96 protein-coding genes (2 of these 96 only partly in view) are annotated in these 115,343 nt (G+C 65.2%); 58 read left to right on the top strand and 38 right to left on the bottom strand.

All coding sequences use genetic code 11. The features are described from left to right. The 4 genes from TSA1_RS26915 to TSA1_RS26900 all read right to left on the bottom strand — a co-directional run. Positions 1-463: the beginning of a malate/lactate/ureidoglycolate dehydrogenase gene (locus TSA1_RS26915; protein ID WP_100178981.1), read on the bottom strand. 611 nt of this gene lie to the left of the window's left edge; only the first 463 of its 1,074 coding nucleotides appear in the window; the start codon lies at positions 461-463; the stop codon falls past the left edge of the window. Positions 464-474: 11 nt separating this feature from the next. After that, positions 475-1,386 carry an NAD(P)-dependent oxidoreductase gene (locus TSA1_RS26910; protein ID WP_100178980.1) on the bottom strand — a complete coding sequence of 304 codons (912 nt, stop codon included), beginning with the start codon at positions 1,384-1,386 and terminating at the stop codon, positions 475-477. Between the two features lie 12 nt (positions 1,387-1,398). Further along, positions 1,399-2,649, bottom strand: coding sequence for a Zn-dependent hydrolase (locus tag TSA1_RS26905; protein WP_100178979.1), 1,251 nt, complete (start codon positions 2,647-2,649; stop codon positions 1,399-1,401). A gap of 124 nt (positions 2,650-2,773) precedes the next feature. After that, complete coding sequence (locus TSA1_RS26900) at positions 2,774-3,691, bottom strand: LysR family transcriptional regulator (protein ID WP_100178978.1); 918 nt, start codon at positions 3,689-3,691, stop codon at positions 2,774-2,776. 120 nt (positions 3,692-3,811) lie between these two features. Here TSA1_RS26900 and TSA1_RS26895 point away from each other — a divergent pair, with 120 nt between their 5' ends. The 6 genes from TSA1_RS26895 (at position 3,812) to TSA1_RS26870 (ending at position 9,391) form a co-directional block, all read left to right on the top strand. Then, a complete protein-coding gene (locus TSA1_RS26895) occupies positions 3,812-4,627 on the top strand; it encodes a putative hydro-lyase (RefSeq protein WP_100178977.1) in 816 nt (271 codons plus the stop codon). A gap of 89 nt (positions 4,628-4,716) precedes the next feature. Continuing rightward, complete coding sequence (locus tag TSA1_RS26890; protein ID WP_100178976.1) at positions 4,717-5,961, top strand: ABC transporter substrate-binding protein; 1,245 nt, start codon at positions 4,717-4,719, stop codon at positions 5,959-5,961. 197 nt (positions 5,962-6,158) lie between these two features. Continuing rightward, complete coding sequence (locus tag TSA1_RS26885; protein WP_245448587.1) at positions 6,159-6,992, top strand: branched-chain amino acid ABC transporter permease; 834 nt, start codon at positions 6,159-6,161, stop codon at positions 6,990-6,992. Continuing rightward, on the top strand, positions 6,992-7,975 hold the full coding sequence (locus TSA1_RS26880; RefSeq protein ID WP_100178974.1) for a branched-chain amino acid ABC transporter permease: 984 nt from the start codon (positions 6,992-6,994) through the stop codon (positions 7,973-7,975). The genes TSA1_RS26885 and TSA1_RS26880 overlap by 1 nt, the downstream gene beginning before the upstream one ends. Beyond that, entirely contained in the window at positions 7,972-8,703 is a 732-nt protein-coding gene (locus TSA1_RS26875; protein ID WP_100178973.1) for an ABC transporter ATP-binding protein, read from the top strand. Before TSA1_RS26880 ends, TSA1_RS26875 begins: the two co-directional genes overlap by 4 nt. After that, the gene (locus tag TSA1_RS26870) at positions 8,687-9,391 is read left to right on the top strand and encodes an ABC transporter ATP-binding protein (RefSeq protein WP_100178972.1); all 705 of its coding nucleotides are present in this window, start codon (positions 8,687-8,689) and stop codon (positions 9,389-9,391) included. Before TSA1_RS26875 ends, TSA1_RS26870 begins: the two co-directional genes overlap by 17 nt. A gap of 133 nt (positions 9,392-9,524) precedes the next feature. On the opposite strand, the gene otnC is transcribed toward TSA1_RS26870, so the two are convergent. After that, entirely contained in the window at positions 9,525-10,229 is a 705-nt protein-coding gene (gene otnC, locus TSA1_RS26865) for a 3-oxo-tetronate 4-phosphate decarboxylase (protein WP_174719091.1), read from the bottom strand. Between otnC and ltnD the strand changes: the two genes are divergently transcribed. The 8 genes from ltnD (at position 10,177) to TSA1_RS26825 (ending at position 23,982) form a co-directional block, all read left to right on the top strand. Next, the gene (gene ltnD / locus TSA1_RS26860) at positions 10,177-11,253 is read left to right on the top strand and encodes an L-threonate dehydrogenase (protein ID WP_347338556.1); all 1,077 of its coding nucleotides are present in this window, start codon (positions 10,177-10,179) and stop codon (positions 11,251-11,253) included. The genes otnC and ltnD overlap by 53 nt on opposite strands. A gap of 14 nt (positions 11,254-11,267) precedes the next feature. Beyond that, on the top strand, positions 11,268-12,050 hold the full coding sequence (gene otnI, locus TSA1_RS26855; protein ID WP_100178969.1) for a 2-oxo-tetronate isomerase: 783 nt from the start codon (positions 11,268-11,270) through the stop codon (positions 12,048-12,050). Next, complete coding sequence (gene otnK / locus TSA1_RS26850) at positions 12,047-13,324, top strand: 3-oxo-tetronate kinase (protein ID WP_100178968.1); 1,278 nt, start codon at positions 12,047-12,049, stop codon at positions 13,322-13,324. Before otnI ends, otnK begins: the two co-directional genes overlap by 4 nt. Positions 13,325-13,493: 169 nt before the next feature. Beyond that, positions 13,494-15,185, top strand: coding sequence for a methyl-accepting chemotaxis protein (locus tag TSA1_RS26845; protein ID WP_100178967.1), 1,692 nt, complete (start codon positions 13,494-13,496; stop codon positions 15,183-15,185). A gap of 228 nt (positions 15,186-15,413) precedes the next feature. Further along, complete coding sequence (locus TSA1_RS26840; protein ID WP_100178966.1) at positions 15,414-17,108, top strand: methyl-accepting chemotaxis protein; 1,695 nt, start codon at positions 15,414-15,416, stop codon at positions 17,106-17,108. Positions 17,109-17,353: 245 nt separating this feature from the next. Continuing rightward, the gene (locus tag TSA1_RS26835; protein ID WP_245448417.1) at positions 17,354-19,450 is read left to right on the top strand and encodes a methyl-accepting chemotaxis protein; all 2,097 of its coding nucleotides are present in this window, start codon (positions 17,354-17,356) and stop codon (positions 19,448-19,450) included. A gap of 169 nt (positions 19,451-19,619) precedes the next feature. Further along, entirely contained in the window at positions 19,620-22,799 is a 3,180-nt protein-coding gene (locus tag TSA1_RS26830; RefSeq protein WP_100178964.1) for an efflux RND transporter permease subunit, read from the top strand. Further along, on the top strand, positions 22,786-23,982 hold the full coding sequence (locus tag TSA1_RS26825; protein WP_100178963.1) for an efflux RND transporter periplasmic adaptor subunit: 1,197 nt from the start codon (positions 22,786-22,788) through the stop codon (positions 23,980-23,982). The genes TSA1_RS26830 and TSA1_RS26825 overlap by 14 nt, the downstream gene beginning before the upstream one ends. A gap of 114 nt (positions 23,983-24,096) precedes the next feature. On the opposite strand, the gene TSA1_RS26820 is transcribed toward TSA1_RS26825, so the two are convergent. After that, positions 24,097-25,605 carry an acetyl-CoA acetyltransferase gene (locus TSA1_RS26820; RefSeq protein WP_100178962.1) on the bottom strand — a complete coding sequence of 503 codons (1,509 nt, stop codon included), beginning with the start codon at positions 25,603-25,605 and terminating at the stop codon, positions 24,097-24,099. Between the two features lie 167 nt (positions 25,606-25,772). Beyond that, positions 25,773-26,903, bottom strand: a complete 1,131-nt coding sequence (locus TSA1_RS26815) for a nitronate monooxygenase (protein ID WP_100178961.1) — start codon at positions 26,901-26,903, stop codon at positions 25,773-25,775. A gap of 374 nt (positions 26,904-27,277) precedes the next feature. Here TSA1_RS26815 and yghU point away from each other — a divergent pair, with 374 nt between their 5' ends. Continuing rightward, positions 27,278-28,153, top strand: coding sequence for a glutathione-dependent disulfide-bond oxidoreductase (gene yghU, locus TSA1_RS26810; protein ID WP_100178960.1), 876 nt, complete (start codon positions 27,278-27,280; stop codon positions 28,151-28,153). Between the two features lie 115 nt (positions 28,154-28,268). On the opposite strand, the gene TSA1_RS41070 is transcribed toward yghU, so the two are convergent. The 5 genes from TSA1_RS41070 to TSA1_RS26785 form a co-directional block, all read right to left on the bottom strand. Continuing rightward, positions 28,269-28,994 (bottom strand): N-acetyltransferase, encoded by a 726-nt coding sequence (locus TSA1_RS41070; protein ID WP_347338555.1) that lies wholly within the window; start codon positions 28,992-28,994, stop codon positions 28,269-28,271. Between the two features lie 20 nt (positions 28,995-29,014). Further along, the gene (locus TSA1_RS26800; protein ID WP_100178959.1) at positions 29,015-29,632 is read right to left on the bottom strand and encodes a flavin reductase family protein; all 618 of its coding nucleotides are present in this window, start codon (positions 29,630-29,632) and stop codon (positions 29,015-29,017) included. Positions 29,633-29,746: 114 nt separating this feature from the next. Then, complete coding sequence (locus TSA1_RS26795) at positions 29,747-31,024, bottom strand: acyl-CoA dehydrogenase family protein (protein WP_097665525.1); 1,278 nt, start codon at positions 31,022-31,024, stop codon at positions 29,747-29,749. 336 nt (positions 31,025-31,360) lie between these two features. Then, positions 31,361-31,741 (bottom strand): VOC family protein, encoded by a 381-nt coding sequence (locus TSA1_RS26790; RefSeq protein WP_100178958.1) that lies wholly within the window; start codon positions 31,739-31,741, stop codon positions 31,361-31,363. A 109-nt stretch (positions 31,742-31,850) separates the two neighbouring features. Next, entirely contained in the window at positions 31,851-32,630 is a 780-nt protein-coding gene (locus TSA1_RS26785) for an SDR family NAD(P)-dependent oxidoreductase (protein WP_100181352.1), read from the bottom strand. Between the two features lie 178 nt (positions 32,631-32,808). On the opposite strand from TSA1_RS26785, the gene TSA1_RS26780 reads away from it, so the two are divergent. From TSA1_RS26780 to TSA1_RS26770, 3 genes are read left to right on the top strand one after another with little or no spacing between them, the layout of a single operon-like run. After that, on the top strand, positions 32,809-33,597 hold the full coding sequence (locus TSA1_RS26780; RefSeq protein WP_100181351.1) for an enoyl-CoA hydratase/isomerase: 789 nt from the start codon (positions 32,809-32,811) through the stop codon (positions 33,595-33,597). Next, on the top strand, positions 33,594-34,580 hold the full coding sequence (locus TSA1_RS26775) for a phosphotransferase family protein (protein ID WP_100178957.1): 987 nt from the start codon (positions 33,594-33,596) through the stop codon (positions 34,578-34,580). Before TSA1_RS26780 ends, TSA1_RS26775 begins: the two co-directional genes overlap by 4 nt. Positions 34,581-34,583: 3 nt before the next feature. After that, entirely contained in the window at positions 34,584-34,961 is a 378-nt protein-coding gene (locus tag TSA1_RS26770; RefSeq protein WP_100178956.1) for a DUF6285 domain-containing protein, read from the top strand. Positions 34,962-35,097: 136 nt separating this feature from the next. Here TSA1_RS26770 and TSA1_RS26765 read toward each other — a convergent pair whose 3' ends face one another. After that, on the bottom strand, positions 35,098-35,877 hold the full coding sequence (locus TSA1_RS26765) for an enoyl-CoA hydratase-related protein (protein WP_100178955.1): 780 nt from the start codon (positions 35,875-35,877) through the stop codon (positions 35,098-35,100). Between the two features lie 214 nt (positions 35,878-36,091). Here TSA1_RS26765 and TSA1_RS26760 point away from each other — a divergent pair, with 214 nt between their 5' ends. Then, entirely contained in the window at positions 36,092-37,366 is a 1,275-nt protein-coding gene (locus TSA1_RS26760; protein ID WP_100178954.1) for an acyl-CoA dehydrogenase family protein, read from the top strand. Between the two features lie 117 nt (positions 37,367-37,483). Here TSA1_RS26760 and TSA1_RS26755 read toward each other — a convergent pair whose 3' ends face one another. Together TSA1_RS26755 and TSA1_RS26750 are read right to left on the bottom strand one after the other, a co-directional pair. After that, entirely contained in the window at positions 37,484-39,061 is a 1,578-nt protein-coding gene (locus tag TSA1_RS26755; protein ID WP_100178953.1) for a fatty acid--CoA ligase, read from the bottom strand. Positions 39,062-39,310: 249 nt separating this feature from the next. Further along, a complete protein-coding gene (locus tag TSA1_RS26750; RefSeq protein ID WP_100178952.1) occupies positions 39,311-40,183 on the bottom strand; it encodes an SDR family oxidoreductase in 873 nt (290 codons plus the stop codon). 106 nt (positions 40,184-40,289) lie between these two features. Here TSA1_RS26750 and TSA1_RS26745 point away from each other — a divergent pair, with 106 nt between their 5' ends. From TSA1_RS26745 to ppc, 6 genes are all read left to right on the top strand, one after another. Next, entirely contained in the window at positions 40,290-41,099 is an 810-nt protein-coding gene (locus tag TSA1_RS26745; RefSeq protein ID WP_100178951.1) for a crotonase/enoyl-CoA hydratase family protein, read from the top strand. Positions 41,100-41,239: 140 nt separating this feature from the next. After that, positions 41,240-42,784, top strand: coding sequence for an acyl-CoA synthetase (locus tag TSA1_RS26740; protein ID WP_100178950.1), 1,545 nt, complete (start codon positions 41,240-41,242; stop codon positions 42,782-42,784). 109 nt (positions 42,785-42,893) lie between these two features. Beyond that, positions 42,894-43,688 (top strand): enoyl-CoA hydratase/isomerase family protein, encoded by a 795-nt coding sequence (locus TSA1_RS26735; protein ID WP_100178949.1) that lies wholly within the window; start codon positions 42,894-42,896, stop codon positions 43,686-43,688. Positions 43,689-43,859: 171 nt separating this feature from the next. Further along, positions 43,860-44,264, top strand: coding sequence for a YccF domain-containing protein (locus tag TSA1_RS26730; protein ID WP_100178948.1), 405 nt, complete (start codon positions 43,860-43,862; stop codon positions 44,262-44,264). Between the two features lie 112 nt (positions 44,265-44,376). Beyond that, positions 44,377-44,781: a VOC family protein gene (locus tag TSA1_RS26725; RefSeq protein ID WP_100178947.1), complete on the top strand. Its 405-nt coding sequence runs from the start codon at positions 44,377-44,379 to the stop codon at positions 44,779-44,781. A 985-nt stretch (positions 44,782-45,766) separates the two neighbouring features. Further along, positions 45,767-48,577 carry a phosphoenolpyruvate carboxylase gene (ppc, locus tag TSA1_RS26720; RefSeq protein ID WP_100178946.1) on the top strand — a complete coding sequence of 937 codons (2,811 nt, stop codon included), beginning with the start codon at positions 45,767-45,769 and terminating at the stop codon, positions 48,575-48,577. Between the two features lie 117 nt (positions 48,578-48,694). On the opposite strand, the gene TSA1_RS26715 is transcribed toward ppc, so the two are convergent. The 4 genes from TSA1_RS26715 to TSA1_RS26700 all read right to left on the bottom strand — a co-directional run bounded on the left by TSA1_RS26715 (position 48,695) and on the right by TSA1_RS26700 (position 52,555). Continuing rightward, on the bottom strand, positions 48,695-49,807 hold the full coding sequence (locus tag TSA1_RS26715; RefSeq protein WP_100178945.1) for an SMP-30/gluconolactonase/LRE family protein: 1,113 nt from the start codon (positions 49,805-49,807) through the stop codon (positions 48,695-48,697). 134 nt (positions 49,808-49,941) lie between these two features. Further along, positions 49,942-50,856 (bottom strand): SDR family oxidoreductase, encoded by a 915-nt coding sequence (locus TSA1_RS26710; RefSeq protein WP_100178944.1) that lies wholly within the window; start codon positions 50,854-50,856, stop codon positions 49,942-49,944. A gap of 142 nt (positions 50,857-50,998) precedes the next feature. Beyond that, positions 50,999-52,138 carry a thiolase C-terminal domain-containing protein gene (locus tag TSA1_RS26705; protein ID WP_100178943.1) on the bottom strand — a complete coding sequence of 380 codons (1,140 nt, stop codon included), beginning with the start codon at positions 52,136-52,138 and terminating at the stop codon, positions 50,999-51,001. 3 nt (positions 52,139-52,141) lie between these two features. Further along, on the bottom strand, positions 52,142-52,555 hold the full coding sequence (locus TSA1_RS26700) for a Zn-ribbon domain-containing OB-fold protein (RefSeq protein ID WP_100178942.1): 414 nt from the start codon (positions 52,553-52,555) through the stop codon (positions 52,142-52,144). Positions 52,556-52,733: 178 nt separating this feature from the next. On the opposite strand from TSA1_RS26700, the gene TSA1_RS26695 reads away from it, so the two are divergent. Beyond that, the gene (locus tag TSA1_RS26695) at positions 52,734-54,095 is read left to right on the top strand and encodes an amidase (protein WP_100178941.1); all 1,362 of its coding nucleotides are present in this window, start codon (positions 52,734-52,736) and stop codon (positions 54,093-54,095) included. Then, positions 54,088-54,774 (top strand): DUF2848 domain-containing protein, encoded by a 687-nt coding sequence (locus TSA1_RS26690; protein ID WP_100178940.1) that lies wholly within the window; start codon positions 54,088-54,090, stop codon positions 54,772-54,774. The genes TSA1_RS26695 and TSA1_RS26690 overlap by 8 nt, the downstream gene beginning before the upstream one ends. Positions 54,775-54,783: 9 nt before the next feature. Here TSA1_RS26690 and TSA1_RS26685 read toward each other — a convergent pair whose 3' ends face one another. Then, positions 54,784-55,674 carry a biosynthetic peptidoglycan transglycosylase gene (locus TSA1_RS26685; protein WP_245448415.1) on the bottom strand — a complete coding sequence of 297 codons (891 nt, stop codon included), beginning with the start codon at positions 55,672-55,674 and terminating at the stop codon, positions 54,784-54,786. A 125-nt stretch (positions 55,675-55,799) separates the two neighbouring features. Between TSA1_RS26685 and TSA1_RS26680 the strand changes: the two genes are divergently transcribed. Genes TSA1_RS26680 through TSA1_RS26670 form a run of 3 tightly spaced genes read left to right on the top strand, consistent with a single transcriptional unit; the run spans position 55,800 to position 58,509 of the window. Beyond that, positions 55,800-56,546 (top strand): 2OG-Fe(II) oxygenase, encoded by a 747-nt coding sequence (locus tag TSA1_RS26680; RefSeq protein ID WP_100178938.1) that lies wholly within the window; start codon positions 55,800-55,802, stop codon positions 56,544-56,546. Between the two features lie 9 nt (positions 56,547-56,555). Beyond that, a complete protein-coding gene (alkB, locus tag TSA1_RS26675; protein ID WP_100178937.1) occupies positions 56,556-57,209 on the top strand; it encodes a DNA oxidative demethylase AlkB in 654 nt (217 codons plus the stop codon). A gap of 55 nt (positions 57,210-57,264) precedes the next feature. Further along, entirely contained in the window at positions 57,265-58,509 is a 1,245-nt protein-coding gene (locus tag TSA1_RS26670; protein WP_100178936.1) for an MFS transporter, read from the top strand. On the opposite strand, the gene TSA1_RS26665 is transcribed toward TSA1_RS26670, so the two are convergent. The 6 genes from TSA1_RS26665 to hpaH form a co-directional block, all read right to left on the bottom strand. Further along, on the bottom strand, positions 58,487-60,112 hold the full coding sequence (locus TSA1_RS26665) for a thiamine pyrophosphate-dependent enzyme (RefSeq protein WP_100178935.1): 1,626 nt from the start codon (positions 60,110-60,112) through the stop codon (positions 58,487-58,489). The two genes, TSA1_RS26670 and TSA1_RS26665, sit on opposite strands and share 23 nt — an antisense overlap. 26 nt (positions 60,113-60,138) lie before the next feature. Then, a complete protein-coding gene (locus TSA1_RS26660; protein WP_100178934.1) occupies positions 60,139-61,008 on the bottom strand; it encodes a fumarylacetoacetate hydrolase family protein in 870 nt (289 codons plus the stop codon). A gap of 151 nt (positions 61,009-61,159) precedes the next feature. Beyond that, positions 61,160-62,143: a 3,4-dihydroxyphenylacetate 2,3-dioxygenase gene (hpaD, locus tag TSA1_RS26655; RefSeq protein WP_100178933.1), complete on the bottom strand. Its 984-nt coding sequence runs from the start codon at positions 62,141-62,143 to the stop codon at positions 61,160-61,162. 123 nt (positions 62,144-62,266) lie between these two features. Then, entirely contained in the window at positions 62,267-63,805 is a 1,539-nt protein-coding gene (gene hpaE / locus TSA1_RS26650) for a 5-carboxymethyl-2-hydroxymuconate semialdehyde dehydrogenase (RefSeq protein WP_100178932.1), read from the bottom strand. Further along, on the bottom strand, positions 63,798-64,196 hold the full coding sequence (locus TSA1_RS26645; RefSeq protein ID WP_100178931.1) for a 5-carboxymethyl-2-hydroxymuconate Delta-isomerase: 399 nt from the start codon (positions 64,194-64,196) through the stop codon (positions 63,798-63,800). The genes hpaE and TSA1_RS26645 overlap by 8 nt, the downstream gene beginning before the upstream one ends. Positions 64,197-64,228: 32 nt before the next feature. Beyond that, complete coding sequence (gene hpaH / locus TSA1_RS26640) at positions 64,229-65,035, bottom strand: 2-oxo-hept-4-ene-1,7-dioate hydratase (RefSeq protein WP_100178930.1); 807 nt, start codon at positions 65,033-65,035, stop codon at positions 64,229-64,231. Between the two features lie 111 nt (positions 65,036-65,146). On the opposite strand from hpaH, the gene hpaR reads away from it, so the two are divergent. From hpaR to TSA1_RS26600, 8 genes are all read left to right on the top strand, one after another. Continuing rightward, positions 65,147-65,677: a homoprotocatechuate degradation operon regulator HpaR gene (gene hpaR / locus TSA1_RS26635; protein WP_100178929.1), complete on the top strand. Its 531-nt coding sequence runs from the start codon at positions 65,147-65,149 to the stop codon at positions 65,675-65,677. Between the two features lie 252 nt (positions 65,678-65,929). After that, on the top strand, positions 65,930-66,706 hold the full coding sequence (locus TSA1_RS26630) for an HpcH/HpaI aldolase family protein (RefSeq protein WP_100178928.1): 777 nt from the start codon (positions 65,930-65,932) through the stop codon (positions 66,704-66,706). Positions 66,707-66,801: 95 nt separating this feature from the next. Then, a complete protein-coding gene (locus TSA1_RS26625) occupies positions 66,802-68,325 on the top strand; it encodes a UxaA family hydrolase (protein WP_100178927.1) in 1,524 nt (507 codons plus the stop codon). Positions 68,326-68,512: 187 nt separating this feature from the next. Next, positions 68,513-69,034: a PAS domain-containing protein gene (locus tag TSA1_RS26620; RefSeq protein ID WP_100178926.1), complete on the top strand. Its 522-nt coding sequence runs from the start codon at positions 68,513-68,515 to the stop codon at positions 69,032-69,034. Beyond that, entirely contained in the window at positions 69,012-70,316 is a 1,305-nt protein-coding gene (locus TSA1_RS26615; protein WP_174719090.1) for a methyl-accepting chemotaxis protein, read from the top strand. Before TSA1_RS26620 ends, TSA1_RS26615 begins: the two co-directional genes overlap by 23 nt. Before the next feature lie 260 nt (positions 70,317-70,576). Further along, the gene (locus TSA1_RS26610; protein ID WP_100178924.1) at positions 70,577-73,846 is read left to right on the top strand and encodes a transglutaminase family protein; all 3,270 of its coding nucleotides are present in this window, start codon (positions 70,577-70,579) and stop codon (positions 73,844-73,846) included. Positions 73,847-73,873: 27 nt separating this feature from the next. Then, entirely contained in the window at positions 73,874-76,387 is a 2,514-nt protein-coding gene (locus tag TSA1_RS26605) for a circularly permuted type 2 ATP-grasp protein (RefSeq protein ID WP_100178923.1), read from the top strand. After that, a complete protein-coding gene (locus TSA1_RS26600) occupies positions 76,384-77,262 on the top strand; it encodes a transglutaminase family protein (RefSeq protein WP_100178922.1) in 879 nt (292 codons plus the stop codon). Before TSA1_RS26605 ends, TSA1_RS26600 begins: the two co-directional genes overlap by 4 nt. A 1,280-nt stretch (positions 77,263-78,542) precedes the next feature. Here the strand turns inward: TSA1_RS26600 and TSA1_RS26595 are convergent. The 5 genes from TSA1_RS26595 to TSA1_RS26575 form a co-directional block, all read right to left on the bottom strand. After that, positions 78,543-79,367 (bottom strand): phosphodiesterase, encoded by an 825-nt coding sequence (locus tag TSA1_RS26595; protein WP_100178921.1) that lies wholly within the window; start codon positions 79,365-79,367, stop codon positions 78,543-78,545. Between the two features lie 65 nt (positions 79,368-79,432). Beyond that, positions 79,433-80,713, bottom strand: coding sequence for an ABC transporter substrate-binding protein (locus TSA1_RS26590; RefSeq protein ID WP_100178920.1), 1,281 nt, complete (start codon positions 80,711-80,713; stop codon positions 79,433-79,435). A gap of 28 nt (positions 80,714-80,741) precedes the next feature. Beyond that, complete coding sequence (locus tag TSA1_RS26585) at positions 80,742-81,578, bottom strand: carbohydrate ABC transporter permease (protein ID WP_100178919.1); 837 nt, start codon at positions 81,576-81,578, stop codon at positions 80,742-80,744. Continuing rightward, entirely contained in the window at positions 81,575-82,522 is a 948-nt protein-coding gene (locus tag TSA1_RS26580; protein WP_100178918.1) for a carbohydrate ABC transporter permease, read from the bottom strand. Before TSA1_RS26580 ends, TSA1_RS26585 begins: the two co-directional genes overlap by 4 nt. Further along, positions 82,515-83,666, bottom strand: a complete 1,152-nt coding sequence (locus TSA1_RS26575) for an ABC transporter ATP-binding protein (RefSeq protein ID WP_100178917.1) — start codon at positions 83,664-83,666, stop codon at positions 82,515-82,517. The genes TSA1_RS26580 and TSA1_RS26575 overlap by 8 nt, the downstream gene beginning before the upstream one ends. Positions 83,667-83,817: 151 nt before the next feature. On the opposite strand from TSA1_RS26575, the gene TSA1_RS26570 reads away from it, so the two are divergent. From TSA1_RS26570 to TSA1_RS26535, 8 genes are all read left to right on the top strand, one after another. Beyond that, on the top strand, positions 83,818-84,717 hold the full coding sequence (locus tag TSA1_RS26570) for a LysR family transcriptional regulator (RefSeq protein ID WP_100178916.1): 900 nt from the start codon (positions 83,818-83,820) through the stop codon (positions 84,715-84,717). 221 nt (positions 84,718-84,938) lie between these two features. Further along, positions 84,939-85,766 (top strand): HD domain-containing protein, encoded by an 828-nt coding sequence (locus tag TSA1_RS26565; protein ID WP_100178915.1) that lies wholly within the window; start codon positions 84,939-84,941, stop codon positions 85,764-85,766. A 116-nt stretch (positions 85,767-85,882) separates the two neighbouring features. Further along, on the top strand, positions 85,883-86,776 hold the full coding sequence (locus tag TSA1_RS26560; protein WP_100178914.1) for an alpha/beta fold hydrolase: 894 nt from the start codon (positions 85,883-85,885) through the stop codon (positions 86,774-86,776). Next, complete coding sequence (locus tag TSA1_RS26555; RefSeq protein WP_430649777.1) at positions 86,731-86,922, top strand: GTP cyclohydrolase I; 192 nt, start codon at positions 86,731-86,733, stop codon at positions 86,920-86,922. The genes TSA1_RS26560 and TSA1_RS26555 overlap by 46 nt, the downstream gene beginning before the upstream one ends. A gap of 150 nt (positions 86,923-87,072) precedes the next feature. Further along, complete coding sequence (locus TSA1_RS26550; RefSeq protein ID WP_100181350.1) at positions 87,073-87,642, top strand: HdeD family acid-resistance protein; 570 nt, start codon at positions 87,073-87,075, stop codon at positions 87,640-87,642. A gap of 241 nt (positions 87,643-87,883) precedes the next feature. Then, on the top strand, positions 87,884-89,095 hold the full coding sequence (locus TSA1_RS26545) for an ABC transporter substrate-binding protein (protein WP_174719089.1): 1,212 nt from the start codon (positions 87,884-87,886) through the stop codon (positions 89,093-89,095). Positions 89,096-89,285: 190 nt separating this feature from the next. Beyond that, on the top strand, positions 89,286-90,500 hold the full coding sequence (locus TSA1_RS26540) for an acyl-CoA dehydrogenase family protein (protein ID WP_100178912.1): 1,215 nt from the start codon (positions 89,286-89,288) through the stop codon (positions 90,498-90,500). Between the two features lie 143 nt (positions 90,501-90,643). Continuing rightward, positions 90,644-91,606, top strand: a complete 963-nt coding sequence (locus TSA1_RS26535) for an alpha/beta fold hydrolase (RefSeq protein WP_100178911.1) — start codon at positions 90,644-90,646, stop codon at positions 91,604-91,606. A 41-nt stretch (positions 91,607-91,647) separates the two neighbouring features. On the opposite strand, the gene TSA1_RS26530 is transcribed toward TSA1_RS26535, so the two are convergent. Then, positions 91,648-93,219 carry a M81 family metallopeptidase gene (locus TSA1_RS26530; RefSeq protein WP_245448414.1) on the bottom strand — a complete coding sequence of 524 codons (1,572 nt, stop codon included), beginning with the start codon at positions 93,217-93,219 and terminating at the stop codon, positions 91,648-91,650. Between the two features lie 195 nt (positions 93,220-93,414). Further along, positions 93,415-95,154 (bottom strand): methyl-accepting chemotaxis protein, encoded by a 1,740-nt coding sequence (locus TSA1_RS26525; RefSeq protein ID WP_100178909.1) that lies wholly within the window; start codon positions 95,152-95,154, stop codon positions 93,415-93,417. Positions 95,155-95,471: 317 nt separating this feature from the next. On the opposite strand from TSA1_RS26525, the gene TSA1_RS26520 reads away from it, so the two are divergent. The 5 genes from TSA1_RS26520 (at position 95,472) to TSA1_RS26500 (ending at position 102,810) form a co-directional block, all read left to right on the top strand. Further along, entirely contained in the window at positions 95,472-96,854 is a 1,383-nt protein-coding gene (locus TSA1_RS26520) for an ethanolamine ammonia-lyase subunit EutB (protein ID WP_100178908.1), read from the top strand. A gap of 154 nt (positions 96,855-97,008) precedes the next feature. Then, positions 97,009-98,595, top strand: coding sequence for a B12-binding domain-containing radical SAM protein (locus tag TSA1_RS26515; protein ID WP_100178907.1), 1,587 nt, complete (start codon positions 97,009-97,011; stop codon positions 98,593-98,595). Next, complete coding sequence (gene eutC, locus TSA1_RS26510) at positions 98,592-99,377, top strand: ethanolamine ammonia-lyase subunit EutC (RefSeq protein WP_100178906.1); 786 nt, start codon at positions 98,592-98,594, stop codon at positions 99,375-99,377. Before TSA1_RS26515 ends, eutC begins: the two co-directional genes overlap by 4 nt. A gap of 208 nt (positions 99,378-99,585) precedes the next feature. Then, positions 99,586-101,952: an efflux RND transporter permease subunit gene (locus tag TSA1_RS26505; protein WP_100178905.1), complete on the top strand. Its 2,367-nt coding sequence runs from the start codon at positions 99,586-99,588 to the stop codon at positions 101,950-101,952. A 75-nt stretch (positions 101,953-102,027) separates the two neighbouring features. After that, on the top strand, positions 102,028-102,810 hold the full coding sequence (locus tag TSA1_RS26500; RefSeq protein WP_161497259.1) for a class I SAM-dependent methyltransferase: 783 nt from the start codon (positions 102,028-102,030) through the stop codon (positions 102,808-102,810). A 59-nt stretch (positions 102,811-102,869) separates the two neighbouring features. Here the strand turns inward: TSA1_RS26500 and TSA1_RS26495 are convergent, their stop codons facing one another. From TSA1_RS26495 to TSA1_RS26480, 4 genes are all read right to left on the bottom strand, one after another. Further along, positions 102,870-103,490: a hypothetical protein gene (locus tag TSA1_RS26495; protein ID WP_100178903.1), complete on the bottom strand. Its 621-nt coding sequence runs from the start codon at positions 103,488-103,490 to the stop codon at positions 102,870-102,872. A gap of 13 nt (positions 103,491-103,503) precedes the next feature. After that, positions 103,504-104,802 (bottom strand): hypothetical protein, encoded by a 1,299-nt coding sequence (locus tag TSA1_RS26490; protein WP_145984368.1) that lies wholly within the window; start codon positions 104,800-104,802, stop codon positions 103,504-103,506. A gap of 343 nt (positions 104,803-105,145) precedes the next feature. Continuing rightward, positions 105,146-105,979 carry a hypothetical protein gene (locus TSA1_RS26485; RefSeq protein ID WP_100178901.1) on the bottom strand — a complete coding sequence of 278 codons (834 nt, stop codon included), beginning with the start codon at positions 105,977-105,979 and terminating at the stop codon, positions 105,146-105,148. 94 nt (positions 105,980-106,073) lie between these two features. After that, positions 106,074-106,571, bottom strand: a complete 498-nt coding sequence (locus TSA1_RS26480; RefSeq protein WP_100178900.1) for a hypothetical protein — start codon at positions 106,569-106,571, stop codon at positions 106,074-106,076. A 459-nt stretch (positions 106,572-107,030) separates the two neighbouring features. On the opposite strand from TSA1_RS26480, the gene TSA1_RS38995 reads away from it, so the two are divergent. The 7 genes from TSA1_RS38995 to TSA1_RS26440 all read left to right on the top strand — a co-directional run bounded on the left by TSA1_RS38995 (position 107,031) and on the right by TSA1_RS26440 (position 114,391). Then, the gene (locus tag TSA1_RS38995) at positions 107,031-107,264 is read left to right on the top strand and encodes a hypothetical protein (RefSeq protein WP_142252460.1); all 234 of its coding nucleotides are present in this window, start codon (positions 107,031-107,033) and stop codon (positions 107,262-107,264) included. A gap of 185 nt (positions 107,265-107,449) precedes the next feature. After that, positions 107,450-108,334, top strand: a complete 885-nt coding sequence (gene hpnC, locus TSA1_RS26465) for a squalene synthase HpnC (protein ID WP_100178899.1) — start codon at positions 107,450-107,452, stop codon at positions 108,332-108,334. Then, positions 108,324-109,163 (top strand): presqualene diphosphate synthase HpnD, encoded by an 840-nt coding sequence (gene hpnD / locus TSA1_RS26460; RefSeq protein WP_100178898.1) that lies wholly within the window; start codon positions 108,324-108,326, stop codon positions 109,161-109,163. Before hpnC ends, hpnD begins: the two co-directional genes overlap by 11 nt. Further along, the gene (hpnE, locus tag TSA1_RS26455; RefSeq protein ID WP_100178897.1) at positions 109,163-110,419 is read left to right on the top strand and encodes a hydroxysqualene dehydroxylase HpnE; all 1,257 of its coding nucleotides are present in this window, start codon (positions 109,163-109,165) and stop codon (positions 110,417-110,419) included. Before hpnD ends, hpnE begins: the two co-directional genes overlap by 1 nt. 64 nt (positions 110,420-110,483) lie before the next feature. Continuing rightward, positions 110,484-112,466 carry a squalene--hopene cyclase gene (shc, locus tag TSA1_RS26450; protein ID WP_100178896.1) on the top strand — a complete coding sequence of 661 codons (1,983 nt, stop codon included), beginning with the start codon at positions 110,484-110,486 and terminating at the stop codon, positions 112,464-112,466. After that, positions 112,463-113,212, top strand: coding sequence for a phosphorylase (locus TSA1_RS26445; RefSeq protein WP_174719088.1), 750 nt, complete (start codon positions 112,463-112,465; stop codon positions 113,210-113,212). Before shc ends, TSA1_RS26445 begins: the two co-directional genes overlap by 4 nt. A 414-nt stretch (positions 113,213-113,626) precedes the next feature. Continuing rightward, the gene (locus tag TSA1_RS26440; protein WP_100178894.1) at positions 113,627-114,391 is read left to right on the top strand and encodes a hypothetical protein; all 765 of its coding nucleotides are present in this window, start codon (positions 113,627-113,629) and stop codon (positions 114,389-114,391) included. 755 nt (positions 114,392-115,146) lie between these two features. Here TSA1_RS26440 and TSA1_RS26430 read toward each other — a convergent pair. Further along, positions 115,147-115,343: the 3' end of an alpha/beta hydrolase family protein gene (locus tag TSA1_RS26430; protein ID WP_100178892.1), read on the bottom strand. The gene runs 778 nt beyond the window's last position; 197 of the gene's 975 nt are visible here — the last part of the coding sequence; its start codon lies beyond the right edge, outside the window — the gene reads right to left on this strand; its stop codon occupies positions 115,147-115,149.

Here is a 115,343-nt window from a genome sequence, read left to right as displayed (position 1 = left end):
CGCCCCAGGGCGCCACGATCGGGCGCGAGATCACGTTGACGAAGTGGATCGAGACCAGCCCGTGGTCGATGCACTGCTCGGCCCAATGGCCGATGCGGCCGATATGATGCGAATTGGAGAGGCCGACGAGACACACGCCGTTTTTCTTGGCGCGCTCGGCCGCCAGCTCCATCGCTTCATGGCCGATCACCTGGCCGTAGCCGGTGAGGCCGTCCAGGGTGAGGAGCGGACCGGTGTCGAGCACGATCTTGACATGCGCGTTCACGGCAAGGCCGCCATTGGTGACGCTCTGGACATAGCGGGGGATCATGCCGACGCCGTGGGAGTCGTGGCCCTTGAGATTGGCCTCGACGAGATTGGTGGAGACGAGCTCGGCCTCGCGGTCCGAGGAACCGCCGGCCTTGACGATGGCGCGGATGGCGTTGGTGAGCGGCTCTGCCTTGATGATGCGATAGTCGGCCATTGTTGTTGCTCTTATCCCTTCACGATCCGGCGGCAGTGGACCCATGCCGCTTCAATCAGGTTCTCACTCGCCTCCGGCGTCCGGAACGCCGAATGCGCCGACAGCGTCACGTTCGGAATCCTGGTCAGCGGATGATCCGCAGGCAGCGGCTCGATGTTGAAGACGTCGAGGCCGGCATGGCGGATATGGCCCGACTTCAGCGCCTCGATCATGGCGGCTTCGTCGACGATCGCGGCGCGGGCGGTGTTGACGAGGATGACGCCGCGCTTCATCGCAAAGATCCTGTCGCGCGTGATCATGCCGCGCGTCTCGTCGTTGAGCAGTAGATGCAGCGATACCACGTCGCTCCTCGCCAGCACCGTGTCGAGATCGGTGAACTCGACGCCCGGATGGCTCTTCGGCGAGCGGTTCCAGGCGATCACCTTCATGCCGCTGCCGGACGCGATACGCGCGACCTCGGCTGCGATGCCGCCGAAGCCGATCAGGCCGAGAGTCTTGCCGGTGAGCTGCATACCGTCTTCGCGCAGCCAGCTGCCCGCGCGCATCTCGCGGTCCATCATCGCGATGACGCGGGCCGAGGCCCACATCAGCGCGATCGCGGATTCCGCCACGGCCGTGTCGCCATAACCCTTGATCAGGTGCACGGAGATGCCGAGTTCGGCGAGTTCCTCCGGATTCATGTAGCTGCGCGCGCCGGTGCCGAGGAACACGACGTGCTTCAGGCCTGCGCACTTCTTCGCGACTTCGGTCGGAAGAGCCGTGTGATCGACGATCGCGATCTCCGCGCCGCCGAGGATTTCAGGGTATTGCTCGGGCTTGATGTCGGGATCCCTGTGGATGCGCACCTCGGGATCGCCGGGTTTCGTGAGCCGCTCCATGATCACGGCGAGGGGTTCGTTGGCGTCGACGAAAACTCCGCGCATGGCTCTCTCCGGTCAGGACGCGACGCCGGCGATCGCCAGCACGGTATGCATGAGGACGTTGGTGCCGGCGGCGCAGTCGGGCTGCGTCGCGTCTTCCAGCTCATTGTGGCTGATGCCGTCCTTGCACGGCACGAACACCATTGCCGCCGGCATCTTGGTGTTGAGGTTGCAGGCGTCATGGCCGGCGCCGGAGGTGATGCGGCGCGAGGAATAGCCGAGCGTCTTGGCCGCGTTCTCGACCGCCGCAATGAGCTTGGGATCGAAATGCGTCGGCGGCTTGCGCCAGACCAGATCGAGCTTCACCTCGACCTTGCGGCGCGCGGCGATCTCGGCAGTCGCGGCGCGCAGGTCGCGGTCGAGCGCGTCCATGATCGCGCCGTCGGCGCTGCGGCAATCCACGGTGAAGGCGATCTCGCCGGGAATGACGTTGCGCGAGGGATTTGCGATCACGGCCTCGCCGATGGTGCCGACGGCTTTCGGCCCGTGCTTCTTCGCGATCGCTTCCATCGCCAGCACGATCTCGGAGAGCGTCGCCAGCGCATCGCGCCGCAGCGGCATCGGCGTCGAGCCCGCATGGCTCTCGAAGCCGGAAATCTTGCCGTCGTACCAGAGCACGCCCTGGCCGGAATCGACCACGCCAATGGTCTTGCCCTCGGCCTCCAGGATCGGACCCTGCTCGATGTGCAGCTCGACGAAGCAGCCGAGCTTCTGGAAGCCGACCGGCTTGTCGCCGCGATAGCCGATGCTGTCGAGCGCCTGGCCGACGGTGGTGCCGTCGATGTCCTTGCGCGACAAAATGTCGTCGGTGGTGAAATCGCCGACATAGGCCGCGGAGGCCATCATCGCAGGCGCGAAGCGCGAGCCTTCCTCGTTGGTCCAGTTGACGACGCAGATCGGCGCGTCGGTCTCGATGCCGGCGTCGTTCAGCGTGCGGATCACTTCCAGCGCGCCGAGCGTGCCCAGGATGCCGTCGTACTTGCCGCCGGTCGGCTGGGTGTCGAGATGCGAGCCGATGCCGACCGGCAGCTTCGACATGTCGCGCCCCTTGCGCAGGCCGAACTGCGAGCCGAGCGCGTCGGTATGCACCTCGAGGCCGGCGTCCTCGCAGGCTTTGCGGAACCAGTCGCGCACCTGCTTGTCCTCGGCACTCAGCGTCAGCCGCCGCACGCCGCCCTTGGCCGTCGCGCCGAATTGCGCGGTCTCGTGGATGGAGCCCCAGAGGCGGGCGGAATCGATTTGCAGGTTGGTGACGGCTCGGCTCATGCGTCTCTTCCATTGATCGCTGTCATTCCGGGGCGCCCGCAGGGCGAACCCGGAATCTCGAGATTCCGGGCTCGATGCTGTCGCATCGCCCCGGAATGACGTTGAAGGTTGTCCGGCGCCTTTTTCAATGACCCGCCAGCGCGGGCGCGTCAACCGCGAGGCTGCTCTGCGCAATCTGCCGTGCCAGCTCGGCGACGCGCTCCACGGCGACGACGTCGGGCGAGGCGAGCCAGCTCGCGGTGAAAGTCAGCGGCGCGATGGCGAGATCGGTGTCGAGTAGCTGCAGCCGCCCGTCCGCAAGCTCGTTCTCGACGATGGCGTCGGGGATCACGGCGACGCCGAGCCCCTCGACCGCCATGTGGATGACGGTCGCCAGCGAGGCGGAGGCATGCAGGCGGATCGGCGGCAGCTCGGGCCGGTCGAACACCTCGCGCACGACCTCGTAGGGCTTGGTCTTGCGCGGGAAGGTGATGATCGGAAATCGCGCAAGCTCCGCCGGCGTCACCGGGCCCTTGCCGAGGCCAAGCGAGGGACTTGCGAGAAACCCGATCGGATAATCGGCGAGCACGCGGTTGTGGACGCCGGAGGCGGACAGCGGTCCGACGACGAACGCAAGCTCGATCTCCTGCGCGAGCAGGCGCGCGGTCAGGTTCGGCGTGATGTCCACTTCGATCTCCAGCGACAGGTTCGGATAGACCTGGTTGACGCTCTTCACGAGGCGCGGCAGCCAGGTGTGCACGATGGTCTCGGCGACGCCGAGCCGCATCACGCCGCGCATCGCGGAGGCATCGCTGATCTCCGCCATCATCTGCGCACGCAGGCCGATCAGCTTCTCCGCATAGACCATCATCTGCCGGCCACTCGGGGTCGGCGAGGCCACGCGATGATCGCGATTGAGGAGCTTTACGCCCATCTCGCGCTCGAGCTGCGCGATGCGTTGGGAGATCGCCGGCTGGGTGGTGTTCAGCCGTTGCGCGGCGCCGCGAAAGCTGCCGAGCTTCACAACCCAGAGGAACGTCTCGATCGACCTGAAGTCCAGCATTGGAAGGATTTTCCCAGTCGATAAATCAGATTTATCGAGATTGATTAGAAACGACGATTAGACTTTATAGCACGCTTGGTGTTGGCTTGTCTTTGTCGAGTTTATAGGCAGGTCGATCACATGACTGTTTTGGTGGCAGCGCAGCAAACTGAAACGCCCGACACGCTCCCGAGCCGCAAGGCCCGGCTCGCCTATCGCGAGGGGCTGGTCGCTTCCACCGCCGGGGCGGCCCCCGGCTTCGTCCAGGGCAATCTGGCGATCCTGCCAGCCGAATATGCCGGCGCCTTTCACCGCTTCTGCCAGCTCAATCCAAAACCGTGCCCGATCATCGGCATGTCAGACGTCGGCAGTCCTTTCATCCCTTCGCTCGGCGCCGATCTCGACATCCGCACCGACGTGCCGCGCTATCGCGTCTGGCGCGACGGCGAGGTCGTCGACGAGCCGACCGATGTGAAACGCTACTGGCGCGACGATCTCGTGACCTTCGTGCTGGGCTGCTCGTTCTCGTTCGAAGAGGCTTTGCTCGACGAGGGCATGCCGATCCGCCACATCGAGCACAATGTGCGCGTGCCGATGTACCGCACCAACATCGCCTGCGGCGAGGCCGGTCCGTTCGCCGGTCCCATGGTGGTGTCGATGCGCCCATTCAAGCCGGCGGACGCGATCCGCGCGGTGCAGATCACCTCGCGCTATCCCGCCGTGCACGGTGCGCCCGTGCATCTCGGTCATCCGCACCTGATCGGCATCAAGGACATCGCCAAGCCCGACTACGGCGATCCGGTGCCCGTCGCCGACGACGAGATTCCGGTATTCTGGGCCTGCGGTGTCACACCGCAATCGGTCATCAATGCCGCCAAGCTCCCGTTCGCCATCACGCATTCGCCCGGCCTGATGCTGGTGACCGATCTCAAGAACAGGACCATGGCCGTGATTTAGTGGGCAGCGTTTGCTGCTTCTTCGAGCTTTACCGCATCCATCAATCGCTTCATTCGATCAGCTGAAATTCAGTCAAAGAGGACTCCGCCATGACGATCACTCGCCGCGACGTATTGTTGGGTGCCACCGCCACCGCTGCGCTGGTGCCGCTGGCTGCACGCGCACAGACTTCGGAAGTCGTGATCGGCGTGATCTATCCGTTCTCCGGCGGCAGCGCGCAGCAGGGCGTCGACGCGCAGAAGGCCTATGAGACCGCGCTCGAAGTCATCAACAAGGACACCGATTTCGACCTGCCGCTGGCCAAGGGCGAGGGCCTGCCGGGTCTCGGCGGCGCCAAGGTGCGCCTCGTGTTCGCCGACCACCAGGCCGATCCGCAGAAGGGCCGCGCCGAAGCCGAACGCCTGATCACGCAGGAGAAGGTTTCCGCCATCATCGGCACCTATCAGAGCGCGGTTGCCGTCACCGTCAGCCAGATCTGCGAGCGCTATCAGGTTCCGTTCGTCTCCGCCGACAATTCCTCGCCCAGCCTGCATCGCCGCGGCCTGAAATACTATTTCCGCGCCGCGCCGCATGACGAGATGTACTCGGCCGCCATGTTCGACTTCTTCGACGCCATGAAGAAGAAGGGCACCAAGATCGAGACGCTGTCGCTGTTCCACGAGGACACCATCTTCGGCACCGACTCCGGCAACGCCCAGGCCAAGATCGCCGGCGAGCGCGGCTACAAGATCGTCACCGACATCAAGTATCGCGCCAACTCGCCCTCGCTCTCGGCCGAGGTGCAGCAGCTCAAATCCGCGAACGCCGACGTGCTGATGCCCTCGAGCTACACCACCGACGGCATCCTCCTGGTCAAGACCATGGCCGAGCTCGGCTACAAGCCGAATGCGATCGTGGCGCAGGACGCCGGCTTCTCCGAGAAGGCGCTCTACGATGCCGTCGGCGACAAGCTCGAGGGCGTGATCTCGCGCGGCACCTTCTCGCTCGACCTCGCGCAGAAGCGCCCGATGGTCGGCAAGATCAACGACATGTTCAAGGCGCGCTCGGGCAAGGACTTCAACGACCTCACCTCGCGCCAGTTCATGGGCCTGATCATCCTGGCCGATGCCATCAGCCGCGCCAAGTCGACCGACGGCGAGAAGATCCGCGATGCGCTGGCGGCGACCGACATCCCGGGCGAGCAGACCATCATGCCCTGGAAGCGCGTCAAGTTCGACGAGATGGGCCAGAACAACGATGCCGATCCGGTGCTGCTGCAATATATCGGCGGCAAGTTCGTCACCATCTTCCCGCCGCAGGCCGCGATTGCGGAAGCGGTCTGGCCGATGAAGTAAGACTTGCAACGCGGGAGCTCAGACGTAGCTCCCGCCCTCATCCTGAGGAGCGGGCGCAGCCCGCGTCTCGAAGGACGAGGGCTGGGCCATCCTTCGAGACGCGCGCTTGTGCGCGCTCCTCAGGATGAGGATCTATTTCGGGGGACAGACTTTTGACAGCCCAAGCCATTATCCAGAGTCTCGCGAGCGGCCTGCTCATGGGCCTGCTCTACGGATTGATCGCGGTCGGCCTCGCGCTGATTTTCGGCCTGATGGACGTCACGAACTTCGCCCATGGCGAGTTCCTGATGATCGCGATGTACCTGTCCTTCTTCCTGTTCGCGTTCTTCGCCATCGACCCCTTGCTGTCCGCGCCATTGGTCGCCGCGGCCCTGTTCGTGTTCGGAGCGGTCATCTACCTCTTGATCGTACGCTTCGCGATGCGGGCCAAGGCCAATGCCGGTATGGTGCAGATCTTCACCACGTTCGGCCTTGCCATCGTGATGCGCGGCCTCGCGCAGTTCTTCTTTACGCCGGACTATCGCAGCATTCCGCAGTCCTGGCTCGGCGGCAAGACTGTCTCGATTGCCGGCATCTTCCTGCCCGAGCCGCAGCTGTTCGGCGCACTGGTCTCGATCCTCGCCTTCGCCGGTCTCTATTTCTTCATCCATCGCACCGATTTCGGCCGCGCGTTGGAAGCCACCCGCGAAGATCCCGGTGCGGTCGCGCTGGTCGGCATCGACAAGAACCGCGTGTTTGCGTTCGGCTGGGGCCTCGGTGCCGCGCTGGTCGGTCTCGCCGGCGCGATCATGGCGAGCTTCTTCTACATCTATCCCGACGTCGGGGCGTCCTTCGCCCTGATCGCCTATGTCACGGTGGCGCTCGGCGGCTTCGGCAGCGTGTTCGGCGCCTTCGCCGGCGGCATCATCGTCGGTCTCGTCGAAGCCACCACCGCGCTGGTGCTGCCGCCGTCGCTGAAGTCGGTCGGCATCTACGCGGTCTATCTGCTGGTCGTCTTCATCCGGCCGCGCGGCCTGTTCGGATCGATCTGATGGACAAGGAATTTGCAGCGCGGCGCCGCCGCGACCTCATCATCGCCGCGGTGCTCGCCGCGATTGCCGCAGCGACGCCATTGTTCGTGAAGGACGTCGTCGTCCAGAACATCCTGATCCTGACGCTGATGTATGCGGGCTTGTCGCAGAGCTGGAACATCCTGTCCGGTTATTGCGGGCAGATCTCGCTGGGCCATGCGCTCTATTTCGGCCTCGGGGCCTACACCACCGAGCTGCTGTTCACCAAGTTCGGCGTGCTGCCCTGGTTCGGCATGCTGGCCGGCGGCGTGGTGTCGGCGCTGATCGCGATGGGGCTCGGCTATCCCTTCTTCCGCCTGCGTGGCCATTACTTCGTGATCGCCACCATCGTCATCGCCGAGATCGGGTTGCTGCTGTTCCACAACTGGGAATGGGCCGGCGCCGCCATGGGCATCACCATTCCGATCCGCGGCGACAGCTGGCTGAAATTCCAGTTCCTGCGCACCAAGCTGCCGTACTTCTATTTCGCGCTGGTGCTGTGCTGCCTCGCCTGGTTCGTCACCTGGTGGCTGGAGAACTCCAAATGGGGTTTCTGGTGGCGTGCGGTGAAGGACAATCCGGATGCAGCCGAGAGCCTCGGTGTCGACGTGTTCAACTCCAAGATGGGCGCGGCCGCGGTCTCTGCCTTCCTGGTCGCGGTCGGCGGCAGCTTCTACGCCCAGTTCGTCTCCTACATCGACCCTGAGAGCGTCATGGGCTTCCAGTTTTCGCTGCTGATGGCGCTGCCCGCCGTGCTCGGCGGCATCGGCACCCTGTGGGGGCCGGTGTTAGGGGCCGCCATCCTGATCCCATTGACCGAGCTGACGCGCTTCAAGTTCGGCGGTTCGGGGCGCGGCGTCGACCTCATCGTCTACGGCACGCTGATCGTCCTGATCTCGCTGGCCTTGCCGCGGGGACTGCTCAGCCTGTTCTCGCGCCCGAAGAAGACGGGAGCTGCCCGATGACCGCGCTTCTCGAAACCCGTGGCGTCTGGCAGCGATTCGGCGGCCTCGTTGCCAACAGCGACGTCTCGATCTCGGTCGGCCGCGGCGAGATCGTCGGCCTGATCGGCCCCAACGGCGCCGGCAAGTCGACGCTGTTCAATCTCATCGCCGGCGTCTTGCCGCCGACGCAAGGCTCGATCCTATTCGACGGCGAGGACGTCACCCACATGCCGGCGGCCGCGCGCTGCCAGCGCGGGGTGGGGCGCACCTTCCAGGTGGTCAAGAGCTTCGAGACCATGACCGTCATCGACAACGTCATCGTCGGTGCCCTCGTGCGCAACACCGTGATGCGCGAGGCACGTCGCAAGGCGCATGAGGTGCTCGAGTTCACCGGCCTTGCCGCGCGCGCGGACGTGCTCGCGAGCGACCTCGTGCCGGCCGAGAAGCGCCGCCTCGAAGTCGCCCGTGCGCTCGCGACCGAGCCGAAGCTGCTGCTGCTCGACGAAGTCCTCACCGGCCTCACGCCGACCGAGGCGCAGACCGGCGTTGCCCTGGTGCGCAAGGTGCGCGATGCCGGCATCACCGTGTTGATGGTCGAGCACGTCATGGAGATCGTGATGCCGCTGGTCGACCGCGCCATCGTGCTCGACCTCGGCAAGGTCCTGGTCGAGGGCAAGCCCGCTGAAGTGGTCCGCGATCCCAAGGTGATCAAGGCATATCTGGGAGATCGTCATGCTGTCGGTGCGTGAAGTCACGACCGCCTATCAGGGTCTGGTCGCGATCTCCGCGGTCAGTATCGAGGTCACCAAGGGTGAGATCGTCTGCGTTGCCGGTGCCAACGGTGCCGGCAAGTCGACTTTGCTGAAGTCGATCGCCGGTGCCGAGCGTCCGCGCTCGGGCAGCGTGACCTTCGACGGCAAGCAGATCAACGGCATGGCGCAGCATCACATCACGGCGGCCGGCATCGCCTATGTGCCGGAGAACCGCCGCCTGTTTCCGCGCCTGTCGGTGCGCGACAATCTGCGCCTCGGCAGCTATCTCTATCGCGGCGAGGCCGACCGCGAGGCGCCGCTCGATCTCGTCTTCAAGCTGTTTCCGCGCCTTCAGGAACGTTTGGAGCAGCGCGCCGAGACGCTCTCCGGCGGCGAGCAGCAGATGCTCGCCATCGGCCGCGCGCTGATGACGCGCCCGCGGCTTCTGATGCTCGACGAGCCCTCGCAGGGCATCATGCCGAAGCTGGTCGACGAGATCTTCCAGGCGGTGAAGCTGATCCGCGACAGCGGCATGACCGTCCTGATCGTCGAGCAGCGCATGGCCGAGTGCCTCGAGATCGCCGACCGCGCCTACATCCTGCAAACCGGCCGCGTGCTGATGCAGGGCCCCGCCGCGGAGATCAAGGGCAATCCGGATGTCAGGAAGGCGTATCTGGGGCTTTAGCTTTCTGGCGCGGCAAATTCAGCCGTCATCCTGAGGTGCGCGCCCTTGCGCGCCTCGAAGGATGAGCCGCGAGCACCCGTAGCCCATCCTTCGAGGCGCCCGGCGCGATGCAAAGCATCGCGCCGGGCGCACCTCAGGATGACGTCGGTGTGTGTGGTTCGTGCCCATGCTCCGGCAGCGTCACCCCGAACACCTTCACCAGATCGTTCACCTGCTCCGGCGACAGATAGCGCGGGTTCAGCCCGCGCAGCAGCAGATACAGCTTCGCCGTTTCCTCCAGCTCTTCGGTCGCGAACACCGCCGCCTCCAGCGTGTCGCCGGCGACGACCGGGCCGTGATTGGCGAGCAGCACCGATGAATATTTCCCCGCCAGGCCCTTGATCGCAGCGGCGACCGCGGGATCGCCGGGGCGGTAGTAAGGCACGAGCGCGGTGGCGCCGCATTTCATCAAATAATAGGCGGTCATCGGCGGCAGCGCGGCGCGCGGGTCGATCTCCGGCAGCATCGAGAGCGCGACCGAATGAGTGGAATGCAGATGCACGATCGCATGCGCAGTGCCGCGCGTGTCGTAGAGCGCGGTGTGCAGCGGAACTTCCTTGGTCGGGGCATCCCCCGAAACCAGCTTACCCTCCGCGTCCAGCCGTGACAGCTTTGCCGGATCAAGGAAACCGAGCGAGGCGTTGGTCGGCGTCACCAGCCAGCCGCCGCCGTCGAGGCGGACGCTGATATTGCCGGAGGATCCCGGCGTCAGCCCGCGCTCGAACAGGGACCGTCCGAAGCGGCAGATGTCCTCGCGCAGCCTCGTCTCGTCGCTGGTTTCAGTTCTCATGGCCGTCATGTCCGCTTGTCTCACGCTTTGGCAGCGCGGCCAAGCCGTGTTATCGGTTCGCCGAGCCGCCGCAAAGGCCGGCCGTCCAGGAAACGTTCGCAAGGGTCAGTTGCATATGTCCGCCTCCACGTCTCAAAAACAGCGCATCGCCGTCATCGGGCTCGGCTCGATGGGGTATGGCATGGCGACCTCGCTGAAGCGCGCCGGCCACGCGGTTACCGGCTGTGACGTTTCGGCTGACGCAGTGGCGCGCTTCGTGAAGGACGGCGGGGCGGGCGCAAAGACGCCGGCCGAGGCTGCCAAGGACGCCGACATCGTCGTCAGCGTCGTGGTCAACGCCGCCCAGACCGAGGCGATCCTGTTCGGCAAGGACGGGGCCGCCGAGACCATGCCAAAGGGCAGCGTCTTCATCTCCTCCGCCACCATGGATCCCGAAGTGGCGCGGCGCCTCGCCAAGCAGCTGGAGGCAACCGGCCGGCTTTATCTGGATGCGCCGATCTCCGGCGGCGCGCAGCGCGCCGCGCAAGGCGAGCTGACGATCCTGGCCTCCGGCAGCTCCGCCGCGTTCGCAAAGGCCCGGCCGGCGCTCGATGCCATGGCTGCGAAACTCTACGAGCTCGGCGATGCCGCTGGTCAGGGCGCCGCCTTCAAGATGATCAACCAGTTGCTGGCCGGTGTGCACATCGCCGCCGCATCGGAAGCGATGGCCTTCGCGGCCAAGCAGGGCCTCGACATCCGCAAGGTCTATGAGGTGATCACCGCCTCCGCCGGCAATTCCTGGATGTTCGAGAACCGCATGCCGCACGTGCTCGACGGCGATTACACGCCGCGCAGCGCCGTCGAGATCTTCGTCAAGGACCTCGGCATCATCCAGGACATGGCGCGCAGCGCGCGATTCCCGGTGCCGGTCTCTGCCGCCGCACTCCAGATGTTCTTGATGACGGCTGCCGCCGGCATGGGCCGCGATGACGACGCCTCGGTCGCGCGCATGTATGCGCAGGTCACCGGTGTGAAGCTGCCCGGCGACAAGTAACGAAGAGGACTCCCATGCCCCGTTTTGCCGCCAATCTCTCGATGATGTTCACCGAGGTGCCGTTCCTCGATCGTTTCGATGCCGCTGCGCAAGCCGGCTTCACCGCGGTCGAGTTTCTCTTTCCGTACGAGCATCCCGCCGAAGCGGTCGGCGAGCGTCTCAAGCGCAACGGCCTGACCCAGGCGCTGTTCAACCTGCCTCCGGGCGACTGGAATGCTGGCGAGAAGGGCTTTGCGGCGCTCCCCTCGCGTTTCAACGATCTCAAGGCGAGCCTGGAGACGGCGCTGCCTTACGCCAAGGCGACCGGCGTCAAGCGCCTGCATCTGATGGCCGGCATCGCCAACCGCGGTGAGCGCGTCGCGATCGAGGCCTTCTACAAGTCGGTGGCATGGGCCGCGGAATTCTTCGCGCCCCACGGCATCGACATCGTGATCGAGCCGATCAACGCGCGCAACGTGCCCGGCTACTTCCTCAACGATTTCGGCTTCGCCCGCGACCTGATCCAGGAGCTGAGGCTTTCGAACCTGAAACTCCAGTTCGACATCTATCACTGCCAGATCATTCATGGCGACGTGACGATGCGGTTGCGCGAGATGATGCCGATCATCGGCCACGTCCAGATCGCCAGCATCCCCTCGCGCAACGAGCCCGACGGCGAGGAGCTGAACTATCCGTTCCTGTTCCAAGAGCTCGACCGCCTCGGCTATGCCGGCTTCGTCGGCTGCGAATACAATCCGCGTGGCAAGACCACCGAGGGCCTCGCCTGGTTCAAGCCTTACGCGGGAGTGAAGCCGTGACCCTTGCGTTGGGCTGCATCGCCGACGATTATACCGGCGCCTCCGATCTCGCCAACACGCTGACGCGCGCGGGCCTGCGCACCGTGCAGACCATCGGCATCCCCGCCGACGATCTCGCGCTGCCCGAGGTCGACGCTGTCGTGGTGTCTCTGAAGAGTCGCTCGATCGAGGCGGGACTTGCCGTGTCGCGCTCGCGCGCGGCCGACAAATGGCTGCGCAGCCGCGGTGTGAGCCATGTGCTGTTCAAGATCTGCTCGACCTTCGATTCCACCGACGCCGGCAATATCGGCCCCGTCATGGACGCGTTGCGCGCCGATTGCAGCGAGGGAGCCGTGCTGGTGACGCCGGCCTTCCCGGAGACCGGTCGCACGGTCTACCAGGGCAACCTCTTCGTCGGCGCCGTGCCGCTGAACGAGAGCCCGCTGAAGGACCATCCGCTCAATCCGATGCATGATTCCAATCTGGTGCGCGTGCTCGCGCGTCAGAGCGGGACGAAGATCGGCCTCGTCGACCTCGCCACCGTCGCGCGTGGTACGGACGCCGTGCGGGCGCGGCTGGCCGAGCTTGAGGCCCAAGGCATCGGTGCCGCCATCATCGATGCCGTCTTCGACCGCGACCTCGAAACCATCGGCCTCGTCGCCGGCGAACATGGCCTGTCGGTCGGGGCCTCCGGCATCGGCCTTGGACTGGCGCGGGCGCTGGTGTCGACGGGCAAGGTCAAGCCCGCGGCGGCGAGCAGCGCGGCCGGAGCGGCCGTCGGCGGAACGGCGGCATGCCTTGCCGGAAGCTGCTCGCAGGCGACGCTGAAGCAGATCGCCAGCGCCGAAAAAGTCATGCCGGTGCTCCATCTCGATCCGGACCGTATTCTTACGGGACCGGGCGAGGCGCAGCGTGCGCTGGACTGGGCGAGGCCCCGGTTGGCCGAAGGTCCGGTGCTGATCGCCTCGAGCTCGACGCCGGATCAGGTCGCGGCCCTGCAGGCCCGCCACGGCCGCGACGCGGCCGGTCACGCCATCGAGCAGACGATGGCCGACATTGCGGAAAACCTAGTAAAATCAGGTGTTCGGCGGCTGATCGTGGCCGGCGGCGAGACCTCCGGTGCGGTCGTCGACCGCCTCGAAATTCCTGGCTTCCTTGTCGGCGCGGAGATCGCTGCGGGAGTCCCGGTGCTGCGTGCCGTCGGTGCCGAAGCGGGCGACATGCTGCTCGCGTTGAAGTCTGGAAACTTCGGTGGTCCCGACTTCTTCTCGGATGCGCTTAGGCTCATGCGCTGAGCGCAGGGCGTCCTTAGGCGCCTGTTCATTTCTTTCGCTTTCCGTACTCGTACGGAGTCGTAGTTAACATCTCAGCAGATGGTCTGCTGTCTGATGTCGGCGCTGCTCCTTTTGGTTGATTCTTAGAGCTTCCGACGCGCGCTCGCGCCAGCACAACGAGACCCCGATTATGTTTGCCAAGCTTTCCATCCGCGCCAAGATCATTAGTGTCGTGGCGTTCCTGCTGGTCGCGATGACCGGTATGGGTCTGCTCGCCGTCGTGAAGATGCGGTCGATGAATGCCAACACCACCGACATCACCGCGAACTGGATGCCCAGCGTGCGGGTGATCGGCGACCTGCGGGCCAGCGTCATCACGTATCGCAACGTGGTTCGTCAGCACATGCTGGCCGAAGCTCTGGACGACAAGCTCGCGACGGAGAAGACCGCCGCCACGGTGAGCGAGGCGCTCGCCAAGGTGCGCGCCAAGTACGAGCCCATGATCAGCTCCCCGGAAGAGCGGGCGCTCTACAGCCAGTGGTCCAAGCTCTGGGACGAATACAAGAAGGGCACTGAGGAGGTGATGGCCTTGTCGCGCAAGGAGGCCGGCAAGATCCCGCGCGAGGCGCAGGAGCTCAACTCCAAGACGGTCAACAAGATCGGACTGCAGGCGGATGAGGTCCTGAACAAGGACATCGAGCTCAACACCAAGGGCGGCGAACAGGCCGCTCAGGATGCCGCCGACAGCTATTCCTACGCCTTGATGCTGGTTTCGGTCATTCTCGGCGCCGCCGTCCTGATCGGCATTGCTCTCAGCGTCTATCTCGTCCGCGACGTCTCCAGCGGGATCGCTTCCATCACCGAGCCGATGCAGGCCCTGGGCAAGGGCGATCTCTCCGCCGACGTCCCGCATCGCGGCGAGAAGACGGAGATCGGCGCGATGGCCGACGTGCTCCAGATCTTCAAGGAGGCGCTGATCGCCAAGAAGGCCGCCGACGAGGCTGCGGCCGCCGATGCCGAAGCCAAGATCGAGCGCGGCCGCCGCGTCGACAACATCACCCGCGAATTCGAAACCATGATCGGCGAGATCGTCCAGACCGTGTCGTCGGCCTCGACCCAGCTGGAGGCCTCGGCGTCGACGCTGACGTCGACCGCCGAACGCTCCCAGAGGCTGGCCACCACCGTGGCTGGCGCTTCGGAAGAAGCCTCGACCAACGTGCAGTCGGTGGCCTCGGCGACCGAGGAGATGGCCTCGTCGGTCGGCGAGATCAGCCGTCAGGTGCAGGAATCGGCGCGGATGGCGGGCGACGCCGTCGGCCAGGCCCGCGCCACCACCGAGCGCGTCAGCGAGCTGTCCAAGGCGGCGTCCCGCATCGGCGACGTCGTCGAACTGATCAACACCATCGCCGGCCAGACCAACCTGCTGGCGCTGAACGCGACCATCGAGGCCGCCCGTGCCGGTGAAGCCGGCCGTGGCTTTGCCGTGGTGGCCTCCGAGGTGAAGGCGCTCGCCGAGCAGACCGCGAAGGCGACCGGCGAGATCGGCCAGCAGATCTCCGGCATCCAGGCGGCGACCAATGACTCCGTCGGCGCCATCAAGGAGATCTCCTCGACCATCGAACGCCTGTCGGAAATCTCCTCGGCGATCGCCGCCGCAGTGGAAGAGCAGGGCGCGGCGACGCAGGAGATCGCCCGCAACGTGCAGCAGGCCGCGCAGGGCACGCAGCAGGTCTCCTCCAACATCACCGACGTGCAGCGCGGCGCGACCGAGACGGGCACGGCCTCCTCGCAGGTGCTGTCGGCGGCACAGATGCTGTCGAACGATTCCGGCCGGCTGAAGAACGAGGTCGGCAGGTTCTTGACCAACGTCCGCGCAGCGTAAGTCTTTGTACAATCGAGCAAAACGATCGACGCCAAAAGCGCCGCTCGTTTCGTCTTGCCGGTGGCATGATATTGCTCGAAGCAGCACTTCCGAGATTGTCCGCAATCTTACGGGCGAGACGTTTCACGGATGGTTAAATCGGATTTACGAGAATTGGCAGAGGGCGGCTCATGCCGGGCGCGCCCCAATTTGAATAAATCTTACTGAATCCGGTCTTTGGGGTCCCCCATGCGCAAGAATTTTCCGGTCACCGATGTTGAATATCCCGTCAGCGACGAGACGCTGATCGTTTCGCGGACCGACCTCAAGGGCAAGCTCACTTACTTCAACGAGGATTTCATCGCGGCCGCCGGCTTCACGTCGGCTGAGCTGATGAACCAGCCGCACAACATTGTCCGTCATCCCGACATGCCGCCCGAGGCGTTCGACAACCTCTGGGACACGCTGAAGGCCGGCAAGCCTTGGCTCGGCGCGGTCAAGAACCGCCGCAAGAATGGCGACTTCTACTGGGTGCTGGCGACGGCCTCTCCGATCCGGGAGAACGGCCAGGTCAAGGGCTACACCTCGATTCGCACCAAGCTGCCGGCCGACCAGCGCAGGCTTGCCGAAGAGGTCTACGCCGCGATCCGTGAAAAGAGGTCGCATGGCTATCGCATTGACGCCGGCATCATCCGCCGCCGCTCGTGGCTCGACCGCTTCAGCGTCTTCACCGGCACGCTCAAGGCGCGCCTCGTCACGACGATGGTGCTTCAGGCGCTATTCATGCTCGCGCTCAGCATTGTCGGCGCGCTTTCCACCAGCGGTTCGACCAGCCTCATCCTGGCGGCACTGGCCGTCGTCGGCACCGCCATCGTCAGCTTTGCGGGCCTCTCAACCATGCGCGCGATCCAGGGGCCGATGCAGCAGCTCAACGAGATCCTGGTCAACCTCGTGCAGGACAAGCTGGACAATCGCATCGTGATCGAGCGCGACGACGAGATTGGCGAGGCGCTACGCAACATTCAGACCGTGCAGACCATCATCCGCTTCAGCCGCGACGAGGTGCAGGCGGTGCAGCGCCGCGCCGAGGCGCAGCGCAAGGCGGACATGACCAAGCTTGCCAACGGCTTTGAGGCCGCGATCGGCGAGATCGTCGAGACGGTGTCGTCGGCCGCAACCGAGCTCGAGGCGTCGGCCTCGACGCTGTCCTCGACCGCGGGCCGGGCGCAGGAACTGGCGACGGCGGTGGCAACCGGCTCGGAGGCTGCGTCCTCCAATGTCCATTCGGTGGCGTCCGCCGCCGAGGAGATGTCGTCCTCAGTACGCGAGATCGGCCGTCAGGTGCAGGACTCCTCCAAGATCGCGAGCGAGGCGGTCAGCCAGGCGCATGCCACCACCGAACGCGTCAGCGAATTGTCGCGGGCCGCCTCGCGGATCGGCGACGTCGTCGAGCTCATCAACGCGATCGCCGGCCAGACCAATCTGCTGGCGCTCAATGCCACGATCGAGGCGGCGCGGGCGGGCGAGGCGGGACGCGGCTTCGCCGTCGTGGCCTCCGAGGTCAAGGCGCTCGCCGAGCAGACGGCCAAGGCCACCGGCGAGATCGGCCAGCAGGTCGGCGGCATTCAGAGCGCGACGCAGGATTCAGTCAGCGCCATCGGTGAGATCAGCGGCACCATCGCGCGCCTGTCGGAGATCGCTTCGGCGATTGCGGCGGCCGTGGAGCAGCAGGGTGCGGCAACCCAGGAGATCGCCCGCAACGTCCAGCAGGCGGCCCAGGGGACCCAGCAGGTCTCGTCCAATGTCGGCGACGTGCAGCGCGGCGCCTCCGAAACCGGCTCGGCATCTTCGCAGGTGCTGTCGGCGGCGCAGATGCTGTCGCGCGACTCCAATCGTCTCAAGCTCGAGGTCGGCAAGTTCCTGAACTCCGTCCGCGCCGCCTAGCCGCGGATCAGCTGCGCTCGCGCATGACGGGCTGCCAAGCTGCGATCTCACCGATCGCAGCTTTTCTTGCGGCTTGCGTCGCACCTCGCAATCAACGATTCGATAATCATAAGGTCCGAAGAATCGCATGCAGAGGTGAAGGTCGCGACGTTCTTTGATGTGAGACAATCCCAAGTTGCCACTGCCGGCTATTGCTTTCGCAGAACTGCTGTTTTCGGGCGGTGCTCACGAGAGGGAAGCGAGCCGTGCACTTGCGAATTGGAACGATCCTGCCTCTGATTGTCTCGGCTCTCGCCCTGATGGGAGTGGCCGCCACCGGTTACACGGCTGTCGGAGCCTATCACGACCGACAGGAGGCGCACGCCTTCGTCGACCTCAATGGAATATCGCAGCAATTGCTCGTGAGCGCCGGACAGTGGGCTCTGGAGCGGGGAATGACCAACGCGGCGCTGAACGCGCCCCAGCCCGTCGCTGCAGACCGCCGCGCCGAGATCGACCGGCTCCGCGCAGCTTCCGATCGCGCCTTCCGCGGCGCCGCACAGCGCCTGCGCAACTTGCCTGCGATGAAAGCCGCCGAGCCGCGGATCGCGGAAGCCGAGCGCGCGCTTCAGGGCGCCGAGAGCCTGCGCCGCAAGGTCGACGCGGATCTGGTCAAGCCGAGGGCTGAGCGCGATCCTAAAGTCGTCGACGCCTTCGTTCCGGCCTTGACCGAGCTCATCGAGATCGCCGCCAACCGGCTGCGACTGACTCTGGAGACGTTGACCGATTCGCCGTCGGCGGCCATGACACGGCTTGTCGGGCTTCGCCATCTCACCGCGGAGATGGCCGAGAATGCTGGCCGCGAGCGAGCCTTCCTCGGGGGGCTAATCAGCGCCCATGCGAAACTCACCGCGGAGGGGATCGGCGTGATGTCCGGATTCCGCGGCCATGTCGAGCTCGCCTGGGAGACCATCTCACCCGTCGCCCAGCGCGCCGATGTCTCGGCGGGTCTTGTCCAGGCGATCAAGGACGTCGAGCAGAAATACTTCCGCACTTACGGTTCGCTGCGCGGAGATGTCGTCGGAGACGGCAAGACGGGCGAGTACAGGATCTCAGGCGACGACTATGTGGCGACTGCCACCGGCGCCATCAACACGATCCTGCAGCTTGGTCAGGCCATCGCAGCGGATGCTGATCGCGAGGCAGCGGGGCTGGCCGCAAGAGCCACGTCAAATCTCGTCGTCAGCGGCGGCATCCTCCTTGCGAGCGTCGTTCTCGCATTGCTCAGCTTTTGGGTGGCGTTCTCGCGGATATTGCGCCCGCTGTCCGCCCTGACGGGCGCCATGGGCGAACTTGCCGCCGGCAACTTCTCCGTCGTCCTGCCCGGCCTCGGGCGCAAGGACGAAATCGGCGACATGGCTCACGCGGTCGAAGTCTTCAAGGTCAAGGCCGAAGAGAAGGCGCGCGCGGAAGCCGAGGCCAAGATCACGCAGGACCGGATCGCCGCCGAGCAGCGCAAGGCCGACATGCACAGGCTCGCCGGCGCATTCGAGACCGCCATCGGCGAGATCATCGACACGGTGTCCTCCGCATCGACCGAGCTCGAAGCCTCGGCCGGCACACTGAACACGACTGCCGAGCGCGCACAGCAATTGGCGGTCGTGGTCGCTGCGGCCTCGGACGAAGCATCCTCCAACGTCCAATCGGTCGCCTCGGCGACCGAGCAGCTCTCGTCCTCCGTCAACGAGATCAGCCGGCGGGTTGAGGATCAGGCGCGGATGGCCAACGAGGCCGTCGGCCAGGCGGGACGAACCAATGACAGGATCGGCGAATTGTCCCGAGCGGCCTCCAGGATTGGCGACGTCGTCGAACTGATCGACCAGATCGCCGGACAGACCAATCTCCTGGCTCTCAACGCCACGATCGAGGCCGCGCGTGCGGGCGAGGCCGGTCGGGGCTTTGCGGTGGTCGCTTCCGAGGTGAAGGCGCTCGCCGAGCAGACGGCAAAAGCCACCGGCGAGATTTCCCAGCACATCACCGGCATTCAGGCAGCCACCCAGGACTCCGTCGGTGCCATCCGGGACATCGGCGGCTCGATCGGGCAGCTGTCGGAGATCGCCTCGGCCATCGCGGCGGCCGTCGAAGAGCAGGGCGCAGCGACGCAGGAGATCGCGCGGAACGTGCAGAAGGCAGCCCAGGGAACGCAGCAGGTGTCGGCCAATATCGGCAATGTCGAGCACGGCGCCACCGAGACCGGTTCGGCCTCGTCTCAGGTGCTGTCGGCAGCGCAGATGCTGTCGCGCGACTCCAATCGCCTCAAGCTCGAGGTCGGCAAGTTCCTGGACACGGTCCGCGCCGCCTGAGCCAAGTGGCCGCATGGCTGTGATGTCAATTTCGCAGTGCGGTAGCAGGGACGTGAATGCAGGATAGTTCTGGTTATTAGCGTTTCCGGCGGTGCCGGGGTAAAGGAGAAACGGGGATCGCCGTGGGGGCAGATTCCGTATTCTCGCTTGACCTGGAATTGCCTGGCGCATGATTGCTCTGGTCCGTATTGCCCTGAGCCGGCCCTATACGTTCGTCGTGCTGGCGCTCCTGCTGCTGATCATCGGACCGCTGGCGGCGCTGCGGACCCCGACCGACATCTTCCCGGACATCCGCATTCCCGTGATCGGCGTGGTCTGGCAGTACACCGGCCTGCCACCCGACCAGATGTCCGGCCGTATCACGACGCCGTTCCAGCGTGCGCTGACGACGACGGTCAACGACATCGAGCACATCACCGCCAATTCCTACAACGGCTTTGGCATCATCAAGATCTTCTTCCAGCCCAACGTCGACATCCGCACCGCCAACGCGCAGGTCACCGCGATCTCGCAGACGCTGATCAAGCAGATGCCGCCGGGGGCGACGCCGCCCCTGATCCTGAACTACTCGGCGTCCACCGTGCCGATCATCCAGGTGGCGCTGTCGGGCGATGGCCTGACCGAGCAGAACCTCGCCGATATCGGCATCAACAATCTCCGTACGCCCCTGGTCACCGTGCCCGGCGCCGCGATCCCCTATCCGTTCGGCGGCAAGCAGCGCCAGGTTACGATCGATCTCGATCCCACCGCGCTCCAGGCCCGCGGCCTGTCCGGCCAGGACGTCGCCAATGCGCTGGCCGCGCAGAACCTGATCACGCCGGTCGGCACCCAGAAGATCGGCCAGTTCGAGTACAACATCCAGCTCAACAACTCGCCGCTGAAGATCGACGAGCTCGGCAACCTCCCGATCAAAACCGTCAACGGCGCCATGGTCTATGTGCGTGACGTCGCCACCGTGCGCGACGGCAATCCGCCGCAGACCAACATCGTCCATGTCGACGGCAACCGCTCAGTGCTGATGATGGTGCTGAAGGCGGGCGCGACCTCGACGCTCGACATCATCGCCGGCATCAAGCAGAAGGTGATCGACGTCAAGGACCAGCTTCCCGACGCGCTCAAGATCGGCTTCATCGGCGACCAGTCGGTGTTCGTCCGCGGCGCGATCCAGGGCGTCGCCGTCGAGGGCGTGATCGCGGCGCTGCTCACCAGCGTCATGATCCTGCTGTTCCTCGGCAGCTGGCGCTCGACCATCATCATCGCGGTGTCGATCCCGCTGTCGGTGCTGGGCGCCATCATCATGCTGTCGGCGATCGGGGAGACGCTCAACATCATGACGCTTGGGGGGCTGGCGCTCGCCGTCGGCATCCTGGTCGACGACGCCACCGTGACCATCGAGAACATCAACTACCATCTGGAGCAGGGCAAGCCGGTCGAACAGTCGATCCTCGACGGCGCCAACCAGATCGTGACGCCGGCCTTCGTCTCGCTGCTGTGCATCTGCATCGTGTTCGTGCCGATGTTCTTCCTCTCCGGCGTTGCGCGCTTCCTGTTCGTGCCGATGGCGGAAGCGGTGATGTTCGCGATGATCTGGTCGTTCATCCTGTCGCGCACGCTGGTGCCGACCATGGCAAACTATCTGCTGCAGGCCCATGTCCATCACGAAGGCGGGCCGCCGAAATCGCGCAATCCTTTCGTCTGGTTCCAGCGCGGATTCGAGGCGCGGTTCGAGCGCATCCGCGGCTTCTATCACGACCTGCTCGGCCTCGTGCTGGCACACCGTGCGGTGTTCGTGATCGGCTTTATCTGCGTGGTCGGTGCCTCCTTCGCGCTGGTGCCGTTCCTCGGGCGCAACTTCTTCCCCGCGGTCGATGCCGGCAACATCCTGATGCATGTCCGCACCCAGGTCGGCACCCGTGTCGAGGAGACAGCCAACCAGCTCGCCGACGTGCAGAAGGCCGTGCGCAAGCTGATCCCGGGCGAGATCGAGACCATGACCGACAACATCGGCATGCCGATCTCCGGCATCAACATGACCTACAACAACACCGGCGTGATCGGCCCGCAGGACGGCGACATCCAGATCAAGCTGAAAGAGGGCCACAAGCCGACCGACGAGCACGTGAAGGTGCTGCGCGAGCAATTGCCGCGCCTGTTCCCCGGCGTCAGCTTCGCCTTCCTTCCTGCAGACATCGTCAGCCAGATCCTGAACTTCGGCGCGCCGGCGCCGATCGACCTGCAGATCCGCGGCGCCAATCTTGCCGCCAACTTCGCCTACGCCAACAGCCTGCTCGCCAAGGTCCGCAGGATTCCCGGCGTTGCCGACGCGCGTATCCAGCAATCGCCGAACAATCCGACCTTCAACATCGACGTCGATCGCACCCGCGCGCAATATGTCGGCCTGACCGAGCGCGACGTCACCAACAGCCTCGTGGTCAATCTCGCCGGCTCCTCGCAGGTCGCGCCGACCTACTACCTCAACCCTGACAACGGCGTGTCCTATTCGATCGTGATGCAGACGCCGCAATACCAGATCGATTCGCTCAGCGCGCTGCAGACGCTGCCGATCACCGCCGCCGGCAATTCGCAGTCGCCGATCCTCGGCGGCATCGCCGACATCAAGCGCTCGACCTCGAGCGCGGTGGTCTCGCAATACGACATCCAGTCGATGGTGCAGATCTTCGCGACGACCTCGGGCCGCGATCTCGGCGCGGTCGCCGCCGATATCCGCCAGGTGATCGCCGACACCGCCAAGGAGGTGCCGAAGGGCTCCTCCGTGGTGCTGCTCGGCCAGGTGCAGACCATGAACGGCGCCTTCACCGGCCTCTTGTTCGGCCTGCTCGGTGCCGTCGTGCTGATCTACTTCCTGATCGTGGTGAACTTCCAGTCCTGGTCCGATCCGTTCGTGATCATCACGGCGCTGCCGGCCGCGCTCGCCGGCATCGTCTGGATGCTGTTCACGACCGGGACCACGCTGTCGGTTCCCGCGCTCACCGGCGCCATCATGTGCATGGGCGTTGCCACCGCCAACAGCGTGCTCGTGATCTCCTTCGCCCGCGAACGCTATGCCGAGCTCGGCGATCCCATCGCGGCGGCGCTCGAAGCCGGCTTCGTCCGGTTCCGCCCCGTCCTGATGACTGCGCTCGCCATGATCATCGGCATGGCGCCGATGGCGCTGGGGCTGGGCGAGGGCGGCGAGCAGAATGCGCCACTTGGCCGCGCCGTGATCGGCGGCCTGATCTTTGCAACCTTCGCCACGCTGGTGTTTGTTCCCGTGGTGTTCAGCATGGTACACAAGAAACAAGGCGCCAAAGCCGCCGCCTCATTGGAGACCCCGCATGTCGCCCACTGAACCCCGCTCGCCGGTGTCGCACCGGAAACTGGGCATCTTCGGCGTGGTGGCGCTGATCGCGGCCGGTCTCGTCGTCGGCACCGGCATCCGCGCCCGCGAGGAGCAGGGCTCCAAGCTGAAGGAGTGGACCGACGATCAGGCCATTCCGAGCGTCGCGGTGACGCAGCCGAGCGCCAAGGCCCTCAACGCCACCATCGATCTGCCGGGCCGGCTGGAAGCCTATTATCGCGCGCCGATCTTTGCCCGCGTCCCCGGCTATCTCAAGAGCTGGAGCGCCGATATCGGTGCGCGCGTGAAGGCCGGTCAGGTGATCGCCGAGATCGAGGCGCCCGATCTCGACCAGCAACTGCTGCAGGCAAGAGCCGACCTCGCCAGCCAGCAGGCCAGTGCTAGGTTGTCGGAAGCGACCCTCAATCGCCGCAAGACCCTGGTCGCCTCCAACTTCGTCTCCGCGCAGGAGATCGACGAGCGCACCGCCGATCTCTCCAACAAGAACGCGGCAGTTCGCTCGGGCCAGGCCAATGTCGAGCGGCTGGAAGCGCTCGCCGGCTACAAGAAGATCACCGCGCCGTTCGACGGCGTCGTCACCGCGCGCGACACCGATGTCGGCGCGCTGATCAATGCCGGCGGCGGCTCGGGCCCTGCGATGTTCGTGGTCTCGGACATCACCAAGCTGCGCGTCTACGTCAACGTGCCCCAGAATTACGTGCCGGCGATCAAGATCGGGGCCAAGGCCACGATCACGCTGCCGGAATACCCGAGCCGGAATTTCCAGGCGACGGTTGAGGCCTCGTCGCAGGCCGTCGACGTCGCCTCCGGTACCACGCGCATGCAGCTCGGGCTGGACAATTCCTCAGGCGAGCTGATGCCCGGCGGCTATGCCAGCGTGAAGCTGAACCTGCAGCGCGATTCCGCCCCGCTCAGCATCCCCGCCAGCGCGCTGATCTTCAACAGCAGCGGCCTGCGTGTCGCGACCGTCGGTGCCGACGACAAGGTGCTGTTCAAGCCGGTGACCATCGCCCGCGATCTCGGCCGCGAGATCGAGCTCGCCTCGGGGATTGCCGCGGACGACCGCGTCATCACGGCACCGCCGGACGGCCTCTCGGACGGCGATGCAGTGCGCGTGGTCGGCGCCAAGGGTAAGCCGACAACCGCGTCGGAGAAGCAGGCGCCGAAGGGGTAGGGCAGTCTCGTGCCCCGGACGCAGGTCTCGTAGGGTAGACAAAGGCGCTTGCGCCGTGCCCACCAATCTTTCCGGGTCACATGCAGATCGTGGGCACGCTTCGCTTTGCCCGCCCTACGAAACCTTCCACTCCGGCACGCCATCCGCACTCATCGCGATTTCGCCAATCGAACCCACCGGCGTGCGATCCATATTCAGCAGATGCGCCAGCGTCCCGTCATCGCTCGCCGGAATCCGCGCCAGCGTGCGCCGGTCGTCCGCCGTCCGCAGCATCACCACGCCGTGCTCGACATCGCCGCCGCGGCCGTAGAGCACGGTAAAGCTCTCGACCTTGCCCTTGCCCGAAGCCTCCGTCACGAACTCCGGCACCGCGCGCTTGTTGCGGTCGGCCTCGCCTTGCACGCTCGTCTCCTGCGCCAGCGCCTCGCGCGGCGCTCGCTTCGCCACCACCAGCGCGTGGTGCTTGGTGACGAAGCCGCCTTGTCCGTAGAGCAGGCCGAGCCTTGCGCCCTCGCGCACCCGCCGCACCATCGCACAGGCCGCATGCGTCATGTAGGTGTTGAGCGGCGCGCCGAAGAAGGTGAGGCCGCCGGTCACGGTCGGCTGCACGTCGGCGCCGAGGCCCAGCGTACGCCGCGCCATCTTGGGCACGCAGGGGAAGCAGCTGTAGAGCTCGATCGCATCGAACCTTCTGCCGTCGCCGCCGGCAAGGTCCATCACCGCTTTCAATACCGCGTTCTGCGGATGGCTCTCGTAGAACTGATCGCGCAACAGATAGTCGCGCGGCTCTTCCGCCGAGGCGCCGCCGAGTGGATAGACCAGCTTGTCTTCGGGAATGCCGAGCGCCCGCGCCTTGGCAAGGCTGGTTAGCAGCAGCGCGCCGCCCATGTTGACGCTGGGGTTGGCGACCATGAGCTTGTTGTAGGGCCAGGCGATCAGGCGATTGTCCGCCGACGGTGTCGTGATTTCCTCCGGCGCATAGCGCCGCTTCAGCCAGGCATTGGGATTTCGCGCGGCCGCTTCCGAATAGCGCGACCACAGCGTGCCAGACTCCGCCATCGCCTCGCGCGGCGTCTGGCCCCAATGCGCGGCGGAGGCGGCCTCGTAGAACGGATAGACCGTGACAGGCCGAAATACGCCGAGCTTGACGGCCAGCGGCTTCTGGAAAGCCGCGCCGCGCTTGGGCTCCTCGACGTCATGGGCGAACGGCGTCCACGGCAGCTTGACGCCGGCGCGCTCGGCCTTGGTTGCGGTCGATTGCGCCTCGGCACCACACACGGCAGCCACGGTGCACTCGCCGCGCGCGATGCGCTTGGCGGCTTCGTGGATGTAGCGGATCGGGCTCTCGCCGCCGACCGGACCGTAATAGCAATGGGACGGCGAGACGCCGAGGCGCTGCGCCAGCAGCTGCTCCGGATCGCGATAGCGCCAGCTCAGGAAGTTGACGACGTCGAGCGACTGCACCTCGCCGAGCAGTTTTGCGCCGGCGTCCGCCTCCGCACGCCGCAACGCCTGCTCGAGCAGATCGAGCGGCTCGAGCCCGTCGGTGATTTCCTTGGGGCGGTCGACGATCTCGCCGATGCCGACGATGACAGGGATACGGTCTTCGGGGATGTTGGTCATTTTTTCTTGCTTCACGTTTCAGATTTTCGGTACGCCGTCGCCCTTCGAGGGCCGCTGAAGAAGCGGCCACCTCAGGGTGACGGCTACGGGGACAGCGTCATCCTGAGGTGCGAGACCGGCGGCGCATCGCGCCGTCGGGCGAGCCTCGAAGGATGGGCCACACACGACTACTCCACCAGCGCATTCATGTGCTCGACGGCTTCGGCGAACTCTTCCTTGAACTCCTGCACCACGGCGCCGGCCGATTTCACGCTGTCGATCAGGCCGACGCCCTGGCCGACGAAATAGCTGACGAGATCGCGCGCTTTGGCGTTGCCGCCTGCGGCGGCGCGGTCGATCGCGTTGAAGGCGTCGCGGCTGATGATGCTCTGCAGCGGCATCGGCAGCGCGCCGGGGCTGTCCGGTGCGCGGTCCCAGGCATCGGTCCAGACCGAGCGGAGCTGCCGCGCCGGCTTGCCGGTGCGGCCCTTCGAGCGCACCGCGTCGCGCGAGGACGCCGCGATCATTTTCTCGCGGAAGATTTCGCTGGTCTCGGATTCGACGGTGGCCAGCCACACCGAGCCGGTCCAGGCGCCGGCCGCGCCCATCGCCATGCAGGCCGCCATCTGCCGTCCCGTCATGATGCCGCCGGCGGCCAGCACCGGTACGTCGCGGATCGGCTTGATCGCCTTGATCACCTCCGGCACCAGCACCATGGTCGAGACCTCGCCGCAATGACCGCCGGCCTCGGTGCCCTGCACCACGAGGATGTCGACGCCGGCCGCGACCTGGCGCAGCGCGTGCTCCTTGGCGCCGACGAGGGCTGCGACCGGCACGCCGTGCCTCTTGCCCATCTCGATCATCGCCTTCGGCGGCACGCCCAGCGCATTGGCGATCAGGCGGATCGGATGGTTGAAGGAGACTTCGAGCAGCTCAAGCGCCGTCTTCGCATCGAACGGCTGCGGCTGATCGGCGGCGACCTCCGTGCTCGTCAGTTCGATGCCGTATTTCTTCAGGAGGTCGCGCGTATAGGCGCGATGTTGCTGCGGCACGCGCGCTTCGAGACTCTTCCAGGTGACGTCCTTCTCGCCTGCGGTCGAGATGTTCTCGGGGATCAGCACGTCGATGCCGTAAGGCTTGCCGTCGACGTGATCGTCGATCCATTTCAGCTCGCGTTCGAGCGTATCGGGCGTGTGCACGGTCGCACCCAACACGCCGAAGCCGCCGGCGCGGCTGACGGCGGCGACGACATCGCGGCAATGGCTGAAGGCGAGCAGCGGGAACTCGATGCCCAGCATGTCGCAGATCGGCGATTTCATGGCTTCCTCCCGGCGGCCTGCGCGCTCACCTCGCTTGGCTCGGAGCGAGGTGACGCTGGCTGATCGATGACATGCCGGATTCGGCAAGGCATCTTGTGTGTAGACGTTGCGCTCTATCCGCAGGCTGCGGCGTCCTAAGTGACGCCGTCATTCCGGGGCTCGCGCAAGCGAGAACCCGGAATCCATGTCTTAGAGAGCATTCCTGGCGGCGCGATGGATTCCGGGCTCGCCCTGCGGGCGCCCCGGAATGACGGCAGAGAGGGGTTGCCATGACAAAACGCGGAGTTGCCCGCCCGGCCATGCGTCTCGGAGCCCTTGCCATCGGCCAATCCCAGGCTAATTAATGCAGACGCATCTTTCTGCCGGAGCCCCCCATGACCGACGCCCCCGCCTACGTGCCGCCCAAAGTCTGGACCTGGAACAAGGAGAATGGCGGGCAGTTCGCCAGCATCAATCGCCCGATCGCCGGCCCCACTCACGACAAGGAGCTGCCGGTCGGCAAGCATCCGCTTCAGCTCTATTCGCTGGCCACCCCGAACGGGGTGAAGGTGACGGTGATGCTGGAGGAGCTGCTGGCGCTCGGCCACAAGGGCGCCGAATACGATGCCTGGCTGATCAAGATCGGCAACGGCGACCAGTTCGGCAGCGGCTTCGTCGACATCAACCCGAACTCGAAAATCCCCGCGCTGATGGATCGCTCCGGTCCGGAGCCGATCCGCGTGTTCGAATCCGGCTCGATCCTGTTCTACCTCGCCGAGAAGTTCGGCGCCTTCCTGCCGAAGGACGTCAAGACCCGCACCGAGGCGATGTCCTGGCTGTTCTGGCAGATGGGCAGCGCACCCTATCTCGGCGGCGGCTTCGGCCATTTCTACGCCTATGCGCCGTTCAAGATCGAATACGCCATCGATCGTTTCGCGATGGAGGTCAAGCGCCAGCTCGACGTGCTCGACCGGCGCCTTGCCGACAACGAATATCTCGCTGGCAAGGACTACACCATCGCCGACATCGCGGTGTGGCCGTGGTACGGCGCGCTCGCCAAGGGGCTGGTCTATGGCGCCGGCGAATTCCTCTCCGTGCAGGATTACAAGAACGTGCAGCGTTGGACCGACCAGATCGCGCAGCGCCCGGCCGTGAAGCGCGGCCGCATGGTCAACCGCGTCTCCGGCGACCCCGCCAGCCAGCTCCACGAACGCCACGACGCCGGCGATTTCGAGACCAAGACGCAGGACAAGGTGGCGCCGGCAACCTGACTACGTAGGGCGGATCAGCCGAAGGCGTAATCCGCCATTATTCGTCCAGTATGCGTTCGGCGGATTACGCCAGCGGACTGCGCTTCGCGCAGCCGCGAGCTAATCCGCCATACGATCAATCCGGCAGCATCTCGCCGGAGCCGCCGAGCTCCGCCGGCAGATCGGCATATTTCGGCAAGCCGTCCCTGACCGACACCATCTTGCTCGCGTAGTTCGCGTGCAGGGTCGGCTGGTGCTGATATCCCCTCAGCAGATTGGCATAGACGTCGATCAGCCGCATCCGCGGGTGCTCGGTCATGACGTGGCCGCCACAGCGCTTGCAGAACTTCCGATAGGAATGCTCGGTCTTGTTGTACGTCCCGAGCTCCGCCTCGCCTTTGATGATGCGCACACTGTCCGATTTCCACAGGCTGAACGCGTTGATCGGCGCGGCCGACCACGCCTGGCAGTCGGCGCAATGGCAATAGCCCGAAAACATCGCCTTGCCGGTGACCTCGACCTCGACAGCGCCGCAGAAGCAGCCGGCGCGATAGCTCGCCTGCGGCTCAGCGTCCGCATCCCCGCCCTCCGCCAGGAGGTCGTTGTAGCCGGGATCCTTGCGCATGAAATTGCGGATGAAGTCGCACTCGACGGAGAGCTTGCGACCCTGCGCCCGCACCGCATCCAGCGTGGCGCGGCCGAGCTTCGAGCCGATGCCGCGGCCGCCGAGTTCCGGCGGCACCTCGGTGTGCACCAGCGTGATCGCGCCGTCGGTCTTGCGGTAGGTGACGAAGGCGATCGGCCCGTCGACATCGAGCTCGAACCGCTCACGTTCTTCGTTGTCGCGAAAGGCTTCCGGCATCGTCGCGCTCCCGGGTTCGGTTATTTGGTCTTCACGCCCTCCGCCGCTGGAAACACCACGCGGTCATCGGTGCGGCAGTAGCGGTCGGCGAACATGCGGCCGATCGGGTGATAGCGGTCCATGTGCATGCGCATCGCCTTGTCGTCCCACAGCTCGTCGCGGATGTGGAAGTGGAGGCCTTCGCCCATGATCAGGCGGCGATCGTCGTTGACGTCGATCAGCTTCCAGAGCTTGCACTCCATCGCCCAGGGCGTGTCGGCAAGCCGCGGTACGGCGATTGTCGTCGAGGGCGCGAGCTTCAGGCCGAGATAATCGGGCTCGCCGATGTCTGGCGGAAAGTCGCCGCTGCTCTCGTGCATGGCCCGCGCCAGCGGCTCGTCAGTGAGGTTGACCACGAACTCGGAGGTCGCCTGGATGTTGAGGAAGGTGTCCTTGTCCCGGCCATCAGGCTTGCGGTTGGCCGCGAACATGCAAAGCGGCGGGTCCTCGCAGAAGGCGTTGAAGAAGCTGAACGGGGCGGCGTTGACCACCCCGGTCGGCCCGATCGTCGTCACCCAGGCGATCGGCCGCGGCAGGATGAAGGACGTCAGCACCTTGTAGCGCTCGCGTGGCGTCAGCTCGCTGGCGGCGTAGTCCATGGTGGCTCCGTGGGCAAGTCGTCATTGCCGGGCTTGACCCGGCAATCCATCAATCCTGAAGAAATGCTCCCTTCGATGGATGCGCGGGTCAAGCCCGCGCATGACGAGTTGAGATCACGCCATGCTCAGCTCGTGCCGTCCCACCACCATCCAGTGCACCTCGTCCGGACCGTCGGCAAAGCGAAGGTGGCGCACGTCCTGGTACATCTCGGCGAGCGGGGTCCAGTGCGAGATGCCGGTGGCGCCGTGCATCTGGATGGCCTGGTCGATGATCTTGCAGGCGCGCTCGGGCACCATGGCTTTGACCATGGAGACCCAGACCCGGGCTTCCTTGTTGCCGAGCACGTCCATGGCCTTGGCGGCCTTCAGCACCATCAGCCGCATCGCCTCGATCTCGCAGCGCGCCTGCGCGATGATCTGCATGTTGCCGCCGAGATGGGCGATCTTCTTGCCGAAGGCCTCGCGGGTGAGGCCACGCTGCACCATCAGGTCGAGCGCCTTCTCGGCCTTGCCGATGGTGCGCATGCAGTGATGGATGCGGCCGGGTCCAAGGCGGAGCTGCGAGATCTCGAAGCCGCGGCCTTCGCCGAGCAGCATGTTCTCCTTCGGCACGCGCACATTGTTGAAGCGCATGTGCATGTGGCCGCGCGGGGCGTGGTCCTGGCCGAACACGTACATGGGCCCGAGCACCTCGACGCCGGGCGTGTCGCGCGGCACCAGGATCTGCGACTGCTGCTTGCTCGGCGCCGCGTCCGGATTGGTCTTCACCATCACGATCAGGATCTTGCAGCGGGGATCGCCGACGCCGGAGATGTAATACTTCTCGCCGTTGATGACCCATTCGTCGCCGACCAGCTTTGCGGTGGTCGAGATGTTCTTGGCGTCGGAGGAGGCGACGTTCGGCTCGGTCATGACATAGGCGGAGCGGATCTCGCCGTTGAGCAGTGGCTTCAGCCACTTCTCCTTCTGCTCCTTGGTGCCGACCCGCTCCAGCACCTCCATGTTGCCGGTATCGGGCGCCGAGCAGTTCATGGTCTCTGATGCCAGCGGGCTCTTGCCGAGCTCGGATGCGATATAGGCGTAATCGAGATTCTTCAGGCCCTGGCCGGTCTCGTCATCGGGCAGGAAGAAGTTCCAGAGGCCTTCCTGCTTGGCCTTGTTCTTGGCCTTCTCCAGCACCTCGAGCTGCTTCGGCGTGAAGCTCCAGCGATCCTCCTTGCCTTCGCCGGCCTTGGCGAACTCGATCGACATCGGCTCGACGGTGTCGCGGATGAACTTCTTGACGTGATCGTAGAGCGGCCGGACCTGGTCCGACATGCGGAGGTCGTTGAGCTCGTCGCCGGGGTTGAGGGTGTAGTTGGTGGTGCGGGGAATGTAGGTGTGTTTTGTCATTGTTCCTCCCGGGACGCTTGAGATCGTTCTGGCGGCAGAATAGTGCCAGCCCGGCCAAAGTGCGAGCGCGCATTTTCACGCGCAGCCATACCACGCGATGGAATATCACGTGGCGTTTGAAATGTTGTTTGAATGGGGGGCGAGAGATCTTCCCAGTGTCGTCCCGGACAAGCGCGTCACAAGCGCGCGCAGATCCGGGACCCATAACCACAGGAAGAAGTTTGGCGAAGACTCGGAGTGACCAACTCGCTCCATAACCGCTCCCTGGGGTTATGGGTCCCCGCTCCCGTGCGCAATTGCGCACCAGGCGGGGACGACACCGGCTTTGCGGCTAGCTTAGTTCGGCATCCGATGCATCGCGCAGATCTTGTTGCCGTCGAGATCGCGCAAATAGGCGAGATAGAGTTTGCCGCCCGGACCCTGACGAACGCCCGGCGGATCCTCGATCGATTTTGCGCCTGCCGCAAGGCCAGCGGCGTGCCAGGCATCGACCTGCTCAGGCGAATTGCAGGCAAAGCCGATCGTGCCGCCATTGGCGCAGGTCGCCGGCTCGCCGTTGATCGGCTTCGACACCGAGAACACGCCGGTCTTGGTGATGTAGAAGATCCGATGGCCGTCGACCCTGGCCGGCCGCACCTCGAGCGTGCTCAGCAGATTGTCGTAGAACGCCTTGGCCTTGTCGAGATCGTTGGTGCCGATCATGATATGCGAGAACATTTGCCCATTCCCCTCAGAGTGTGTAGCCCGGATGGAGCGCAGCGAAATCCGGGTCTTGCTTGCTTTTTGCGGTCCCGGATTACGCTTCGCTCCATCCGGGCTACGAGACTCAGAACGCGGTATAGCCGCCGTCGATCACGAACGTATCCGCGGTGTGATACGACGACGCCTTGCTCATCAGATACACGGCGATGCCGCCGAAATCGCTGGCCTCGCCGAAGCGGCGCATCGGAATGCGCGGCATCACGTTGCCGACGAATTTCTCGTTGGCCATCAGGCCCGACGTCATGTCGCTCTTGATCCAGCCGGGCAGGATCGCGTTCGCGGTGACGCCGTGGCGGGCGAGCTCGACGCCGAGCGCGCGCACCAGCGCGTTGATCGCGGCCTTGGTCGCCGCATAATGCTCGTTGCGCGCCGTGCCGAAGATCGAGGCGAGGCTGGAGGTCGCAACCAGCCGGCCGAAGGGATCGCCGGCATTGGCGCGCTCGGTCATGTGTTTTGCCGCGGCCTGAAACGCGTGGAACACGCCGTCGAGATTGGTCGCGAACATCGTGCGCCATTCCTCCTCGGTGCGCTCGATGAAGGACCTGCGGCCGCCGCCGCCGATGCCGGCATTGGCGAAGCAGCCGTCGACCCGGCCGAATACATCGAGCGTCGCCTTCATCGCGGCGTTGACGGAGGCCGGATCGGTGACGTCGCAGACGCGGGCGTCGACCTTGCCCGGCAGCCCCGCCATGCTCGCGGCGGCGGACTTGTTCTTGTCGGCGTTGCGGCCCCAGATCGAGACGCTGCAGCCCTGGCCCGCGAGCGCCTGCGCGATGCCGAGACCGATGCCGCCATTGCCGCCGGTGATCACGGCGACGCGGCCGGAGAGGTCGAAAAGGTTCATGGCGCGTTTCCTGTTTTGGCGCGACATTATGGGATGCGGCGCATCAGCCGCTGCGCGCAAGATTGCTTGCTATGCTCTGATCACCATGGACAAGACCGCGCCAAAAATCAAATATGCGCCCCGGCAAAACGAATTCCGGTCTGCGAAACTGGCGCAGGCTGCAACTGACGAGGAAACCATGCAGTTCAAACACGTCACGCTCGATTTCGATGGCTCGGTCGCAATCCTCAGGCTCGACCATCAGGAGGTGATGAACGCGGTGTCCGTGGACATGCTGGGCGGCCTCGCCGAAGCGCTCGATACGATCGAGGAGAAGAAGGACGAGGTGCGCTGCGTGGTGCTGACCGGCGCCGGCCGCGCCTTCTGCACCGGCGCCAATCTGCAAGGGCGCAATAACCAGTCGAAGAAGACTAAAGCCGGGCTGACGCTGGAGACCGGTTTTCACCCCTTCCTGCGCCGCATCCGCAATCTGCACTGCCCCATCATCACCGCGGTCAACGGTCCGGCCGCCGGCGCCGGCATGAGCTTCGCGCTGCTCGGCGACATGATTTTATGCGCGCGGTCCTCTTACTTTCTTCAGGCCTTCCGTCGCATCGGCCTCGTGCCGGATTGCGGCTCGACCTGGCTCTTGCCGCGCCTCATCGGCCGCGCGCGCTCGATCGAATTGTCGCTGATGGGCGAGCGGCTGCCGGCGGAGAAGGCGCTGGAATGGGGCCTCGTCAACCGCGTTTACGACGACGCCGTGCTGATGGAGGAGGCGATGAAGCTCGCGCGCGATCTCGCCAGCGGCCCGACGGTGGCGCTGTCGCTGATCCGCAAGCTCTACTGGGACAGCCCCGAAAACTCCTTCGAGGATCAGCTCAACCTCGAATTCCAGTGCCAGCTTCGCGCCGGCGATACGCAGGACTTCCGCGAGGGCGTCGGTGCGTTCCTGGAGAAGCGCCCGGCGCAGTTCAAGGGCAAATGATCGAGGCTGAGCTTTCCCGCAGCGTTCAGCGCTGGTGCAAGGGCGCGACCGGCGCGACCTCTGCGGCAAAATTGTCGGGCGGCGCCAGTCAGGAGACCTGGCGCTTCGACATCGTGCATCCCGATGGCGTCATCGGCGCGATCCTGCGGCGTTCGCCGAAGGGCTATGGCGCGGCGCCGACGCGCGCGGCGGGTCTTGCCGCCGAAGCGCAGCTGATGCAGCTCGCTTTCGAGGCCGGCGTGCCGTCGCCGCGCGTGATGCATGTGCTCGTTCCCGAGGACGACCTCGGCACCGGCTTCATCATGCAGCGGATCGAGGGCGAGACCATCGCGCGCAAGATCCTTCGCGATGGCGAATATGCGGCGGCGCGTCCGCTGCTTGCGCGGCAGATCGGCGGCATTCTTGCTGGCCTGCACTGGTTGCCAAAGGACAAGTTGCCCGAGCTGCGCAGCCGCGGTGCGACGCAGGAGATCTCCGAGTTCGAACGCGATTATCGCAGCCTGAACTGGCCGAAGCCGGTGTTCGAGCTGGCGCTGCGCTGGCTGCGCGACCACGATCCCGGCCCGTCGGCCGAGACCACGCTGGTGCATGGCGATTTCCGCAACGGCAATCTCATCATCGGTGCGGATGGCGTCCGCGCCGTGCTGGACTGGGAGCTCGCCCATCTCGGTGACCCCATGGAGGATCTCGGTTGGGTCTGCGTCAATTCATGGCGCTTCGGCGAGATCGACAAGCCGGTCGGCGGATTTGGCTCGCGCGAGGAACTGTTTGCCGGTTATGAAGCCGCCGGCCGCAAGGTTGATCCTGCGCGGGTCAAATTCTGGGAAGTGATGGGCACGCTGCGCTGGGGCATCATGTGCGGCGGCATGATGCAGCGGTTCCGCGAGGGCCCCGACCATTCCATGGAGCGCGCCATGATCGGCCGTCGCGCCAGCGAGACCGAGATCGATCTGTTGCGGCTGCTGGCGCCGCGCGGGAGCTGACACATGCAGGACGAGCCGAGCCCGATCGAGCTGACCAAATCCGTCGCCGACTTCCTCCGCAACGATATCTCGCCGCTGATCACCGGCCATCAGGCCTTCAAGCTCCGCGTCGCCATCAACATCCTCGACCTCGTCACGCGGCAGCTGACGCGGGAGGAGGACAGCGATGCCGCGGAAGTCGGACGACTGCGCGCCTTGCTCGGCATCGACGGCTCGGTGACCGAGCTGAACCGGGTGCTGGCCGACCGCATCGCAAAGGGGGAGCTCGATCTCGCAACGCCCGGACTTGCCGACCACCTCTGGGCGACCACGATGGACAAGCTCGCCGTCGATCAGCCGAACTACGCATCGTACAGAAGGGAGCTTGGGCGGGGCTGGTAGGTCTGTCCACCGTCATTCCGGGGCGTCGCGGAGCGACGAACCCGGAATCCATTCATCCACTGTCACTGAAGCTCGATGGATTCCGGGCTCGCGCCCAAGGGGCGCGCCCCGGAATGACGGCGGTGAGAGCGGCGCCCTACTTCCCCACCCATTTCGGCGGCCGCTTCTCCGAGAACGCCTTCGGCCCTTCGATGTAGTCCTGCGAGGCCACCATCGCCTGCACCGCCGGATAGTCGCGTTGCTCCGCGATCGCCTGCTCCAGCGAAACCCCGAGCCCCTTCTGGATCGCCTGTTTGGAGGCGCGGATCGACATCGGCGAGTTCTTGGCGATCGTCTCCGCCCAGCGCAGCGCGCCCGCGAGCGCCTCGCCCTGCGGCACCACCTCGTTGACGAAGCCGAGCTCGAGACCTTCCTTGGCGCTGACATGGCGCGCGGTGAGGATCATGCCCATGGCGCGCTTCAGCCCGATCTGCCGGGGCAGGCGGTGCAGGCCGCCGGCCAGCGCGGCTAGTCCAACGCGCGGCTCGGGCAGGGCGAAGGTCGCATTCTCCGCGGCGATGATGAGATCGCAGGCCAGCGCGATCTCGAAGCCGCCGCCCATGGCGACGCCGTTCACGGCGGCGATGATCGGCTTGTCGCAGTCGAAACGCGAGGTGAGGCCGGCGAAGCCGCCCTTGTCCCAGCCGCGCTTTCCCCCCGCGGCCTGCCACTTCAGGTCGTTGCCGGCGCAGAACGCTTTGTCGCCGGCGCCCGTGACGACAGCGATCCACTGCTCGGGGTCTCCGGAGAAATCATCGAACACCTTCTGCAGTTCGAAATGCGCATCGGTGTGCAGCGCGTTGTAGACCTCGGGCCGCGACAGCGTGACGATCGTGATCGGCCCCTTGCGTTCCACCTTTGAGAATTTCAGCTCCATCGCGCGGCTCCCGGATTTTCTTTCGAAGGAATATTGGCGCCATACTACCGTGCGCGTACGCCTGAGCACCACCGAATTGCGCAAAGCGCCTTGCGCCTTCGGCACGCCTTCGCTCGCTTGACTTGGGCGCGCTCTTCTCACCTTAATCGTGCGAAGCAGAAACGCGCCTAGCGCCTTAACGCAAAACGATAAAATCACTCCGGGAGAGAACCCCTTGGATTTCTCATTGCCTGCCGATCTCGTCGCCTATCTCGCAGAGCTCGATCGTTTCATCGCGCGCGAGATCAAGCCGTTGGAGGAAGCCGACGACAACATTCGCTTCTTCGATCATCGCCGCGAATGGGCGCGCACCGACTTCGAGAATGGCGGCCTGCCGCGGCACGAATGGGAGGCGCTGCTGCGCAAGGCCAAGGACCTCGCCGACGCCGCCGGGCATCTGCGCTTTCCGGTGTCGAAGCAATATGGCGGCAAGGACGGATCCAATCTCTGGATGGCCGTGATCCGCGAGCATTTTGCCGCGAAGGGCCTCGGCCTGCACAACGACCTCCAGAACGAGCATTCCATCGTCGGCAATTTCCCCGTCGTCACCATGCTCGACCGCTACGGCCGCGACGACCAGAAGGCGATGATCGACGGCTCGATCAAGGGCAAGTACCGCATCACCTTTGGTTTGACGGAGCCGCTTCACGGCTCCGACGCCACCCACATGGAGACGCGCGCGGTGCCCGCGACCCGCGACAACGTCAAGGGCTGGATCATCAACGGCGAGAAGATGTGGACCACCGGCATGCACGTCGCCACGCATTGCGCGCTGTTCGCGCGCACCTCCGGCAACGACGGCGATGCCCGCGGCATCACCTGCTTCCTGGTGCCGGCCAAGAGCCACGGCGTCAAGATTGAAGAGTACATGTGGACCTTCAACATGCCGACCGACCATCCGCGCGTCAGCTTCACGGATGTCTTCGTGCCGGAAGATGCGCTGTTCGGCGAAGTCGGCCGCGGCCTGTCGCTGGCGCAATGTTTTGTCCATCAGAACCGCATTCGCCAGGCCGCGAGCTCGCTCGGTGCCGCGGTCTACTGCATCAATGAGAGTGTGAAATATGCGCGCGAGCGAAAGCCGTTCGGCAAGGCGCTCGCGGAGAATCAGGCGATCCAGTTCCCGCTGGTCGAGCTTGCCACGCAGGCCGAGATGCTGCGCCTCCTGATCCGCAAGACGGCCTGGGAGATGGACCAGCTCACCGAGGAGCAGATCGAGCGCACGCTCTCCGACCGCGTCTCCATGTGCAACTACTGGGCAAACCGCCTCTGCTGCGAATCCGCCGACCGCGCCATGCAGGTCCATGGCGGCATGGGCTACTCACGCCACAAGCCGTTCGAGCACATCTACCGCCACCACCGCCGCTATCGCATCACCGAAGGCAGCGAGGAGATCCAGATGCGGAAAGTGGCGGGATTCCTGTTCGGCTATATGGGACCCGGGAAGCATTAACGGCTTGCACCGGTTTGGTAGGGGGCAAAGGCGCTCTCGCGCCGTGCCCACGTCTTTCCGTCCGCGTGGGCACGGCGCGCGAAGGGCGCGCCTTTGCCCATTCTACGGCACCGTTGGTCAATTCACCCGCCGGTCCTTCCCCGCCCAGTGCGGCTCACGCAACTGCCGCCGCAGGATCTTGCCCGACGGGTTCCGCGGCAGCGCCGCCAAGAACTCCACGCTCTTCGGCGTCTTGAAGCCGGCGATGCGCGTCCGGGTGAAGTTGATAATGTCAGTGGCGGTCGCCTGCTTGCCCGGCTTCATCACCACCACCGCCTTCACAGCCTCGCCCCATTTGTCGTCGGGCACGCCGATCACGGCGGCTTCGGCGACATCGGGGTGATCGCACAGCGCGCTCTCGACCTCGGCCGGGTAGATGTTCTCGCCGCCGGAGATGATCATGTCCTTGATGCGGTCGTGGATGTAGAGGTAGCCGTCCTCGTCCATGTAGCCGGCATCGCCGGTGCGCAGCCAGCCGTCGCCGCGCAGCGTCGCGGCGGTCGCCTCCGGCAAATTCCAGTAGCCCGCCATGTTCGAGCCCGAGCGCGTCGCGATCTCGCCGACCTCGCGCGGCGGCAGCGGCTTGCCATCCGCATCCAGAATCGCGATCTCGACGCCCGGCAGCGCCTTGCCGGCCGAGCGCATCCGCACGAGGCCCTCGACGTGGTCCTCAGGCGGCAGTGCGACGATGGTGCCGGTCGTCTCGGTCATGCCGTACATCTGCACGAAGCCGCATTTGAAGACCTCGATGCATTCCTTCAGCAGCGCCGCCGGGATAGGGGAGGCGCCGTAGAGCATGTATTTCAATCGTGAGAAGTCGACCGTCTTCGCGCGCGGCTGCCGCACCACGAACTGCATCGCCGCCGGCACCATGAACAGTTTCGTGATGCCCGACTGCTCGAAGAAATCCAAAACCTTGGTCGGGTCGAATTCGCGCGCGATCACGCCGCGGGCGCCGTGATAGAGCCCCATCACGCCCCAGCCGGAGCCGCCGATGTGGAAGATCGGCATCGCCACCAGCGAGACGTCGTCGGTCGACCACCGGTTCCACTCCGGCTTGTCCTCGGCATTGCCGGTCTGCACCAGGTTGAGGAAGTTCGCGTGGCTCAGCATCGCGCCCTTCGGCTTGCCCGTGGTGCCCGACGTGTAAAGCTGGATCGCGATGTCTTTCGTGTCGATCGCAACCTTCGGATCGTCGCCGCTCTGCGCATCGCGCCACGCCGTGAAATCCGGCCATTCCGGCGCGCCGCCCTCGGTGGTGATGACGGTGCGCACGCCGGGCAGCTGGTCCTTGATCTGCTTGACCTGCGTGATGAATTCCGGCCCGATGAACAGCACTGGCGCCTTGCAATCGGCGACGATGAAGGCAACCTCGGGCCCGGCGAGCCGCCAGTTCACCGGCGCCATGACGACCCCGGCCTTCATCGCGCCCATCAGCAGCTCGAAATAGACATCGCTGTTCTTGCCGAGATAGGCGATGCGGTCGCCCTTCTTCACGCCCATCGCGATGAGTGCGTTCGCGACCTTGTTGGTCTTGACGTCGAACTCGGCAAAGGAGGTCGCGCGGCCCTCGAATTCATAAGCGACGGCATTGCCGCGGCTCTTGGCGCGCTCGCGCACCATGTCGGCGAGGTTCGCCAATGGCTGTGTGGACATGTTTCTCCCGTGGCGGTGTTGTTCTTATGCCGGGGAGTGTGGCGTCATCCGTGGATGAAGACAAGATGGCAGCCCCGCTGTCGTCCCGGACAAGCGAAATCTCGTGTCCCGGACGCGCTGCAGCGCCCTTGCGCTGCTGCGCAGAGCCGGGACCCATGCTTTCGCGAGACGTAAGAATGTGCTGGGCCCCGGCTCAGCAGTGCACCACGCCGCAAGTGCGGCGCGCTGCACTGCGTCCGGGGCACGAGACTACCCCCGCTTCGCCCGGTCCTTCTCGTTCTGGGCCATGATGCTCTCGCGCGCGGTCTTCCAGTCGTCGTCGCTCCAGTCGCGGAGTTGGTAGAAATTGCCGCCCATCGCGAGCGCCTGGGCGCCGTCCATGGCGATGGTCTCGCCGGAGATCCAGTCGCAGCCGCCGGAGATCAGGAACACGGCGACGTTCTGCAACTCCTCCATGGTGCCGACACGGCCCATCGGGTTCATCGCCTTGGTGCGTGCGCCCGCCTCGTCGCCCGGCTTGATGCGCTTGCTCATGCCTTCGGTCGGGATTTCGCCCGGCGCGATGGTGTTGAGGCGGATGCCGTAGCGGCCCCATTCGGTCGCAAGCGACATGGTCATCGCATGGATCGCCGACTTGCTCATCGCCGACGGCACCACGTAGGGCGAGCCGTTGCGCACCCAGGTCGTGGTGATCGAGACGACATTGCCCGGCTGCTTCAAGGCGATCCAGCGCTTGCCGACCGCATGCGTCACGTAGAACGTGCCGTGCATGACGATGTTGGCGACCGCGTCGAAGCCGCGCGGCGACAGCTCCTCGGTGCGCGAGATGAAATTGCCGGCGGCGTTGTTGATGAGGTCGGTGAGGCCGCCATCGCGAAAGATGTTCTCGACCATCTCCTCGACAGCGAGCGCGTTGCGGATGTCGACGCCGTGGCTGGTGACGCGGCCGCCGTACTCCGCCATCAGCTCGGTCGCGGTCTCGTCGCACACGATCTTGCGCCGACCGCAGATATGCACCTCGGCGCCGAGCTGGAGAAAGCGCGCCGCCATCGACTTGCCGAGACCCGTGCCGCCGCCGGTGACGAGAATGCGCCGGCCGGCCAGAAGATTTTCCTTGAACATGGCTGTTTCCCCCGTAGGGATTGTCAGTTAATTGGTCGATTGACTAAATCCGGCCGCCAGCGTCCTGTAAAGCGGCAACCGGTCAAGAACAGGGGAGAATTCGTCCATGGAAGAGCGCGTCTCGATCTCGATCTCGGAAGGCGTTGCCGACGTGCGCCTGGTGCGCGCGGACAAGATGAACGCGCTGGATCAGGCCATGTTCGAGGCGCTCGTCGCCGCAACCGACCGGCTTTCGAAGGACAAGAGCGTCCGCGCCGTCGTGCTCTCAGGCGAGGGCCGTGCCTTCTGCGCCGGTCTCGACATGGGGCGTTTTGCCGCCATGAAGGAGAAGGGCGGCAACGGAATTCCGGGTGGCGAAAATCGCGATCTCACCAAGCGCACACATGGCCAGGCGAACTTCCCGCAACAGGCGGTGTGGGGATGGCGCCAGCTTCCTGTTCCCGTGATCGCAGCGGTGCACGGCGTCGCCTTCGGCGGCGGCTTCCAGCTTTCGCTCGGCGCGGACATGCGCTTTCTTTCGGCGGATGCGCGCATGTCGATCATGGAGATCAAATGGGGCCTCGTGCCCGACATGGCGGGCACGCCGATTCTCGCGAGCCTCGTGCGCGACGACATCTTGCGCGATCTCACCTACACCGGCCGCATCTTCTCCGCGCAGGAGGCGATGGCTTTCGGCCTCGCCACGCGCATCTGCGACGATCCGCGCGCGGCCGCTCTCGAAGTCGCGCGCGAGATTGCCGGCAAGAGCCCCGATGCGATCCGCGCGGCAAAACGTCTGCTGAACAATCTCTCGGTCGATCCCGGTCCGGCACTGCTCGCGGAGTCGGTCGAGCAGCAGAAGCTGATCGGCAGCCCGAACCAGACCGAAGCGGTGCGCGCCAATTTGGAGAAGCGCGCGGCGAAGTACGCGGATTAGATAGTCACTCCGTCATGGCCGGGCTTGTCCCGGCCATCCACGTTCTTAGCCTCAGGCGGCGAAGAAAGAACGTGGATCACCGGGACAAGCCCGGTGATGACGACCAACGGGCACGGCCACCACCAACAAAGAAAAACAAAATGAGCGAAACGTCTGACTTCCTCGGCATCGTCTCCGGCGATCGCCGCCGCACCCACGCGGAGGTCGCATCCCGCGCCGACCGCATCGCAAGCGGCCTTGCAGATATCGGCGTCCGCCAGGGCGATTGCGTCTGCATGCTGATGCGCAACGACATTGCGTTCATCGAGGCCGCTTACGCTGCGATGCGCCTCGGTGCCTACGGCGTGCCGATCAACTGGCACTTCAAGCCGGAGGAGATCAACTACATCCTCAAGGACACCGGCACCTCCGTGCTGATCGGCCACGCCGACATGCTGCATGGCTTGCGCGATGCCATTCCGGCCGGTGTCACCGTGCTCAGCGTACCGACCCCGCCGGAGATCCTGTCCAACTACAAGATCGATCCCGATCATCTGACGACGCCGGATTTTGCGATCGACTTCGAATCCTGGCTCGCGCAATTCCAGCCCTATGACGGCCCGGTCGTGCCGCAGCCGATGAACATGATCTACACCTCGGGCACCACGGGCCATCCCAAGGGCGTGCGCCGTAACGCGCCGACGCCGGAGCAGCAGGCCGCCGGCGAGCGCATGCGCGCGATGATCTATGGCCTCAAGCCCGGTGCCCGCGCGCTGCTGCCGGGCCCACTCTACCATTCCGCACCGAACTCGTTCGGCATCCGCGCCGGCAAGCTCGGCGGCGCGCTGGTGCTGATGCCACGGTTCGAGCCGGAGGAATTTCTGCAAGCGATCGAGCGATACAAGATCGACACCATCTTCATGGTGCCCACCATGTTCATTCGCCTGATGAAGCTGCCCGAGGCGGTGCGCAAAAGCTACGATGTCTCCTCGCTGCGCCATGTCATCCACGCTGCCGCGCCTTGCCCGGCCGACGTCAAGCGCGCCATGATCGAATGGTGGGGGCCGGTGATCTACGAATTCTACGGCTCGACCGAATCCAGCGCCGTCACATTCGCGACCTCGGAGGACGCGCTGAAGAAGCCCGGCACCGTCGGCAAGATCTCGCCCGGCGCCGAGCTGCGCTTCATTGGCGAGGACGGCCGCGTGCTGGGCACAGGCGAGATCGGCGAGATCTATTCGCGCATGGCCGAGCTTGCCGATTTCACCTATCACAACAAGCCGGAGAAGCGCGCCGAGATCGACCGCGACGGCTTCATCACCTCCGGCGATGTCGGCTATATCGACGAGGACGGCTACGTCTTCATCTGCGACCGCAAGCGCGACATGGTGATATCAGGCGGCGTCAACATCTACCCGGCGGAGATCGAATCCGTGCTGCACGCCGTATCAGGCGTGCATGATTGCGCCGTGTTCGGCATTCCCGACGCCGAGTTCGGCGAGGCACTGATGGCCGTGGTCGAGCCGCAAGCCGGCGTCACGCTCGACGCCGCAGGCGTTCGCGCGAGCCTGAAGGCGCATCTGGCCGACTACAAGGTGCCCAAGCACATCGAGATCCGCAGCGGCCTGCCGCGCGAAGATTCCGGCAAGATATTCAAGCGCCGGCTGCGCGATCCCTATTGGGAGCAGGCGGGCCGGAAGATCTGACGCGGTGCCGGAGGGGGGCAACAGCGCGTAGCCTGTGCCCGCCGTTAAGAAGTGGTGGGCACGCTTCGCTTTGCCCAACCAACAACACACGGATGGGGAAACATTTGTCATGACCGATGCCGCCAACGAAGTCCTCTATACGGTCGCCGACCACATCGCGACCATCACGCTGAATGCGCCGGAGCGGATGAACACGATCTCCGGCCCGATGCTGAACGATCTGGCCCGCCTGCTGACCGAGGCCAACGAGGACAAGAACGTCCGCGTCGTGATCCTCACCGGCAAGGGCAGGGCGTTCTGCGCCGGCCTCGACCTGCGCAAGGAACGCGACGGCAACGGCCTCAGCGCCGCGTCCTCGCCGACCACGATCAACCTCCGCAACACGCCGCCGACGGTGTTGCAGGCGATGGACAAGCCGATCATCTGCGCCGTCAACGGCGGGGCGGCCGGCTACGGCATGGACACCGCGCTCGGCTGCGACATCCGCATCATGGCGGAATCCGCCAAGCTCGCCGCCGCCTTCGTCAAGCGCGGCGTGGTGCCGGAATCCGGCGGCACCTGGCTGTTGCCACGCATGCTCGGCTGGGCCAAGGCCTCCGAGCTGATCTTCACCGGCCGCACGCTCAGCGCCCGCGAATGCCTTGACTGGGGGCTCGCCAACGAGGTGGTGCCGGACGCCGAGCTGATGACCCGCACGACCGCGATCGCCCGCGAAATCGCCGCCAACGCGCCGCTTGCCGTGCAGGCCTCCAAGCGCATGATGCGGATGGGCCTCAACGAGAACTTCTCCGACCACGTCCACCACGTCTATCTGCAGCTCCTGCCGCTGTTCAAGACCCAGGACATGGCCGAGGGCATGAAGGCGTTCATGGAGAAGCGGGCGCCGAGGTTCGAAGGGCGGTAACCCCGTAGCCCGGATGGAGCGCAAGCGTAATCCGGGGCCGCTGTAGCTGGTGGCTCGCTTCCCGGATTGCGCTCCGCTCCATCCGGGCTACGTTTCATGGGCGTGGCGCCGTCTTAGCAGAGACAGATTCCGATCCTATATAGACGGGATCATCCACCTGCGGATCACCCCATGACCCCCGTCTCGATGCTGCTCAACATTCTCTGGATCCTCATCGGCGGCGCCTGGATGGCGTTCGGCTGGCTGGTGGCCGCGGTCATCATGGCCGTCACCATCATCGGCCTGCCCTGGGCGCGGGCGGCGTTCAACATCGCCGTCTACACCCTGCTGCCGTTCGGATCAAAGGCGGTGAACCGCTACGACGTCACCGGTGTCGAGGATATCGGCACCGGCCCGCTCGGGGTGATCGGCAACATCATCTGGTTCGTGCTCGCCGGCTGGTGGCTGGCACTCGGCCACGTCCTGACGGCCCTGGTGCTCGCGATCACCATCATCGGCATTCCCTTTGCCTGGGCGCACCTCAAGCTCGCCGGCATCGCGCTCTGGCCGATCGGCAAGGTGATCGTGCCGGCGTGAGGTGCGCTCGGACCGCGCGAGCGCCGATCGCGGCTTTTGACCCGTAGCGCGTTTGAGGTTGGCTGAAGGGCACGATGCTCCCGCCTGTGATCGATCTCGGAAGGAGCCGAGGATGCTACGAAACGCAAAAGTGGCCACCCGTCTTCCAGCCAAGGATTTGGACCGCGCGCGCGCGTTCTATTCCGAAAAGCTCGGCCTCGACCCGATCGAACAGCGCGAAGGTGGACTGCGCTACGTCTGCGCAGGCGGCGAGTTTGCGATATTCGTCTCGGCCGGCGTGCAATCCGGCACGCACACCCAGATGGGCTTTGAAGTCGAGGACATCGATGCGGCGGTGCGGGAGCTTCGCGCGCGGGGAGTCAAGTTCGAGGAATACGACCTGCCCGGGCTGAAGACCGTGAACGGGATCGCCGACATCGCCGGCAATTACGCAAGCAAGGGCGTCGGCGAGAGAGGCGCCTGGTTTCGCGACAGCGAAGGCAACCTTCTTGGAATCGGGCAGCCTGTTCGGAGCTGACAGCTCATAGGATGTGCGGAGCGTGCTGCTCAGCCGCTTCTCGCCTCCCAATCCCTTGCGCTGCCCGACAGGCAAAACACGCAACATGCAGGTCAAGGGACAGGTACGCAAAATATTCTGATTGACCGAATTTGCCGTTTCGGCTAAACCGCATTCCATCCCGGCCCGCCAGAAGGGACGTTTCGCGATCGTCACGAACCGTAGGTTGGGATGCGATGGACGCGGTAGCGCCGGCGCGTGAGGTGATGGCAGGGCGGGCGACCGTGAGCCATCGCGATCCGCGGCACGACACGGCGCGGTCACAGCGTTTCGTTTCGGCGTTGGGGGCGAGCACGCGCGAGCTTCCGGCTGTCCGGGGCGGGACGTCCGCGGACGGCAAAAGCGTGTGGTCCTGACGCCCGCGGTTCTGGCGTCAAGGCTTGCGGTGATGAGGCGGCCAACCGGCACGCGCATCGATCAGCCGCAAGGCGACGGGGGCAATAGTGCATCGCTCCCCGGGGAGAGCGCGCCATAAGCCGTAACACCATTGCGCAGGGAAGGCCGGGCGACCGGCAACACCTGTGGTCAACCCCGCGTGCGTCTTTCGCGTGCGGACCTCGGGTGCCAGCCGGCGCCCGGCCTTCCCAGCGCCCTTTATTCTCGACGAGGGCGAAATGGATAGCAAAGCTCGGGCGGAATACGCCGCGAGATCGCGAAGACGTGCTTGGTGAAAAAGGCTGCTTCTCCGCGTGCCCCGGACGCAGTGCAGCGCGCCGCATCTTCGCGGCGTGATGCGCTGCTGAGCCGGGGCCCATCTTTCGGCTTGCACTCTGTAGCTCCTGGGTCCCGGCTCTGCGCAGCAACGCTAAGGGGCGTTGCAGCGCGTCCGGGACACAAGCGGCGCCAGTGTGCGCCGCCACCAAGTTCATCTTGCGTTGCGGTAGAAAAATATCGCACACTCCTCCGGGCCGGGGAGCCGCAAGGAGCTCTTGAAGAGGAGCGAACCATGTCCCTCCAGACCGTATCGTCCGACAGCCCCGACCAACGCGCCAACCGTCCTGAGGATGCCCAGGCGCTGGAGGCCGATACGCGGCTGCGCGACGACATCCGCCTGCTCGGGCGCATCCTCGGCGACACCGTGCGCGACCAGGAAGGCGAGGAATTGTTCGACCTGGTCGAGCGCATCCGGCAGACCTCGATCAGGTTCCACCGCGACGAGGACCGGCTGGCCCGCCGCGAGCTCGAGCAGATCCTCGACAGCATGTCGATCTCGGAGACGGTGCGGATCGTCCGCGCCTTCAGCTATTTTTCCCATCTCGCCAACATTGCCGAGGACCAGAACAACATCCGCCAGATGCGCGCCCGCAGCGCGGGCAAGGACACTGGAGCGCGCGGCGGCTCCGGCGTGCTGGCGGAAACGCTCGCCCATGCCAAGGCGGCGGGCATCGGCCCCGATCAGCTCCGCAGCTTCTTCAAGTCCGCGCTGGTCAGCCCGGTCCTGACCGCGCATCCGACCGAGGTCCGCCGCAAGAGCACCATGGACCGTGAGATGGAGGTCGCGCACCTGCTCGACCGCCGCGAGCGCGTCGCGCTGACTGCTGAGGAGGCCGATGCCAGCGACGAGCAGCTTCGCCGCGAGGTGCTGACGCTGTGGCAGACCAATCTGCTCCGCCGCACCAAGCTCACCGTGCTGGACGAGGTCGCCAACGGCCTGTCGTTCTACGACTACACCTTTCTGCGCGAGGTGCCGCGCCTCGTCAACGCGCTGGAAGACCGGCTGGAGGAAGGCGGCGAGCAGGCCGCCGGCGAGCTCGCCTCGTTCCTGCGCATGGGTAGCTGGATCGGCGGCGACCGCGACGGCAATCCCTTCGTCACCGCCGACGTGATGCGCGGCACGTTGCGGCTGCAGTCGAGCCGGGTCATGCAATTCTATCTCAACGAGCTGCACGTGCTCGGCTCGGAACTGTCGATCGCGGCGCATCTGGCCGACGTCTCCGAGGAGCTGCGCAAGCTGGCGGAGCGCTCGCCCGACACCTCGCCGCACCGGAGCGGCGAGCCGTATCGCCTGGCGGTTTCCGGCATCTATGCCCGCCTCACCGCGACGGCGGAAAAGCTGCGGGTCGAGATCACGCGCCGGCCGGTCGGCAAGGGCGAGCCCTACGGCAGCGTCAAGGAGCTGCAGGCCGATCTCGACGTGCTGCACCGCTCGCTGATCTCCAACAACGCCCGCGTCATCGCCCGAGGCCGCTTGAGGCTGTTGCGGCGCGCGGTCGACTGTTTCGGCTTCCATCTGGCGCGGCTCGACATCCGCCAGAACTCGGCGGTGCATGAGCGCACCATTGCCGAGCTAATGGACGCCGCCAATCCCGGCATGTCCTATCTCGCGCTCGGCGAGGACGCGCGCATTTCGCTTCTGACCAACGAACTGCGCAGCCCGCGCTCGCTGGTCTCGCCCTTCGTCAAATACAGCGACGAGACCATGGGCGAGCTGAACGTGTTCCATGCCGCCGCGGAAGCGCATGCGATGTTCGGCGCGGACGCCATTCCCCAATGCATCATCTCGATGTGCAAGGGCATGTCCGACATGCTCGAGGTCGCGGTATTGTTGAAGGAGGTCGGCCTCGTCCATCCGTCCGGGCGCAGCGCCATCAACATCGTGCCGCTGTTCGAGACCATCGAGGACCTGCAGGCCTCCAGCGTCGTCATGGACCGCATGCTGTCGCTGCACGATTACCGCCGCCTGGTCGACAGCCGCGGCAGCGTGCAGGAGGTCATGCTCGGCTATTCCGACTCGAACAAGGACGGCGGCTTCGTCACCTCGGGCTGGGAGCTCTACAAGGCCGAGATCAACCTCGTCGAGGTGTTCGAGCGACATCACGTGCGCTTGCGCCTGTTTCACGGCCGCGGCGGCTCTGTCGGCCGCGGCGGCGGGCCGAGCTATGACGCCATCATCGCGCAGCCCGGCGGCGCGGTGAACGGCCAGATCCGCATCACCGAGCAGGGCGAGATCATCTCGTCGAAATATTCCAACGCCGAGGTCGGCCGCAACAATCTGGAGATTCTCGCGGCTGCGACGCTGGAGGCGAGCCTGTTGCATCCGCGCCAGAGCGCCCCGCGCCGCGAATATCTGACCGCGATGGACGAATTGTCGAACCTCGCGTTCAAAGCCTATCGCGGCCTGGTCTACGAGACCGACGGCTTCGTCGATTATTTCTGGGCTTCGACCGTCATCAACGAGATCGCGACGCTGAACATCGGCAGCCGTCCGGCCTCGCGCAAGAAGACGCGCGCCATCGAGGATCTGCGCGCCATTCCCTGGGTGTTCTCCTGGGCGCAGTGCCGCCTGATGCTGCCGGGCTGGTACGGCTTCGGCAGCGCGGTCGAGCAGTGGATCGCGCAGCATCCCGACAAGGGCATGCCGTTCCTGAAAGAGCTCTACCGGGAATGGCCGTTCTTCCGCATGCTGCTGTCGAACATGGACATGGTGCTGGCCAAAAGCTCGATCGCGATCGCCTCGCGCTATGCCGAGCTCGTGCCGGACGAGGCGTTGCGCGAAAAAATCTTCGGCCGCATCCGCCGCGAATGGCACGCCTCGATCGAGACGCTGCTGGACATCATGGGGCAGGACCGGCTGCTGCAAGGCAATCCGCTGCTGGAGCGCTCCGTGCGCCATCGCTTCCCCTATCTCGATCCGCTCAACCACGTGCAAGTCGAGCTGCTGAAAGAGCATCGCGCGCAGAACCCGGACGAGCAGGTGCTGCGCGGGATTCAGCTGACGATCAACGGGATCTCGGCGGGGTTGAGGAATACGGGGTAGTGGCTACACCCCTCGGTCGTCATGGCCGGGCTTGACCCGGCCATCCAGCGCTTCAGCAAGCAGATTGACGTGGATGCCCGGGTCAAGCCCAGGCATGACGAGGAGAGAGCGTACGTCTCAACAGAAATGCGCGCCTTGCGTCTCCACATAGACCGCATAGAGCGACTGGCTCGCGGTCATGAAGAGGCGGTTGCGCTTCCTGCCGCCGAAGCAGACATTGGCGCAGGTCTCCGGCAGCAGGATCTGCCCGATGCGCGCGCCGTCGTTTGGCGCGAACACCTGCACGCCGTCATAGCCCGGACCGACCCAGCCGGCGCCGACCCAGATATTGCCCTCGGTGTCGACCCGCAATCCGTCGGGGAAGCCAGACTTGCCGTCGAGCTTCATGTCGATCAGGCGCTTCGGGTTCGACAGCTTCGCCCCGTCGATGTCGTAGGACCACACCACGTTCTCCGCTTGCGGATAATGCGTGATGCCGGTGTCGCAGACATAGAGCTTCCTGTAGTCGTGGGAGAAGGCGATGCCGTTCGGCTTGAACGGCTCGTCGGCGACCTTGGCGAGCTGTCCCGACTGGGTGTCGAGACGATAGACGGCCTCCTTCTGGTGCGGTTGCAGCGAGCCGGTGTTGGCGAGCTTGCCTTCGTAGATGCTGATCGCGCCATAGCCGGGATCGGTGAACCAGATCGACTTGTCGTTGGGATGCACCACCATGTCGTTGGGGCCGTTGAGCGGCTTGCCGCCGGCCTGCTCGGCCAAAGTCGTCAGCGAGCCATCGTGCTCGTAGCGAACGAGGCGGGTGCGCTCGGCGCTGAGCTGGCGTCCCTCCGTGTCGAACGAGTTGCCGTTGGCCTCGTTCGACGGTTTGTGGAACTGCTCGGAGATGTGGCCGTCATCGTCGAGATAGCGCAGTTGCCGGTTGGCGGGGATGTCGCTCCAGACGAGATATTGTCCCTGCGCGTTCCACGCCGGCCCTTCCGCCCAGAGGCAACCGGTGTAGAGCCGCTTGATCGCGGTGTTGCCGACCTTGGCCTTGAAGCGCTTGGGATCGATGGCAATGATGTCGGGGTCGGGATAGCGCTGCGGTTCGGCATTGGCGCCGAACTCGCGGGCCTCCGCGTTGGAGGCGAGCAGTGTCGATGCGGCGAGCGTCGCCGCGCCCTGGAGCAGGGTGCGCCGGGCGAGACCGTTGCTTGCAGTCGTGTCGTCAGAGTTGGTCAGTATTCTTGTCATGGTTTCCTCCCAAAGTGTGTTGGGAGGCGCACCATTCGCCCGCAATCAGGCGTAAAGCGGAGCAATCTCCGGCCGAGACAACCGGAGATCGCAGGGCAGGGATGCCGGAAATGCGGCTAGACGGGATCCCAAGTCTAGACGGGATCCCAAGTGAAGATGTCGGCGGAGCGGTCGAGCTTGTAGAACGAGCCCTTCAGCGCCGGCATGCCGTGTTCCGCGATCGATTGCGGCGTCCAGCCTTCGCTCCGCTGTACCGAGCGGATCGGTCGGTTCTGGCTGAACAGGAAGATCTCGTTCATGCGCACACCGAAGATCTGCCCGGTGACGTCCTTGGCGGAATCGGAGATCAGATAGCCGCACAGCGGCGCGATCTTCTCCGGTCCCATCTGCTTGATCTTCTCGACCCGCGCCTTCTCCGCGTCGGTCTCGGTCGGGATGGTGCCGATCATGCGTGTCCAGGCGAACGGCGAGACGCAGTTGGAGCGGACGTTGAAGCGGCCCATGTCGAGCGCGATGGACTTCGAGAGGCCGACGATGCCGAGCTTGGCGGCGGCGTAGTTGGCTTGGCCGAAATTGCCGATCAGGCCCGAGGTCGAGGTGAAGTGCACGAAGGAGCCCGATTCCTGCTCGCGGAAGATCCGCGCCGCGGCGTGAGAGACGTAGAACGAGCCCATCAGATGCACCTTGATGACGGCCTCGAACGCCTCCACGCTCATCTTGTGGAAGATCATGTCGCGCAGGATGCCGGCATTGTTGACGACGCCGTCGAGCCGGCCGAACGCATCGGTCGCGGTCTTCACGATCTTGCTGGCGGGGATCGCTTCCGCGACGCTTTCGAAATTGGCAACCGCCGTGCCGCCGCGCTTCTTGATCTCCTCGACCACTTCCTCGGCCGGCGCCGCGTTCGAGCCGGCGCCGTCGGCGGCGCCGCCGGGATCGTTGACGACGACCTTGGCGCCTTCGGCCGCGCACAGCAGCGCGATCTCGCGCCCGATGCCGCGGCCTGCGCCGGTGACGATGATGACCTTGTCCTGCAGTGATTTGCTCATGTTAGCCGCTCCGTTGTTGTCCCTGCGGCCGCGCCAAACCCAACTCGTCATGCGCGGGCCTGACCCGCGCATCCATCTTCGGAAGAGGATGGATTGCCGGGTCAAGCCCGGCAATGACGACACTTGTGTTGCTGGCGCAGCCCTACCTCTCGTTCGTAAACACGATCGTGCCACTCGCCGCGAACATGCCGCCGACACCATGACACACCGAAATCCTCGCGTTTGGCACCTGCGCCGGTGCGATGCCGCGCATCTGCCGTACGCTCTCCTGCAGCGCGTACATGCCGTACATGCCGGAGTGCATGTAGCTCAATCCGCCGCCATTGGTGTTGAGCGGCAGCTTGCCGCCGGGCCGCGTATTGCCCTCGGCGATGAACTGGCCGGTCTCCTCATGCGGCATGAAGCCGAGATCGCCGAGGCCGAACAGCGGCAGATGCGCAAACGCATCGTAGATCATGAGATGGTCGATGTCCCCGTGCGCGATGCCGGCTTCCTTGAAGGCCAGCGGCCCCGCGGTCTTGAACGCGCGCGAGGAGTTGAACGTCTCCATCTGGCTGACCATCGGAGTTTCCACGCTCTCCCCGGTGCCCATGACGTAGACGGGCTTGCGCGGAAAGTCCTTGGCCCTGTCCGCCGAGGTCAGGATCAGCGCACCGCCGCCATCGGTGACGAGGCAGCATTGCAGCAGCCGGAACGGATAGGCGATCATGCGCGAGTTGAAGACGTCGGCGACCGTGATCGGGTCCTTCATCATCGCCCGCGGATTCTTCGCCGCCCATTCCCGCTGTACCACGGCCACCGAGGCCAGTTGCTCGTGCGTGATGCTGTAGGTCTTCATGAAGCGCAGCACGGGAATCGGGAACATGCTGGGCGGGCCGTAGACGCCGTAGGGCGCCTCGAACTGGCCGTTGAGGCTGTCCGGCGGCGTCGAGCGCGGCAGCTTGCCGATCATCGACTTGCCGCTCTCGGCATGGGTGATCAGCACCGTCTTGCACAGGCCGGCCTCGATCGCGGCCGCCGCGTGGCGGACGTGCAGCATGAACGAGCAGCCGCCGACCGAGGTGCCGTCCACCCAGGTCGGCTTGATGCCGAGATAGTGGCAGACCTGCTGCGGCGTTTCGACCGCGGTGGCGAAGCCGTCGATGTCGGAGAGCTTCAGCCCGGCGTCCGCAATGGCGTTGAGCGCGGCATCCGCGTGCAGCTGGAGCTGCGAGGCGTTGGGGATGACACCGAGCTCGGTGGTCTCGGCCGCGCCGACGACGGCAACCTGATTCCTGCGCATGGCTTATCCCTTCGCCGGACGAAACACGGGGAGGGTGATCTTGTCGTCGAGCGCCTGGAAAGCCACCTCGAGCTTCATGTCGAGCTCGAGCGCCTCGGGCGTCTGCGGGCAGTCGATGATGTTGCTCATCATCCGCGGCCCCTCGTCGAGCTCCACCACGGCGATCGCATAAGGCGGCGTGAAGCCGGGTGCGGCGGGACGGTGGTTGATCACGTAGCTGTAGAGGAAGCCCTTGCCGCTCGCCTTGAAGATGCTGACCTTGCGCGAGGCGCAGGACGGACAGAATGGCCGCGGCGGAAAGTAGACATGCGCGCAGGCGTCGCAGCGCTGCAGGCGCAGTTCGCCTGCCTTGGTGCCGTCCCAGAAATGCTGGGTCTCCGGCGTCGGTTTCGGTCGCGCGCGCTGCGGTTCGGCCATGTCGGAAGACCCTCCCAGGGGACAGGCTTTACGCCCGCCTATTTCGATCTTGATGCGACAATCGACCATGGCGCGTCAACGGTCCAGCAATGTGCATGCATGCCATCATGCGCACAATGCTTGTGTCGAACTGAGCCAGCGCTATAGATTGCGCGCGACAATATTCCGTGAGACAGACATGCCCGATTTTCCGACACTGGCGAAGCTCGCCGAAGACCTCGAAAGCGGCCGCACGACCTCCCGAAAGCTGGTCGAGGCGTGCATTGCCAGGATCGCCGACCCTGCCGGCGAAGGGCAGCGGGTCTTCATCCATGTCGACAAGGACGCCGCGCTCGCGGCGGCGGATGCGATGGACGGCTTGCGCAAGGTCAAGGCGGCGCCGTCGCGTTATGCCGGCATCCCGATCTCGATCAAGGATCTGTTCGACATCAGGGGCCAGGTGACGCGCGCCGGCTCCCGCGCGCTCGACGATTCCCCGCCGGCCGAGCAGGACGCCGTCACGGTGGCGCGGCTGCGCAAGGCCGGCTTCGTCGTGATCGGGCGGACCAACATGACCGAGTTCGCCTATTCCGGCATCGGCATCAATCCGCACTATGGCACGCCCAAGGGCGCCTGGAACCGGGGCGAGGGCCAAGGTCAGGGGCACGTGCCCGGCGGCTCGTCCTCGGGCGCGGCGGTGTCCGTGCTCGACGGCATGGCGCATGGCGCGCTCGGCACCGACACCGGCGGCTCCTGCCGGATTCCGGCGGCCTTCAACGGCATCGTCGGCTACAAGCCGACGCAGCGGCGCGTGCCGCTCGATGGCTCGGTGCCGCTGTCGTTCTCGCTCGACAGCATCGGCCCGCTGGCGCGATCGGTCAGCTGCTGTGCCATTCTCGACGCCGTGCTGGCGAACGAGCCGATCACGGCGCTGAAGCCGCGCCCGGTGAAGGGCATGCGGCTCGCGGTGCCGACCACGATCGCGCTCGACGATCTCGATGCGGAGGTCTCCGAGACGTTCGAGCGCGCACTGAAATCGCTCGCCGATCACGGTGCCATCATCGAGCGCATCGAGATGGCGGAATTCCACGATATCGGGCCGATGAACGCCAAGGGCGGCTTTGCGGCCTCGGAGAGCTACGCCTGGCATCGCTATCTCATCACCGCGAAGGGTGACGTCTATGACCCCCGCGTCTCCGTCCGCATCATGCGCGGCGAGGCGCAGAGCGCGGCCGACTACATCGATCTCCTCAATGAGCGCCGCTCGCTGATCGCCCGCGTCAATGCACGCATCGCGCCCTATGACGCCCTGGTGCTGCCGACCACCGCCAACACGCCGCCGAAGATCGCCGACCTTGCCGACGACAAGGCCTTCACCACCCAGAATTTGCGCGCGCTGCGCAATTGCACCCTGATCAACATGATCGACGGCTGCGCCATCTCGCTGCCCGCGCATCGCGAGGGCGAAATTCCCGTCGGCCTGATGCTGGCGGGCGCGGGCGGCACCGACCGTCGTATCTTTGAACTTGCTGCCGGCATGGAGGCCGTCATTCGTGTTTGACCTCACTTTCACCGTCGACGCCCTGGACACTACCACGCCGCTGACCTTGGCGATCGACCAGATGGTCATCGCCGGATGGACCGGCCGCGATCCCGTCGCGCGCGACAAGCACATCAAAGAGCTGCAGGAGATGGGCATCGCCCCGCCGGCCTCGACGCCGATCTACTACCGTGCCTCGGCCCGGCGGCTCACCCAGGACGACAGCATCGAATGCTGCGGCGGCGACTCGTCGGGTGAAGTCGAGTTCGTGCTGATCGGCTGGCAGGGACGCATTTTCGTCGGCTGCGGCTCGGACCACACCGACCGCAAGGTCGAGGCCTACAACGTCACGGTGTCCAAGCAGATGTGCGACAAGCCGATCGCATCGACGCTATGGGAGCTCGAGGACGTCATCGGCCACTGGGACAAGATGATCCTGCGCTCCTACGCCACCATCAAGGGCGAGCGCGTGCTCTACCAGGAGGGCACGCTGGACGCGATGCTGCCGGTCAAGGACCTCATCGCGCGCGGCTTCGAAGGCGGCAAGTTCCCCGACGGCTGCGCCATGTTCGGCGGCACGTTCGCGGCCAAGGGCGGCATCCGCCCGGCGGAGCGGTTCGAGTTCGAGCTGGAGGATCCCGTGCTGAAGCGGACGATCAAGCATGGGTACGACGTGGTGACGCTGCCGGTGCGGGGGTGAGCGGCGTCGTCATTGATTGACGGGCTTGGCTTGAGCGCCCGGTGCTTCCCTCAGCAGTAGCGGCCGGCTCTTGGCCACTGCCGCCTGGGTATCGCCGATCAATCCAGCCGTCTGCATGCGATCGATGGCGTAATCTCGTGAGCGAGTGTCGAATGTTCGATTGGGGGACGGCTGTCGTGCGCGCGTCATGAGAAACGCGACTTCGTCGATATCGAGGTCCGCGAGCGCCTTTCCAAAGTAGGCCTCGGCCCCGGCCGCCACGCCATATGCACCGCGACCCAGATAGCTCTCATTGAGGTAGATCTCGAGGATCCTGTCCCGGGACAGGCTGCGGGTGACGCGCTGCATGAAGTAGATCGTCGCGATCGGATCCATCTGCCGGTCATGCCCCGGACTGAGCAATTTTAGGCAGTTCGTGACAGATTGCGTGATGCCGGCCGGTCTCGGGCCGTGGCCGGTACCCAGGCCCAGCGCGATCTCGACGATCGGATTGAGTGTCCAGGCTTCATAGAAGTCAGGTTGCTCATAAGCGATCACCGCGTTGCGGAGCAAAGGCGGGACATCGGCGACTGGAATGATGGCGCGCTTGGGATCGTTCCTGCACGCCGGGCCTGTCGATGAAACCGACGCGAGTTGGGCTTCGGTCGGAAGGCCGATGTTGTAACCGTAGTGCCAGACCAGCCAGGCGAAGATGGCCAGCAGGCCCGCGACACCGAGCGAGAGCAGGACCAACGCTGTCTTGGCAGCAACGACGAAGAATTTGCGCATCGCGTGCAGGCTGAAGGAGCGGGACGGAGTGCGTACAACCTCGCGGTGGAACCAGACAGAATTGGGGCGGCGCGGTCTCGCGGAAATCGGGTGGTTGTTCGAGCCATGATCTGCCACACCCACTGCCGTCATTCCGGGGCGCGCCCATTTGGGCGCGAGCCCGGAATCCATCGAGCCGCAAGGTTGGTGGATGAATGGATTCCGGGCTCGCGACTGCGTCGCGCCCCGGAATGACAAAAGTGGACAGGATGACCGCTATGGCAATTGCGAAACGTGCCCCCGCTGTCGATGAGGCGACCGACCTCGCTGCCCACGTTGATGCCCTGGGCTGGCCCCAAATCACCTCCGAGCTAGACACCCAGGGCTGCGCCGTCCTGAAGGGCCTGCTCACGCCCGGGCAATGCGGCGCCATCGCCGCGCTCTATCCGGACGACACGCACTTCCGCAGCCGCGTCGTCATGGGCCGCCACGGCTTCGGCCGCGGCGAATACAAATATTTCGCCTACCCGCTGCCCGACCTGATCGCGCAGCTGCGCCCGGCTCTCTACGCGCATCTGCAAGGCATCGCCAACCGCTGGAACGAGGCGATGGGGATCGATATCCGTTATCCAGCCGAACATGCGGCGTTCCTGACGCGCTGTCACGACGCCGGGCAGGCGCGGCCGACGCCGCTGCTGCTGCAATATCAAGCCGGCGACTACAACTGCCTGCATCAGGATCTCTATGGCGAGCACGTGTTCCCGCTCCAGGTCGCGATCCTGCTCTCCGAGCCCGGCCGCGATTTCACCGGCGGCGAATTCGTGCTGACGGAACAACGCCCGCGCATGCAGTCGCGCGCCGAGGTGGTGCCGCTGGCGCAGGGCGATGCGGTGGCCTTCGCTGTGCATCATCGCCCGGTGCAGGGGACACGCGGCACCTACCGCGTTAATCTGCGCCATGGCGTCAGCAGGATCAGGTCCGGCCAGCGCCACACGCTGGGTGTGATCTTTCATGATGCCAAATGAGCGCTGCGATTGACGGGTGATCTGTTCGACAGCGTCGCCGAGGCGCAGCCGTCGCGCGAGGAGATCGCCGACGGCGCCGTGCTGCTGCGCGGCTTCGTCAGGCCGATCGAGAGCGAGCTGATCGAAGCGGTCCGCGCGGCCGTGGCGCAATCGCCGTTCCGCCGCATGACCACGCCCGGCGGCCACCTGATGTCGGTGGCGATGACCAATTGCGGCGAGCGCGGTTGGATCACCGATCACACCGGCTACCGCTACGATCCCATCGATCCCCGCACCGGCGCGCCGTGGCCGGCGATGCCGCCGGTGCTCCGCGATCTGGCCTTGCGCGCAGCGGAGCAGGGCGGCTTCGCAAACTTCGCCCCCGATGCCTGCCTCGTCAACCGCTACGAGCCCGGCACCCGGCTGTCGCTGCATCAGGACAAGGACGAGCTGGATTTCAACGCGCCGATCGTCTCGGTCTCGCTCGGCCTGCCCGCGACCTTCCTGTTCGGCGGCATGGCACGCAGCGACAAGCCGCGCCGCTTCCGGCTGGTGCATGGCGATGTCGTCGTCTGGGGCGGTGCCAGCCGGCTCGCCTATCACGGCGTGGCACCGCTCGCCGACGGCGAGCATCCGCTGCTCGGCCGGAAGCGGATCAATCTGACGTTCCGCAAGGTGGCCTGAAGCAGTTCCTTCGCGCCTGTCCATCGTCTAAGCTTCGGCGAGGGGAGGCGGCGACATGACGACGACAGAGGTCTCGACCGGCGCGAGCGAACGCGCAACTCGCACGGGACTTTATCTCGCCGTGCTGCAACTGGTGTTCACGCTGGGCTGGACGACTTATGTCGTCTATCTGCCGAAGCTCGCAGCCGATGTCGGCATCGCGCCGGCGGCGGTGATCCTCATCCTGATGCTGGACCAGGCCATCTTCACCATCGCCGACACCGCGATGGGAATCGCCGCCGACAGGATTGCGCCCTTCGCCGGCAGGCTCGGCCTGTTCGTCGGCGTGCTGGCGGCGATCTCCTGCGCGGCCTTCGTCGCAATGCCTTTCGTGGCCGGGATCGGCGCGGGCGCGCAGGCCCCGTTGATCGCGCTGATCGTGGTCTGGTCGATCACGTCGTCGGCCCTGCGGGCGCCGCCGCTGACCCTGCTCGGCAGATATCGCGCGAAGCCACAGGTGCCGTTCCTCGCCACGCTGGCCATGCTGGGCTATGGCGTCGCCGGCGCGGTCTCGCCCTATCTCGGCGTCGTGCTGCGCGAGCATGACGCGCGGCTGCCCTTCGTAATCTCCAGCGCCGTGCTGCTGCTGACGGCACTCGGGTTGTCGCGGGTCGAGTTTGAGGTGGCGCGCGACACCTCGCCGCCGACGCCGGCCGAAGCGGCCAAACCGCTCGGCCTCGTGCCGATCGCCTTCATCGTCGCGATGGTGGCGCTGGCGCTCGGCTATCAGCTGCACTTTGCCATGAACAGCGCCCCGTCCTATCTGCGGTTCGCCGCAGCCGGTGAGCTGCAATGGCTGATGCCGGTGTTCTGGATCGGTTTCAACATCGCGATGTTTCCGGCGAGCCTCGTCGTCAAGCACCGCGGCGGCCTGATCGTGATGGGCGCTGCCGGGTTGCTCGGCGCGGTCGCGATCGCGGCGGCCGAGCTTGCCGGCAGCCTCAATAGCCTGATCGCCGCTCAATTCCTCGCCGGCGCCGCCTGGGGCTGCATGCTCATGAGTGCGATCTCCGCGGCGCTTGCGATCGGCTCGACCGGCGCGGAGGGCAAGGTCACCGGCCTCGTGTTCTCCGCACTCGCGCTCGGCACCTTCGCGCGGATGGCGGCCGTCGCCGGCGGCCTGCAGAAGATGCCGGACTACGCACCGCTGCTGCACTGGGCGCCGGTCGCCTGCTGGTCGGTCGCAGGCGCGGGCCTGCTCGTGATCGCGGCGGCCCGGCTACAGGGCGTTGCTCACGTCAAGGCTTCGGCGGGTGGATGAACGCCCAGGGGCTGACTTCCGAATCCCTGGTCACCTCGACCGAGATCAGATACGGCCCGCCATGCGCGAGCGCCTTCTCCATCGCGGCCTTGAACTGGTCCGGCGCAGTGACGCGCGCGGCCGCGACGCCGAAGGACTCCGCCAGCTTGACGAAATCCGGATTGACGAGATCCGAGGCCACCACGCGGCCGTCGAAGCGTTCGCGCTGGTCGCGGCGGACATTGCCGTAGGCGTTGTTGTTGAACACCAGCGTCACCACGCCGATGTTGAACTGCACGGCGGTGGCGAGCTCCTGCACGCCGAACATGAAGCCGCCGTCGCCGGTGATCGCCACGACGGGCTTGTCGGGATTGGCGACCTTGGCCCCGAGCGCGGTCGGGAAGCCCGAGCCGAGCGTGCCCTGGTAGCCCGAGGTGATGAAGGTACGCGGCTGGTAGATCGGAAAGCCGTACCAGGAGGCGAAGCCGAATTGCGAGAGCTCATCGGTGACGATCGCATTCGCCGGCAGCACCTCGCGCAGGATGTTGAGATAGGCCATCTGCGGCTGGATGCGCTGGATCTCCTGCTGCGCCGCCGCGCTGGCGTCACGAATGGTTGCGCGGCGGCCGGCCATCTTGCTGTAACCGGCCCTGCTGACGGCGGCAGCGAGATCGGCGGTTGCGGACTTCGCATCGGCGACGATGGCGGTATCCGAGATGAACCGTCGCATCTCGACCGGATCGATGTCGATGCGGATGCTTTTCAGGCCAGGGGGCAGATACGGCCAGCGCGACATGGTCGGCAGCTCGAGCCGCGTGCCGATGCCGATCATGAGATCGGTGCTCGGCCATAGCTTGTAGGCGGCGGCCATGGTGAGCCCGAGCTCATGGGCGTTGGAGACGATGCCGCGACCACTGCGGAAGGCGACGACCGGCGCATCGATCATCTCGGCGAGCTCGAGGATTTCCTCGCCTGCTTCGATCGCGCCGCTGCCGACGAAGATCATCGGCGCCTTGCTGTTCTTGATGAGCGCTGCGGCCTGCTTGATCATGTCAGGGTCAGGCTGCGGCGCTGGCAGCGGCTCCAGCACTTGCGCGGGGGCCGTGTCGGCGCGCTGTGTGAAGATATCCCAGGGCATCTCGACCGAGGCCGGGCCGCGCCGCCCCGACATCATCTCCTGGAAGGCGCGCGCGACGACCGTCGGCGCTTTGGCGGGATATTCGATCCGGTCGGCCCATTTCACATAGGTACGCAAGGTCGCAAGCTGGTCCGGCATCTCGTGCAGATGGCCGCGGCCCTTGCCGAGAAACTGCGTCGGCACCTGGCCGGTGACGCACAGCACCGGCTCGTTGCAGCCGAACGCAGTGAGCAATGCCGCGCTGGCATTGAGCACGCCGGGGCCGGGCACCACGCTGAACACGCCGGGCCTGCCGCTCGAGCGCGCATAGCCGAACGCCATGTAGCCGCAGGCCTGCTCGTGCCGTGCGCCGATCACCTTGAGCTGGGCCTGGTGGAAGGCGTCGAACAGCCCGTAGACCTGCGCGCCCGGCAGGCCAAACACGGTGTCGACGCCATGGGCGACAAGGCCGCTTACGATCGCTTCGCCGCCGGTGAGGGTGGTCATTGCATCATTCCACTTCGATTTTTTGGTCAGGCTTCGTCGACGACACCGTTGCGCAACAAGCCGATGCCCTCGGCGGCGACCTCGACGACGTCGCCGGGCTTCAGGTAACGTGGCGGATCGAACCGGGCGCCGGCGCCGGTCGGCGTGCCCGTTACGATGATATCGCCGGGGACGAGGGTTGCGAAGGTCGAGATATAGTTCAAGAGATAGCGGAACGGAAACATCAGCCGGCTGGTGCGATCGTCCTGCCTGAGCTCGCCGTTGACATGGGTGGTGAGCCTGATGTCGGCGATCTGCGATTCCCGCGTGTAAGGCACCAGCCACGGGCCGAGGCTGCCGCTGGCATCGAAGTTCTTGCCTTGCGTGACGTTGAATTTGGCGTGGCGCAGCCAGTCGCGCACCGAGCCTTCGTTGCAGAGCGTGAGCGCGGCGATGTGGTCGAGCGCGCTGCTCTCCGGGATGTGGCGGCCCGCCTTGCCGACGACCAGCACGATCTCGCCCTCATAATCGAGCTGAGCGGAGGCGCGCGGGCGCACCAGCGGCGTGTCGTGGCCGACGAAGGAGCGGGGCGAGCGCATGAACATGCTCGGATATTTCGGCGCCTCCTGGCCGTCCTTGTACTCGGCGTTACGATCAGGGTAGTTGACGCCGATGCAGATGATCTTTTCCGGCGCGGGCACCGGCGGCAGCCAGGTGACGTCGGTCAGCGCGTGGTCCGGCTTGCGGCCCGCGGCTTCCTCGGCAAGGCTGATGAGCTTGCCGGCCGCGATCACCTCGCGCAGCGTCGGATAGTGTTTTGCGTAACGCCCGGAGAGGTCGACGATGCCGCCCTCCAGGACGGCACCGTAGCTGACATCACCCTTGACGGAATAGGTGGCGAGGCGAGGGAGCTTCATCGGCAATCTCTCCTGTCGCAGGGACCCATACCGCGCGATCTAACGATGTGGTCGCCGGGCGTACCGAACGACCAGTCTTCACCAAACCACGTCCTGTGGTTATGGGTCCCTGCGTTCGCAGGGACGACGGCCTGAGAGGTTCTCGCGAGCATCAATCCGCCACCAGCACGTCGGCCACGAATTTCGGCTCGCGCACGGCCTGGCCGGTGAACGGCGAGCCCTGCTCGAACCAGGAGCGCGGGGCGGGGGCGCCCCACAGCGTCTGGCGGCGCGGATCGCGCAGCGACCAGCGCAGCGGTTCGTGGTCGTGATCCCCGGTGAAATAGTCGCTGGTGTAGAGCTCGAGCCGGTGTCCATCAGGATCGCGCACATAGAGGAAGAAAGCGTTCGAGATGCCGTGGCGTCCGGGGCCGCGCTCGATGTTCTTCACGAAGCCTTGCGAAGCCATGACGTCGCAGAGATGGATGATGTTCATCGCCGTCGGCGTCCAGTAGGCGAAATGATGCAGGCGCGGGCCCTTGCCGTTGGTGATGGCGAAGTCGTGGACGTTGCCCTTGCGATGCATCCAGGCCGCTGCGATACGGCCGTTCGGTCCATCCTCCTCGGCGTATTCGGTGAGGCGGAAGCCGAGCCGCGCGTAGAAATCGACGGTGTCCTGCACCTCGGCGGCGAAGACGTTGAAATGGTCGAGCCGCTGCGGATGGCAGCCCCTGTAGAGATCGTAGCGGCGCAGCAGATGCGGGCGCTTGTCCATCGCCGCATAAAGCTCGATCTGGAAGCCGAAGGGATCGGTGAACTGCAGGGTGCGGCCCTGGAACGGCTGGTCGGCGAAGGCGTAGCTCAGACCGTTCTCGGACAGGAACGCGGCAGCCTTGTCGAGGTCTTTGTCATTGCCGACCTTGAAGCCGAGCCTGTTACAGGCGGGCGCCGCGGCCTTCCGCAACACCAGCGAGTGATGCTGGTGCTCCTCGGCCGCGCGCAAATACACGACCTTGTCGTCGGCATCCTCGACATGCAGGCCGACGGTGGTCTCGTAGAACTCGCGGCTCAGCTTCAGATCGGTGACGTCGAGCACGACGTGGCTGGAGCGGATGATGTTGAACGGCGGCTCGAAGATATGTTGTGGTATGGGCATTGGCGTTTCCCCTCGGTCCTGTCATTCCGGGGCGGCTCGCAGAGCCGAACCCGGAATCCATCGCGCAGCAGAGTTGGTGGATGAATGGATTCCGGACACGCGCGTCGCGCGCCCCGGAACGACTCAAATTCCCAGCCTCTGAATCTTGTGCGTGCCCCGCGCCAGCGAGACGTGCTTGGTTTCCATGTAGAAGTCGAACGAATAATCGCCGCCGTCGCGGCCGATGCCGGAGGCCTTCATGCCGCCGAACGGCGTCGGCAGATGGCGGACGTTTTCCGAATTCAGCCAGATCATGCCGGCCTCCAGCGCGTCCGCCACGCGCAAGGCGCGGCCGACGTCGTTGGTCCAGACATAGCCGGTGAGGCCATAGCGGATGTCGTTGGCGATCTCGATCGCGTCAGCCTCGTCCTTGAAGGGCAGCACGGTGAGGAAGGGGCCGAACACCTCCTCCTGCGCCACGCGCATCCTGCCGTTCGCGCCGGTGACCAAGGTCGGCTCGACATAATGTCCGCCGCCCGGGCCGTCATGGGCCTTGCCGCCGACCGCGATGGTTGCGCCGTCCTGCCGCGCGACGTCGAAATAGGAGCAGACCTTTGCAAGATGCCGCTCGTGGATCAGCGGCCCGATCTCGGTTGTGGGATCGAGGGGATGGCCGACCTTCAGCGCCTTCACGCGCGCGGTCAGCTTTTCGATGAACTTGTCGGCGATGCTCTGCTGGATCAGCAGGCGGCTGGACGAGGTGCAGCGCTCCCCGTTGAGCGAGTAGATCATGAACACGACGGCATCGAGCGCGCGGTCGAGATCGGCGTCGTCGAACACGATGACGGGATTTTTGCCGCCGAGCTCGAAATGGACGCGCTTCAGGGTCGGTGCGCCCTGAACCATGATCGCCGAGCCCGTCGCGCTTTCGCCGACGAAGCCGATCGCCTTGATGGCGGGGTGCTCGGTCAGCGCCTTGCCGGCCTCCTCGCCGAAGCCGTGCACGGTGTTGAGCACGCCGTCGGGCACGCCGGCCTCCTTGACCAGCCTGGCCAGAATGGACGCCGTCACCGGCGACCACTCCGCCGGCTTGTGCACGACGGTGCAGCCGGCCGCCAGCGCCGGGGCGATCTTCCAGGTCGAGAGCATGAACGGCGTGTTCCACGGCGTGATCACGCCGACCGGGCCGATCGGCACGCGCGTCGAGATGTTCCAGTGCTCGTCGCTCGGCGTGTTGAGGCCGTCGCGCGCCTCCGCGCATTTGTCGGCGAAGAAACGGAAATTCTCGGCGGCGCGGATCGCCGCCTTGGCCATGAAGCGATAGGCCTGCCCGGTGTCGATGCATTCGAGCACCGCGATGTCCTCGGCATTGTCCTCGATCGCGTCGGCCACGCGATGCAGCAGCTTCTTCCGCATCGCCGGGCCCATGTCGCGCCAGGATTTGAAGGCGAGCGAGGCGGCCGTCGCCGCCGCGTCGATATCCTCCGCATTGCCGCGCGCGACACTGGCGAGCGCCGCGCCATCCACCGGCGACCTGGTCTCGAAGGTCTCGCCGGAAATCGAGGCAACGATCTTGCCGTCGATCATGTGACCGATGCCGTCGGCACGCAGCGACTTCAGGAGCGGTGCGGCGCGATCGCGGTTGGCCTGGAACACATCGGCTTTCGGGCTGGGCTTATCCATGGGCGGCCTCCGCTTTCAGGGCGTCGTGGATGTTGTTGCGCTTCCAGCTGGTCTCCTTGTCGTTGATCTGCATGTCGAACGACAAAGCGAACTTGCTGGCGGCGAAGACGGGATCGAGATGCTTCGAGAGCGCCTGGAAGACGTGCTCGCCGGCTTTCTGGCGCGTGGGAAGGTCGCGACCCTCGCCGATGCGCAGCACCATGTCGAGAAAGCCGTAGTCCTGCCGTGCGTCGGCGATCGCATAGTGCTCGCACCTGACAGCGCGGACGCGGATGCCGCCGAGCGGGAAGATGCCGGTCTCGACCGCCGCCTTGCGCACGACCTCGCAGACCAGCTTCATATCGAGACGGCTGTCGAGATTGGCCGAATATTCGATCGTGAAATGCGGCATCGCGGTTTCACTCCCTGTGTCGTCTTGTTGCTTTACGCGAAGTAGCAGCTGACCGAGCCGTAGGCGCCATAGTCGGCCTGAATTGTGTCGCCCTTGCGGGTCTCGATTGGACGGATGAAGGAGCCCGCGAGCACGACCTGTCCGGGCTCCAGCGCAAGGCCGAGCGGCGCGATCTTGTTGGCGAGCCAGGCGACGGCGGTTGCCGGGTGATTAAGCACGCCGGCGGCAAGGCCGGTCTCCTCGAGCTGGCCGTTCTTGAAGCACAGCGCGCCGATCCAGCGCAGGTCGGCGTCGAGCGGGCGGATCGGCCGTCCCCCGAGCACGATGCCGGCATTGGCCGCGTTGTCGGCGATGGTGTCGAAAATCTTGCGCGTCGCCTTCGTCTGGGGATCGACGCGCTCGATCCGCGTGTCCAGGATCTCCAGCGCCGGCACCACGAAATCGGTGGCGTTGAGCACGTCGAACAGGGTGCAGTCGGGGCCTGCGAGCCGCTTGCTCATGACGAAGGCGAGCTCGGCCTCGACACGCGTCGCGATGAAGCGCTCGGTCGGAACGATCCCGCCATCGGCGAAGAACATGTCGTCGAGCAGCACGCCGGAATCTGGCTCGTCGATATTGAGCGCGCTCTGCATCGCCTTCGAGGTCAGGCCGATCTTGTGGCCTTTGACGAGGCGCCCCTCCGCGATCTTGACGTCGACCCAGGCCTTCTGAATCGCGTAGGCATCGGCGATGGTGATCTCGGGAAAATCCTGCGAGAGCTGGCGGATCTGCGTGCGGGTCTTCTCCGCCTGGTGCAGACGCCGCGCGCAAGCTTGGATATCGTCGTTGGAAAGCGCCATTTGTGATCTTACAAATTGGGGTGCCGCGAAATACTTAACATGTTAAGTGAATGCGTCAAACACAATTTCGGCTTGCTGCACTGCAAACGTTTCGCGGTTTGAAAGGGCGTCATGGTGAAGAGACCGGCTGATCCAGCCAACGGAAGCGCCCCTGCCGCAGAACCTGTCGCAAGGCAGGTGCCGATGCGCGATTTCTCGCGCTCGCTGCCGATGTCGCTGCTGCGGGCGCGCGAGGCGGTGATGCGGCAGTTTCGCCCCTCGCTGCGCGAGCACGGCCTGACCGAGCAGCAATGGCGCATCCTGCGTGCCCTGGCGGCGATCGAAGCGGTCGAGGTCACGGAACTGGCGCGCACCGCGTTCCTGCTCGGGCCGAGCCTGTCGCGCATCCTGCGCGATCTCGAGGCGCGCCATCTGATCGAACGCAAGACGGCGAAAGCGGACCAGCGCCGCAGCATGGTCTCGATCTCGAAGGAGGGGGTGAAGCTGATGGCCTCGGTCGCGCCCACCTCGGAAGCGATCTATGCCGAGATCACGCGGCGCTTTGGCGCGCGCAAGCTCGCCGAATTGCAGGACATGCTGGGCGCGCTCGAACAGAGTCTTGCGGAGCTCGGCGGCGCCGAGGAGGCAAGTTCCGAGGAGTGACAGCAGATATGCACGTCCGGGTGCCGCAAGCCATGGACATGAATGCGCATTTTCGCGCAAATAGTGGCCCGGGCTGGCGGTCGATCAGGCGCCGATTCCAGGCGCCAGAAGGCGGCCGCATGGGCGTTGCGTCATTGCGAGCGTAGCGCGGCGGCCCGGTTCGCGGTAACAGCAGGTTCGTGCTGTCGCGGCGCTCGTCGTGGTGACGCTGGTCCAAATAACACGGTCCAAACAACAAAGAAGGAAGGCAACGTGGCGAACAAGGTCAAGGAAATCTGGAAGTCGGGCAAGGCCGTGGTCAACGCGTGGCTCGCAATTCCCTCCGGCTTCTCGGCCGAAATGATCGCGCAATGCGGCTTCGACAGCGTCACCGTCGACATGCAGCATGGCGTGCAGGACTATCTGTCGATGGTGCAGTGCTTCCAGGCCATGGACAAGCATCCCGTGACCCCGATGGTCCGCGTGCCCTGGAACGAGCCCGGCATCATCGGCAAGGTGCTCGACGGCGGCGCCTATGGCGTGATCTGCCCGATGGTCAACACGCCGCAGGAGGCGAAGAACCTCGTCTCCTATTCGAAATATCCGCCGCAGGGCGTGCGCTCCAACGGCCCGATCCGCGCCGGCATGTACGGCACCGCGGGCTCGTATCAGAAGACCGCGAACGCCGACACCATCCTGCTGCCGATGATGGAGACCAAGACCGCGGTCGAGAACATGGAAGCCATCCTCGATGTCGAAGGCATCGACGGCGTCTATATCGGACCGTCCGATCTCGGCTTCTCCTACGGCCTCGAGCCCAAGCTCGATCGCTCTGAGCCCGAGATCCTCGCGATCTACGAGAAGATCATCAAGGAGTGCGGCAAGCGCGGTCTCAACCCGGGCATCCATTGCAGCGGCGCAGAAGGCGCGGCACGCGCCATCAACATGGGCTTCAAGCTTGTGACGCTCTCGAACGAGGTCGGCCTGATGACGACCTACGCCAAGATGCAGGTCAACGCGACCCGCAAGGATTCCGGCGGCAAGGCCTAACAAACTCGCGAATGGGGAATGGGGAGTAGCGAATAGCGCTGCTCCCCTTTTCCATTCGCACTCGCTACTCACGATTCGCTTTTAGGAGACCTCCCATGACCATCAGCCCCGTCATCCGCCTGCATCCCGATGATGGCGTGCTGATCGCGCGCGCCAGCCTGCCGCCGGGAACGGTGGTGGCCGACGGCGTGACCACGGTCGAGCGCATTCCCTCCGGCCACAAGGTCGCGATCAAGCCGTTCTTGGTGGGCGAGCCTGTCATCCGCTACGGCCAGATCATCGGCTTTGCGACCCAGGCCATCGCGCCGGGCCAGCACGTCCATGTGCAGAACATCGGCATGGGCGATTTCGCCAAGGACTATGCCTACTGCGCCGACGTCAAGCCGACGCCGAATTTCGACCTGCCGGCGACCTTCGAGGGCATCCGCCGCCCGGACGGCCGCGTCGCCACGCGCAATTACATCGGCATCCTCACCTCGGTGAATTGCAGCGCGCATGTCGCGAGCCTCGTCGCCGACGTCTTCAAGAAGAATCCATTCACCGGCGACAATCCGCTGGCCGAATTCCCCAATGTCGACGGCGTGGTCGCACTCACCCACAAGACCGGCTGCGGCATGACGCAGAACGAGCCGCTGGCGCTGCTCCGCCGCACGCTCGGCGGCTATGCGCGGCACGTCAATTTCTCCCATGTCATCGTGCTTGGGCTGGGCTGCGAGGTGAACCAGATCGGCGGTCTCATGGAAGAGCAGAAGCTCGCGGGACGCCTGCGCGCGATGGACATCCAGGAGGTCGGCGGCACCCGCAAGACGGTGGAAGCAGGCATCGCCTTCGTGCGCGAGGCGCTGGCTGACGCCAACAAGGTCAAGCGCGAATCCGTGCCGGCGAGCGAGCTCACGGTCGCTCTGCAATGCGGCGGTTCGGACGGCTATTCCGGCGTGTCGGCCAATCCCGCGCTTGGAGCGGCCAGCGACCTCATCGTGCGCCACGGCGGTACCGTGATCCTGTCGGAGACGCCGGAGACCTATGGGGCCGAGCATCTCCTGACGCGTCGCGCCGTCAGCCGCGAGGTCGGCGAGAAGCTGGTCGACCTGATGCGCTGGTGGGACGAATACACGGCGCGCGAAGGTGCCGAGATGAACGCCAATCCGAGCCCAGGCAACAAGGCCGGCGGCCTCACCACCATCCTGGAGAAGTCGCTCGGCGCGATGGCGAAGGCCGGCACCACCAATCTCGTCGAGGTGCTGCGCTACGCCGAGCCCATCACCAAGAAGGGTTTCGTCTTCATGGACACGCCCGGCTACGATCCGGTCGCTGCGACCGGTCAGGTCGCCGGCGGCGCCAATCTCGTCTGCTTCACCACCGGCCGCGGCAGCGTGTTCGGCTGCAAGCCGGCGCCCTCGATCAAGCTTGCCACCAACACGCCGATGTACAAGCGCATGGAAGAGGACATGGACGTCAATTGCGGCACCATCCTCGAAGGCGAGGAGAGTGTGCAGGAATGCGGCCAGCGCATCTTCGATCTCATTCTCAAGACGGCTTCGGGACAGCCGACCAAGAGCGAGAGTTTCGATTTCGGCGGCGCCGAGTTCGCGCCCTGGGTGCTCGGAGCAACGATGTAATTGAACTTGGCGCAAATCGCTGCCAAAATTTGCGGCATCGCAGCGAGGGCTTACGTAACTTTACGGAGGTACCGCGTAGCCGCACGGATTCCTCTGGTCACCTATGATTAATAGTTCCCGTCGTAATCCTTGAGCAATGCGGGCCACTCCTTCGAGGGCGCTGCCCCTTTGACAGGACACGTCAACGATGACGCATGCGGTACGGCCAACTGGCGTGGAAAATCTCCTCGGCGAGGAGGAGCTGATCGTCTCGAAGACCGATCTCAAAGGCCGTATCACTTACGCCAATGATGTCTTTCTCCGCATGGCGAAGTACTCCTGGAAGGAGCTGATGGGCGCGCCCCACAGCCTGATCCGCCACCCGGACATGCCGCGCTGCGTCTTCAAGCTGCTGTGGGATACGCTCCAGACCAAGCAGGAGATCTTCGCCTACGTCGTCAATCTCGCCGGCGATGGCAGCCACTATTGGGTGTTCGCCCACGTCACTCCGACGTTCGACGATCGCGGCAACATCATCGGCTATCACTCCAATCGACGCCGGCCCGATCCGGCGCCGGTCGAGAAAATCAAACCGATCTACAAGACGCTCTGCGCGGAAGAGGCGCGCCACGCCAATGCCAAGGACGGCATGCGTGCGAGCTTCGACATGATGGTCGGTCTGCTCAAGCAAAACGGTGTTGGCTACGATGAATTTGTGCTCTCTCTCTAAGGCGCAGGGAGCGACTGCAGTCGCGTGCCTTCTCGCCGGCATCGCGTTCGTCGTCTCGCTGCTCGGCGGAAGCGGAATCATCAGTGCCGCGCCGCTCGGAGCGGCGATCCTGCTGCTCGGCTACGCGCTCTGGTGCCAGCACCGGGTTGCCGTGGCCGTCGACGAGGTTGCTGACGTCTGCCGCAAGGCGGCGCGCGGCGATCTCGAAGCGCGGGTCATGAGCGAGCGCCAGGCCGGGCGGATCGGCGCCATCCAGAAATCCGTCAACGACATGCTCGACATCGCCGACGCCTTCGTCCGCGAGGCTTCGGCATCGATGGACTATGCCAGCCGCGGCAAGTATTTCCGCAAGATCCTCGCGCGCGGACTGCCCGGCTCGTTCCGCCGCTCGGCAACCGTCATCAATGCCGGCACCGACAGCCTCGGCCGCCGCGTGGTGGAGATCGCGGGCCTTGCCAAACAGTTCGGTACGCATCTCGACGAGGTCGCAGGCAGCCTGATGAGCGCCGCGACCGACCTTGAATCCGACGCCGGCCAGATGGCGGCGGCGGCGGAGACGACGAGCCGCCAGACCTCCGGCATGCGCAGTGCATCCGATCAGGCCTCGAGCAATGTTGCGACGGTGGCGAGTGCGGCGGAACAGCTCGCATCCTCGATCGCGGAGATCAGCCGCCAGGTGGCCGGCTCCACCACGAGCACGGGACGCGCCGTCGACGAAGCCAACCGGGCCGGCAACGAAATCCGTACCCTCGCGGAGGCCGCGATGCGGATCGGCGACGTCGTCAAGCTGATCAGCGAAATCGCCTCGCAGACCAACCTGCTGGCGCTCAACGCCACCATCGAGGCGGCGCGGGCAGGCGAGGCCGGCCGCGGCTTCGCCGTGGTCGCCTCCGAGGTCAAGAGCCTCGCCAACCAGACCGCAAAGGCGACCGAGGAGATCAGCGCCAAGGTCGGCGAGATGCAGCAATCGACCAGCAACTCGGTCGCGGCGGTCGAAGCGATCGCGCAGACCATCGCCGAAATCGACGGCATCACCGCGAGCATTGCGGCCTCGATCGAGCAGCAGGGTTCCGCGACGCGCGAGATCGCCCGCAACGTCCACGAAGCTTCCGCCGGCACCTCGCAGGTGTCCTCCAACGTGTCAGGCATCAGCGAGGCCGCCGCCGACACCGGCCGCGTCGCCAGCCGCGTCAACAGCGCCTCCGAACGCGTCCACGGCGAGGTTGAGACGCTCCGCCGCGAGGTGACGCAGTTCCTGCAGCGGCTGACCTCGGCGGCGTAGGGCGCACCCACCAGATGTCGTCATGCCCGGGCTTGTCCCGGGCATCCACGTTCTTGGTGACCGCAATAGAAGGTCGTGGATGGCCGGGACGAGCCCGGCCATGACGCCGTAGAGGCTTCAGAGTGCCAACGCTGACATCGTGTGCGGTCGATCGCCCGGACGGCAGGGATACTTCCTAGGCACGCGCTGCCCGTTGTTAGTGCTTGATCGCATCCATCTCAGGTGTTCTGCTCAAAAAAGCTGCTGGAGCACCGCACCCCGTGTCGATCTACGTCGCATTGCATCACGTCACGCACTACAAATACGACCGCCCGATCGATCTGGGACCGCAAACCATCCGCCTGCGCCCGGCGCCGCATACACGCACGCCGATCCTGAGCTATTCGCTCAAGGTCACGCCATCCAACCATTTCGTGAACTGGCAGCAGGATCCGCAAGGCAACTGGCTGGCGCGCTACGTCTTCCCGGAGAAGACCACCGAGCTGAAATTCGAGGTCGATTTCACGGCGCAGATGACCACGGTCAACCCGTTCGACTTCTTCGTCGAACCGTATGCGGACAGCTTCCCGTTCGAATACACCAAGGACCTGAAAACCGAGCTCGCGCCCTATCTCGAGACCGTCAAGCCCGACCGCCTGTTCGCGAAATTTCTCGACACGATCCCGCATGAAGCCCCGAACACCGTCAACTTCCTGGTCGATCTCAACCGCGAGCTTCAGAAGCACGTCCGCTACATCATCCGCATGGAGCCCGGCGTGCAGACACCGGAGGAGACGCTCTCCTCCGGCGCCGGCTCGTGCCGCGACTCCGCCTGGCTCCTGATCCAGACGCTGCGTCATCTCGGGCTCGCGGCACGCTTCGTCTCCGGTTATCTGATCCAGATCCGTCCCGACATCGATCCGATCGAGGGCCCGCCCGAGGTCGAGAACGACTTCACCGACCTGCACGCCTGGGCCGAGGTCTATCTGCCGGGCGCCGGCTGGATCGGCTTCGATGCGACCTCCGGCATGCTCGCGGGCGAGGGCCACATCCCGGTCGCCGCCACGCCGCATTATCGCTCGGCCGCGCCGATCTCCGGCGGGGCCGGCTTTGCCGAGGTCGAGTTCGCCTTCGACATGAGCGTCAAGCGCATCCGCGAGGCGCCGCGCATCACAAAACCCTTCTCCGACGAATCCTGGGCGCGGCTCAACGATCTCGGCGAGCAGGTCGATGGTGATCTCGCCAGCGCGGACGTGCGGCTCACCATGGGCGGCGAGCCGACCTTCGTCTCTGTCGACGATCTCGAAGCGGCGGAGTGGAATACGGAAGCGGTCGGCCCGACCAAGCGCGCGCTTGGCGACGATCTGATCCGCCGCCTGCGCGATCGTTTCGCGCCCGGCGGTCTGCTGCATTACGGCCAGGGCAAATGGTATCCGGGCGAGAGCCTGCCGCGCTGGGCCTTCGGTCTCTACTGGCGCAAGGACGGCGCGCCGATCTGGAAGAATGGCGATCTCATCGCCAGGATCCAAAATCCACGCCGCGCCGAGGCGAAGGACGCCGAGACCTTCATGGAGGGCGCGGCGCTGCGGCTCGGGCTCGATCCCGGCTACATCATGCCGGCCTACGAGGACACGGCGCTCTGGCTTCAGAAGGAAGCCGAGCTTCCCGTCAACGTCGATCCGACCGACTCGAAATTGGCCAATCCGGAGGATCGCGCACGCATGGCGCGCGTGTTCGAGCAGGGTCTGAACACGCCGCGCGGCTTCGTGCTGCCGGTGCAGCGCTGGAACGCGCCGCCGCGCTGGCGCAGCGAACGCTGGCAGCTCCGGCGCAATCACCTGTTCCTGATGCCCGGCGATTCACCGCTCGGCTTGCGCCTGCCGATCGGGTCGCTCGGCTACGTTCCACCCAACCAATATCCCTACGTCGTCGAGCGCGACCCGATGGAGGCGCGCGGCAAGCTTCCGGTGTTCACCCTCGAAGCGCGCCCTGAAGCTCCGCCGCGGGCCGCTCCCGAACAACTCAACACGTCCGTCCCGGTCCGCACCGCGATGTCGGTCGAAGTCCGCGACGGCGTGCTTTGCGCCTTCATGCCGCCGGTCGAGCGCATCGAGGACTATCTCGAACTGGTCGCCGTGTTGGAGGCGACCGCCGAGGAGATGCAGCTCCCCGTCCATGTCGAAGGCTATCCGCCGCCGTTCGATCCGCGCATCGAGGTCATCAAGGTGACGCCCGACCCTGGCGTCATCGAGGTCAACATCCAGCCGGCCAAGAGCTGGCGCGAAGCGGTCGATATCACCACCGGTCTCTATGAGGACGCGGGCAAGGTGCGTCTCGGCGCCAACCGTTTCCTGGTCGACGGCCGCCACACCGGCACCGGCGGCGGCAATCACGTCGTGATCGGCGGCTCCAGTCCTGAGGACTCGCCGTTCCTGCGCCGGCCCGATCTGCTCAAGAGCCTGGTGCTGTACTGGCAGCGGCATCCCTCGCTGTCCTATTTCTTCTCCGGCCTGTTCATCGGCCCGACCAGCCAGGCGCCGCGCATCGACGAAGCCCGGCACGACAGCATCTACGAGCTCGAGATCGCGCTCTCGCACGTGCCGCCGCCCGGCTACCAGGCGCCGCTGTGGCTGGTCGACCGCCTGTTCCGGCATCTGCTCGTCGACATCACCGGCAACACCCACCGCGCCGAGATCTGCATCGACAAGCTCTATTCGCCCGATGGTCCGACCGGCCGTCTCGGCCTCGTCGAATTCCGCGCGCTCGAAATGCCGCCGGACCCGCGCATGTCGCTGGCGCAGCAGCTCTTGATCCGCGCGCTGATCGCCAAGATGTGGCGCGAGCCGCAGGCCGGCAAGTTCGTGCGCTGGGGCACCGCGCTGCACGACCGCTTCATGCTGCCGCATTTCATCTGGGAGGACTTTCTCGACGTTCTCGGCGAGCTGAAGCAGTTCGGCTATCCGTTCGAGCCGGAATGGTATCTGGCCCAGCTCGAATTCCGCTTTCCCGCCTTCGGCCGCATCCATCATGGCGGCGTGACGCTGGAGCTGCGCCAGGCGCTGGAGCCGTGGCACGTGCTGGGCGAGGAAGGCTCGGCCGGCGGCACCGTGCGCTATGTCGATAGCTCGGTCGAGCGCCTCCAGGTCAAGGCGGAGGGCTTTGTCGAGGGGCGCCACATCGTCACCTGCAACGGCCGCCGCCTGCCGATGACCTCGACCGGCCGCTCGGCCGAGGCCGTGGCCGGCGTCCGCTTCAAGGCCTGGCAGCCGGCCTCCGGCCTGCACCCGACCATTCCCGTCCACGCGCCGCTGACCTTCGACCTGATCGACAGCTGGAACGGCCGCTCGCTCGGCGGCTGCGTCTACCACGTCGCCCATCCGGGCGGGCGCAGCTACGACACCAAGCCGGTCAACACCTACGAGGCCGAGGCGCGGCGGCTGGCGCGCTTCCAGGACCACGGTCATACGCCGGGGCCGGTCCAGCCGCCCCCCGAGGAACGCACAAATGAGTTCCCGCTGACCCTCGACTTGCGGACTCCGCTCCTGCAATGAGTATGATGGTGGGGCAGGGAGAGGCGCATGGCCGAGGGCGCAGTGGAAGAGGACGACAAGGCGGGCAAGGTGCAAGGCCAGCGCCGCTTCGCGCAATGGGTCCGCGACTATAAGCGCCTGCCTGGCATTCCCGACGAGTTCCTGGGCCCCGACGGCGCCCCGCGCGCGGTCTGGAGCCGCTTTTTCGATGCCTTCGGCGCGCTCGCCCCCGACGAGATCGAGCGCCGATTCGGCATGGCCGACCGCCATCTGCGCGAGGCCGGCGTCACCTACCGCGCGCCCGGCGACAGTGCCGACCGGCCCTGGGCGATCAGCCATCTGCCGCTCCTGATCGACGAGGCCGACTGGCAGCAGCTTTGCGCCGGCATCACCCAGCGCGCCGAGCTGCTCGAGCGGGTGCTGCGCGACATCTACGGCGAGGGCCGGCTGGTCGCCGAGGGCGCGCTGCCGGCGGCGGCGATCGCCGGCAGTCCCGAATACCTCCGTCCCGTCTGCGGCGTGCCGCCGCCGGGCGGGCGCTATCTGTCGCTCTATGCCGCCGACATCGGTCGCGGTCCCGACGGGCGCTGGTGGGTACTCGGCGATCGCACCCAGGCGCCTTCGGGTGCGGGCTACGCGCTGGAGAACCGTCTGGTGCTCTCGCGCGCCTTTTCCGATCTCTACAAGTCGATGAACGTGCCGCGCGTCGCGCCGTTTTTCGAGGCGTTCCGCGACTCGCTTCGCGCGCGTGCCGACCGCGACGAGCCCAGGATCGGCGTGCTCACCCCCGGCAGCTTCAGCGAGACCTATTTCGAGCACGCGACGCTGGCGCGCTATCTCGGCTTCCTGCTGGTCGAGGGCGACGATCTCGCCGTCAGCGACAACCGCATCCACATCCGCACCGTCGCCGGCCTGAAGCGGTTAGACGTGCTGCTCCGCCGCGTCGATTCCAACTCGCTCGATCCGCTTGAGCTCGACGCCTCCTCGCATCTCGGCGTGCCCGGCCTGATCGACGTGCTGCGCAAGGACGGCGTCGTCGTCGCCAACATGCCGGGCTCCGGCGTGCTCGAGGCGCGGGCGCTGCTCGGCTTCCTGCCGGCGCTGAGCCGCCGCCTGCTCGGCGAAGAGCTGAAGATGCCGCATATCGCGACCTGGTGGTGCGGCCAGCGCGTCGCGCGCGACGAAGTGCTGGCGCGGCTCGACGAGGTCGCGATCGAAGGCGCCTATCGGCGCGGGGTGCCCGGCTTCGACAGTGCGGGGCCGGTGCTCGCGAGCGAGCTCGATGCGAACGACCGCAAGCGCCTGATCGATGCCATCGCCGCGCGCGGCATGGACTATGTCGGCCAGGAAGTGGTGCGGCTCTCGACCATGCCGGTGTGGGAGCAGGGCCAGATCATGCCGCGTCCGTTCGTGCTGCGCGTGTTCGCGGCCGCCACGCCCGACGGCTGGGCCATCATGCCCGGCGGCTTCTGCCGGATCGCCGAACAGCCGGATGCGCGCGCGGTGTCGATGGGCGACGGCGCCCGCGCCGCCGACGTCTGGATCGTGTCCGACAAGCAGGTCTCGACCGCGACCTTGCTGCCGGCGACCGACAAGGTCCGCATCCGCCGTATCGCCGGCGTGCTGCCGAGCCGGGCTGCCGACAATCTGTTCTGGCTCGGCCGCTACCTCGAGCGCGCCGAGGCGACGCTGCGCCTCGTGCGCGCCTTGGGCTCGCCGAGCGGACCCAACAAGGGCACCGCGGCCTCGCTGCAATCGGGCGAGCGCATCCAGCGCCTGTTGGTGGCCTGGGGCGCGGTCTCGCAGACCTCGCGCGCGGCCCCGGGGCGCATCGTGGCCGAAGCGCTGCAGAGCGAGGCCCGTTTCGGCTCGGCGCTGTCGCTGGTGCGCGCGGCGCAGCGCACGGCGACATCCCTGCGCGAACGGCTGTCGCCCGATGCCTGGCAGGTCATCACCGAGTTGGCCGAGCGCCTTGCCTACGAGGTCGAGGACGACGACAGCGTGCTGAGCGCGGCCGAGCTGACCTTGCAGGAGCTGGCGAGCTTCGCCGGCCTTGCGCAGGAGAACATGAACCGCGCCGCCGGCTGGCGCTTCCTCGACATCGGCCGCCGCACCGAGCGCGCCATCAACACCACGCGCTTCGCACGGCAGTTCGCCTATGACGAGGCCGGCGACGAGGACCTCGACATCCTGCTGACGCTGGTGGATTGCCAGATCACCTACCGCTCGCGCTATCTGCTGGCGCCGATCCTGGCGCCGGTGCGCGACCTCGCGGTGCTCGATCCCTACAATCCGCGCTCGGTGGCGTTCCAGGTGGCGACGCTGAACGAGCACATCGCCGCGCTCCCGAGCCTGAAGGAGCACGGCCTGATCGAGAAGCCGCAGCGGCTCGCGGTGGCGCTGCAGGCGATGCTTGCAACGGCCGAGGCCGAGAAGCTCCAGGTCAAGACCCTGTTCGGGCTGGAGCAGGATCTGCTGAACCTCGCGGATGCGATCGGGCAGCACTACTTCCCGCACGGTCCCAATGCCGCCCGGCCGGAAAAGCTGACGGGGTTGGCGTGATCTACGACATCCGTCACGTCACGACTTACGAATACGAGAACCCGGTCAGCTTCGCCCGCTGTACGCTGCGGCTGGAGCCGCGCAGCGGCGGCGGCCAGGAGCTGATCTCGCACAGCGTCGAGATCCGCCCGCGCCCCGCAGAGCGCAATGTGCGGCGCGATTTCTTCGGTGCGCTGACCGAGAGCATCGTGATCGAGGCCGCGCATCGCAACTTGCGGATCGATTCGCGCTCGCGCGTCTCGGTGTCGCGTCAGCCGCGGCCGCGCGATGCCGCGAGTCCGCCCTGGGAGAGCGTTCGCGACATTGCCTTCGAAGCGACCAGCCTCGGACCGGCCTCGCCGGTCGGCTATGTCTTCGCGAGTCCGCTGGTGCCGGTGCTGCGTCCGGTCAGCGCCTATGCGGCTTCGAGCTTTCCACCGGGCGCTGGCGTCCTCAAAGGTGCGGTCGATCTGATGCATCGTATCCGCAACCAGTTTCGCTACGACGCCAAGGCAACGGTGATCTCGACGCCGCTGAACGAGGTGTTCGACAAGCGCCACGGCGTCTGCCAGGACTTCGCCCATGTGATGATCGCGGGGCTGCGCGGGCTCGGCCTGCCGGCGGCCTATGTCAGCGGATACTTGCGCACCATTCCGCCGGCGGGCCAGCCGCGTTTGCAGGGCGCCGACGCCACCCATGCCTGGGTGTCGCTGTGGTGCGGGGCGGAGCTCGGCTGGGTCGATCTCGATCCGACCAATGATCTCCTGATCGGCAACGACCATATCGTGCTTGCGGTCGGGCGCGATTTCTCCGACGTCTCGCCGGTCGACGGCATCATCGTCGGCTCGCCGAAGCAGAAGCTCGGGGTGGCTGTCGACGTGCAGCTGGTGGAGTAGGGCGGGTACGCATAGGCCTCGGCTTACCAACGCAAAGCTGAAGTCTGCCAGCTTGAACGTGGTCGGCAGCTTGTGATCCATCGGGGACATTCGGTCGGCGAGCGCGATGTCCCTGAGGGAGTGGACCAGCCCAGCTTGCGTCAACGGAAAAGATGCATTCTACTATAGCTTTCAACTTAAGGGGGGGGGCATGAAAGCTCTCGTCGCCGTTGTTCTTTTGGCCGCTTCGCTGACTCCGGCCTTGTCACAACCGAAGCCCGCCAAGAGCTCGGCCAAGCCGAAAACTTGCACCTATGAACAATGTGTATCGGTGAATAAGGCTCGCGGGTGGGACAGCGCTGCCGTGAGCCGGTGGTGCAGCGCCAATCCCGGCAAGTGCGACAACTAGCAGCGCAGCACCGGAAAATTACCTCCCAGGAAGCCGAGCTGCTTTCCAACCAAGATTTTTGAAATGACTCGCCTGCTTGCCTGCCTCCTGCTCTTGACCGCTTCCCGTGCGTTGGCCGCTACCGCGATCGGCACGGAATGCGGTGGCACGGTCACTTCCCAGCAGATGAATCCGAACCCCGATCGACAGCGCTGCTACGACAGCGCGCGGTATAACAGCACCCCAGTCACCGGGACAGGACGTAAAGCTCCTGCCTCGTCACGCAAAAGGGAGAAAGCTGCCCACTAGTCCGTTGGCGCGGCCATCAAGCAATCCTGCGGTCAGAGCCTCAACTGTTTGGGTTTTGGGCGGTGGTCTGGGGCGGGCGTTTTGCTAGGTTGGAAGGACCGAAAGGTCGCGTTTAATTGCGGCTTCAACCAAAAAGGGTACCAATGAAAGCTATTATTTTTGCTGCACTCATCGTCATTGCGTCATATCCAGCGCAAGCAATGTCGTGCTCCGATTACAAGGCTATCTGTGTATCCAGGGCGGTCAAGCCAGAACGGTGCGGCGCTGCGTGGAAGCAGTGCATGAAGACCGGCATTTATATAGGTCCAGAGAGCGGGACGAACCACGGACAGGCCGATAAGCGTTAAAAGGTGGGTGACCCCAAGCCCCGTTTAAAGCCCTGCCCGAACTAGCGTTGAACGGTTTCCGCAGGACTATGGGCGGCATTTCGGCGGCGGGCTCACGGTCCCCTGAGAGGAGCGACGGCTAGTGAACGTCGGCCGTTGGCCCATCTCCGACCTAGGGTGATGGACGCCAACGCGCCGCTATAGAGGAGGAGCGGACTCTCCGAGGAGTGCTGCGCGGGTTTGTGATTAGGCGCCTGGAAACGGCCGGCGCTCGCCCGTCACCGGACCATGGTCTCGCGATCCCAGGCCTGATAGTCGGGCGAACCTTCGATGCGGATCGGACCCTCGTAGCCGTATTCCACCATGTGCACGGTCACATAGTCTTCCCCGAAGAACACGACGCCATAGGCCTGCGGCAGGTCGGACGCGCTCAGCAATTTGGTCTCGGAGAACAGCGGATAGCTCGCATGGTTGGTGCCGCGCAGCGACGAGACCGGAACGCCTGCGACCGAGCCGGCAAGCGGTAGGTGACAATGGCCGAAGAAGACGTGGCGGATTTTTGCCCGGTGATGGCCGACGAGACGCCGGAACGGAGCGTCGTCGAGCAGGCGGATCTGGTCGAGCGGGGCCAGATGCACCGGCATCGGGTTGTGGTGCATGAACAGCAGGAATGGCCCGTCATGTTCGGCAAGCCGTGCCTCGAGCCAGCCGAGGCGATCGTCGCAATAGCGGCCGGCATGCGTGTCGGGATGGGCGGTATCAAGGAAGAGACAGCGGCCGGCAGCGGTGTCGTGGATGCCCTGGACGAAGCCATTGTCGTCGGCGAGATCGGGGAAGACGCTGAGGAAGGCGGCGCGTCGGTCATGGTTGCCGATGCACAGCCGGACCGGCAGCGGATATGCGTCGAGGCGCTGCTTGAGCCAGTGATAGTCGGCGGCATCGCCCCAATCCGAGAGATCGCCGGTGATCACCATCAACTCGGCGTCGTGGTGATCCTTCAGGGCATGCGCCAGCGCCCGCTCGAAATTGGCGCGCGGGTCGCGGCCGCCGATGGTCGCGCCGGGTGCCGTCAGGTGAATGTCGCTCAAGTGAAGCAGCTTCATCGTTCTTTCCCGTTCCTGCGGCACGGGGCGCCGGCGGCGCCCCGTGGTTGGCGGTGTCGTGATGCTCAGCGCGCGGCGCCGGTGGTCTTCGGCAGCAGCTTCTGCACATCCACCGTCATGTCGGCGAGAACGGCCTCGGGCTCCTTGGCGCGGGCGCCCGAGACGATCGTGTTGAGGTGATCCTTGATCACGTCGGTGATCTTCAGGCCGTTGTCGCCGGGGAAGGCGTACCATTTGGTGAGCAGCGGGAGCTGGCCGACCGCGGTGTAGTTGTTGGGGTTCTTGACGTAGAAGTCCTTCAGATAGACCTCGTTGGCGACCTTGTTGGGCGGCATGTAGCCGGTGGTCTCCGCCATGATCGCAGCGCCCTTGGGGCCGGTCCAGAACTTCACCGCTTCCCAGGCGGCGTCACGCTTGGCCTTGTCCTTGGCGAGGATCAGCACGACGTTGCCGCCGGCCGGCAGCCTGCCGTTCGGGGAGGCCACGTCCGGGAACGGGATCGTCTTCAACGCGAACTTGCCGCCGGTCATCTGCGTGACCTTGTTGAGGTCCGAGGTCGAGGTGACGTGAAAGCCGGTCTTGCCGGCCGCGAACGCCGCGCGCATCGACGGCTGGTCGAGGTTGGGCATGCCGCCCTCGTTGACGAGCCGCGCGATCATGTTGATGGCGAACTTGCCTTCCACGCCGTCGAAGGCGACCTTGGTCTCGTCGGCGTTGAGCATGGTGCCGCCGCGCGCGAAGACCGGGGCTTGCCACAGCCAGTTGCCGGTGATGTCCCAGGCATAGGTGACGCCGTTGGTGTCGTTGCCGAGCGCCTTGATCTTCTTGGCGAGCGTGAGCAGCTCGTCCCAGCTCTTCGGCAAATTGTTCACGTCGCCGCCGGCCTGTTTCACGAGGTCGAGATTGACGTAGACGATCGGAAGCGAGATCGCGAAGGGAAGGGCGTAGACCTTGCCGCCGGCGGTGCCGATGTCGTACATCGCCTGGTGGAAGCCCTGCTTGTCGAAGTCCTTTTCCGCGGCGATGTAGCCGTCGAGCGGGGCCGGGATGTTCTTGTCGACCAGGACGCGGATGCGGTTCAGGCCCTGGAAGGAGACATCAGGCATCTGATTGGTGACGGCTTCGCGCAGCACTTTCTGGGTGGCGTCCTCGTAGGATTCGTAAGGCGCCCGCATCGTCACCTTGATCTCCGGGTGCACCTTGGCGAACTCATCGGCGATGCGCTTGTGGGTCTCGGTGAACAGCTCCGGATACGGATACTGCATCACGATCTCGGTCTGGGTCTGCGCGAGCGCAGAGCCGGCCGCAAGCGACAGAGCCGCCGCGGCGATGATGGACTTCAGCATGGATAGACTCCTGTTTGAGGTGACGCGGTTACTTGATCCCGGTGAGGGTGATGCCCTCGATGAAGCGGCGCTGGGCAAAGAGGAAAGCGATCACGAGCGGCGCGATGATCACCATCGCCGCGGCCATCAGCGGGCCGTAGCTGGTACCGGCCTCGTTGTTGCGGAAATGCGCGACCGCAAGCGGCGGCGTCCGCAATTGCTCGCTGTTGAGCACGATCAGCGGCCAGAAATAGTCGTTCCAATGCGCGACCACGGAGAAGATGCCGAACGCGGTCACGGCCGGGATCGCGGCGGGCAGCATCACCCGCCAGACGATGCCGAACTCGGAGATGCCGTCCATGCGCGCGGCATCGACGAGATCGTCGGGCACGGTCTTGAAGAACTGGCGCATCAGGAAGATGCCGAACACCGAGATCGTGAAGGGCAGGACGAGCGCGGCATAGCTGTCGAGCAGGCCGGCCTTGTGCAGCAGCAGGAAGACCGGGATCGCGGTCGCCTGCGGCGGGATCAGGATCCCGAACAGGACCAGGGCGAACAGCGTCTCGCGGCCGAGGAAGCGAAGCTTTGCCAGCGCGTAGGCCGCCGGCAGCGCCACCATGACCTGCAGCACGAAGATCGAGACCGTGACGATGACGCCGTTGAGCAGGAAGCGCAGCAGATTGGCCTTGGCGAAGGCCTCGCGCAGATTGTCCCACAGCGCGAACCGGTGGGGGATCAGATGCAGCTCGCTGGAGAAGATTTCGGTCTGCGGCTTGGACGCGGTCGAGATCATCCAGATGAAAGGCGCGAGCATGAGCGCGGCGCCCGCGATCAGGAGCACGTGGCGCAGGATCGCCCGGAACGTGACGGAATGTGTGTTGCTCATGTGTAATGCACGCCGCGATCGGCGAGCCTCGACTTGATCAGCGTGAGCGCGAGGACGAAGACCAGGAAGACGACCGTGATCGCCGCGGCGTAGCCCGAACGGAAGAACTCGAAGCCTTCCGTGTACATGGTGTGGATCAGGACCTCGGTGGATTTCGACGGGCCGCCCTTGGTCAGCACATGCACGGTGTCGAACACCTGGAACGAGCGGATGCCGGAGATCACGACGACGAAGGTCGTGACCGGGCCCAGCATCGGCCAGGTCACGAGGCGGAAGCGTGCCCAGCCGCTCGAGGCACCGTCGATTTCGGCCGCCTCGTAAAGTTGCTTGGGAATGGAGACGAGGCCCGCGAGGAACAGCACCATGTTGAAGCCGACCGCCTGCCAGATGCCGATCGCGCACAGCGCATAGAGGGCGGTGCTGCGGTCCTGCAGCCAGGCGAAGGCCGGCAGGCCCGCGCCGCGCAACAGCCCGTTCACCAGACCGAATTGCGGATGCAGCATGAATTCCCACACCACCGCCATCGCGATCAGGGTCGCCATGACAGGCAGGAAATAGATGGTCCGATAGAGGCTGCGCAGGCTGGTGCCGCTCTGGATCAGAAGCGCGATCGCAAGGCCTGCGATCACGGCGCCGGGCACCACGACCACGACATAGGTCAGCGTGTTGCGCAGCGCGGTCCAGAACACCTTGTCGGCGAACAGGTCCTGGTAGTTGGCGAGCCCGATCCAGGAGAAGTGCGGCGCGCCCAGCTGATAATCGGTGAAGGAGAGGGCGATCACGCCGGCGAGCGGACCGAGCAGCATGACCAGCATGAGCGCGGCGGCCGGCGCCACCAGCGCGTAGGCGGAATATGTGCGCCGGCTGCCATGCGCCGGCAGCGACCGCCTTGCGGTGCCGGCGGGGACGATCGCCGCGTCGATGGTGATGGAGCCGTCAGACATGGGCGGGCTCACGGATGCGCTCGGCCTGCTCGACCCTGAGCTCGATCCGCTTCCCGGCCGGATCGAAAGCCCGCACCGCGTCGGGCGCGAAGCCGAACGTGACGGCACGGCCCATCGCAGGCAGCTGCCGGACGTCGCCAAGCCGCGCGATCAGGCGTGCTCCGGCGCCTTCGATCGCAAGGTGCACGAAGGCCTCGGCGCCGAGGTTTTCCAGATGAACGACACTTCCGGAGAATGGCCCCGCGCCCAGCTCGATCCGCTCCGGACGCACGCCGACACGGCAGTCGCCCGCGGCCGCGCCACACCCAAGCCGCAGAGCGGTGCCCAGCACGTCGATGCCGCCGTCCTTACGGACCCGCCCGGGAAGGATGTTGATCTTGGGGCTGCCGATGAATTCGGCAACACGGATGTCGCCGGGGTCGTCGTAGATCTCTGCGGGCGTCCCGACCTGAATCAGCTCACCGGCCATCATGACGGCGATCCGGCTCGACATGGTCATCGCCTCGGCCTGGTCGTGCGTGACATAGACGAACGTTGCCTTGAGGCGGCGATGCAGCTCGGCGAGCTCGGCGCGCATGTGGACACGCAGCTTCGCGTCGAGGTTGGAGAGCGGTTCGTCGAACAGGAAGGCGCGGGGCTCGCGCACCATGGCGCGTCCGACTGCGACGCGTTGCCGCTGTCCGCCGGACAATTGCCCTGGCTTGCGCCGCAGCAATGGCGCGATGTCGAGCTGCTCGGCGATCGCCGTGATGTCGGCGCGGATGGTCCGTTCCTTGGCGCGCCGGCCCGGCAGCAGCGGGCCGAGCAGCGGCAGCCGTTCGATCGCGGAAAGGCGCCGCATCCGCAGCGGCACCGCGATGTTGTCGAAGGTACTCAAATGCGGATAGAGCGCATAGGACTGGAAGACCATCGCGAGGTTGCGCGCGCTCGGGCGAATGCCGTCGACGGGGCGGCCGTCGATATGGACCTGGCCGGAATTCTGCGGCTCCAGCCCGGCGATGATGCGGAGCAGGGTCGACTTGCCGCAGCCGGAAGGACCGACCAGCGAGATGAACTCGCCGTCCTCGATCCGGAAATCGATGCCTTTCAGGACGTCGGTCCCGTCGAAGGATTTGCGGATCGTGGAAAGCTCGATTTGCGCCATTCGCGCTGGTCCCCTGCTGCCTGTTGCGGCGCATGAGGAGTAGGGACGGCATCTGACATTCACATAACGGTCAATGGCATTGCCTATGCTGATCCCAGGTTTTTCTTTTGCGGCGTCCTGAATCAGGGATGCCGGTCTTGGAGTTCTTGTCGTGGCGCTGACGTCGTCGCGTGTCCGGGCGGTCAACGCGGTGTTCGACACCGGCAGTTTTGCCGCCGCGGCCAGGAAACTGGGAGTGTCGCAACCCGCAATTGCGCAGCTGGTGCGCGATCTCGAGGCCGAGTTCGCCGTTGCGCTGTTCGACCGCCACGGACAGAACCTGATCCCGACGCCGCTGTGCCGGCGACTCTACGCCGCAACGAACCGTATGCAGGCACTCGAGGCGGATGCCCAGGCCATCCTCGAGCAGCGCGATGAGCTGTCGGGGGGCGAGCTTCGCATCGGGCTCGGCAACGCCATGCCGGGAATGGCGCTGATCGCGGCGTTTCGCAATTTGTATCCGAAGATCCAGATCAATATCGAGATCGGGAGCTGGTCTGCGATCATGGCGGCGGTGGTCGACCAGCGCGTCGATGTCGCCGTGCTGCCGGAGGTGCCGCAGGACAATCGCTTCCGTCGCGAGCCCTGCGTGCAGCAGCGCGTCGTCGCGATCTGCCATCCCGTTCACGACCTCAGTCGGGAATCGCGCGTGTCCGCCGTCAGCCTGATGCAATATCCGCTGGTGTTTCGGACCCGGGATTCCGCGACCCAGCGCGTCGTCGACAGGGCGTTTCGCGCCGTCAATCTGCGTGCTGCTCCGGCGATCGTCGTCAACACGCGCGAAGGAATGCTGGAGGCGGTCGCCAACCGGCTCGGTGTCGGCTTTGTCTGGGAGCACGGCTCGAGCCGCGTCGATCGCATCGCCAAGGTGGCGATCGCGGAAATCGAGGCGGAATCGCCCGAATACATCTTCTCGCTGGCCGGCAAACGCGGCAAGCTGGTCGAGCTGTTCTATCTGGCCAGAAGCCTGTCGCGCTCGGCAGACGGCGCCGACATCCTGTCGGCCCCGTAGAGCGACAGGCAGGCCCGGGCCCTTCCGGTGTAATCGCCTTCAGGCTGTAGCGAAGCATAACCACAACCGAAATGTTGCGCAGCGGAAATGTAACATATTTACGAATTTTTGATACGGAATTTGGTCAGCCGGCCCAAGATGGGCTATGCTGGCGCCGCGCCGAGAACAACAGAGACGTCGGGAGATGGCATGGGACACCAGCGGCGGACGGGGCTGCATCCATGATAACCTTGCCGAGACTGGCGGCTGAATCCCTCGAGGACTTCCTCGGGAAGTTCATGCGTCGCCGGTACGATGAGACGTCTGCCAGTATCATCGAGAGCGCGACCCGCACCGCGATGGAATGCATCGGCAACAGCGATGCGCTCTATCACAATATCGAGCATACGATGCTGGTAACGCTGGCGGCCCAGGCCATCCTCCGCGGCCGGAGCCTTCATACCCACCTGTCGGGCGACGACTACGTCCATATCCTGATCGCCTGCCTCGCCCACGACATCGGCTATGTGCGCGGGCTGTTCGAGGAGGACGATGCCGACGGCTTCGTGATCGACGCGGCCGACACCAAGATCTCGTTGCCGCGCGGCGCGTCGGACGCGAGCCTGATGATGTATCACGTCGACCGCTCGAAGCTGTATGTGACGCGGCGGCTGCGGCATATTCCCGGCGTCGATCCGGAGCGCGTTGCCCGCGCCATCGAGGGGACGCGCTTTCCGGCCCGCCAGGGACAGGAATACGACGACGAGGCCTCGATCCTGCGCGCGGCCGACTTCATCGGCCAGCTCGGCGACCCCAATTATCTGCGCAAGGCCAACGCGCTCTATTACGAGTTCGAGGAGGTCGGCATGAATCGCCAGCTCGGCTACGATTCGCCGGCCGACATCGTGAACCGCTATCCACAGTTCTACTGGAACAGCGTCGCACCGCACATCCAGACCGAGATCGGTTATCTCAACAAGACCGAGATCGGCCGGCAATGGATCGCCAACCTCTACAGCAACGTGTTCCGCGCCGAGCGCGACATCTCGCTGTCCGGCCCGCAGAAATAGGCCGTTCTTGTAGCCGGGATGAAGCGCAGCGCAATCCGGGGCCGGTGCATGTTGTAGAATCCCGGATTGCGCTGCGCTCCATCCGGGCTACGGCCTCCCAATTCCGTGAGAAGACCATGCAAGAAAAAACCGTCACCACGGACGTTCTCGACATCGCCTATCGCGAATATGGCGCGCCCGGCGGCTGGCCCTGCATCATGGGCCACGGCTTTCCCTACGACGTGAACGCCTATGCCGAGACGGCGCCGATCCTTGCAGAGGCCGGCGCGCGGGTGCTGGTGCCGTGGCTGCGCGGCTATGGGCCGACGCGTTTCCGCAGCGCGTCGACCTTGCGCTCCGGGGAGCAGGCGGCGCTCGGCGCCGATCTCTTGGCTTTCATGGACACGCTCGGCATCCAGCGCGCCGTCGTCGGCGGCTATGACTGGGGCGGGCGTGCGGCCTGCGTGGTCGCAGCGCTCCATCCGGAGCGGGTGATCGGCCTCGTCTCCGGCAATTCCTACAATATCCAGAACATCGCCCGCGCCATGGAGCCGGCCTCGCCGCCGGAGGAGGCGGCGCTCTGGTATCAATATCTCTTCCACAACGAGCGCGGCCGCCGTGCGCTGGAGCGCAACCGGCGCGGCTTTGCGCGCCAGCTCTGGGCGATGTGGTCGCCGAAATGGAAATTCGACGACGCCACGTTCGAGAAAAGCGCGGCATCGTTCGACAATCCTGATTTCGTCGACGTCGTGATCCACTCCTACCGCCACCGCTACGCGCTGGTCGCGGGCGACCCCGCCTATGCCGCCATCGAGGCGAGGCTGGCCGGCCAGCCGCCGATCCGCGTCCCGACCATTGCGATCGACGGCGACAGCGACGGCGTCAATCCCGGCACCGCCCATCACGCGCGCAAGTTCGAAGGCGCATTCGAGCGCCGCGTCTTCACCGATGCCGGACATAATTTGCCGCAGGAACGGCCCGCCGAATGGGTGCAGGCCGTGATCGACGTCCGGAAGACGGCTGCGTCATAGGCAGTCTCAACGACGTGCTCAAGCCCGAGCGCGTCGGCGTCATCATCAAGGCGACGCATCACTGCATGACCGCGCGCGGGGGCGTGTTCCGCGACGATGCGCTGACGCGCCAGGAACTGCTGGGGCTCGCCAAATCGGACGAATGACCGGCGCTGGCTCGCGCGGCCGACGCGCCGCATTCGATCTTGATTTGCGTCAAGGTTGCAGCAGGTGAGGGCTGCTCTGCTGGCTGTCGTCCCGATCGGGTGCGTGCTATCCTGGCGCGTGCCCGCGGGCTTCGCATGCAGGAGTGGCCCATGACAAGTGCTTCAGACGCGCCCCACAGTCTCGGCTCGAGTATCTCTGCGCTACATGCCAAATGGGGCTGGATCGTTGCGCTCGGCGTCGTTTACCTCATCGCCGGCTTCGTTGCGCTCGGCAGCATGGTGATGGCGACGGTAGCGAGCGTGATCGTGGTCGGCGCGATGATGATCGTCGCCGGGGTGACCGAGGTGATCGGCGCCTTCCAGATGAAGAGCTGGGGGAAGTTCTCGATCTGGGCCTTGCTGGGCGTGCTCTACATCATCGCCGGCTTCCTCACTTTCGAGAACCCGCTCTTCGCCGCGGTTCTGCTGACGCTGTTCCTCGGCGCCTCGCTGCTGGCCTCCGGCGCAGTCAGGCTGTTTCTCGCCTTCAGCATGAAGCGCGAAAGCCCGTGGGTCTGGGTGGCGCTGTCGGCCGTCGTCACGCTGCTGCTCGGGCTGCTGATCCTGGCGCGCTGGCCGGTGAACAGCGTCTACATCCTCGGCCTGTTCCTCGGCATCGACCTGATCATGGCGGGTGCGGGATGGGTCAGTCTCGGCTTCAGCCTGAAGCGGCGTCACTAGAGCATTTTCGGTTCTGGTTGAATCAGAACCGAAGCTCTAGATTCTTGTTTTGACGCGTTTTCTTCACGCGAACCGGTGCCCACTTCGCTCGAAAACGCTCTGGATCCTGCGTGGTGCGTGCCGGGTCCATCAGCAACTCGACGCAAGACCATCTTGCGGAACTCCGCTGATCTGACGTGCTGACAAAAAGCAGCACGCCGCGCGGTTGTCTCGCGCGAACGATGATCATCGGGGAGAAACCATGAGAGCTGCCTTGGTCCTGGCCGCGGCGCTGGCCGCCGCCTGTCTGCCGACTTCCGTCTCCGCGCAAAAATCCTACGGCCCCGGTGTCAGCGACACCGAGATCAAGATCGGCAACACCATGCCCTATAGCGGGCCGGCCTCGCCGCTCAGCATCACGGGCCGGGTGATCGCGGCCTATTTCGACGAGGTCAACGAGAAGGGCGGGGTCAATGGCCGCAAGCTCAATCTGATCTCGCTGGACGATGCGTTCTCGCCGCCCAAGACCATGGAGGCGGCGCGGCGCCTTGTCGAAGGCGATGGTGTCGCCTTCATCTTCGCGACCATGGGCACGGCGCCGAGCTCGGCGATCGCGAAATATCTGAACAGCAACAAGGTGCCGCAGCTGTTCCTGATCAGCTCGGCCTCGAAGTGGAACGATCCCGCCAACATGCCGTGGTCGATGGCGCTGCCCTGGGCGCCGAACTACACCAGCGAGGCCGCGATCGACGTCGCCTATGCCCGCGCCAAGAACCCGAACGCGCGCTTTGCGGTGCTCTACCAGAACGACGATGCCGGCAAGGAATATCTGCGCGGCGTCAAGGAAGCGCTCGGCGCGGATGCCGACAAGGCGATCGCGATGGCCTCGAGCTTCGAGGTCACGGACCCCACCGTCGATTCCCAGGTGCTGACGCTGGCCAATACCAAGGCCGACGTCTTCATGATCTATTCGGTGACGCCGCGCGCCTGCGCGCAAGCGATCCGGAAAGCGCATGAGGTCGGCTGGCAGCCGACGCGCTTCCTCGCCTCGGGCTGCGCCAACAAGGCGACCGTGATGGTGCCGGCGGGTCTCGAGGCCGGCAAGGGCGTGCTGTCGCTCGGCTCGCTCAAACCCTTCGTCGAGCAGCCGAAGGACGATCCGGCGATGACGGCCTATATCGACTTCATGAAGAAGCGCCTGCCCAACGCCGACGTCAACAACGTCGCCGGCCTCTACGGCTACACCGTCGCCGAGGCGCTGGTGGTGCTGCTGAAGCAGTGCAAGGACAATCTGACGCGCGAGAACATCATGGCGCAGGCGGCGAACTTGAAGAATGTGCCGCTGTCGCTGCTGATGCCCGGCATCACCCTCAACACCACGCCGCAGGATTTCCGCCCGATCAAGGACGGCTACATGCTGCAGTTCGACGGCAACGACTGGGTGGTGGCGAGCGAGCTGTTGAAGGGGACGTGAGGAGTGGGACGCGAGTAGCAGCAGAGACGGTGCACCCTCTCCCCTTGTGGGAGAGGGTGGATCGCCGCGAAGCGGCGAGCCGGGTGAGGGGTCTCTATCCTCGCGAGCAGCTTCACGAGTCGAGAGAACCCCTCATCCGGCGCTTCGCGCCACCTTCTCCCACAAGGGGAGAAGGAAAGAGGAGACCCCCATGGACTTTCAACACTCTCCCCGTTCGCTGGAGCTGCAAGAGCGCGTGCGGCAATTCATGCGCGCCCATGTCGAGCCGGTCGAGGAGCTCTATTACGAGCAGGTCAAGCCGGAAGCCGCGCGCTACAAGACGCCGCCTGTGCTGCAGGATCTGAAGAAGATGGCGCGCGAGCAGGGGCTGTGGAATCTGTTTCTCTCCGGCGAGCACGGTCCGGGTCTCACCAATCTCGAATATGCCCCCGTGAAGGAGATCATGGGCCGCATCCTCTGGGCGCCCGAAGTCTTCAATTGCTCGGCGCCCGATGTCGGCAACATGGAGGTGCTGGCGACTTACGGCACCAAGGCGCAGCAGGAGCGCTGGCTGAAGCCGCTGCTCGATGGGCGGATCCGCTCCGGCTTCTCGATGACCGAGCCGCAGGTCGCCTCCAGCGATGCCACCAACATCCAGTGCGCCATCACGCGCGATGGCAACGACTACGTCATCAACGGCCGCAAATGGTTCACCTCCGGCGCGATGAACGAGGATTGCGAGATCCTGATCGTGATGGGCAAGACCGCGCCCGACGATCCCGACCGCCATCGCCAGCAGTCGATGATCCTGGTGCCCAGAAACACCCCCGGCGTCCACGTCGTCCGCGACATGCTCACCTACGGCTATGACGACGCCCCCAGCGGCCATCCCGAGATCGTCTACGACAATGTCCGCGTGCCCGTGGAGAACATCCTGCTCGGCGAAGGCCGCGGCTTCGAGATTGCGCAAGGCCGGCTCGGCCCCGGCCGCATCCACCATTGCATGCGGCTGATCGGCTGTGCTCAGCGCGCGCTCGAATTGATGTGCCGGCGCGCCGTCTCGCGCGTCGCCTTCGGCAAGCCGCTGGCCGAGCAGGGCTCGGTGCGCGAGGACATCGCGCACTCCTTCTGCGAGATCGCGCAGGCGCGGCTGCTCACGCTGCAGGCCGCCGACAAGATGGACCGCGAGGGCAACAAGGCCGCGCGCGACCTGATCGCGGCCGCCAAGATCGTGGTGCCCGGCATGGCCGCCCGCGTCATCGACCGCGCCATCCAGATCCACGGCGCCGCCGGCGTCTCGCAGGATACGTTCCTCGCGCGCGCCTATGTCTACGCCCGCTTCATCCGCATCGGCGACGGGCCGGATCAGGTGCATCTGGCCGCGGTGGGCAAGGAGCTGATCAAGCGCGGTGGGGTGATGGGGTAGGCAGATCGCCGCTCAAGAACTGGGCGCAGAAATCGCGGGGAAGCTCTGGTCACAAGGTAGCATGGTATGCTTTGATGGACAGGAATATTTGATGTGGGCACTGCCGACGTTGTTGCGCTCGGCACTGAGCGAGCAGGTCAACAATGCGCAGTTTCACCCCGAGCAGTCGGACCTCCGGCGCGCGATCCTTCGCGGCCATCCTGGCCTCTATCCTGGCGATCCTGATCATCTGCAGTAGTCTACCCGCTCTCGCAGCGGTCGAACCCTTTCCCGCGGCTTTCAAGATCGAGCGGATAGCGGTCAACGGCGTCACGCTGCATGTCCGAGTGGGCGGACAGGGACCGGCGGTCGTGCTTCTGCACGGCTTCGCCGACACCGGCGACATGTGGGCGCCGCTCGCCAAGGCGCTCTACAAGGACCACACCGTGATCGTTCCGGACCTGCGCGGGATGGGGCTGTCGTCCCAGGCCCCAGGCGGCTACGACAAGAAGAACCAGGGCGTCGACATCGCCATGCTCATGGACAAGCTCAGCGTCCAGAAAGCCGACCTGGTGACGCACGACATCGGCAACATGGTGGGCTACGCGCTCGCGGCGCAATACCCTGACCGCATCACCAAATGGGTCGTCATCGACGCGCCGCTGCCCGGCATCGGGCCCTGGGACGAAATACTCAAGAGTCCCATGCTGTGGCATTTCAATTTCCGCGGTCCCGATGTCGATCGCCTGGTCAAGGGCCGCGAGCGCATCTATCTCGACCGCTTCTACAACGAGCTGTCGGCCGATCCCAAGGCCATCGACGAGGCGACGCGCAACCATTATGCGAAACTGTACGCCCGGCCCGGCAACATGCATTACGCCTTCGAGCAGTTCGCCGCGTTCGGAAAGGACGCCACGGACAACAAGGTCTTTGCCGCGACCAAGCTGAACATGCCGATCCTGGCCCTTGGCGCCGAAAAGTCCTTCGGCAATCAGCAGGCCGCGATCATGCGCGACGTCGGCACCAAGGTCGACGGCGGCATCATCACCGGCTCCGGACATTGGATCATGGAAGAGCAGCCGGCGCAGACCGTGAGCAAGGTGCGCGCGTTCCTCGACGGGAAATGACGGGCAAGGGCTTCATCCGCAGTGAAGCCCGAGCAGCCTGGTCAACCCGGCTGCATTTCGTCGAGCGGCCAGATCGGACGGCGGACGTTCCGGTACGACAGCTTGCTGTGATCGAAGGTGGCAAGGCCGCCGCTATCGGCCAGGATCACCTCCTTGGCCATGGGCCCGAAAGCAGCCCGGAAGTGGTGCGCAGACTTGACCGCGACGATCCGGAATTGAGCCGGTTCGGCTCCCAGAATCCGGAACATTTCCTGATCATAGGTCTGCAGCGTGTTGGTCGAAATCGCGATGGAGACGCCGTCGACCTCGAGCAAGGCGCTCGGCCCGAGCGTCAGGGGCTGCCCGGCATTCATCGGCCCCTCGCAGACGAAGGCGCCGTCCGACAGTCCGGTGACCCGCCCGGTCAGCGTGAGCGGAGGTCCGTAGCTTTCGGGGTGGCGCTTGGCGCCGAGAACGACATCGAGGCTCGCCCCAAGGCCCGCGTCATGGCAGCGCGCCGCGGCCTCGGGATCGCCGAGGACACCGAACAGCACGCCGCGGATCCCGGCCTGCAGCAGCGCCTCGAGCAGGCGGATGCCGTCGCCGTAGGCGCCCGAACCCGGGTTGTCGCTGAAGTCCGCGATCACGAGGGGGCGGGTGTCGGCGACATCGGCTGCGGCTGCCGCGGCAAGCCTCGTCGCGGCCGGCAAATCGAGCGCTGTGACGGTCACTTCGGCTCGGCGGCGGACCATCTCGTCCTCGAGCGCCGCTGCAGCCTGCCGCGCCGCCGTTTCGGCAGCGTTGTGGGAGGAATCGTAGGTGATTTGAACGCTCGGGCCGACCTCGGCGATATCAGAGCGGCTGAAGCCCGCGCAGACGTCGACGGAGAGCAACCCGGGCGTTTGCGCCTGCATGTCCGCGGCACGCTTCAACAGGTCGCTCATCACGCCGCCCTGGGTCCGTCCGTGATTGCAGCCGTCGAGCAGAGCCGGTTGCGAGCGGAGGACCTTCGGGCGGGTCGTGCCGTCCATCGCCGACTGCAGCAGCTCGGCGGCGCGGAACGCCGTCTCGTACTGGTCGATATGCGGATAGGTGCGGTAGGGCAGCATGATGCTGGCCAGCCGGCCCATGCGCTCGGTGACGTTGGCATGCAAGTCGAGCGTCACCGCAATCGGGATCGTGTCGCCCAGACGCTTGCGCAATCCTTCGAGCAGTGCGCCTTCGGCGTCGTCCTCGGTCTCGGTCACCATCGCGCCGTGCAAGGCCAGGATGACGCCGTCGAACGGCCCGGTTTCGCAGGCTGCAAAGACCAGCCGCTGCAGTTCGGCCCAGCACGCGGCCGTCACCTTGCCGGACGGGGTGGCCGCGGCGGCGACCGGCTGCACCAGGGTCCAGCCGTAGCGTTTCGCGGCGGCCAGATGCGCGGCGATCTCCATTCTGGTGTCGGCCAGCGCCGCGGCGATTTCGCCGTCACGCAGGAACAGCCGTTTGCGATAGTCCTCGAGTGTCGTCGGAATGACCGAGAAAGTGTTGGTCTCGTGGGCGACCTGCGCCGAGAGAACACGCCGCGTCGGGCTCATGGAATTCCTTTGTTCTTTTTTTATGCAATCGCAGTCAGCCGCGCCGACACGCACCGCGTCCTGCCCGGCACTGCTTGACCGCATCGTGCCTCTGTTTTGCCCGACGAGTCAAAATCAATACCGGTAAGAACAGCAGGTTTTGCGCTGGCCACCAACTCATTGAAAAACCTGCCCCCTGCTACTGTGCATGGGGTTGTTTTGCAGTTTTTTGTTTGGAGGACCCGCCGCCCGGCTGCGGCGGGCGCGCCGTCACCCCGCCTTGGCGATACGGCCGTCCGTAGCCCCCGCGCGCAGGTTCTGGAAGAACGTCTCCACCTCCTGTGACAGCGTGTCCGCCGTCGCGGTCAGGCTGCTCGCGGCCGTGAGCACCGAAGCTGCGGCCGTGTCGGTCTCGCCGATGGCGTCGCGCAGCGAGGTGATGTTGGCGACCAGCGTCTCGTTGCCTTGCGCGGCGCTTTGCGCGTTGGACGAGATCTCGCGCGTGGCGGCGTCCTGCTGGCCGATGGCGCCGGCGATCGCGGAGGTGACCTCGTTGATCTCGCGCACCGCGCCGCCGATCTCGCGCACGGCGTCGACCGCGTTGCGGGTCGAGGCCTGGATCATCGCGACGTTCTCGCTGATCTCGGCGGTCGCCTTGGCGGTCTGGCCCGCGAGCGTCTTCACTTCATGGGCGACCACGGCAAAGCCGCGACCGGCCTCGCCCGCGCGGGCCGCTTCGATGGTGGCGTTGAGCGCGAGCAGATTGGTCTGCTCGGCGATCGCCTGGATCAGATTGAGCACGCCGTCGATGCGCTGCGTGGCGGCGGCGAGGCTCTCGATCTCGGAGATCGACTTCTCGGTGCGCTGGCCGGTCTGCTCGACGGCGCCGGCGCTCTGGCGCACCTGGCGGCCGATCTCTTCCACCGAAGCCGACAGCTCCTCAGCGGCGCTCGCCACCGCCGTGACGTTGTGGGAGGCCTGCTCGGTGGCGTTGGCCGCCGTGCCGGCACGGCTGTTCGCGTCCGCCGTGACGCGGGTGATGGTCTGCGCGGTCTCGCGCATGGCGGAGGCGTTGTCGCTGAGGCCGCGCATGATGGCGCCGATCGCCTCGCGAAACTGCTCGACGGATTGCTCGATGTGACGGGCGCGCTCCTCGCGCGCGGCCGAGTCCTGCGAGACCCGCGAGGCGAGGTTGCGGTTGCGGCCCATGGCCTCCTGGAACACCTGGATCGCGCGGGCCAGCGCGCCGATCTCGTCGGCGCGGTCGGCGTGCGGCACCACGACGCCCTCAGCCCCGTCGGCGACCTGCTTGATGGTGGAGGTGATCGCGGCGAGCGGCCGGGCGACCGAGCGGGCGATGATGACGATGCCGACCACGACCAGGGCCAGCGCCACGCCGCCGAGGCAGGTCAGCACGAAGGAGAGGGTGCGGATGGTCTCCGTCTCGCGCGCGATCTGCCTGGCGCGCTCGGCATAGACCTTGGACAGCGCCTCGAGATCCTTGTTCAGCGCCGAACGCACGGCCCGGTTGGCGTCGTTGTCGCCCCATTCGCGGCCCGCGGCCGCATTGATCTCGACGCCGCGGCGCACCAGCTCCTTGCGGAATTCGACGAATTGTTCGATGCGCTTCTTGAAGGTGGCGAACTGCTCGGCATCGTCCGCCCTGACGATGGTCTCCCAGCGCTTCACGACGTCGAGGATCTGGGCGTTGAACTTGAGCAGGCCTTCGCCGTATTTCTTCACCACGGCCGGCTCGGTCGACATGTAGACGCCGCGCGATTCCATCACCACCGCATAGACCAGCGAGTTGACGCGCTCGACGTTCAGCGCGGCGGCGTTCGCCGTCTCGATCGCGTTGGTCAGGTCGGCGCCGCGACGGCTGTTGTAGTCGGACAGCATGGCGATCGCCGCCGTGAGCAGCGCGAACAGCGCGAAGATGGCATAGAGCTTGGTGGCAAGCGTGAAGCGGCCAGCCAGCTTGGCGGCATTCCCAGATCGGTCTGAGGTCATGGTGTTCAGGGGCCCGGAATGGCCTGAAGTGGCCGGTGAGCGGGATCGTGTAAAATTGATGCAAAAATATGCAGGGCGAAGATGGATGCGGCGTTAACGCGGGGCGCGGGAAGAGGGCGCCCGGTCGGCGGAATGGCGAATTATTTCAGCTGGTTGGTAGGAAACTGTCGGTTTTCGGCAGATCGCCCCCGGGCGAACCCGAGGAGAGCCCTCACATTGGCGTGCATGCCGGCCGCCAAGCGCGTATTCCTTGACGGAGGGATCGCCTTCAACATCGACCGGACTCGGCCACCGGCCGACGAACCCCGGAGACACCCTTGGTCTACCGCCACACCATCGACGCCACGACCCACACGTTCCCGGACCTGCGCGATCTCCTTGCCAAGGCAACGCCGCCGCGTTCCGGCGACCGGCTGGCCGGGATCGCCGCCGGCACGGCCGAGCAGATGATCGCGGCGCGGATGGCGCTCGCCGACGTTCCGCTTACCCAATTCCTCCAGGAAGCCGTCATCCCCTATGAGGCCGACGAGGTCACCCGCCTCGTCATGGACGGCCATGACGCGAAGGCCTTCGCACCGGTGGCATCCCTGACGGTCGGCGGCTTCCGCGACTGGCTGCTGTCGGATGCTGCCACGCCCGAGGTCCTGAAGACGCTCGCGCCCGGCATCACGCCGGAGATGGCGGCCGCGGTCTCGAAGCTGATGCGCAACCAGGATCTGATCCTGGCGGCGCGGAAATGCGCGGTCACCTCCGCCTTCCGCAACACCATCGGCCTGAAGGGCCGGATGAGCACGCGGCTGCAGCCCAACCATCCGTTCGACGACGCCAGGGGCATCACCGCCTCGATCCTGGACGGCATCCTGCTCGGGGCCGGCGATGCCTGCATCGGCATCAATCCGGCCAGCGACGATCCGGCCGTGATCGCGCAATTGCTGCGGCTGCTCGACGAGATCATCGCGCGACTGAAAATCCCGACGCAGGGGTGCGTACTGACCCATGTCACGACGACGCTGTCGCTGATCGGGCAGGGCGTGCCGGTCGACTTGGTCTTCCAGTCGGTCGCCGGAACCGAGGCCGCCAACCGCAGTTTCGGCATCGACCTTGCCCTGCTGAAAGAGGCGCAGGAGGCCGGGCTGTCGCTGCGGCGCGGCACGGTCGGGCAGAACGTGATGTATTTCGAGACCGGCCAGGGCTCGGCGCTGTCGGCTGGCGCCCATCACGGGGTCGACCAGCAGACGTGCGAGGCGCGTGCCTATGCGGTCGCCCGCGCCTTTGCCCCGCTATTGGTCAACAGCGTGGTCGGCTTCATCGGCCCGGAATATCTCTACGACGGCAAGGAAATCATCCGCGCCGGGCTGGAGGATCATTTCTGCGGCAAATTGCTCGGCCTGCCGCTCGGGATCGACATCTGCTACACCAATCATGCCGAGGCGGACCAGGACGACATGGACAATCTGCTGACGCTGCTCGCCGCCGCCGGCGTCACCTTCATCATGGGCGTCCCCGGGGCCGACGACGTCATGCTGAACTACCAGTCGACGTCTTTTCACGACGCGCTCTATGTTCGTGACGTCTTCGGTTTGCACCGCGCGCCGGAATTCGACGATTGGCTGGCGCGGTCGGGCATCACAGGCGCCGATTTCCGCATTGCCGGCGATCCAGGTCTGTTGCCCGATTTTGCCTCGCGACTGATCGCCTGAGGCGGTTCGAAGCGTCGCGCCCTCCTCGGAAACTATCTGCATCCTCCGGAATTATGCTTGTGCCACAATATTGAGAAATTCCGGCGGCAGCATTACGGTATATGTCTGGCTGGCAATTTCCGCACCATCAGTCGAGCGTGGCGGGGGAGCTTAGATGCGAGCTGCAATTAACGGAACGGCCCGGCGGATTCTCTGCGTGTTTCCGCGCTACACCTCCTCGTTCGGTACGTTCGAGCATTCCTATCCCCTGACCGACGGTGTCCGCGCCTTCATGCCCCCGCAGGGGCTGCTGCTGATCTCCGCCTATCTGCCGCCGGATTGGCAGGTCAAGTTCGTCGACGAGAACCTCCGCAGCACCACCAGGGAAGAGTTCGAATGGGCGGAAGCGGTCTTCGTCAGCGGCATGCATATCCAGCGCCAGCAGATGAACGACATCTGCCGCCGCGCGCATGAATTCGACCTGGCCGTTGCGCTCGGCGGTCCCTCCGTCAGCGCCTGTCCGGACTATTATCCCTCGTTCGACTATCTCCATGTCGGCGAGCTCGGCGACGCCACCAACCAGCTGATCGAGATTCTGTCGCGCGACCCCTCGCGGCCGGAGCAGCAGGTGGTCCTCACGACCAAGGACCGGGTGCCGATGACGGAGTTTCCGATCCCGGCCTACGAACTTGCCGACGTGAAGAAGTACATGCTCGGCAGCATTCAGTATTCCAGCGGCTGTCCCTATCAGTGCGAGTTCTGCGACATTCCGGGCCTGTACGGCCGCAACCCGCGCATCAAGTCGCCGCAGCAGATCATCGCCGAGCTCGACCGCCTGCGCGAATGCGGCATGACCGACACGGTCTATTTCGTCGACGACAATTTCATCGGCAACCGCAAGGCGGCGATGGACCTGCTGCCGCACCTGATCGAATGGCAGAAACGGACCGGCTATGTGGTGCGGCTCGCCTGCGAGGCGACGCTCAACATCGCCAAGCGGCCCGAAATCCTCGAGAAGATGCGCGAGGCCTATTTCATCACCATCTTCTGCGGCATCGAGACGCCGGATCCGGACGCGCTGCATGCGATGCAGAAGGATCACAACATGATGGTCCCGATTCTCGAGGGCGTGCGTGCGATCAACTCCTACGGCATGGAGGTTGTGTCCGGCATCATCATGGGGCTCGACACTGACGGCCCCAATACGGCCAATGCGCTGCTCGAATTCGTCGAGGAATCCCGGATTCCGCTGCTCACCATCAACCTGCTCCAGGCGCTGCCGAAGACGCCGCTGTGGGACCGGCTGGAGCGGGAAGGCCGCCTGGTCGAGGACGAGGGGCGCGATTCCAACGTCGACTTCCTGCTGCCTTATGACGAGGTCGTGGCGTCCTGGAAGCATGCCATGGGCGTCGCCTACGAGCCCGAAAAGGTGTTCGCGCGCTTCCAGTATCAGTGCGACAACACCTATCCCAACCGTCTCAAGATGCCGGTGCCTGACGAGATGAAGACCTGGGCCAACATCCGGCGCGGCCTGATCATGATCAGGAACATCTTCTGGAAGGTCGGCGTGCTCGGCGACTACAGGCGCGTGTTCTGGAAGTTTGCGCTCGGACGCATCAGGCGCGGCGACCTCGAAGGCCTGATTGGCTGCACGCTGATCGCGCACCATCTCATCACCTTCGCGCGCGCGGCCTCCAGCGGCGCGCAGAACGCCTCGAACTATTCGATTCGGCTGCGCGAGGCCGCCGTGCCCGCCGAATGAGCGACAAGTCCGCTCCGGCGCGCCCGACCATCGATCTCAGGTCGTTCACGCCCGCGCGCGTCGCGCTCGGGCGCAGCGGGGCAAGCGTGCCGACGAAGCCGCTGCTCGATTTCACGCTGGACCATGCCCGTGCGCGCGACGCCGTGCATGCCGCCTTCGACGCGCCGCGGCTGGTTTCGGATCTTCACGCACAGGGTCTCGTCGTCACCGAGGTGAGGAGCCAGGCGCTCGACCGCAGGGAATATCTGCGCCGGCCGGATCTCGGGCGACGGCTCGATGCAGAAGCCGCCGAAGTGCTCGCGCAAAGTGCCGCCGAGCCATGCCAGCTCGCACTCGTGATCGGCGACGGCCTGTCGGCGGCGGCGGTTCATGCCCATGCGGTGGCGCTGGTGCGGCGCCTGCTGCCGCTGCTCGCGGAAGGGGAGCACGTCGCGCTCGGCCATGTCGTCGTCGCCTCAGGCGCGCGCGTTGCGCTCGGTGACGAGATCGGCGCCATTCTCGGCGCGCGCATGGTCGTGATGCTGATCGGCGAGCGCCCCGGCCTGTCGGCGCCCGACAGTCTCGGCGCCTATTTGACCTTCGCGCCGAAGCCCGGCCGCACCGATGCCGAGCGTAATTGTGTCTCGAACATCCACAAGGCCGGGTTGAGCTATGACGAGGGCGCCTTCAAGATCGCCTGGCTGGTCCGCGAGGGGCTGGCCCGAGAGGTCAGCGGCGTGGCGCTGAAGGACGAGAGCGCGGACCGCGCGCCGCGTCGAATTGGCACATTCTCGGCGTGCTGACCGGGAGCAGGACCCGAAATCGCCGCATCTTGATCGATTTGCCCACCCTTCGCCTGCTTGCGAGAGGGGCGATTGACCTGCTAAACCGCTGCCAGCGATTTTCCGCGCATTTTCAAGGGGCAAGCCTCCCATTGGTATGGCGTTTTCAAGCCGTTCGCGGGGCGCAACAAGCTCTCAACACCGAGCCGATTTAGGAACTGGATAAGGCATGCTCGAAAAGCACAGCGAGAATGAGGTTCATGTCGACAAGGTCGAGCAGGGACCGGCGTCCTCGATCGCCTTCGGGCTGGAACGTCTCGGGCTGATCGCCGTCCGGGCGCCGATCGTCTCCTGCATCATCCTGCTCGCGCTGATCGTCGGCGCGGTGTTCGGCATCCACCGAATCAAGATCGACGATTCGCTGTCGCAGCTGTTTCGTTCCGACACCCGCGAATTCAAGCAGTATGAAGAGGTGACCAAGAAGTTCCCGGCCGAGGAATTCGACGTCCTCGTCGTGGTCGAGGGCAAGACCCTGCTGGCGCGGAACAATCTCGAGAAGCTGCGCGACTTCGTCACCGATCTGCAGTTGGTCGAGGGCACCCGTGGCCTCGTCTCGCTGTTCTCGGCGCGCCAGGCGCCGGCGCCGGGCAAGCTGCCGGCGGCGCTGTTTCCGGCCGAGCTGCCCGAGGGCGCGGCCTATGACAAGTTCATCGAGACCGTCAAGAACAACGAGATCATCCGCGGCAAGCTGTTGTCCGAAGACGGCACGCTGGCGCTGATCGTGCTGTCGCTCGATCCGGAGGTCGTCGCCTCCAACAAGCTGACCAAGACCGTCGCCGACATCCGCGCGCTGATGAAGGAGGATCTCGGCGAGACCGGGCTCAACGTGCAGCTCTCCGGCGTGCCGGTGATGCAGCTCGAGATCCGCAATGCCGTCGAGCGCGACGGGCTGACCTACAACATCCTCGGCATTCTCGCCGGCTGCGTCATCGCCATCATCTTCTTCCGCAAGATCTCGTTCATGATCGCGGCGGCATTTCCGCCGATGATCGCGATCCTGCTGGCGCTCGGCGCGCTCGGCTGGGCCAATTTCAATCTCAACATGTTCCTGAACGTGATGACGCCGCTCATCATGGTGATCAGCTTCTCGGACTCGATGCAGCTCACCTTTGCCGCGCGTGACCGGCTGATCGCAGGCCAGGACAAGTTCACCGCGTTCAAGAACGCGGTCCTCGTCGTGGGCCCGGCCTGCGTGCTGACGCACGGCACCGCCGGCATTTCCTTCATCGCGCTGCAGTTCTCCAATTCCGACCTGATCCGCAAGTTCGGTGAGGCAGGCCTTGCCGCCACCATCATCGCGCTGGTCGCCGTGCTGTCGCTGGTGCCGGTGTTCGGCGTGCTGTTCGTGCGCAACGAGAAGGTCTTTGCGGTCAAGTTCCAGGGCGCCGATGCCGGCGTCCAGGCGCTGCGCAATTTCTGCTACTGGATCGCCGTGCGCATGGTGGGCCGTCCAGGCCTGTTCAGCCTGATCGCAGTGCTGTTCGTCGGCGGCCTCGGCGTCATCTACGCCAATCTGGAGCCGCGTTACCGGCTTGCCGACCAGGTGCCGGACAAGCGCCAGGCGGTCGCCGCGAGCGATCGGCTGGATGCCAAGCTCACAGGCGCCAACCCCGTCAACGTGCTCGTTGCGTTTCCCAAGGGCGAGACGCTGTACTCGCCGGAGACGCTCCAGACCATCGCGGATGTGCATGCGACGGTCGAGAAAGCCGCCGGTGTCGGTAACGTCTGGTCGCTGGAGACGCTGCGTCGCTGGCTGGCGGAGAAGGCCGGCAGCGCCGACGTCGCGACCCTCAAGGAATATGTCAGCGTCATCCCCGAGCATCTGGTGCGGCGCTTCATCGACGCCGAGCAGGACGCCGTCGTGGTCGCCGGCCGCGTGCCGGACAAGGATTCCAGCCAGCTCCTGCCGATCGTGGACAAGCTCGATACCGAGCTCAATGCCGTCCGCAACAAGCATCCCGGTTACGAAATCGCAGTGACTGGTCTTGCCGCGATCGCGGCGCGCAACTCGGCCGGCATGATCGAGAAGCTGAATCATGGCCTCACGATCGAATTCGCGCTGGTCGCGATCTTCATCGGTCTGGCCTTCCGCTCCTGGGTGGTGACGCTCGCCTGCATCCTGCCGGGCATCTTCCCGGTGGTGATGTCGGGCACGGTGCTGTGGGCGATGGGCGAGGGGCTGCAATTCGCCAGCGTCGTCGCGCTCACCGTCTCGTTCGGCCTCGGCCTCAGCGCCACCATCCACTTCCTCAACCGCCTGCGCCTCGAGAACAAACCTGGGGTGGGCTCCGCGCTCGCGGTGGAGCGGGCGACCGTGCTGGTCGGACCTGCGCTGATCCTGACCACGGTGGTGCTGGCCTGCGGCCTCGTCGTCACCGTGTTCTCCGACCTGCCGTCGCTGCGGCTGTTCGGCTGGCTCAGCGCCTTCTCGATGGTGATGGCGCTGGTCGCCGACCTCTTCATCCTCAGGCCGACGGCGATGTGGCTGATCAATTTGCACGCCAGGCTGCAGGGGGCCGATAAGCCGGCGATCTGAGCGGCTTCATCAGTCAGACATGGAATCGGCGCAGTCTTGACGACTGCGCCGGAGTTCCGGCTGAGGATGCAGCCAATGCGGCACGACAGCTCCATCGTGGAGTTTCAGCAGAAGCGCGGCGGCGATTGCGCCGCCTTTTTCGTCCCATTCCTGACGTCCGATACGATCTTGCTCGACGCCGGTTGCGGACCGGGGACCATCACGGCCGCGCTCGCGGGCATCGTCGCAAAGGCCGTCGGCGTCGATATCGAGCCCAAGGCGATCGCCGCAGCCAATCGGCTTGCCGCGAGGACTGGCCTCACCAACGTGACCTTTGTCGAAGCCGACATGACCACCCTTCCGTTCGAGGATGGGACGTTCGATGCCGTGTTCTTTCACGCAGTGCTGTACCATGAGAGCCGGGCGGTGCTGACGCGAACGCTGGCGGAAGCGCGACGCGTGCTGAAGCCGGGTGGCTTCGTCGCAACGCGTGACGCCGATGTCGGCGGCAATGTTCTCCACCCTGAAATCGACGGCGTGCACCTCGCGCTCGATCTCTGGCAACGCTGGTACGAGCATGATGATCCCGCGTCGCTTCGCTTCGGTCGGCAGCAGGGCTCCATTCTCCGCACCAACGGCTTTACGCCGGTCTGGGCGGGCGCCAGCTACGTCAACCACAGCGCCGACGCGGCGAGCCGCAGCGAGGCTGTCGCTGACGCACGGCGGAGCCTGCTCGGCCTCGGACCGCAACTCGTGGGTAAGGGGTTCGCGACGGACGATGAGATCCAGGCTGCGCTTGCCGGATGGGAGGCCTGGGGAGCCGATCCGGATGCGGTGTATTTCAGATGCCGGTGCGAATGCGTCGCACGCAGGGACTGATCAATCGGAACTTTGTCGTGCGGCGGCCCCCCTTAGAGCGAGCGCAACCTCGATCCTTTCTATGCAACGATATCCCATCGCCGACTGGCTGTGCGAAGGTAGATGACAAGATCGTCCACCTTGTTGACCTGGGCTTCGACGTCGTCGAAGAGAGTTGGGTCGCCAGCATACATTTTCAGGCGATTGAGCAGTCCGCGCGCGGTCTCGTGCTTGGTCGATGTCTCAGCAAACGTCTGTGCGATGTTGCTCTCGCCGCCTTCGAGGCGGTTCGCCGCCACGGTCAGTACCGAAGCAAGTGCGGTTACTGCACCGAGCGGAACCGTCCATGTCGCGGGTGCATCCTTGAGCAGGGCGACCACGACACTGGACGAGAGGACGGTCGTGATGCAGGCGGCGACGGCCTTAAGCGATTGCGCGCGGTTAAGCCGCTGTGTGATCTTGGAGATGACTTGATCGAACAGTGAAACTGCGGCATCCAGTGCGGCGATCGCCGCTTCGAGCATCAATGCCAATTTTCGCTTGTTGCGGTCGCCGTCTGCGGAAGTCGCGGCGGGGCTGATTGATTTGTCGTTCGGTCCGAATTTCATCGGGCTATCGATTCCTGCGCGTTCGAATTCGGTGAGCAGCTCGCGAGCCTTGGTAGGATTCTGCTTGAAGAGGAATTCGATGGTCTCTTGCATGGTCTGATATTCCCTAGGTCGGTCCTTTGATATTGGTCAGATGGAAGGGGGGCTTCTTGTTTGGGTCGGTAGCCAATCCGTTTAGCGTTATTCTATAGGGCTGCGTCGGCAGGGTCGTCTGCGGTCGCCGTACGGGAGGAAATGCGCCCTTGTTCTCCGATGTGCGCGATCCGAGCACGCCTTGCGCACGGCTGAGTAGGATTGTGAGGCTATGATGGGCGGTCCTGGCATCGACCACTCCCTTGGCGGCGGCGTTTTCGATTGCCTCGATCTCGCTATCCCAGGGGGCGATGTGCTCGCGGCGAATACGGTCAATTAAGGCACGATCGTCTGGGCTGAGAAGAGAATTGAGTGCCTCGTCCTTCCCGGAGTGTGGCGCTACCAGCGTCGGCTTGAAGAGATGGTCGATGAATCCCGCGACGAGAATCAACGGCGAAACGATTGCAAGAAGGCCGAGGAAACCGAGAACCAGCCCGAAGGCGAGCATCAGCAAGCCGCCGATTAGGGTGAAGAACGATCCAATCCACCGGAGCAAGGTGGCTAGCGGGCCGTCATCCGGTATGAAAGTTACGGGCGAAGGCGAGACTGCTGGTACCGGGGCTGTCGATGGCGCCGGAATCGGCGTGCCAAAATGGCCCGGGTACTGGAAAAGCTCCCCGGTGCTCGTTGCGATCTTCGCGATGAAGTCGATTGCGAAGATTGAAGCCGCGACGTCGGCGCTATTGATGGCGAACGGCGTTTCGCGCCCACCCAGCGCTTCGAGCAGGTCGCCGAAGGTCGCGGCGTCGCGTACGCGCTCGATTCGTTCGACAATCTCAGGAGTCCAGAGGTCCACCGTCGGTCCGGGAATATTGCTCAGCGTACCGGCACGGCACGACAGGAACAGCAGATTGACCCGGTACTGTATGGCGAGGTCGAGTACTTGCTTGATCTCGTAGCTTGGCCACTCTTCTTTCCGGAACCCCTCTTTCTGCATCATGATCCTGCCGCCTTCGAGGTGGGCGACTATGACGACTGGGCTTCCATTGTTGGCCGCGAAAAATGTGCTCAATTGATCGCGCGATTCCGGGAGCTGATGATGGTTTGCACCCGCGGCGCTCGATATCTTCTCGTAGTCGGTGCGATTGGCGAAGCGATCGACGAAATTGGCGATCACCGGAGGGTGAGACAACGGTTGGTTCAATGCCCACGACAAGGCTGGGGTTGCAAGACCCTCAGGAATGAGAACGGATTTTCTGTAGCGGTAGACATTCTGCCGGTTCGGTCCCTGTTCGAGGGGCCCGAATTGCTTGACCGCTGCCTCGGTGGGCATCCGCCCGTGGTCAAGATATGGAGGCAGAACCAGGTCTTTAGGACCTGGACCGGGGTGCGGCGAAATGGGACGATTGGGCTGCTCAATCGGAGGTTTGGCAGCCGGACGGCCCGCTGCTCTTGCGTCGGCAGGGGCAGCCAGTACCGCGAGTGCAAGGAAGAAGATGCTGGGATTTGGCCGGCGCACCGCATCTCCAAAATGAAACAATCAATGAAATAGAGAAAAACTATTCTAACTCATTGTGGTTGTAAATCGGGCAGGCTCCCGGCCTCCAGCTATGAATGGCGGATCGGTACATCTTGCCAGGTCCCTGCGTACGGACCCCTAGGCTTTCGCCCTGCGCTCACGCCTCGATACGGACGATCCCGTACGGATTGAACTTGAAATCGCGCTCGGCGTAGTCCTGCTCGCGCGACAGCGTGAGCTTGCGATCGCGCAGCGTCGCATCGACGCCGCGCTCGGCCATGGCGTCGGCGATCTCGTCCATCAACGTCACCGCGGACCGGTCGTTGCCGCGCGATTTCGCGACATAGACGTCCGGCAAGCCGACGAGGTGGTAGCCGACGCTCTCGAAGTAGCGATCCCCCGCGAGCGGGCGCTTGGCGAAAGCAAGCCGACAAGCCCTGGCGACGGCGGGCGTCATGCGGAGGCCTTGGTCTGTCTTCGCGCCGTTGCGCGCCTGCTCGGCGAGGCTGCGCCACCGCACGACGCCATGCGCCACGCCGGCACTTTCGCCTTTCGCTGCAATGGCGCCCGCGTCGAACATCTCGTCCACAATCTGCAGCGCGGCGGCCGAACCGGCGGCTGTCTTCTGCTGATCCATCAGCGGGCTCAGCACGTAGAGCACCGCCTTGTGGTTGGCGACCGCGGCCTCGTCTGCCGCTGACCACGCTTTCGGGAAGACGCGGTCCCAGCACACGCCGAACGACCGCGCCATGTTCGGATCCGGTTTTGCCAGCGAGTAGGTGCGGTCGATCTCGAAGCCGAAATCGGCGATCGTCTTGGCCACCGCTTTCGGCGGTTGCAGCAGGCTGTCGTCCCTGCCGAGGAAGCAGAGGACGTGACGCGGCTTCACGAACGAAGGCGGCATGGTCGCTCCCTGCTGATCGTTGGCGAAGGCACGAGTGGCCACGAAGAGCCCTGCGGCCTTGAGCAGATGTCTGCGTATCGGGTCCATCTCGGCACGTCCGTTGCGGATGAGCTCATGCCAGCAAAAAGCCCCCGGCTCGCGAGAACCGGGGGCCGTATGTCTCTCGGCTGGGAAGAGCGTATCAGCTCTTGGTCATGGTGATGTTGACGCCGCGGATCTCGCCCTTGGAGGAGATCTGCACCGTCTGCTTGCTGCCGTTGGTGCGCAGCGAGAGGTTGGCGGCAAAGCCGTTGGCCTCCACGAACACGTCGATCTGGCCGCCGCCGGCGGTGCCCTGCAGATTGCCGAAGATGTTGCGGCTGGACTCGCTCCAATTGCCGGAGATGCGCTCGCCCTGGCTCGTCACGTCGCTGGTGAGGTCGAACTTGTAGCTGTCGGAGGCGCAGTGCAGCGCCTGCTTCAGATTGAGGCCGCTGCCGGCGACCTTGTAGTCGGCCTTGCAGCGAATGCGCTCGGTGGAGCCGTCGGACAGCGACACCGTGCCGGTGCCGGTCCATGCGCCGTCGAAACCGGCAAACGGGCCGGAGGACTGGGCGTGGCTCGCCGAAATCGAGAAGAGCAGTGCCGCCCCAATGCCGGCCGCCTTGATTGCCAGTCCAGATCGCCCAAAGAATGTCATCTCGAATATCCCGTTTTGGAATGACGCCCGCTTACGCGTGATAACGTCTCGCCACATCGAAAGTTTAGTGCTCCGAGCCAGTGTCAGGTTCAAAGCCAGGGCGCCAGAGATGGTGGTTCACGTCACCGCGTGCCAGGCCCGATCCGCTGATTTGCCTTGTTTCGGCATGTTTCTGGCGGGAAACGAGGTGCGGACAGATGCAGCTCTGCAACAGGTATGCAGTAAAATACGATGTGTCTGAATTATGATGTAGTATCAACCCCTTACATCTGTCAATGGAGGTTGAGGGAAGACCTGATTTGGTGGGCGCGGCGCCAATTTGGCCGCATTTGCCAGTGCTTGTGCCTTCTCTGAGGCCGCACCTGTCGCGGCGACTTGCTATCAGAACAATCCGTTCCGGTCGTCCGCCCCGTGCGGTCCGGGGCCGGTGCGATTCTGCCGCCAGAATGAAGGAATACAATGCGTAAGCTTCTCGTCGCTCTCACCCTGCTGTCGGCATCTGTTTCGACGGCGGCGTTCGCCCAGCAGGGGCGTGGCACGGACGCCGAGCAGAAGGCCTGCACGCGTGACGTGCAGAAGTTCTGCCGCCCGGTCATCGACCAGGGCGATTTCACCATCCTGGCCTGCCTCAAGGAAAACCGGCCCAAGATCTCGCAGGCTTGCGACCAGGTCCTGAAGAACCACAACCAGTAAGCCATTGGCCCACAAAGGCGGCCCCAGGGCCGCCTTTTCCGGGCCGATCCGCGGAAGGGCAGCCATCGCCAGACAGGATTGGTTTTGCGGCCGTATTCCCCTATATGGGGGCCGCGGCGGATCGCCGGCATGAGCCCGCGAGCGAAGAAGCCCTTTCTGTCCAAACGATTGTAAACCAGCCCTCGATGACCTCTGCGAGCGAATTGCGATCCGGCAAGGGTGACCGCGACGAGAACTTTCCCGTCGCGTCCTGGATCATTCATCCGCGTCATCGTGCGCTGATCCTGGCCTATTACAATTTCGTCCGCACCGCCGACGACATCGCCGATCACGCGACCCTGCCGCCCGACCAGAAGCTCAGCTATCTCGACCTGCTCGAGGCGGAGCTGCTCGGCAAGGGCGACACCCAGGCCGAAGCCGTCGTCCTGCGCCGTGCCCTGGCCGAGCGCGGCATGGCGCCGCGCCACGCGCTCGACGTGCTGATCGCGTTCCGCATGGACGTCACCAAGCTGCGCTACGAGAATTGGGACGAGGTGATCCACTATTGCCGTTACTCGGCGATGCCGGTCGGCCGCTTCATGCTCGACGTCCACGGCGAGAGCACCTCGACCTGGGCCGCATCGGACGCGCTCTGCGCCGGCCTGCAGATCAACAACCACCTCCAGGATTGCGGCAAGGATTTCCGCGAGCTCAACCGCGTCTATCTGCCGCGCGATGCGCTGGCAGCACACGGTGCCTCGGTCGAGCAGCTCGGGCTGTCGCAGTCGCCGCCGGCGATGCTGGCCTGCCTGCAGGCGCTTGCCGTTCGCAACGAAGCGCTGCTCGACGAGGGCAGGGCACTCGCTGCGGAGATCCGGGATTTCCGTCTCGGCATCGACGTCGCGGTGATCCAGGCCTATGCCGACCGCATCGTGCGCCTGCTCAAGGTGCGCGATCCCCTGCGCGAGCGGGTGCATCTGAACAAGTTCGAGCTGCTCGTCTTCAGCCTTGCCGGAATGCTCAGTGAGGCCGGCCGCCGCGCGATCGGACGCAAGGCCATTTCCAGACCGGGGACTGCCCATGACGCTTGAGGCGACAGCGCCCGGCGCCGATTATGGCTCGACCGCATCCGGCAGCTCCTTCTACGCCGCGATGCGCATCCTGCCGCATGACCAGCGCGAAGCGATGTTCCAGATCTACAGCTTCTGCCGCCAGGTCGACGACATCGCCGATTCCGACGGTCCGCGCGAGGAGCGGCTCGCCGCGCTTCAGCAGTGGCGCAACGACATCGAGGCGCTCTATCAGGGCAATCCGCCGCCGCGGCTGAAGGACTACGTCGCCTCGGTGAAGACCTTCGGGCTCAAGCGCGAGGATTTCCTCGCGATCGTCGACGGCATGGAGATGGACGTGCCGCAGGACATCCGCGCGCCCGACATGGCGACGCTGGATCTCTACTGCGATCGCGTCGCCAGCGCCGTGGGACGGCTCTCGGTGCGGGTGTTCGGCCTGCCGGAAGAGGACGGCATCCAGCTCGCCTATCATCTCGGCCGCGCACTTCAGCTCACCAACATCCTGCGCGACATCGACGAGGACGCAGGGCTCGGCCGGCTCTATCTGCCGCGCGAGGCGCTGCTGCATGCCGGCATCACCTCCGACGATCCGAACCGCGTGATTGCCGAGCGCGCGCTGCCGAAGGTCTGCATGCCGCTGACGCAGCGTGCGAAGGCGCATTTCGAGAAGTCGGACGAGATCATGAACCGCAACAAGCGCCGCGTCGTGCGCGCGCCGCGGATCATGTCGAAATACTATCATTCCATTCTGGATCTCCTGATCGCGCGCGGCTTCAACGCGCCGCGCCAGCCGGTACGTGTGTCGAAGATCACACGCATCCTGATCCTGCTCCGTTACGCTTTTCTCTGATGCAAAACACAGCTCACATCATCGGTGCCGGCATTTCCGGCCTTTCCGCCGCCGTGCGGCTCGCCAATGCCGGCTTCAAGGTCGCCGTGCACGAGGCCACGCACCAGGCCGGCGGCCGCTGCCGTTCCTATTTCGACGGCGCCACCAATCTCACCATCGACAACGGCAATCATCTGCTGCTGTCGGGCAACAGCCACGCGCGCGCCTATGCGCGTTCGATCGGCACCGAGGCGGGCCTCGTCGGACCCGAGAGCGCGCAGTTTCCCTTCGTCGACATCAAGACCGGGCAGCGCTGGCAGATCGATCTCGGCGCTGGCCGATTGCCGACCTGGGTGCTCGACGAGAGCCGCCGCGTGCCCGATACCGGCCTCACCGATTATCTCAAGCTGGCGCCGCTGATCTGGGCGTCGGAGGAGACGCTGGTCGGCAAGTCGATTCCGACCGAGGGCGTGCTCTATCAGCGCCTGGTGCAGCCGCTGCTGCTCGCCGCCCTCAACGTCGATCCGCCCGAGGGCTCGGCGGGACTTGCCGGTGCGATCGTGCGCGAGACGCTGCTGGCGGGCGGGCAAGCCTGCCGTCCGCTGATCGCGCGCGACGGCCTCAGCGCCGTGCTGATCGAGCCCGCCGTGAAGTTCTTGGGCGATCGCGGCCATACCGTTCAGCTCGGCCATGAGCTGCGCTCGTTCACGACCAGCGACGGCAAGGCGGCTGCGCTGAATTTCGGCGGCGAGGACGTGATCCAGCTCGCCGAAGGCGACGTCGTCGTGATGGCGGTGCCGCCGCGCGCGGCGACGAGTCTCATGCCGGGCCTGAAGGCGCCGACCGAATTCCGCGCCATCGTCAACGCCCATTTCCGCTTTGAGCCGCCGCCCGGCTCGGCGCCGATCCTCGGCGTGATCGGCGGCGTGGTGGAGTGGCTGTTCGCGTTCCCGAACCGGCTGTCCGTCACCATCAGCAACAGCGACCGTCTGGTCGACATGCCGCGCGAGGAGCTGGCGCAGACGATCTGGAACGACGTCTGCAAGGCGGGCGGCGTGTCCGGCGAACTGCCGCCGTGGCAGATCGTGCGCGAGCGCCGTGCCACGTTTGCGGCGACGCCGGCCCAGAATGCCCTGCGTCCGGGGCCGGTCACTGCGCTGAAAAACCTGTTCCTTGCGGGGGATTGGACTGCTACGGGATTGCCAGCAACCATCGAGGGATCGGTCCGGTCGGGTGATCGCGCCGCCGATCTGGTGCTGGCCGCCAAAGCATCCTGAAAGGCGGCCCTGACGGGCAAGTGTCCCGGCCAATTTCAATCGACTATCGGAGCAATCGAGCCAGATGGATTCCGTGAACGCGACCAGCCGCGAAGCCCTTCAACCGGGCATCCCGCAACCGGGCATCCTGGAATCGAGCATTGCATCGGCGACGCAGGGCGTCCTCGACTTCCAGCAGTCCGACGGCCATTGGGTGTTCGAGCTCGAGGCCGACTGCACGATTCCGGCCGAATACGTCCTCCTGCGCCACTATCTCGCCGAGCCGGTCGATGCCGTGCTCGAAGCCAAGATCGGCAATTATCTTCGCCGCGTGCAGGGCGCCCATGGCGGCTGGCCGCTGGTGCATGACGGCGAGTTCGACATGAGCGCCAGCGTGAAGGCCTATTTCGCGCTGAAGATGATCGGCGATTCCGTCGACGCCCCGCACATGGTGCGCGCGCGCGAGGCGATCCACGCCCGCGGCGGCGCCATTCACAGCAACGTCTTCACGCGATTCATGCTCGCCATGTTCGGCGTGGTGACCTGGCGCGCGGTGCCGGTGCTGCCGATCGAGATCGTGCTGCTGCCGTTCTGGTCGCCGTTCCACATCAACAAGATTTCCTACTGGGCGCGCACCACCATGGTGCCGCTGATGGTCATCGCCGCGCTGAAGCCGCGCGCGAAGAATCCGAAGGGCGTCGGCATCGACGAGCTGTTCCTGCAGGATCCGCGCTCGATCGGCATGACGGCGAAGGCGCCGCACCAGAGCATGGCCTGGTTCCTGCTGTTTCGTTCGCTCGATGCGATCCTGCGCGTGGTCGAGCCGATGTTTCCCAAGAGCCTGCGCCAGCGCGCGATCGACGCCGCGCTCGCCTTCACCGAGGAGCGGCTCAACGGCGAGGACGGCATGGGCGCGATCTATCCGCCCATGGCCAACATCGTCATGATGTACGATGCGCTCGGCAAGGACGAGAACTATCCGCCGCGCGCGGTCACCCGCCGTGGCATCGACAAGCTGCTCGTCATCGGCGAGGACGAAGCCTATTGCCAGCCCTGCGTCTCGCCGGTCTGGGACACGACGCTGACCGCGCATGCGCTGCTGGAAGCCGGCGGCGACAAGGCGGTGCCCGCGGCGAAGCAGGGCCTCGACTGGCTGATCCCGAAGCAGGAGCTCGAGGTGAAGGGCGACTGGGCGGTGAAGCGGCCCGACGTGCGTCCGGGCGGCTGGGCCTTCCAGTACAACAACGCCCATTACCCCGACCTCGACGACACCGCCGTGGTGGTGATGTCGATGGACCGCATGCGCAGGGAGCACGGCGCCACCGGCTATGACGCCGCGATCGCCCGCGGCCGGGAGTGGATCGAGGGCATGCAGAGCGACGACGGCGGCTGGGCCGCCTTCGACGTCAACAACCTCGAATATTACCTCAACAACATCCCGTTCTCGGACCACGGCGCGCTGCTCGACCCGCCGACCGAGGACGTCACCGCGCGCTGCATCTCGATGCTGGCCCAGCTCGGCGAGACCGAGAAGACCAGCAAGCACGTCGCCGCCGGCGTCGCCTATTTGCGCAAGACCCAGCACCCCGAGGGGTCCTGGTACGGCCGCTGGGGCATGAACTTCATCTATGGAACCTGGTCGGTGCTCTGCGCCCTCAACATGGCCGGCGTCCGTCACGACGACCCCATGATTCGCAAGGCCGCGGCCTGGCTGGCCTCGATCCAGAACAAGGACGGCGGCTGGGGCGAGGACGCCGTCAGCTACCGGCTCGATTACAAGGGCTGGGAAGCCGCCCCCTCGACCGCCTCGCAAACGGCATGGGCCTTGCTTGCCCTCATGGCGGCAGGCGAGGTTGATCACCCGGCCGTCGCCCGCGGGGTGGAGTACCTGATTGCAACACAAAACAAAAAAGGACTGTGGGACGAGCAGCGGTACACCGCCACAGGCTTCCCCCGCGTGTTCTATCTGCGGTATCATGGCTACCCAAAGTTCTTTCCGCTGTGGGCACTGGCGCGGTATCGGAACTTGCGGAGCACCAACAGCAGGGTGGTAGGGGTCGGAATGTGACTTTGGGGACGGGGGACTATCTTACCGCGGGCAATGCCATTGATCCGCGGCCGATCTTGATCGTGACTGGATTGGTGCAGGAGGCCCGCATCGCGGCCGGCCCCGGCATGGCCGTCATCTGCTCATCCAGCAGCCCGACCCAGTTGCGGGCGCTTTTGACCGTGGTGGATCCCGAGACGATTCGCGGCGTGATCTCGTTCGGCGTGGCCGGCGGGCTCGACCCGAGCCTCCGCTCCGGCGACGTCGTGCTGGCGACCGAGGTGCTCTCCGGCGACACCCGCTGGGCCGCCGGCCTCTCGCTCGGCGACGACCTCATCGACCGCCTGACCTCGGGCCGCCGCCGCGTGGTGCGTGGCAGCCTCGCCGGTGCCGAGGAAGTGGTCACCAAGCGCTCCTGCAAGGCCGCGCTGCATTCCGAGACCGGCGCCTCCGCCGTCGACATGGAAAGCCACATCGCGGCCGCCTATGCCGCTGAAGCCGGGCTGCCCTTCGCCGCGGTTCGCGTCATCAGCGATCCCGCCCATCGCGCGCTGCCGGCGCTCGCCCGCGCCGCCATCAAGCCGAACGGCCAGATCGACCTCGCCGCCGTGCTGCGCGGCATCGTGCGCAATCCGGCAACGCTGCATGCGCTGGTCTCGACCGGCATCGACTTCAATCGCGCGCTGCGGAGCTTGCGCGGCTGCCGCGATTATCTGATCGGCACGGAGCTGATCGAGAGCGAGGCGCTGGTGTCGAAGGCGGCGTGAGCGGCTTCTTCGATCTGACAAAAGAAGAGGCCCGGTCGCGACGGCGACCGGGCCTTTTCTTTTGATGCCGTAGCCTGGATAGAGCGAAGCGCAATCCGGGTTCGTCAGAGCAGCGCAGGCTTTTCACGTCATCGATGAGCGCTTGCGTCGCTGATTGAGCGGCGCCCGTTACAGTTGCGTGGACAGGGTGACGCACTAGGATCCCGCCGTGTAACGGTTGTTTTGGGTCAAAGCACTCCGCACCGGATGACCAGTCGTCTTTGACATTAAGTGTCGCCGCAATTCCCAAAGCATTCCGTGTTCGTGCTTGAAGACTTAGGCCACCGCCTCCATAATATGGAGAGCTGGGAATAGTCTCGGCGATGCTGCGGATGGGGAAAGCCCCGCCGCGAATGGGCGAAGGAGGCCCAAGTCATGATTCAACTTCTCATCAGAACTGCGCTTCTCCTGTTCGGCAACAATTGGCAGTCCGGACTAGCCAGCGAGCTCGGTGTGGCCGAGCGCACACTCCGGCGTTGGGTTGCAGGGACGGCGCCTGTTCCTTTGGGCGTTTGGTGCGACGTGCGGACCCGACTGCACGATCAGAGTGTAGAGGTCGCGCGCATGCACGCCCGGCTTAGCGGGTTGCTGCCTGATACCGGCAAGATCACGTTGGAGCCCATTCCCAACACAAAGCCGGAGGTCGATATCCACGGCATCCGGTTCTATCTCAAGCGGCCAGACGGAACGTTGATTGCTTGCAAGGCCCAGCGCGGAGTCTTCGCCGATGTGGGCGTCGGTCTCCCCCACGACATGCTCCCGATCTTTGAGCAGTGCAGCGACAGCTTCTTGCGCGCGGCCAGCGTCAAGTTCCAGCTCGGCGAGTTCGATGACCGCCTCGGAATCGTCCTCGAGCCGTCGGACGTCATTATCCTCCCGAATCCGAACACGCGCGTCGCCGTGCTTGGCCGTTATGGGATTGTGGATCATCCCCGATTGAGCGTCCGGGCACTCAAGCCAGATGACGGGCTATGGCGTGTTGCGATCAGTGGTGATGGCAATCCCTTAGTTGCTTTGGACGTTGGTGGCGCGCTGAAGCTTGCCGATGAGCTCATAGCTATCGGCGAGAGCAGCAAGCTCGCGGCTCACATTTGCACGGCCGCAGCTGACGCTGCTGAGCGACAGGCGCGCGACGCGTGACCCCACGCGCAAACGTCAACCGGCCGGCCTGGGACGTTCCGCGTCGTTCGAGCCTCTACTTCCGTAGAGTCTTTAACGATTGCACCGCGTCGTTGGACTGAGAGCGGGCTTGGTCCGCATCATCTAGAATGCGCTTCAACGCGCGCGCTATCGTCTGGAGGCATTCAGGGGCCTTCAGCCCCTGAGTGGTGGGAAATTTTGCATTGCAGTCTTGGTCCAGCGCAGCCGATAGCTGCGCTACGGATAGTTCGGTGGCCACTACAGGCGCACTCAGCAGGAATACTGCGACCGCGATGAGCTTCTTCATTCAGAAGCTGTTGCAGCTATTTCGGCTTCTTCTTCGGCTTGTGCTTCGCTTGGGCCAGATCCGAGCCCGCAACCGAGCGAACGTCCTTACTCTTGCTTGTACGCAACAATTTCGAGGCCTTCGACGCGTCACGCTTCGATGTCGCCATGGGTGTTCTCCGCTAGACGAAAGCATAAGCCAGCGTGATTCTAATCGTCGCGTCAAGCGTTTGTGATCCGGCGTGCACAACCAGCGCGTAGGGCGGATTAGCGCCAGCGTAATCCGCCATTTCACTCATCGACTGCGTGATGGCAGGTAACGGCTTCCTTCTTTGCCATCGGGGATAACGGTGACAGTGCACTTAACTCCGAGCTGTCCGAAAGTGCTCCCGTTGCGGCGGCCCCCTTGGAGATCGCTCGCGAGTTGAGTGCATTATCACCATAGTCCCCGTAACCTCGCCGATGCGACGCTAGAGATTTCGGCGCAGGAAGTCCCCGATTTCAACCTTGATCCGTCGATGGACTGCCGCCCGGTCGATGCCGGGAGCATCCTTGCACACAGCGGGCGCGTCCGCTTCCAGCGCCGGAGGGCAAGGACCGAAAAATATGAAATGGCCGCCTGGTACGGTCTCTTGCCGCGGCGGGTGGGGCAAGGTCGCCGCAAGAG

This window comes from Bradyrhizobium nitroreducens, assembly GCF_002776695.1.
Lineage (GTDB): Bacteria > Pseudomonadota > Alphaproteobacteria > Rhizobiales > Xanthobacteraceae > Bradyrhizobium > Bradyrhizobium nitroreducens.
The sequence above is the reverse complement of the archived record's forward strand: the minus strand, read 5'-3'. Positions and strand labels throughout refer to the sequence as shown.

Excerpts from the sequence above, each read along its gene's own strand:
- TSA1_RS26910 (WP_100178980.1), bottom strand. The coding sequence starts at position 1,386 with ATGCGCGGAGTTTTCGTCGACGCCAACGAACCCCTCGCCGTGATCATG.
- TSA1_RS26905 (WP_100178979.1), bottom strand. The coding sequence starts at position 2,649 with ATGAGCCGAGCCGTCACCAACCTGCAAATCGATTCCGCCCGCCTCTGG.
- TSA1_RS26900 (WP_100178978.1), bottom strand. The coding sequence starts at position 3,691 with ATGCTGGACTTCAGGTCGATCGAGACGTTCCTCTGGGTTGTGAAGCTC.
- TSA1_RS26895 (WP_100178977.1), top strand. The coding sequence starts at position 3,812 with ATGACTGTTTTGGTGGCAGCGCAGCAAACTGAAACGCCCGACACGCTC.
- TSA1_RS26890 (WP_100178976.1), top strand. The coding sequence starts at position 4,717 with ATGACGATCACTCGCCGCGACGTATTGTTGGGTGCCACCGCCACCGCT.
- TSA1_RS26885 (WP_245448587.1), top strand. The coding sequence starts at position 6,159 with ATGGGCCTGCTCTACGGATTGATCGCGGTCGGCCTCGCGCTGATTTTC.
- TSA1_RS26880 (WP_100178974.1), top strand. The coding sequence starts at position 6,992 with ATGGACAAGGAATTTGCAGCGCGGCGCCGCCGCGACCTCATCATCGCC.
- TSA1_RS26875 (WP_100178973.1), top strand. The coding sequence starts at position 7,972 with ATGACCGCGCTTCTCGAAACCCGTGGCGTCTGGCAGCGATTCGGCGGC.
- TSA1_RS26870 (WP_100178972.1), top strand. The coding sequence starts at position 8,687 with ATGCTGTCGGTGCGTGAAGTCACGACCGCCTATCAGGGTCTGGTCGCG.
- ltnD (WP_347338556.1), top strand. The coding sequence starts at position 10,177 with ATGTCCTCGCGCAGCCTCGTCTCGTCGCTGGTTTCAGTTCTCATGGCC.
- otnC (WP_174719091.1), bottom strand. The coding sequence starts at position 10,229 with ATGACGGCCATGAGAACTGAAACCAGCGACGAGACGAGGCTGCGCGAG.
- otnI (WP_100178969.1), top strand. The coding sequence starts at position 11,268 with ATGCCCCGTTTTGCCGCCAATCTCTCGATGATGTTCACCGAGGTGCCG.
- TSA1_RS26845 (WP_100178967.1), top strand. The coding sequence starts at position 13,494 with ATGTTTGCCAAGCTTTCCATCCGCGCCAAGATCATTAGTGTCGTGGCG.
- TSA1_RS26840 (WP_100178966.1), top strand. The coding sequence starts at position 15,414 with ATGCGCAAGAATTTTCCGGTCACCGATGTTGAATATCCCGTCAGCGAC.
- TSA1_RS26830 (WP_100178964.1), top strand. The coding sequence starts at position 19,620 with ATGATTGCTCTGGTCCGTATTGCCCTGAGCCGGCCCTATACGTTCGTC.
- TSA1_RS26825 (WP_100178963.1), top strand. The coding sequence starts at position 22,786 with ATGTCGCCCACTGAACCCCGCTCGCCGGTGTCGCACCGGAAACTGGGC.
- TSA1_RS26820 (WP_100178962.1), bottom strand. The coding sequence starts at position 25,605 with ATGACCAACATCCCCGAAGACCGTATCCCTGTCATCGTCGGCATCGGC.
- TSA1_RS26815 (WP_100178961.1), bottom strand. The coding sequence starts at position 26,903 with ATGAAATCGCCGATCTGCGACATGCTGGGCATCGAGTTCCCGCTGCTC.
- yghU (WP_100178960.1), top strand. The coding sequence starts at position 27,278 with ATGACCGACGCCCCCGCCTACGTGCCGCCCAAAGTCTGGACCTGGAAC.
- TSA1_RS41070 (WP_347338555.1), bottom strand. The coding sequence starts at position 28,994 with ATGCCGGAAGCCTTTCGCGACAACGAAGAACGTGAGCGGTTCGAGCTC.
- TSA1_RS26800 (WP_100178959.1), bottom strand. The coding sequence starts at position 29,632 with ATGGACTACGCCGCCAGCGAGCTGACGCCACGCGAGCGCTACAAGGTG.
- TSA1_RS26795 (WP_097665525.1), bottom strand. The coding sequence starts at position 31,024 with ATGACAAAACACACCTACATTCCCCGCACCACCAACTACACCCTCAAC.
- TSA1_RS26790 (WP_100178958.1), bottom strand. The coding sequence starts at position 31,741 with ATGTTCTCGCATATCATGATCGGCACCAACGATCTCGACAAGGCCAAG.
- TSA1_RS26785 (WP_100181352.1), bottom strand. The coding sequence starts at position 32,630 with ATGAACCTTTTCGACCTCTCCGGCCGCGTCGCCGTGATCACCGGCGGC.
- TSA1_RS26780 (WP_100181351.1), top strand. The coding sequence starts at position 32,809 with ATGCAGTTCAAACACGTCACGCTCGATTTCGATGGCTCGGTCGCAATC.
- TSA1_RS26775 (WP_100178957.1), top strand. The coding sequence starts at position 33,594 with ATGATCGAGGCTGAGCTTTCCCGCAGCGTTCAGCGCTGGTGCAAGGGC.
- TSA1_RS26770 (WP_100178956.1), top strand. The coding sequence starts at position 34,584 with ATGCAGGACGAGCCGAGCCCGATCGAGCTGACCAAATCCGTCGCCGAC.
- TSA1_RS26765 (WP_100178955.1), bottom strand. The coding sequence starts at position 35,877 with ATGGAGCTGAAATTCTCAAAGGTGGAACGCAAGGGGCCGATCACGATC.
- TSA1_RS26755 (WP_100178953.1), bottom strand. The coding sequence starts at position 39,061 with ATGTCCACACAGCCATTGGCGAACCTCGCCGACATGGTGCGCGAGCGC.
- TSA1_RS26750 (WP_100178952.1), bottom strand. The coding sequence starts at position 40,183 with ATGTTCAAGGAAAATCTTCTGGCCGGCCGGCGCATTCTCGTCACCGGC.
- TSA1_RS26745 (WP_100178951.1), top strand. The coding sequence starts at position 40,290 with ATGGAAGAGCGCGTCTCGATCTCGATCTCGGAAGGCGTTGCCGACGTG.
- TSA1_RS26740 (WP_100178950.1), top strand. The coding sequence starts at position 41,240 with ATGAGCGAAACGTCTGACTTCCTCGGCATCGTCTCCGGCGATCGCCGC.
- TSA1_RS26735 (WP_100178949.1), top strand. The coding sequence starts at position 42,894 with ATGACCGATGCCGCCAACGAAGTCCTCTATACGGTCGCCGACCACATC.
- TSA1_RS26730 (WP_100178948.1), top strand. The coding sequence starts at position 43,860 with ATGACCCCCGTCTCGATGCTGCTCAACATTCTCTGGATCCTCATCGGC.
- TSA1_RS26725 (WP_100178947.1), top strand. The coding sequence starts at position 44,377 with ATGCTACGAAACGCAAAAGTGGCCACCCGTCTTCCAGCCAAGGATTTG.
- ppc (WP_100178946.1), top strand. The coding sequence starts at position 45,767 with ATGTCCCTCCAGACCGTATCGTCCGACAGCCCCGACCAACGCGCCAAC.
- TSA1_RS26715 (WP_100178945.1), bottom strand. The coding sequence starts at position 49,807 with ATGACAAGAATACTGACCAACTCTGACGACACGACTGCAAGCAACGGT.
- TSA1_RS26710 (WP_100178944.1), bottom strand. The coding sequence starts at position 50,856 with ATGAGCAAATCACTGCAGGACAAGGTCATCATCGTCACCGGCGCAGGC.
- TSA1_RS26705 (WP_100178943.1), bottom strand. The coding sequence starts at position 52,138 with ATGCGCAGGAATCAGGTTGCCGTCGTCGGCGCGGCCGAGACCACCGAG.
- TSA1_RS26700 (WP_100178942.1), bottom strand. The coding sequence starts at position 52,555 with ATGGCCGAACCGCAGCGCGCGCGACCGAAACCGACGCCGGAGACCCAG.
- TSA1_RS26695 (WP_100178941.1), top strand. The coding sequence starts at position 52,734 with ATGCCCGATTTTCCGACACTGGCGAAGCTCGCCGAAGACCTCGAAAGC.
- TSA1_RS26685 (WP_245448415.1), bottom strand. The coding sequence starts at position 55,674 with ATGACGGCAGTGGGTGTGGCAGATCATGGCTCGAACAACCACCCGATT.
- TSA1_RS26680 (WP_100178938.1), top strand. The coding sequence starts at position 55,800 with ATGGCAATTGCGAAACGTGCCCCCGCTGTCGATGAGGCGACCGACCTC.
- TSA1_RS26670 (WP_100178936.1), top strand. The coding sequence starts at position 57,265 with ATGACGACGACAGAGGTCTCGACCGGCGCGAGCGAACGCGCAACTCGC.
- TSA1_RS26665 (WP_100178935.1), bottom strand. The coding sequence starts at position 60,112 with ATGACCACCCTCACCGGCGGCGAAGCGATCGTAAGCGGCCTTGTCGCC.
- TSA1_RS26660 (WP_100178934.1), bottom strand. The coding sequence starts at position 61,008 with ATGAAGCTCCCTCGCCTCGCCACCTATTCCGTCAAGGGTGATGTCAGC.
- hpaD (WP_100178933.1), bottom strand. The coding sequence starts at position 62,143 with ATGCCCATACCACAACATATCTTCGAGCCGCCGTTCAACATCATCCGC.
- hpaE (WP_100178932.1), bottom strand. The coding sequence starts at position 63,805 with ATGGATAAGCCCAGCCCGAAAGCCGATGTGTTCCAGGCCAACCGCGAT.
- TSA1_RS26645 (WP_100178931.1), bottom strand. The coding sequence starts at position 64,196 with ATGCCGCATTTCACGATCGAATATTCGGCCAATCTCGACAGCCGTCTC.
- hpaH (WP_100178930.1), bottom strand. The coding sequence starts at position 65,035 with ATGGCGCTTTCCAACGACGATATCCAAGCTTGCGCGCGGCGTCTGCAC.
- hpaR (WP_100178929.1), top strand. The coding sequence starts at position 65,147 with ATGGTGAAGAGACCGGCTGATCCAGCCAACGGAAGCGCCCCTGCCGCA.
- TSA1_RS26625 (WP_100178927.1), top strand. The coding sequence starts at position 66,802 with ATGACCATCAGCCCCGTCATCCGCCTGCATCCCGATGATGGCGTGCTG.
- TSA1_RS26620 (WP_100178926.1), top strand. The coding sequence starts at position 68,513 with ATGACGCATGCGGTACGGCCAACTGGCGTGGAAAATCTCCTCGGCGAG.
- TSA1_RS26615 (WP_174719090.1), top strand. The coding sequence starts at position 69,012 with ATGAATTTGTGCTCTCTCTCTAAGGCGCAGGGAGCGACTGCAGTCGCG.
- TSA1_RS26605 (WP_100178923.1), top strand. The coding sequence starts at position 73,874 with ATGGCCGAGGGCGCAGTGGAAGAGGACGACAAGGCGGGCAAGGTGCAA.
- TSA1_RS26595 (WP_100178921.1), bottom strand. The coding sequence starts at position 79,367 with ATGAAGCTGCTTCACTTGAGCGACATTCACCTGACGGCACCCGGCGCG.
- TSA1_RS26590 (WP_100178920.1), bottom strand. The coding sequence starts at position 80,713 with ATGCTGAAGTCCATCATCGCCGCGGCGGCTCTGTCGCTTGCGGCCGGC.
- TSA1_RS26585 (WP_100178919.1), bottom strand. The coding sequence starts at position 81,578 with ATGAGCAACACACATTCCGTCACGTTCCGGGCGATCCTGCGCCACGTG.
- TSA1_RS26580 (WP_100178918.1), bottom strand. The coding sequence starts at position 82,522 with ATGTCTGACGGCTCCATCACCATCGACGCGGCGATCGTCCCCGCCGGC.
- TSA1_RS26575 (WP_100178917.1), bottom strand. The coding sequence starts at position 83,666 with ATGGCGCAAATCGAGCTTTCCACGATCCGCAAATCCTTCGACGGGACC.
- TSA1_RS26565 (WP_100178915.1), top strand. The coding sequence starts at position 84,939 with ATGATAACCTTGCCGAGACTGGCGGCTGAATCCCTCGAGGACTTCCTC.
- TSA1_RS26560 (WP_100178914.1), top strand. The coding sequence starts at position 85,883 with ATGCAAGAAAAAACCGTCACCACGGACGTTCTCGACATCGCCTATCGC.
- TSA1_RS26555 (WP_430649777.1), top strand. The coding sequence starts at position 86,731 with ATGGGTGCAGGCCGTGATCGACGTCCGGAAGACGGCTGCGTCATAGGC.
- TSA1_RS26550 (WP_100181350.1), top strand. The coding sequence starts at position 87,073 with ATGACAAGTGCTTCAGACGCGCCCCACAGTCTCGGCTCGAGTATCTCT.
- TSA1_RS26545 (WP_174719089.1), top strand. The coding sequence starts at position 87,884 with ATGAGAGCTGCCTTGGTCCTGGCCGCGGCGCTGGCCGCCGCCTGTCTG.
- TSA1_RS26540 (WP_100178912.1), top strand. The coding sequence starts at position 89,286 with ATGGACTTTCAACACTCTCCCCGTTCGCTGGAGCTGCAAGAGCGCGTG.
- TSA1_RS26535 (WP_100178911.1), top strand. The coding sequence starts at position 90,644 with ATGCGCAGTTTCACCCCGAGCAGTCGGACCTCCGGCGCGCGATCCTTC.
- TSA1_RS26525 (WP_100178909.1), bottom strand. The coding sequence starts at position 95,154 with ATGACCTCAGACCGATCTGGGAATGCCGCCAAGCTGGCTGGCCGCTTC.
- TSA1_RS26515 (WP_100178907.1), top strand. The coding sequence starts at position 97,009 with ATGCGAGCTGCAATTAACGGAACGGCCCGGCGGATTCTCTGCGTGTTT.
- eutC (WP_100178906.1), top strand. The coding sequence starts at position 98,592 with ATGAGCGACAAGTCCGCTCCGGCGCGCCCGACCATCGATCTCAGGTCG.
- TSA1_RS26505 (WP_100178905.1), top strand. The coding sequence starts at position 99,586 with ATGCTCGAAAAGCACAGCGAGAATGAGGTTCATGTCGACAAGGTCGAG.
- TSA1_RS26500 (WP_161497259.1), top strand. The coding sequence starts at position 102,028 with ATGCGGCACGACAGCTCCATCGTGGAGTTTCAGCAGAAGCGCGGCGGC.
- TSA1_RS26495 (WP_100178903.1), bottom strand. The coding sequence starts at position 103,490 with ATGCAAGAGACCATCGAATTCCTCTTCAAGCAGAATCCTACCAAGGCT.
- TSA1_RS26490 (WP_145984368.1), bottom strand. The coding sequence starts at position 104,802 with ATGCCCACCGAGGCAGCGGTCAAGCAATTCGGGCCCCTCGAACAGGGA.
- TSA1_RS26485 (WP_100178901.1), bottom strand. The coding sequence starts at position 105,979 with ATGGACCCGATACGCAGACATCTGCTCAAGGCCGCAGGGCTCTTCGTG.
- TSA1_RS26480 (WP_100178900.1), bottom strand. The coding sequence starts at position 106,571 with ATGACATTCTTTGGGCGATCTGGACTGGCAATCAAGGCGGCCGGCATT.
- TSA1_RS38995 (WP_142252460.1), top strand. The coding sequence starts at position 107,031 with ATGCGTAAGCTTCTCGTCGCTCTCACCCTGCTGTCGGCATCTGTTTCG.
- hpnC (WP_100178899.1), top strand. The coding sequence starts at position 107,450 with ATGACCTCTGCGAGCGAATTGCGATCCGGCAAGGGTGACCGCGACGAG.
- hpnD (WP_100178898.1), top strand. The coding sequence starts at position 108,324 with ATGACGCTTGAGGCGACAGCGCCCGGCGCCGATTATGGCTCGACCGCA.
- hpnE (WP_100178897.1), top strand. The coding sequence starts at position 109,163 with ATGCAAAACACAGCTCACATCATCGGTGCCGGCATTTCCGGCCTTTCC.
- shc (WP_100178896.1), top strand. The coding sequence starts at position 110,484 with ATGGATTCCGTGAACGCGACCAGCCGCGAAGCCCTTCAACCGGGCATC.
- TSA1_RS26440 (WP_100178894.1), top strand. The coding sequence starts at position 113,627 with ATGATTCAACTTCTCATCAGAACTGCGCTTCTCCTGTTCGGCAACAAT.